Here is a 115343-nt window from a genome sequence, read left to right on the forward strand (position 1 = left end):
GTATTCATGCGCACATAGGAAGAGCCATCCCACGCAAACCACTGAAAGCTCAATTTTTTTTCCGGCATTGACAGCTTGATTTTATACTGCTCCATGCCATCTTGTGTTTCGTATAAAAAACTTATTCTTCCTTTTTTGTTCAGATGAACCTCAAACACTTCTTTACGGCTTAACATATATGTTACTTCCTTTTGAATCAAATGACTTTCAGAAGGAACGCCGTCAATATAAATTTCTTTTAAACGAAATTGATTCATACCACATCTCTCCGTAATCCATAGTCAGTTACAGTATAATGAAAAAATAGAAATTATTAAATGTTTCGCTCATACAAAATTCTTTAGCCCCAACATTGCAGGATTTTTTCCTCGAAAACGTTTATGTTATAATGGAAGGCAAGAAAACTTTGGAAGTAATCGGGGTGAGAAGAAATGAAAACCTTTAAACTGGTTGACCTGAATGTGGAACGAGTGGACAAGGAAGAACAATCAATTGAACAGTTTCCCCTTATTGACGGACTGATTATAAATAAAGAAGACGGTGAAAATCACTGGCTGATTGAGGCGCTTGTACAGAAAGAACATCTGTCTTTTTTTGAACAGCTTCAAAACAGCCAATCTGAAGCCAAAGTATTTGTAACGATCACTAAAAAAAGCAATCGCCCCGCCCAGCTGACAGCAGCAGTGAAAAATATCGTCAAGCTGGAAGAAAGCATTCAGGTTTTACTCTACGGACAAATGGTCACAAGAAAACAGCAGGGCACTGAAACCATTCTCGAGTCCCTTGTAAAAGAGGGCTATACAGGAACAAAACTCATTGAGGCATTTAAGCAAAAATTATAAATATGAGGGGGCATGTTCCCCAAAACAGACTCAGAACCGAAGAGCATCACAATAGACATTTAGAATAGATATGTTCTGCATGAAAAAAGCTGCCGTTTTGAACGGCAGCTTTTCTTTTCCATATTTAATTTGTATGGCCAAAAGAATCAACCAATTCCCCTTTCACAACGAGGCGCCCTTCGGTTTTGACAGCCTTGTCACATGTGATTAACGTAATCTCTTTTTTGTTTGTCTCCTCAATTACATCTGCATCCATTTCCGATATGATGTCTTTCGATGTTACAGAATAGATATAATCCTTTTTAAAATCCGTGATGACAATTTGGGCACCTGTTTTTATATTTTCCAGAGGTCCGAACAGGAGATTCTTTTGCTTCAAATGATGGCCCGCCAACGGATAATTTCCCTCGCCCATTTTTTGATCCGGGCGCATTGTTGCCGCCCCTATCAAAAGATTTTCATTGGTTGTGCCTTTTACGATCGGAAGCTCCAGATCAACACTTTTAATTGTTATCCGCCCGATAACCGCTTTTTGATCGTGATCAAAGCCGGCCTTTACAGCATCCATCAACTCAGGCGGCTCGATTGAATCAAATTCATATTCCGCTTCTCTCTCATTATTTTTTTTCAGCTGCTCCACAGTTAGGGCCGATTCACTCTGGCTTTTGCTAAGATAAGCTATAATTCCACCTTTGATATAAGGAGAAGAGATCAGCAGCAGTCCGAAAAGGATGAACACCGTAATGATCATTTTCTTGTACATGCAAAAAACCCTTTCTTATGCATCCTTCTAAAAACGCTCCGTGTCACTTTCACTTTTCAAAAAAGCACCTGATCGATTCTTCGATGATCAGGTGCCTTCAACTTTATCCTTTTCTTTGTTTCTTTCTTGAGGCAACAGCTAAGCCTCCGCCTGCCATAAGCAGCATGATACCGATCATTGCTGTCAGCATGCTGTCTGTATCTCCGGTTTTTGGAAGGGTTTTGTCTGTGTTCGACTGACCATCCGAGCTGCCATCTGTACCATTGGTATTCGGATGATCTCCATCATCTTTTCCATTTCCACCCGGTGCAGGTTTATCAGGATGATCATGTTTATCAGGCGCTGGTGTTTTCACTTTTTGATTAGAAACTACGATCTCAACAGCTTTTGACTGTCCTTTTTCAATTGTGAATTCAATCGGTGTTTCGTCAAGTTTATAACCTTCGGGAGCCTTCGTTTCAATCAATTGGTAGCTTCCCGGCGCAAGGCCTTTTACAGTGAACTGCCCATTTTGATCTGTTTTCCAGAGTTCAGAAAGCTCTTTTCCATACCCGTCAGTTTTTACAGGCTTGCCGCTTTCGTCCAATAACTTGAATTCAGCGCCCTCCAAAACGGTATTTTTATCGTCTTGATCCACTTTTTTCACATTTACGTCACCTGGTGCCAATATGTTTTCCGCGGTGATTTCGACTGTTTTCGTGTCTGTGTTTGTGATCTTGAACGATATAGGAGTTTGGTCCAACTCATAATCTTTAGGCGCTTTTATTTCAACAAACTGATATTCGCCAGCTTTAAGGCCGTGCACCGTGATTTGTCCTTCGTCATCGGTAACCAAACCGGACTTCAGCACTTTGCCGTTGGCATCTGTCAAATTGAACTCCGCACCTTGCAGAACTTTATGCTGATCATGCAGATCCACTTTGGTGAGGACAACAAGGTTCTTCGTATTAACCGCTGTTGCTTTCACTTGCTCAGGTTTGCCGCCATATTCTGCTTTAATGGTGAATGACACTGGCTTTTCGGATAAAAGATATCCATCTGGCGCCTGTTTTTCGATAAATTGATAGCTTCCCGGCGCTAACCCGTCAACTTCAATTTTGCCGCCTTCTTTTGAGACTAGATCGTCTCTCACTGTTTTCCCATTGCTGTCCGTGATTTTGAATACCGCGCCTGCCAAGCCTTTTCCATCTTGATCTTCCTTCATCAGCTGAACCGATCCTTGATAGTTCACGGCGATCCCGGCATCTGCGGCTTCAGGCTTTCCTGCTGCAAATTCTGAGATGGTAAACTCTATTTTCTCCGTGTTCAGCACATAACCGGCTGGCGCTTTCGTTTCAACAAAGGCGTAACGTCCCGGCGCAAGGCCCGAAGCCTTTACTTTTCCATCTTTATCGGAAGTCAGCTCTTCTTGAACCGTATTTCCTTCCTCGTCGACAATATTGAATACTGCACCTTCAAGCTTCTTGCCTTCAGCATTTTCCTTCGTCAACTCAACGGAGCCTTTATGGTTAGTAGCGATCCCGGCATCTGTAGCTTCAGGCTTTCCTTCAGAGGAATCAGAGATCTCAAACTCAATTTTCTCTGTATTCAGCACATAGCCCGCTGGCGCTTTCGTTTCAACAAAAGCGTAGTGTCCCGGTGCAAGGCCTGAAGCTGCGACTTTCCCATTTTTATCTGAGGTCAGTCCTTCTTGAACCGCATTACCTTCCTTGTCGATAATCTTAAAGACGGCTCCTTCAAGCTTCTGGCCATCGGCATCTTCCTTCGTCAGCTCAACAGAGCCTTTATCGTTAACGGCGATTCCGGCATCTGCGGCTTCAGGCTTTCCTGCTGCAGATTCTGAGATGGTAAATTCTTTTTTCTTTGTATTCAGCACATAGCCGGCTGGCGCTTTTATTTCCACAAAGGCGTAGCGTCCCGGCGCAAGACCCGAAGCCTCGATTTTACCGTCTTTATCTGAAGTCAGCTTCTCTTGAACGACCTTTCCATCTTGATCGACAATGTTGAATACTGCGCCTTCAAGTTTCTGGCCTTCAGCATTTTCCTTCGTCAGTGAGACTTTTCCTTGATAGTTGGTCATTTTCCCTAAATTAACGTCGGACACTTGATTCTTTTCATTCTTTGCGACTGAGAAGTGAATCGCTTTTGTATTTACGATAAAGCCTTCAGGAGCTTGTGTTTCTGTCAAGCGATAGTAGCCCGCCGGCAAACCGTTCATTTCTACTTTTCCGTTTTTATCAGATTTTATATCTGTTCGTATGAGAGTATAGGTGCCGTCATTTGATTTTTTCTCCAGCTTGAAAACAGCACCCGCCAAAGGATTGTTTTGTTCGTCTTGTTTGATAAGCGTCACCTTGTTCTGTTGATTTATGACTTTGTGCAGCGCTCCTGTCTTGGAGGAGTTGCTGTCTATCTTAACAGAGACTCCTTTTGCATAAGCATCACTGATGGTATATCCGTCAGGCGCTTTGACTTCTTTTAATACATAGGAACCGTAGCGAATATTTCCGAATGTAAGCTTCCCGCCGGCATCCGTCGTACCAGTGCGGAGGAGCTGTTTGGAGTCCTCAGACCATAACTGGAATTCTGCTCCTTCAAGAGCTTTATCGTCCTCTCCAGTCTTAAAAATCGTCAGGCTTCCTTTTTCTCCGGATCCGGAACCGTCGCCGCTTGAAATGGCAACAAAGATCGAGCTGCTGTTTTCTTGAGTCTGCTCCTTCACATTTGTTCCTGAAATGGACACCTTATTTTTAACGTGGCCGTTCGTGCCGGCTATGTTAATCAGTGACCGGTATTTGATCACATAGGCGCGGTCAATTTGTTTATAGCTGCCTATGAATTTCAGGACAAACGATTGTTCACCTGTTGTATTGTCCGTTTTGATGTCTAACGTGTAGTCTTTGTCTTTTTGAAGCTCGACATCTCCCGCAGTCAGATTTCCGCTGCTGTCTTTGACCACTCCGTTTTCATCATATTTTGCTTGATACACTTTAAAAGAATCCGCATCTAATATTTGATTTTCATCCGGCGTATCAGTAACTTTTACGTCATCCAGCGTTGATTGGCTGGAGTTGACATTGATGTTCCAATCGATATAGCTTCCATTTTGTTTACCGCCTTTGAAAACCAGACTTCCTCCGTTCGTAACTGAAACAGAGCCCGTCAGTGTGCGGTCTGCATAACCGTCATTATAGTAGGTTGCCTTGTTTGTGTACTGATTCTGATCAATGACCTGTCCTTTGAGTGATGTCTTAAACTCAATCAGATATGGTACAGAATCGCCTGTTTTAAGGTGTACCGTCAGCGTGCGTTCATTTTTTGCAGAAGGCTCTTCGACATCATACTTGGAAGGATCAAGCGCGTCTCCTTCTGTGATCGAGCCGTTTTTATTGATCGTATAACTCTTAACGACAACGGAACCCGGCACAAATTGCTGAGGATCTGTTATGGCATCTTTGATATAAGGGTTTTTCGTCGGCTCGCCGTTATAGTTGACGCCGATTTTCCACGTGATTTCCTTTGAAACCGCGTTATATGATCCGTTTTTGAAACCATTATTTGAAGTCTGATGATTCGGCGTAAAACCGCTTGATACCTTATTCGTGCGCTCATTGCCGTTTTGATCAGTCCATGTCGACTGAGCTGTATTCTTAACGCTTTCGTTAGAATAATCGGCATTGAACGTTGTCGTATAAGTGATCTTAAATTGACTGTCTGTTTTTGCATAATCCCCGATCAATGCCAAAGTAAAGCCTTTATGATCCGGTTTTTTTATTAACGTGTAGTCTTTGTCTTTCTGCAATGTTTTGTTGTTCGTTGTGTCTTGAAGCTTGAACGATTCATCAAGCAGAACCATTCCGCCGCTTTCAAATTGATCATTCAAAGTCCAATTGTTCATCAAGTATTTATTTTTATTAACTGTAATCGTCCAATCAGCCGTCTTCTTCTCATAATCTACGTTTGAATATCCTTTGATGAGGTTTTGCTGAATGGCTATTCCGGAAGCCTCTTTTGAATCCCCTGTTCCGGTCACAACGCTGTTGGTGTATGTTGTAGATTTATCAATGATCACTCCGCTGTTGACCTTTGTTTGATATGTGATTTTGTACGCGCTGGTAATGGTTTTATTAAATTTGACTTCAAATCCGCTTCCATTATCGATCAGCGTATAGTCCTCGCCTTCCTTTAAAGGCGTTCCCGCTTGCTCACTGCCGTTCTGTCCAAAGGTAATAGGAATAACCTTCAAAGAATCTTTCACAAGATGCAAATCGCCAGTTCCAAAAGCATCTTTAATGCTGGCCTTGGATTGGTCGATCTGTTTCTCACCGTAATTGTATGAAAGAGCCCAGCTGAATGTTTGAGATTCTCCATCATAGCCGGTCGATGATTTCGCGATCATTCTTCCATATTTGGCTGCAACAGTGGCTTCGGCAGAAATGGGTTCCAAGTTGTCTCCGCTGAATGCCGCCTTGTTCGTCAGCGTTACATTTCCGCCTTCACTCGGCTTCGCACTATTGTCAATGTCGGTTTCGTATACAAGGCGGTATGCTGAATCAATTGTCCCGTCAAATGTGACATTTCCTTTTGAATCAACACTGTAGCCGGAAGAAACTTCATTTCCTCTGCTGACAGAACCATCAATGTTCACATTGAGTTCATACACTTTAACTGAACGGTAGATTACGCCATCTGGAAGGCTTTCCGTGAGTTTGGCATTTTTGACTTGATCCAACTTTTTATTGACATCGACCGTCCATGTTACTTTACCAGGGTTGATGCCTTTATCCAGCACACCTGATTTATCAATGGTTTTACTCACATTGGGTTTAAAATAAACTGTTGTTTCAGGAGTATCGGCATTCACAGGAAATGGGATCTTTTGTGTTGTCGAACCCGTTATTTTTTTCTCGTTGAACTGCGTATTGATAACCAATGTGCCTTTGACATTAGAACTGTCTTTTACCTCGCCGTTAAATGTCATTACCACATGTCCGTTCGTATCAATAGAAAATGTCCCGTATGTGGTGTCTCCGGCGCTTAAAGGCAGGTTCACAATGTCATTATGCATAATAAATTCTTTAGGCAAATCAAATTCATATTTATCGCCGGCATTGATTGTTTTTCCTAAATTGTCGGGAATGGCCCAATCAATTGAAATTTTCACCGGAGAATTCGTATTGGCGCGATTGCCCTTGTCATATGGCTTTCCGTTTTCGTCCGTCAACGTCACGCCAGTTAAAATATTTTGCGTGATTTGTTTTTCTTCAGTTTGCAAGCTTTTGGAAGCTGATTGACTTGAGGATGACACTTTTTTTGAATCATCACTCTTAGAGGCTTCGCCGCTCTTAGCGTCATCTGACGGCTGCTGTTCTTCCTCTTTTTGATCCTTGCTGACTGAAGGTGCAGGTTTGTCATCTTTCCCTTCCTGATCACCCGCAGTATCAGAAGAGTCGTTTTTTGGCTCTTCCGCCTCGGCATCTGGTGTCTCCTCTTTCTTAACAGGAATGATCACCTGCTGGGTTTTGCCTCCCCCTAGCTGAAAAAGGGCTGCTGCTGTATGTTCATCGCCTTTTACATCTGCAGTAAACTTAGCTGGCAGTGTAATGGTCCCCTTGGCATCAGGAGAATCTGCGGATGCAGTTGTTAATTTTACTGTCATGGTGCTGCTGCCCGCCGGCACTTGATAGCTGCCGATGACCTGATCAGCAGATTTGATCTCACCTTCTGCACCTTTATCAAATGTAAAGCTTTTAGGTATCTCCACATTGATATCCTGTTCGCTATCTGCTTTTTTGTCTTTTTTCAATGACCATTCATATGTCAGTTTCACTTCGTCCCCCGGTGTTAGTGCCGGTTTGTTTCCTTTTGATCCGTCAACAATCTGGCCCTTGGCGTCCTTAACTGTTACCGAATCGAAGAATTGGCTGTCACTTGACGTTACGTCCACAGCCTGTGCTGTAAGAGTATAGCTGGCGATCTGGCTGAAGAAGAAAAAGATGGCAAGGCTTATGATCATAACGATCCGCCCGCTTTTTTTCAGCCCTAAGGGAAAACTCCTCGTTCTCAACTTTTCATTCCTCCCTTTCTTATCTATCTTTCACTTGCCGATTGATCCGCGAGACCATAACATCATGTCTCATTCCCCAAAAAGAACTGCTAATACCGAATGAGTTTCAAAACTAAGATTTGCCATCCGAACCAAACTACATTGTATGAAATGGAACTATACAATTTCTGTACAACTCAGAAATCATGTAAGATTGAAGTGAATTGGAGAGAGTTGAAGTTTCACCCAGGAGACATATGGCGAGGGCCTTCCCTTTAAGTGCACAAAAAAACCAGTGTGCATCGAAAGGCAATCGACACATACTGGTTTGGAGTTCTTTAATTAATTTGATCCTTCATTTGTTTGTAACGCTGATATTCTTTTATCGCCTCTTCTACCTTCCCGTTTTTGTTGAATAGCTGCAGCTTGTATTGCATAATTTTATGATCGCATGGCTCAATTTTCTCGGCTTGCAGGCAAATGTCCATCGCTTGATGATCGTTCATTTCATGAATATGATAATCGATCAGTTCATAGGCCTTTCCGAGCCAAAGCTGGGAAAGACGCGTCTTTTCCGGTTCTGCCCAAAGATAACCGTGCTCCATTAGGTAATGATTTTGATAGGACATGAAAATATCCATGTGCAGATGTAATGTAGCCGTATTGAGCGGCGGCGCCCCTTTTAGTGATTTTTCCCATTCGACAACATCGATTTTTGCGCCTGAAAGCCGAAGAATATACCCAGTATCAGTCTTCTCGATAGTTTGGCTGAAAGGGATCTGGCTGAATAATTTTCGTATTTGGTAAATGGTGGAGTAAAGTTGGGTGCTTGCTTTTGAAACATCGTAATGAGGCCAAAAAAGATCGATTAGCATTTCTTTACTGACCACATGGCCTTGATTGTGAAGCAAAAATAAGTATATTTCACGTGCTTTCGACGTTCTCCACTTGACTGGAATGCTTGTTTTGACATCCTTTAAGGTTTGATGAAACTGCAAGCTCCCAAAGCATTGGATGGAAAAATGCGCCTCGGTATTTTCTGCATTTTGTCTGAGCATATTATTCGTTTTGATTCGTTCAACAGTTGTCTCAAGCCGCTTGTATATGACAGGCTTCAGCAAATAATCAATGGCATTTAGCTCAAACGCTTTGATAGCAAACTCATTATAAGCCGTGATGAAAACGACTTGGATGTTTTCATTCATCGATTGAATCGCCTCAGCAAGCTCAATGCCGTTTACCCCCGGCATTTCAATATCAAGAAACACCGCATCTACAGCAGGAGTCTCAGGATGCTCTAAGGCTTCAACTGGATCTTGATACGCCATAATAGATTGAAAGGCGTTTGTTCGTTCAAGCATTTTCTTAAAATGAAGCAATGCCAAGTGCTCATCATCAACAATTAACGCTTTCACAAAACATCCCACCCTATATGTAAAATCGAGATATCAGTAAATAACTTCTATTATATCATGACAAATAACCCCTTTATCTGGATTCTTTTTCTTTCTATTGTAGTTTTTGAAATTTTGCACTTACAATATTTATAAAAAGGTAGGAATTTAGAATGAGCCTGCTTGAATAAAGGAGCTATAATATGAAAGAAAAATTCATCTTTACTTCAATTATTTTCGGTTACGCTGCATTTTTTATGGTTTTCATTGCCATTGACCATTTTTCCGGAACAACGCTTCCTGCGGCAAGGCATGGGGTCATGAACCTGGAGAAGTGGGATTTTCAGAAGGATGGGAATGTACAGCTGAACGGAGAATGGACATTGTATCCAAATCAGATTCTGTCACCAAAAGAGATCGCCTCAGCAAAAGGAAAAGATCCTCTCTTCGTTGATGTCCCCAGCAATGTGAAGCTAGCCAAGCAGGGTATCAATGTGGATTACGGAACGTATAAGCTGACCATCAGATCAAAGCAAGACAATCAGGTTTTTGGGATCAGCACGTCGTTTATTTACAGTGCCAATCGCATCTATTTTAATGGACAATTCATTGGCCAAAGCGGCAACCCTTCAAATAAACCTGATTTTGCGGCACAAAACCGCCCATATACGAGCTTTTTTACGCTTCACAAGGGTGACAATGAACTTGTCGTACAATTTTCGAACTTCGGAAAAACGCCGGGATGGGGAATCGCAAAGCCAATTACTTTTGGCACCCAGGAGCAAATAGTGCGGGAAAATAAAATTTCCTTTCTTAATGATACAATCATGATTACAGCTTTTTTCATTACCGGATTATATTTTCTGGGCTTTTTCCTGCAAAGAAAAAAAGATAAACATTTGTTGTTTTTTTCTGTTATGTGTCTTCTGTTTTCGTTCATTATTCTGATGATCGGAAAAGAGCGGATTATATTTCTCCTCTTTCCGTCAATTTCATTTTCACTGCTAAATTCATTGAGGGCAATCTCTACAGTGCTCGTCAGCATTGCGGTATTTCTCTATCTCTTTTTTGCTTACAGAGAGATTGTTTCAAAGCGTTTTATTCGCATTGCCACTGTTTCTTCCGGGCTGGTCTTAGTCACAGATTTTTTAACCGTGGGTTTTATCGGCCATACCTCGTACATCTTACATTCTGTGCTAGCCGTCTCGACTCTGGTTTATATTACATATATTTTTACGATTGCTGCGATCCGCAAAATGGAAGGAAGTCTGTATCTTACTATTGCATCTATATCAATGAGTGCTTTTGTCATTTTAACCACCATTTCAGCTTATAGCGGCAAAACGGCTTTTTCCTTTAATTCGATTTATTCACTGCCAACAGTTATCGCTTTACTGGCGATCGTTCTGCTGATGGCGCAGCAATTTGCCGGAGCATTCCGTGAAAATGAAGTGCTGTCGTGGAAATTGCTCAGAATTGACCGGCTAAAGGATGAATTTATCGCCAAAACATCACATGAATTCAAAACACCGCTGAACAGCATCATTAATATATGCCAGACCCTGCTGGCCGGCAAAGGAAAAAGAACGATAGAAGAAGAGAAAGAAAATATGCAGCTCGTCATCCGCATGGGCTACAGGCTGTCCAATCTGGTAAATGACATTCTAGATTTAGAAAAAATAAAGCAGGGCATGCTTCAAATCCACCCGGTTCCTGTTGATATTTATACTTTAGTTTGTTCGGAAATGAATTTCTACAATCTTTTATCGAGACATAAAAACTTGAATATGATGAACCATATCCCTGACGATCTTCCTTTAGTGCTCGCAGATGAAAACCGCTTCCGCCAAATATTAACCAATTTAGTAGACAATGCAATCAAATATACAACAGAGGGCCAAATCACACTTTCTGCTTCAAGACTGAACGACAACATGATCAAAGTGACAGTAGCGGATACAGGAAGCGGCATTTCAGAAGCCGATCGCCAAACCATCTTTGAGTCTTTTCAGCAAGCCGAAAAGAATAAAGACGATGGTGCCGGTCTTGGCCTCAGCATTGTCAAACAGCTGGTTCAGCTCCATAACGGAGACATTTGGGTCGAATCGGAAGAAGGAAAAGGTTCGGCATTCCATTTCACCTTGCCGATCGCCCAAAATGAACCTGTATCTGAAACAAAAAAACGCCTTCCTGAATTACAATCCGAGAGAGATCTATCAGATATCTCATTTAGCACGCCTTATTACTCTGAGCATATTGACGCTCCAACCATCCTGATTGTCGATGATAACATTGACAGTTTAAAAATTTTGAGCGATATGCTTGAAGGTGTGCCCTACAATGTGATTGCTGTGAAGAACGGAAAGGAAGCATTAGAAATCATCTCTTGCACGAAGCTTGATTTGGTTATTTTGGACTTGATGATGCCGGATATGACTGGTTTCGAAGTCTGTATGAAAATTCGCGAACGATTCAGCATGGTTGATCTTCCGGTTCTGATCATTACAGCTGCCATTATCGGCCATGACAAATACAAGGCTTTTCATGCCGGAGCGAATGACATTTTGCAAAAACCTTATCATTACTCTGAATTTATGGCGCGTATTCAAAACCTGATCATGATGAAACATACAGCAAATCAAGCCACTAGAATGGAAATGGCATTTCTCCAATCGCAAATCAAGCCTCATTTTCTTTATAATGTATTAAACACGATTATTTCTCTCACTCATTTGGATATTGAAAAGGCCCGGGAGGTAACAGAGGAATTTACCAACTATTTAAGAATGAGTTTTGACTTTCAAAATACATCAGCCATCAGTTCCTTCAGACATGAGCTTTCGATTATCAATTCCTATCTTTCTATAGAAAAGACGCGATTCGGTAATCGGCTTGAAGTTCTTTTCGATATAGATGAAGACATTGACTTTATCCTTCCGCCTTTAATGATTCAGCCCTTGGTGGAAAATGCCGTTCTCCACGGTGTCAGCAAGAAAAGAGGCGGAGGATGGATCAAACTGACAGCTAAAAAACAAAGCAAAAATGAGTATTACATCAATGTAGAGGATAACGGTGCCGGGATGACTCCTGAAAAACAAAAGGACCTCTTATCTGCGGATTTCGATCGCAGCGTCGGATTGAAAAATATCAATCAGCGGCTGAAACATTTTTGCGGAAGCGAGTTGATGATCAGCAGCATTCCGGATGCAGGCACCTCTGTCTCAATGCTCATTCATCTCGCTGAAACAACAGGAAGTCCTAAAGAACTGAAGGACACAGAACGAACCTAAACGAAAATTGAGATAAAAAAAGACGCCGTTTCTAACGGCATCTTTTTTATTCCGGCGACTTTGCTTGCTGCTTCAGCAGGTCTCTGATTTCTTTCAGCAGCTCCTCCTGCGCATCCACCGCTTCCTCTGCAGCCTCTTCTTCTTCTGCTTCTTTTTTGCGCCTTAACCCATTCAAAGTCCGAATGACGATAAAAATGGAGAACGATATAATTAAGAAGTTCACAATCGTCTGTATAAAGCTTCCATACTTCACTACAGCATCGCCAAACGTAAACGACAGGCCTGAAAAGTCAAGCCCTCCCAGCAGCAAACCGACCAAAGGCATAATGATATCATTTACTAGAGATGTGACGATCTTTCCGAAAGCGCCGCCTATCACAACACCAATCGCAAGGTCTACGATATTACCCCGCATGGCAAAGGCTTTAAATTCATTCCACATACAATCACCTGCTTTTCTATATTTGTAAAGAAAAAAAGACAAATGTGCCGCTGGCCATCTGCCTTTTTTCAATTATTCTCCGAGGGCAAAAGTCAGTTCTACTTCGCAAACGACTTCGCCATCAACTGTGGCAACGCCTTTTCCGCGCCCGATTGTGCCGCGGGCACGAATGATTTCAACCTCAAGGTGAAGCTGGTCACCAGGCTTGACTTGTTTTTTAAAGCGGCAGTTATCAATGCCTGCAAAAAAAGCCAGTCTGCCGCGGTTTTCTTCTTTAATCAACATCGCAACAGCTCCGACTTGAGCGAGTGCTTCTACGATTAATACGCCGGGCATAACTGGGTACTGAGGAAAATGTCCGTTAAAGAACTCTTCATTAGCGGTTACATTTTTATAGCCTTTTGCCCGTTTGCCCTCTTCAACTTCCGTAATCCGATCCACAAGCAAAAACGGATAACGGTGAGGAATAATTTCTTTAATTTGCTGAGTATCAAGCATTGTCTTGACATCTCCTTCATCTGCATTAGTATGTATAGCAATCATCAAAGATCCAATCTGTACATTTGAAAAGTATATTATGAATTAATCTCTTTTTCAACTGCGCTAAAATGTAACCAACTGTCAATGAGAGCCGTCAAAAGTTATGATATGATAATTATAGATTTTACCAATAGCAAAGAGGTAGGAAAATGATTTCGAAGTTTATTGAAAAAAGAATGCTAAACATGTTAGACGAGTGGTATTCCGCAATGAGCAAACGCAAAATGAATCACGTTTGCACACTGAAAGAGAAAATTGACCAGCACCTTCCGAAGATCAAAAAAAACACAAAACTTTGGATGCGTTATCAATTGTTTCAGGCCCGCCATCAGCTGCTTTTTGAAAACCAGAACGGACTCGATTCATTGTTCGATGACCTATATGGCCTGGAAGACAAAATGGATGATGAATTGAAATATTATCTGTATTTTTTCTCTGGGTTATACGAGATGGTAAAAACAGCTCCGAAACATGCAGTACATCATTTTAAAAAAGCTGAACAGTACCTGGCCGCCATTCAAAATACGTTTGAAGCCGCTGATTTATATTATCAAACCGCCGGCGCCTATTACTTGATGAAATCACCGCCGCTTTCCATCCAATACGTCAAAAAAGCATTACACATCTATTTGCACCAATTCGGCTATATCAAAAAGGTAATCACCTGTAAACTTTTGCTCGCCGTGAATTATATTGATCAAGAACGCTATGAAAAAGCTGAACAGCTTTTCAAAGAAATCATTAAGAAAACCCAGCAACTACATGACGAAAACCTGCTATGCCACGCTTATTATAACCTTGGCTTTTTAAAAGCGACCGAGAAAAAAGACCAGGAAGCGCTTCTTTACTTTAGAAAAGTATTAAAGAATCAAGAATTTGAAATGAATTCACCAGTCTCATATCTTCATTGTGTGTACGAGTCTGTCAGAGCGCTTTTTAAAACAGGGAACATCACAGAAGCTAAAGCCGTCCTTCAAAAAGGAAAAGAATTATCTGAAAAGGTAGACATTCAAACCATTTATTTAAAATTAAAAACGCTTGAAGCCCTCTACACATCAGCCGAAGACCCTTATGAGCAGCTGCTCGAATATGTGCTTGAATTAGAAAAAATCGAGGCGTGGGTGGATTTAGAAGTGCTGTTAGAAGATATTACGGAATACTACAAAAAAAAGGACGATTTCGAAAAAGCCGCTTTTTTTATCATGCGCGGCTGATTGAAAAACGCCCATTTTCTTATTATCTGACTGAATTGATTAAACCGAGCATTTGATCTCCCATTGTGATCGTTCTGCTGTTCAGCTGATATGAACGCTGGGACGTGATCAAATCTGTCATTTGTTCTGAAATATCGACATTGGACATCTCAAGTGAGCCCTGCTGCATGCCGATGTTTTGTCTATTAGCGCCGTTCAGCTCTTCAAAAGCTGCCGCATTATCAATAGAGAAAAGGTTATTCCCTTCGGATTTCAGCTCTTGAGGGTTATTCACTTGGACAACGCCAAGATTAAACCGCTGAACCGCGTTTCCGTCAGATGCGGTTAAGGTACCGTTCTTATTGATGGTGATATTCTTCATTGAGCTGTCGATGTTCACTGTATTGCCGTTCTCATCAAGTACGGGATACCCATTTCCAGTGACGAGCTGCAGCTGGTTGGCATTCGCAGCGGACGGCGTTACATACAGCGCCCCGTCCCTCGTATACTGGCGGTTTCCATTTACATTTACCTGAAGATACTGGTATGGAGACGTAAATGCGATATCCAGATCGCGATCGGTCTTCTGAATGCTTCCTTGATCAGAGACTAGGCGTGAATTCATCATCGCTCCGACGCCAAGGCGCAAGCCGGGCGGCGTTTTTCGGGCTTTTGCCACTTCCTCGTTTTTTTCATCAACCTGATCGAATTGCTGTCTGACAAGCTCAGAAAAATTCGTATCTTTTGCCTTATAGCCGGTTGTGTTGCTGTTTGAAAGGTTGCTGCTGATTGTGTCAATCTGCTGCTGCAGCTGGTTTAAGGTTGTTGATGCCGTTAGCATTGACCTGAGCATAGTTTATGTCCCCCGTTTTTTTCTTCCGTTATCTTAAATTTTCCCAATTTCATTTGCTGCTTTATCCATACTTTTATCGTAAGCCTGAATAACCTTCTGATTCGCCTCAAACGATCTGTACGCTTCAGTCATTTCTGTATAGGCGCTTGTCACATCCACGTTTGAAAGCTCTGAGACGCCTTGTTTTAATGAATAGGCTACCTGATTATTTCCGGCTGCGCTTGGCAGATCATTACCGTCCGCCGTGCTGTACAAATCATTTCCGTCCCGTTTGAGATTGCGGACATCTTCCGCCATTCTGACATCAATCTGGCCGGCTGTGCGTCCGTTCGTTGTCACAGTACCGTTTTCAGACACAGTGAAATTCTCATTATCAACAGTGATTGGCTGGCGATCCGTCGATAAAATAGGGCGTCCGTTGATCGTCAGCTGATTGTTCTCATTTAGTGAAAATGTGCTGCTTTTTGAATAACGGATTCCATCCGCTGTTTGAACCGGATAAAAAAGAGCAGCTTTTTCATTGGTTTCCGCATTCATCGGAACTTGATTTTCGATCAATGCAATGTCTGTAGGCTGGTCTGTGGACTTCAGGCTTCCCTGTGTAAAGAGAGGCTTGAGCTCCTGCATATATACTCCGGTATTCACGGAACCGATTTCCGTCCTTGATGTCCCGGCCGGAGATTTTGATTCTATTCTGCTGAGCAGCATCTCAGGGAACGCGCGCATAGAGCCTTGATCAGCTTTATATCCTGATGTATTTGCGTTAGCAATATTATTTGAAAGCATTTCCGTTCTTCGCTGCTGGGCAATCATTGCGGATGTTGCTGTATATAATCCTTTTAACAAATTTCCCACCTCTAAAAATGGCATTTTTTCCAGTTGTCATATAGGAACGTTCGTTCTATAATAAAAACTCAGTATTTTATCCTATTATCGTCATTTAACATCTTTTCGTGAAGGCTTTTTCATAAAAAAACCTCATTCTTTTTCAGAATGAGGTTTGTGAAATCAGCTTAGTTTGCGTTTAGGAAGCTTGTCCATATTATCAAGCATGACACCTGTGCCGATGGCTACGCAATCCATAGGATTTTCAGCAACGAGGACCGGTACCTTCAGCTCTTCAGCAAGCAGCTGGTCAAGGCCGTTTAAGAGCGCGCCTCCGCCGGTAATAATAACGCCGCGGTCAATAATATCAGCAGAAAGTTCAGGCGGTGTTCTTTCAAGCACTTGTTTCGCAGCCTGAACAATAACAGCGACAGATTCACGAAGGGCTTCTTCAACTTCTTTACTGTTTACTGTAATTGTTCTTGGAAGACCGGAAACCATGTCCCGTCCGCGAATGGAAATTTCCTCGTGACGTGCGTCTGGGAAAACAGTTGCGACTTTAATCTTAATATCCTCCGCAGTACGTTCGCCGATCAGCAGCTTGTACTCGCGTTTGATATAATTTAAGATTTCCATGTCAAACTTGTCCCCAGCCATTTTAATAGAAGAGGAGGTGACAATATCGCCCATTGAAATAACCGCGATATCCGTCGTCCCGCCTCCGATGTCTACAACCATGTTACCGCTTGGCTGGAATATTTCCATACCCGCGCCGATAGCGGCAACTTTAGGTTCTTCTTCAAGGTACACATGTTTCCCGCCGCTTTTTTCTGCAGCTTCTTTAATTGCTTTTTGCTCAACGGATGTAATATTCGTCGGGCAGCAAATGAGCATGCGCGGCTTTGAGAACAGGCCTTTTACATTCAGCTTGTTAATAAAATGTTTCAGCATTGCTTCTGTTACTTCAAAGTCAGCAATAACTCCGTCTTTCAGCGGGCGAATCGCAACAATATTCCCAGGTGTACGTCCAACCATTCGTCTTGCCTCTTCGCCAACCGCCAGCACTTTGCCGCTGTTTTTATCAAGTGCAACAACGGAAGGTTCATTCAGAACAATTCCTTTACCTTTAACATGGATCAGTACATTTGCAGTACCGAGGTCAATACCAATATCCCTTGCAAACATCTATTTATATCCTCCTTGAAAATCTGTTTCACAGTAAATATCCACATTGTGCCCTAATTATATATATTATCATAAAATATAGAAAAAAAGTTGGAAGCACAATAAGTTCTTTACAAATTTTTGCGGATGTTTTATGAACGATTTCAAGAAGGCAATGCCAGGTGATTACGATTGCTGAACAGGCTCTCCTTCGAGAATTTCATCTTTTTTATATTTGAGCTTTGTCGCTTCTCCTCCTCTTAAATGCCTGATGGATTTATGATAATCGAGTATTTCTTTCACTTCGTTTGCCAAGTCGGGGTTAATTTCAGGCAGACGCTCTGTTAAATCCTTGTGTACTGTACTTTTGGAAACACCAAATTCCTTCGCAATGACACGAACGGTTTTCTTTGTCTCCACGATGTACTTCCCTATCTTGATTGTTCGCTCTTTGATGTAATCGTGCACACCACTCGACCTCCCTAAAATGGATGTGAGAAGTGTGAAATGAGATCCGTATTCTGTAAAGAGTCGTTCATTATGCCGCTTCTTCGTTGTATGGTTTTAAAAGTAAGTTTGTGAAATATGCCCACGATCCCTCACCTCAAACACTCTCTTTGTTAGGTTTGTAACAGTGTATTAGCATTCTTTTGGGAATATGCTAAAAACTCAATAAGGACAAGGGGTGAAACGAACTTTTTCAGATTCAGCAAACTATTTCGCGTCACTAAATTTTCATCTTTACAACTATTGATCGCTCCTGTAAAATGAAATAAGCAATTAGTTACTTAGGTAAGTTTTTTAGAAGGAGACCGACATGTCCTACGTCAACAGACACCTCATTCATCAAATCAACCAAAGCGCCCGCCTGATTGCCAAGAAAGCCAATGAACAGCTAGAGCCATTCGGCCTTTATTCATCTCAATGGTCAGTTTTATATTGTTTGCGTACGATCGGACCAATGACTCAAAAAGAGATTTGGTCCTATTTAAATGTGGAAGCGCCGACTGTGACTCGGACGATCAAACGCCTGGAGGAGAACGGCTGGGTTCAGAGACGGCAAGGTGAAGACAAACGGGAAAAACTTGTTGTCCTCACAAAAGAAGCCGAGAAAAAATACGAAGAAATCAATGTGAAAATGCTGAAATTCGAGGAAGAGCTGCTTGCAGATTTCCGGGATGAAGATAAAGAAGCTTTTTCTCATTTATTCCGCATGTTTTTACAACAATGAAAATAAGGAAGTGACATACATTTGAAAAAAACGGATGCGATATGGACCAAGGATTTTATTATGGTCCTGCTTGTCAATTTATTTGTGTTTGTGTTCTTTTATACATTTTTAACTGTATTGCCGATCTATACGCTGCAAGAGCTTGGCGGCACAGAATCACAAGGCGGGCTTTTAATCAGCCTGTTCCTTCTGTCTGCGATCATTACACGGCCTTTCTCCGGAGCCATCGTTGAGCGTTTCGGGAAGAAAAGAATGGCGATTGTATCAATGGCGCTCTTCGCCCTATCATCTTTTCTGTATATGCCGATTCATAACTTTTCCCTGCTGCTCGGATTGCGGTTCTTCCAAGGGATTTGGTTCAGCATTTTAACGACTGTTACAGGTGCAATTGCCGCTGATATTATTCCAGCCAAACGGCGCGGTGAAGGGCTTGGATACTTTGCCATGTCTATGAACCTCGCTATGGCGATCGGGCCTTTCCTTGGCCTGAATTTGATGAGAGTGGTAAGCTTTCCTGTATTCTTTACAGCCTTTGCGCTGTTTATGGTTGCGGGCTTACTTGTTTCGTTCTTGATAAAAGTGCCGCAAAGTAAGGACAGCGGCACGACTGTATTCCGTTTTGCGTTCTCGGATATGTTTGAAAAGGGCGCACTCAAAATTGCGACGGTCGGTTTGTTTATTTCTTTCTGTTATTCAACAGTCACATCATATCTGTCTGTATTCGCCAAATCAGTTGACCTTTCGGATATCAGCGGATATTTCTTTGTTTGCTTTGCGGTGACAATGATGATTGCGCGCCCGTTCACAGGGAAATTGTTCGACAAAGTCGGACCGGGCATTGTCATTTACCCATCAATCCTGATTTTCTCTGTTGGACTCTGCATGCTGTCCTTCACACATAGCGGCTTAATGCTTCTGCTTTCAGGGGCGGTTATCGGTCTTGGCTACGGATCAATCGTTCCTTGCATGCAAACATTGGCGATACAGAAATCTCCGGCTCACCGCTCCGGTTTTGCAACGGCAACGTTCTTTACCTTCTTTGACAGCGGAATTGCTGTAGGATCGTATGTATTCGGATTGTTTGTAGCATCTGCCGGCTTCTCTGCCATTTATTTAACAGCGGGGCTGTTCGTTTTAATTGCTCTGCTTCTCTATACGTGGAGCCAGAAAAAACCTGCAGAGGCTGAAGGAAAAGTGTCTATTGCAGAATAAATTTCAGGCTGCCGGGAAATCCCGGCAGTCTTTTTTACATATAAAAAACGGCGCTCTCTAAGAGAACGCCGCTTATAGCAATTATTCAATGACAGGCCGCGCAGGTGAATCAGGATCTAACGAAAAATCATAGGACGCTTCATCACGAAACATCGGATCGGCATATATGGATTGCTGATCGTTTTTTGTTGCTTTTCGATACGACGAAAATGAATCATATTCTTTCTTTTTCCACATCCATATGCCGTCTTGATCCGCTTCCTTGTGGTACACGTTATGATTGACCGTATTTCCTTCATTTTCTGTAAAATCGTTTCCGATAAATAATCTGGAATCACCAGCCGTCAATATATTCTTTTCAATTGTGTTGTTTTTCGTATCGTACTGCAGCAGCAGCTGTCCGCCGTACAGTCCCTTTGTGTCATTCCGGTACATAATATTGCGGGCAATCAGAGAATTGCTGGTGCCGCCCCGCTTTTTGTCATATCCTCCGATTGAAATACCGGTGTACGCATTGTTGTACACTTTGTTGTCTGTGATCTGAATGGCATTTGCATACTTTCCTTTGTGTTCAGACGTTGCTTCAATCCCAATATCGTTATCGTAAACTGTGTTGTTCTTAATTTCGATATCGTGTCCTCCATCGACATAAATCCCGCCCGCTGAGTATTCATCTCCATAAGCAGGATTGCCGTAAGTCGAGTTTTGATAAACTGTATTGTTTTCTACGACTCCGTTTCGCACGTAATCGTTTTTATCCGCGGTTCCCTCATAACCAATTAGATCAATCCCGATGTTATTATTGTTGCGGACCACATTGCCTGCAACTGTGAAGCCGTCGATATTACCGTTCAGCACAACTGCTTCACTCGCTCCAAGCGTCAGTTTCTCAACTGTATTGTCCTCGATTCGGATGTCTTTCATGCTGCCAGTCCCATAAACTGCGATTCCGTGAGCATTTCCTTCATCCGCTGTTGTCTTAATCCCCCGGATGTGATTATCCTTAATGGCGATATGACTGCTGGACCCTGATACATAAATCCCTATAGCAGTTGCTTCCTCAGATGAAACAGAAAGATCTTGAATTGTTAAACCGCTGATGGCAATGTCATGTTTATCGTGAATACGAATAAGCGGTGTTTCATATTCAGCGTCCGTAACGGATTCACCGCTAATCACGACGTTTTCATTTTCATAGTTTCGGAATGTGATAGGCTTTCCATCCGTACCGCTGTGCTTTACATCAAGGGTCTCATGATACGTGCCCTCCCGAATCATGACAGTTGTGCCGGCAGCAGCCTTCTCAGATGCGTGTGCCAATGTACGAAACGGCTTTTCTTTTGTTCCTTCATTTTGATCACTGCCATTTGGCGAAACATACAGATAATCCCCAGATCCTTCCTCATTCGCTTTTGTCTTATCATAAACGAAAGCGAGGATGACAGACGTTAAAACACCCGCCAAAAGAATAAAATACCATTTTCTCATTTTCGATTCCCATTTCGTTTTAGAATAGATTTCTAAAACCATTATAAATGTTCTATTTATGGAAAACCATTCAAAAATATGAAAATATACCGTCTAAATAGATCTTATTCAGCCTGGCTGACCTGCGCATGTTCAACCGTTTCAATTGCCAATGATGCAGGCGGGTGAACACGCATCAGAACAATGTAGAAAAGAAAGGAGATTAGCACACCTACAAACCAAGATATATCGTATAAGCTCTTCAATGCAGGAACATACATGCCAATCAGCGAAATCAGCGCCCCTAACATTGTGGCTGCAAACGCACGGTAATTGTAGCCCTTCCAATACACATACCGTCCTGTTTCGGAATACAGGTCATCTACCGAGAGCTCACGTTTGCGAATGATAAAATAGTCGGCCATCATCACGCCTGCCACCGGTCCAAGCATGCCGCCTATTAAGCCAAGAAACGCATACACGCTTGTCGCGCTCTCCATCAGCTTCCATGGAACCGTAAATAAAGCGAGCAACGCTGTGATAAAGCTGCCACGTTTGAAATTGATATATTTCGGCAGGGCATTCGCTATATCATAAGCGGGCGATACGATGTTCGCCGCGACATTTACAGAGATCGTGGCGATGCAGAGCGTGATCACGGACAAAACGATGACATAAGGGTTATCAAATCGCGCCAAAATATCGACAACATCCCAAATCGGCTCTCCGAACGCGACCTGCGAGCCGGAGGTCACCGTAATACTTGCGAATGCGAACAGCGCAAACGTTCCCGGCAAGCCGTAAAATTGTCCTTTGATTTGCTCTTTTTGTGTTTCAGCAAAGCGTGTAAAATCAGGTATATTTAAGATCAACGTCGCCCAGATGCCGATGATGCCAGTAACTCCGGCAGCAAACGGCCAGAATGTTTCTGAAAACGTATGAAACTTTCCTGGTTGAGAGTATATCGGGCCCAATCCTCCGGCAATATCAACGGCCCACCATACCATGCCGCCAAATACCAGATACACTAAAGGCCCTGCCCACACCTCAAAACGTTTAATCGACTCCATGCCGTGATGCAATACGAGTAAATGAATAGCCCAAAAGAATACAAAGGAAAGCAAACCGGACAAGTGAATGCCGAGAATGTTCCACTCGCCGCCAATTTCTCCCCAGCCTGGCCACATATTCAAAAGCAAAATGTTCAGTGCCGTGCTACCCGCAAATGTCTGGATGCCAAGCCACATGATAGCTGTAAACGCCCTTAGAAGCGCGGGGATATTCGCGCCGTATATCCCGTAAGAAGCCCGAATGATCACTGGAAACGGCAGCCCGTATTTTGTCCCCGCATGGCCGTTTAAGGCAAGAGCGCCAAATAGGATAAGTGATGCCGTAATAATGATCGCCAGCACCTGCCAAGGCGAAAGGCCGATCGCAATTAATCCTCCCACGGTCGCGTAGGTCGGTATGTTATGTATACATCCCATCCAAATGGAGGCAAAGTTCATTGCTTTCCACGTCCGTTTTTCCTGTCCCAAAGGCACCAGATCTTCATTGCTCAGCCTGTTGGATTGCTGCTGACTCTCTTTTAATTTCATAGCCGGCTCCCCTTTCCATATTGTCTATATGTCGTCACACGTTATGTTTTTTGACATTAGATGTCACTTAATATAACTGAAGAGTCAGACAATAACACTGGCTATGATATACAATTTTCCCGTTTGTATTTGAACAGCTTAAACAAGAAAAAGAGACAGACCTCAGAGCCCGTCTCTTTCTTAAGATGCAGTTTTCATTAATGCAGCAAATCTCACAGCCATTAACAGGCTTGCTCCGCCCGCTATAATCATAATGATTCCCATCATATCAAAATGGGCTGCCGTGATTTCTTTACCAAAAAGAATGCCAAGGATCACCGAAGACAAAATCGATCCTAGGTAACGGCAGGTTTGAAACAGGCCTGAAGTCGTTCCTACCATGTTGGAAGGACTCGTTTCCAGCATCGCTGCCTGAAGCGCGACATTGCCCAGTCCGTAGCCTATACCCAGGAGCGACAGAATGAGCCCTTTACCGATGGTCTGGACATTGATAAAAAAGATGGTTAAGAGCACGGCTCCAGCCGTCATCAAAAGTGCTCCCGCAAAGATCGGCTTGACGACACCAGATCGGTCGATCCATTTGCCGGTTAGAGGTGACACAACGATGCTCATTCCAGACATAAACAGCATAAACAGGCCGCTCGTTTGAACAGAAAGATGCATTTCATCCTGAAAGTAACTTGGCAAACCAAAAAATAAACAATAGAAGAAAACATTCAATAATATAAACTGAACATACACGGCTGACAGGTTTCGCTGTGTTTTAAACAGACGGACATCAATAAACGGCTTATCCGTTTTCAGCTCGCGCCAGACAAACGCACAGAGCAGAAGTAAGCCAAGCACACCTTCAACCGCATGCGGCGACGTGCTGAACGACAGCAAAAAGGATAGAAGGAAAATGATTCCCCCGGCAAATAAAACAATTCCAAGAATGTCGAGCTGCCGAATAATGGTTTTGATTCCTGCCCCTTTTTTCTGATCTTTCGGGAACATATACAGGCCCAATAAGAAGCTGAGGATAATAAACGGCAAATTAACGATAAAGATCGCCGGCCAGCCTCCCCATACAATCAAAAACCCGCCGACTGTCGGCCCCAGCGCCGTCATGGCGGACGCAAAAATAGAGAGTACAGCCAAGGCTGAAGCTTGGCGCTCATGAATATGATTCCGAATCAAGCCGACACCTGACGGATAAATCGCACTGCTCCCCACCGATTGAAACAGCCGCATGACCAATAATGTCATAAACGTCGGCGCAAACGGCGCTCCGATGGCAGAAACCGCAACAAGAATAAGCCCGAATAAAAACAAGCGTTTCCGCCCAATCAAATCACCGAGCTTTCCCGTTACGGGCTGCGCTACGGCACTCGCCAAGTAAAACGAGGAAATCAGCCAGGAAACCGTTGTAAACGAGAGGTGAAACTCATGCTGGATGCTATGGAGCGCAAGAGAGATCATAGACGAGTTCAGCGGATTCAGCATTGTTCCCGAAGCCACAGCTGTTAAAAAAACAGCTCGGCTTTTTTTCGATAACATCATTTCACTTGTTCCAGAAACTCTTCCGTTGCCCGCGATTTACCGATTCTCGGGAAAATAAAGCGCAGTGTGGCTTCATGCTCTTCATCGCTAAATGTGGACATGGCATCTGTAATAAAAATCTGCTGATAGCCAAGCTGAAATGCCTCCCGTGCTGTGCTTTCCACCCCGATATTCGTTGCGATGCCGCACAATACAATCGTATCAATGCCGCGACGTCTCAGCTGCAAGTCTAAATCTGTGCCAAAAAAAGCACCCCATTGCCGTTTTGTCACAGTATAATCGCCATCCTGCACACCGATTTCCGGAACAAATTCGGCCCAGTCCGCCGGCATTTCCCCTGAACCTCCCTGCGCAGGCTCATCCGTTTGCGGCTTCAGGGCGTCCGCTCCATCATGAAAGGCTACATTTACAAAGCTGATGAACCCGTTATGTTTCCGAAATTCATCTACGAGCTTTTTCGCGTTCGGGACAACCTGGCCGCTTTGATCAATCGGCACAATCCCCTTTTGTAAATCAATGATAACCAATGCTGTTTTTTGAAAATCAATGTTGAGTGTATTCATCATACGTCTCCTCCTGATACTGTTAGTGTTTCTCACATTGCATATTTTACTCTTCACACTGCCTAAGTTCTTTTATGATGCTTGTGAAATTCTCAGAAGGAGCGTTTTCTCATGATTTTTCTTTTATGTAGTAGTAACAGGTTGTGCATACGAACAAACCGGCAAGCACAGTAATCATAAGGGGCGTCATCACTTCATCACCTGCCTGCTGTCTATCGGTTCCTGCCTGAAAATGCCCATGAATTTGCGGCGGTCCATCCAAAGCAGGATAAGACACATAACCATTAATATCGTGCTAAGATCCTGCACGCCAATGTCAAAACAATAGTTAATCAAGACGATGTTCACAATAATGGGCATAAAAATAACCGCCCCTAATGCAGCCGTTCGCGGAATCAGTAATAAAACAGCTGCCAGGATTTCACCAAAACCTATAAACAGTTCATAGACATGAGAATAACCGAAAAATGTCCACGCGATCGTAAACCCCTTCCCGGCAGCCGCCTCGATTTCAGGCGTCACCTCGCCAAACTGGCCAATTACCACTTTCGCCAGACCGTACACGAAAAAATTAAAGGCTAAAAACAATCGGAACGTCGCGGGAATCGACTTGCGTACCGCTTTCCTCAGCCTGCCGCCTTTCTTCATCATACATCCCCCTCAGTGTATTATTTGATATAGTACACTTAATACAGTATATAGTATTCTAATTAATGTCAATTCCCTTTTCAGCTCATATGAATAGCTTCTTTTATAGATACAAAGTCTTATATCGTAAAAAATGCCATTCTCCTTTCTTTCCGTCCCTCGATAACATTCCTTAAAAACCATGTCAGGAAATCTTACATGAAAATGTTTTATCATTCTTTTTTCTCTATAATGAAGAAATATAATAATTGCTTTTTATTCTGAAAGATACGGAGGAATGAGACATGCAAATGGGCGATACAGTTTTTATGTTCTTTTGCGCTTTACTCGTGTGGCTGATGACCCCGGGATTAGCGTTATTTTATGGAGGAATGGTAAAGAGCAAAAATGTGCTGAGCACTGCCATGCACAGTTTCTCTTCCATTGCCATCGTTTCCATCGTTTGGGTGCTGTTCGGATATACACTTGCCTTCGCACCAGGCAATTCAATCATCGGCGGGCTGGAGTGGGCCGGCCTCAAAGGGGTCGGATTTGATCCGGGAGATTACAGCGATACCATCCCCCACTCGTTATTTATGATGTTCCAAATGACGTTTGCCGTTCTGACTACAGCGATTATTTCCGGGGCCTTCGCAGAGCGGATGCGATTCGGCGCTTTTCTTTTATTCTCGGTTTTATGGGCCTCTTTGGTTTACACACCCGTAGCGCACTGGGTATGGGGCGGCGGCTGGATCGGCCAGCTTGGAGCGCTCGATTTTGCTGGCGGCAATGTTGTTCATATTTCCTCCGGTGTGGCAGGACTTGTTCTTGCCATTGTGCTCGGCAAACGGAAAGACGGTACAGCGTCTTCTCCGCATAACCTCATTTACACCTTCTTAGGAGGAGCTTTGATTTGGTTCGGCTGGTTCGGCTTTAACGTCGGCAGCGCTTTGACTTTAGATGGTGTAGCCATGTACGCGTTCATCAACACAAACACCGCGGCTGCAGCCGGGATCGCCGGCTGGATCTTAGTAGAATGGATCATTAACAAAAAACCGACAATGCTCGGAGCGGTATCTGGCGCAATCGCCGGGCTTGTCGCCATTACGCCGGCTGCCGGATTTGTCACACCGTTCGCTTCTATTATTATCGGCATCATCGGCGGGGCAGTTTGTTTCTGGGGAGTATTCTCGCTTAAAAAGAAATTCGGATACGACGACGCGCTTGACGCCTTTGGCCTGCACGGGATCGGCGGCACATGGGGCGGAATCGCAACAGGATTATTCGCAACAACCTCTGTTAACTCAGCGGGCGCAGATGGGTTATTTTACGGTGATGCAAGCTTAATCTGGAAACAAATCGTCGCCATCGCCGCCACTTATGTTTTTGTATTTATTGTCACTTTCGTTATTATTAAAATTGTAAGCCTCTTCCTTCCCCTTCGCGCAACTGAAGAAGAAGAGTCACTTGGGCTTGACTTAACGATGCACGGGGAAAAAGCATATCAAGATTCTATGTAAGGAGTGACGCTATGAGCGGTCAAATGTTCAAGGTAGAAATTGTAACGCGTCCGGCAAATTTTGAAAAGCTGAAGCAGGAACTCGGAAAAATCGGAGTGACCTCTCTGACTTTCTCCAATGTACACGGCTGCGGCCTTCAAAAAGCACATACGGAGCTCTATCGAGGGGTAAAAATAGAAAGCAATGTATACGAGCGTTTAAAAATAGAAATCGTGGTCAGCAAGGTTCCTGTTGATCAAGTGACAGAGACCGCTAAAAGGGTGCTGAAAACGGGATCACCGGGTGACGGTAAAATATTTGTCTATGAAATCAGCAATACGATCAACATCCGCACAGGCGAAGAAGGACCTGAAGCACTTTAATATCGGTACGAGATTCGGACACTCCGGATCTCTTTTTTTGTGCACAGAATCCCCCCAGAAACCGCGATTCCTCTTCGAATTCTCTTCAAGCGCCGTTATTTCAGACAATCTCTATTTTTATTTGAAACTTTTCATGAGTAAGATTAGTCTACTAAATATAAAAATGTAAAAGGTGATTATTTGAACTACGAAATTTTTAAAGCAATCCATGGACTATCTCATCACAATTCAGTTCTCGATTCCATTATGGTCTTCATCACGGAATATGCCATTGTCGCCTATGCCCTTATCCTATTGGCAATCTGGCTGTTTGGGAACACACAAAGCAGAAAACATGTGCTATACGCAGGCATCACAGGAATTGCAGGCCTTGTGATCAACTATTTGATTACGCTTGTTTATTTCGAACCGCGTCCGTTCGTTGCGCATACAGTGCATACACTGATTCCGCATGCTGCGGATGCTTCATTTCCAAGTGACCATACGACAGGTGCATTAGCGATTTCTATTGCGATGCTTTTCAGAAACCGCAAAATCGGCTGGCCGCTTGTCATTTTTGGGCTATTGACAGGCTTTTCGAGAATTTGGGTGGGACATCACTATCCGGTAGATGTATTGGGCAGCCTCGTTGTCGCCATCATTATCGGGTTCCTTTTCTTTAGATTTTCAGATCTGCTTCGCCCGTTCGTCGATTTGATCGTGAGGATCTACGAAGCCATTATCAATAAACTGACGAAAAAACCAACCGATCAAAATTTCTAAGAAAGACAAAAGCCGGCGTCTGAAATCAAGACAGCCGGCTTTAATATTTCTCATACATCTCTTGTTTTCTTCGCTTCGCCAACACATATAAACCATAAAACAATCCAATTCCAACAGCATCGATGAGCACATCCCGGATACAACCATTCCTGCTGAAGAAGAGCTGAAGAACTTCTGTAAAAAAAGCAAACGCGAATGAGCTGGCTGAAGCTGATCTTATACTGCCCCGCTGTTTCCACAGCAAATATGTCAGCACAAAGAAGGAAAACGCGTGTCCGATTTTTTGAATAAACGCTTCAGGTACAGTAAGCTCAGTAAAATCCATAACTAAAAATTGAGACAGATCAGGGTGCGGCTGAAAATGAAAAGCCACCGTTTGCGATACGACCATGCCGCTGAAGCTTTCCGTACAGACAGAAAGCAGGATAAAAAAGATCCAGCCTGCGAGCAATAGGCGGTTCATGACATAACCTCCTTTATAACGTACGTGCCTACATGTAACTACATAGACGGTAAAACAAAGCAAAAAGTAACAGAAAAAAACGCCCATCACAAGGATAGACGTTTTCTTCATTAAGACTGTTCAGTGTCTTCTGTTGTGCTGCTTTCTTTAGAACCAGATTTGTCAGTTGAATCATCCTTTTTCTCACCGGATTTTTCTTCTGTTCCTTTTTCAGTTGATCCGTCCTTTTTCTCGGAAGATTGCTGAATGGATTCTTCTGTTTCTTGGGTGGCAGCTTTTTCTTCAGCAGCTGCTGCTTTTTCAATAGAAGAAACTGGTTTGTCCATAAAGTTTAACGGATTCATTGCGACCCCATCTTTACGGATTTCAAAGTGCACGTGGTTTCCGCTGTCTTCACTGTAAAGGTTCTTGCCAGATTTTCCGATCACTTGATTTTGTTTTACTTTGTCACCTTGCTCAACGCTTACTTCGGAAAGAGATTGATACACAGTCGATAAACCGTCGGCATGTTCTACTTCCACAACATATCCCAGCACTGGATCTTTTTCAGCTTTAACAACCGTACCGCTCAGAGAAGCAGAGACATCGAAATCTTTTCCGTCTTTCTCAGCTAAGTCAATTCCTTTGCTTAGGCTGTACGTGTTATTATAGGTAACGAGTGCTGCTTCTTTCTCTTCTTTTGCGGCATCGGTTTCATAGAACTTTTTCACAACAGAAACGTTTTCAGAATCAACAACCGGCATTGCGACATTTTCCATTGACTTTCCTACTTCAACTGCATCGTCGTTGTTGTCATATGCGGAGTTTCCGCCGTTATCAGCCAACTGATCCTTTACCTCATCATTTGATACTGATTGATACCAAAGGACAGCTGTTAAAATGACGGCCGCACTGACTAAGTAAATTGCAGGGAACACCCAGCGTTTACGAAAAAACTGCTGAAGTTTTTTGACTTGAGAAGTTTTCTTTTCTTCCTCTCTCATTGTTTCATCACCTCAGCAACATTCTGAACACTTTTCTGAAAATATATACAACCTATCCAAAAAAACTTTTTTAGATGTAGTTTGCACAGACTGAACGAAAATATGTATTTTTTTGAGAGGAGTGCCAAAAACGTATGAACATGACATTGCGCCTTGCTGAAAATAAAGATCTGGAGGCTGTTGTTGCGATTTATAATTCAACGATTGCTTCTCGAATGGTAACAGCCGATACCGAACCGGTAACTCCTGAAGACCGGATGGAATGGTTTTCGGGACATACAGAGGCACGTCCGCTCTATGTGGCCGAGGATGAAAACGGAAACGTCGCTGCCTGGATCAGCTTTGAAACATTTTATGGAAGGCCAGCCTATAATAAAACAGCGGAAGTCAGCATATACATTGACGAAGCATGCCGCGGCAAAGGTGTTGGATCATATTTGCTTCAAGAAGCGCTCCGCATTGCCCCGAATCTTGGCATCCGCTCACTTATGGCCTTCATTTTCGGGCATAATAAACCAAGCCTGAAGCTGTTTGAAAAGCACGGGTTTGCAGAATGGGGACTATTCCCCGGCATCGCCGAAATGGACGGGAAAAGATACGATTTAAAAATTTTAGGGAGAGAGCTTTCATGATTAGTCTGGATAAAGATGAAAACGAAATTGAAAATCATAATGAAGAAAATAGCCTTGTTAAACAGGAGACTGCACCTGTTGAGCAGGAGACCCGCCAGCTGAGTGCCTCTGCTGTCAAGTCGCTATCCGACATTGCCAAGTGGGGCAAAATTTCTGGCATCTTGTTAATCATTATGGGATCGCTTGTCACTCTTTCTGTTTTGATGACAGTGATTGGCGCCATTCCGGGCGTACTGCTCATTATTTCAGGCGTATTTTTGATGCGCTCAGCAAAAGCAGCCGCGGAAGCCGAAGGAAATCTAACCGGCAGCGCTGGCGAAAGCATGCTTGAAAATTACGGGACATTTATAAAAATGCAGCTGTTTTATGCAGCATCCAGTATCGTTACTGTCCTGATCGGGATCATTGTAGCCATTTTCGTGCTGGTGGTAATCGGCATTGCTGCTTTTGAGAACACGCCTTCGTATGATGATCCGGATTCTTATTATTATGAGGATGATCCGGTGTTTGAATAATGATGAGACAGGACAGGGCATGAGTTCCATATAAACGGAACCATGCCTATTTTATTTGACTATTCAAAGCAGGCCGGCGTAAACACCAAATCCTGAAGCAAGCATACAATAGACATCTCTAGTAGAGGAAATCAACAAAGCAACGCTGTTACCCAGAAATGAATATCAAAAAAACGGATGAAGTCGGAATCAATCCGAAACCGCACTTTTTATTTCGGGTGTCTGCATGCAAAAAAACACACCCGGATCGTCTGGAAAATCTCAACAATCCGGGTGCAGATCTTCTTTAATACATTTTTTTGCGTCTGTCTTCCTCAGTCAAAAATTCAACAAAACTCCGCATCGCAAAAGGCTCTTCCTTTATTTGTCGTGCGTAGGAGCTTTTCCGCTCTTCTGAAAGGATTTCGCTCTTTTTGATCCTGTTCAGCATATAGATGTGAACCGTTTTTTGGATTTGTTTATGCTGATAGCCTGCCTCTTTAAAAAATGCGAGCCCGAGCGCCGCCAAAAGGGCGAATATGCCTGCGCTGATCAGGGACTCCCTGTCAGCTGAAGCATGAAATAGAAAAGCAGCTAAATTAAAGAGAGAGAATGCAGCAAGCGGAATAGCAAGAAAACGGTAAATGACGGTTTTTTTCATGAAAGGCTGTACGGCCTTTTGAATTTTTTGCATTTCTGTTTTGATGAACCCCGGCATTTGTTCGACTCTGTAAAAGTTCATGTAATCCTCCCCCTTTATTTGATGTTTCAAGCTTCACGAACGTTATCATATGTGTTTATTTTAACGCAGGTGCAAGCTGGTTTTAAAGAAATCTGCCCGTATTTTTCACGAAGAATCTGGATCGCCGCTCTTTATTCTTTTAAAATGTGAGTGTTATAATTTGTAATGGGAATCAGATCACTGTTATTCATGGAATACTAATGGCAATCTTCTTGATAAATATGAATGAGCGGGGTTACAAAGTGAGTATTTCTTCCATCCTTTTATCACTTTTTTTCATTTTAAATATTCTTTTGGCCATCATTGTCATCTTCAAAGAACGGCGCGATGCCAGTGCATCTTGGGCGTGGCTGCTTGTTCTTTTCTTTATTCCCGTTTTAGGCTTTATTTTATACTTATTATTCGGCCATAATCTCAGACGCAAGCATTTGTTTCAATGGGAAGACCGGAAAAAGATTGGAATTGAAAGGCTGCTGAAGCATCAGCTTGAAGATTTAGAAACCAAGCAATTCCAGTTTAACAACCGGGCAACCTTTGATAACAAAGATTTAATTTATATGCTGATTATGAATAACCATGCTGTGTTTACAGAGGATAATTCAGTTGACGTCATTACAGATGGACGGGATAAATTTCAGCGGCTGCTGAGTGACATTTCAAAGGCTAAGGATCATATCCATTTACAGTATTATATTTATAAAGGCGATGAATTAGGCAAAAAATTGCGGGACGCTCTCATCCAAAAGGCGAAAGAAGGTGTTCAGGTCAGAGTGCTTTATGATGAACTCGGGTCCAGAACGCTGAGAAAAAAGTTTTTTAAAGAGCTTCGCGAGGCTGGCGGGCATGTGGAGGTCTTTTTCCCGTCAAAGCTCAGGCCGATTAACCTGCGGCTGAATTACCGGAACCATCGAAAGCTTGTGATCATAGACGGTATGACCGGTTATGTCGGAGGCTTTAACGTCGGAGATGAGTATCTAGGGCTTAATCCAAAATTCGGTTATTGGCGGGATACGCATATCCGGCTGCAAGGAACGGCCGTGCACGCCATCCAAACACGGTTCATCCTTGACTGGAACCAAGCTTCTCATCACCATACGCTGACATATATTCCAAATCACTTTCCTGATTACGGCCCAAAAGGCAACGTCGGGATGCAGATTGTCACAAGCGGCCCTGATTCGGAATGGGAACAAATTAAAAATGGCTACATCAAAATGATTTCAAACGCCAAGCGTTCCATTTTGATACAAACACCTTATTTTATCCCAGATGCAAGCCTGCTGGATGCTTTAAGGATCGCTTGCCTTTCGGGCATTGACGTTAACATTATGATTCCGAACAAGCCCGATCACGCCTTTGTATACTGGGCGACACTTTCGTATATCGGCGATCTGCTGAAAGCCGGAGCCACTGTCTATATTTACGATAACGGCTTTATTCACGCGAAAACCATCGTGGTGGATGACGAAATCGCGTCAGTCGGCACAGCCAACATTGATGTCCGAAGCTTCAGGCTGAATTTTGAGGTTAATGCATTTATATACGATATCACCATTGCTAAAAAACTGGTTTCAACTTTTAAAGAAGATTTGCTAGTATCCAGAAAATTCACCTATGAGGAGTATCTGCAGCGCCCGTTGTGGATTCGAATAAAAGAATCCGTCTCGCGGCTGTTGTCGCCGATCTTATAAGATGCGCCAAAAACCCCCGGCCTTTACGGCCGGGGGTTTTCCTGATGGTCACAGTAAATGATGATTGCCTCCCGCAAAAAAGCGGCAAGACCTTCTCCATATTGATTGATTGAATCGGTAAATCGCTCGTCAGTGATATACACTTCCCCGAGTCCTCTGAAAATGTCGAGTGTGCAATCGTAATGATATTGGCAAATATGATCACGAAATGCCCCCACAGCGGCCTGAACCTCTGCATCATCGGGCCCATGTTTCATTCGCGCCGCAATTCGTCTGTAAATCGAATCAAATTCAGCCATGATCGTGCGCCAATCATCTGCCGAGTATGCAGATGTCCTTTTCTCTGTTTCTTCTGCGATTTCCTTTCCATACAGCTTTCTGACTTCATCAGCGTATGTCTGCTGGTGCTCTTCAATGTCTTTCATGCTTAATCCGGCAAATAAATCCCTCTTATTCATCGTTTCCCCTCCATCAACGGACAAAAGCGTCCTGTCAATTGTTTGAATCATCTCATCCATTCTTTGTTTTTTCTTCATCAATATCTCCTTTTGCGACTGAAGTGCCGCTTTCCGGTCAAAATTCGGATGATCCAGCATCTCCTTAATCTCATCCAGACGAAACCCGATTTCCTTGAAAAATAAAATCTGCTGCAGTCTTTCCAGGTCTGCGTCACTGTACAAACGATACCCAGCATCAGTAAGCGCTGAAGGATTCAGAAGCTCAATATTGTCATAGTGATGAAGCGTCCGAATGCTAACACCTGATATCTCCGCCACTTGTTTAACTTGATATTTCATACATAACACCTCCTCTTTTTTATCGTAAACAATCACGCAACGTTAGGGTCAATCCCCAAAATGTTATTTACTATATACAAAACTTCTCACAAATAGTGTATAAAAGAAAAGTGAGTATTTTTTTGTAAAGGGGAGCCAGTATACATGAATCCTGAAACAATGAACAAAACCCTCATCAGTATTTCGAAATGGGGAAAAGCTACAGGCATTTTATTTATTATTATGGGCGCAATTACCGCGCTTTCAGGCGCGTTCTTTTTTCTAATCGGTGCCGTGCCAGGCGTACTGCAAATTATTTCCGGTATCTTTTTGATGAGGTCAGCTAGGGAAGCAGGCCAAATGGCTGAATACAATAGCGGACAGTCTGAAGACTTAATGCTGGAGAATTACGCGAAATTCGTAAAGATGCAAGGGATTTATTTGATCGTAAGCATTGCTGTATCCATTCTTGCGATTATCGCCTTCTTCATCTTTTTAATGCTTGGGATTGCTGACGGCCTTTTCAGCGATACGTACAGCACTTATTAATGAGAAAAACCCGGAGCTGGCTCCGGGTTTTTTATTATTCCGCTTCGCTTACCACTGTGAAGCGTTCATTTTTGTGTTCGGGATGTTCAAGCTCGTCCAACACGGCAATGGCATAATCTGCATAGCTGATATAGCTGTCGCCTTTTGCATTTACGATGACATTGTCTTTTCCTTTTTGGTAAGAGCCAGTCCGTTTTCCTGCTGGATCAAAAAATGCCGCAGGACTGAGGAACGTCCAGGAAATGGAGTCTGTCTGCTGCAAATCTTTCAGGTTCTCGCCTTGATTTGATGCGGTTGGCAAATATTCTTTCGGAAATTCCGGCGTATCCATTAAACGGGTTGTTTTGGCTTCATCAACAAACAGGCTTCCCGCTCCGCCAACAACAAGCAATCTTGTGTGCTTCGCGTCCTTTAAAATGCTGATGAGTTCTCTTCCTGCTTCAACATGAAGATGTTCTTGGCCGGGTGCTGCTCCAAAAGCGTTTACGACCGCGTCGAAAGGCTTGATGTCTTCCGCAGTCAGTTCAAACACATCTTTTTCCAAAATCGCTACGTCTTGCTCCTGCACTTTTGAAGCGTTTCTGACGATGGCTGTCACTTCATGGCCTCTTTTTTTCGCTTCTTTCAAAATCTCGTTTCCCGCTTTCCCGCTTGCGCCTATAATACCAATTTTCATTTTTCATTTCCTCCTTATTTGTAACAATTTTAGTTACATGTTAGCGGTGAGAAGTCATCCCTTTTGATTAAAAGAGATGATTCATAACATCTTTTAATGACTTGCTCGCCAGTTCATTTTCCATCGCTCTTTGCACACTTTCAAACGTTTCATCCAGAGCGTTCTGAATTTTTTTCCCTACCGGACATTTCGGATTCGGGTTTTCATGAACCGCAAAGAGTTCTTCTTGCTTTTGGACAGCCCGGTACACTTCTAAAAGAGAAATATCAGCAGGATCTTTTTTGAGGCTTGCACCCGGCACCCCGGCGCGTGATGTGAGAATATCAGCTTTTTTCAGCAGGCTGATCATTCTTCGCACAACTACCGGATTCGTGTTGACACTGTCTGCAATGATTTCTGAAGATGTTTTTTCATCCATCGAGATGAGGGATAAAATATGAATGGCAACAGCAAGACGGCTGTTAATCATGTTTTTTCACCACCGTTGTAACTATAATAGTTACGTTTGATTCGTTTGTCAACATCTAATATACACTAAATACACGGGTTTTGTGCACCGTTTTTAGTCAATAGAACGGCCGGATGCACTCCGGCCGCGTCTTATCAGAATAAGAAATATCTTTGTCCAAGTGGGACATAATCGACAGGCTGGCAAGACAATTCCTCCCCGTCAGCAAAGACCTGATAGGTTTTTGGATCAATCTCAATCTTCGGCAAAGCCGAATTCAGCTTCATATCCAGCTTGCTCAGCTTTCTGATATTTTTGACTGGAGAAATCCTTTTTTCCAGCCCTAAGCTTTCCGCCACACCACGCTCTATGCTTGCCTGAGACATAAATGTAATCGAGGTTGAGCGGTTGGCTTTTCCGTAAGACGCATACATTTGGCGCATGAAAACCGGTTCAGGAGTCGGGATGGACGCGTTCGGATCTCCCATTTGTGCACGTGCAATCATGCCGCCCTTTAAGACCAGTTCCGGTTTTACGCCGAAAAATACTGGGTCCCACAGAACGAGATCAGCAAGCTTCCCTTTTTCCACCGAGCCGACTTCATGGCTGAGCCCGTGCGTAATTGCCGGATTAATCGTGTATTTGGCAATGTACCGTTTTGCGCGCACATTGTCATTCCCGTTTTCGCCGGCAAGAGCGCCGCGCTGTTTTTTCATTTTATCGGCTACCTGCCATGTTCGGATGATCACTTCACCGACCCGCCCCATCGCTTGGGAATCCGATGATGTCATGCTGATCGCACCGATATCATGGAGAATATCCTCCGCGGCAATCGTCGCAGCCCTGATTCTGGAATGGCTGAACGCCACATCTTCAGGCACTTTCGCATCTAAATGGTGGCAGACCATCATCATGTCAAGATGCTCATCCATCGTATTAACGGTATAAGGAATGGTTGGCGTTGTAGATGACGGCAGAATGTTCGCGTAAGAGGCGAGCTTCATAATATCCGGGGCATGGCCGCCGCCTGCACCTTCAATGTGATAAGTATGAATGACCCGGTCCCCGATTGCGTCGAGCGTGTTTTCCAAAAAGCCCGCTTCGTTAATCGTATCGGTATGGATGGCAACTTGAATATCAGCCTCGTCCACGACTTCCATACACGTTTTAATGGCGCTTGGCGTCGTGCCCCAGTCTTCATGAAGCTTAAGGCCGATGGCGCCTGCTTCCACCTGCTCGATCAGCGGCGCTTTATCGGATGCATTCCCTTTCCCTAAGAAGCCGACATTGATCGGAAACTCCTCGGCCGCTTCCAGCATCCTTGCCATATACCACGCGCCGGATGTACATGTTGTCGCTTTGCTTCCTGTAGCGGGTCCTGTTCCGCCTCCCAAAAGGGTCGTCACACCTGAAGAAAGCGCAACTTCCATCTGCTGAGGACAAATAAAATGAATGTGCGTGTCCACTCCCCCGGCTGTTAAAATTTTGCCTTCACCGGAAATCACCTCTGTCCCCGCTCCGATGACCATGTGCGGATCGACTCCATCCATGATATCAGGATTTCCGCTTTTTCCGACACCGACAATCCGGCCGTCTTTCACACCGACATCCGCTTTGACAATGCCTGTGTAATCCAATAGCACGACGTTGGTGATAACCAAATCCAAAGCGCCGTCCTTCCCTGTGATTCTGCCGTTTTGGCCCATGCCGTCGCGGATTGTTTTTCCGCCGCCAAAGATCATTTCTTCACCATATACTGTGAAATCCCTTTCGACTTCGATCCATAAATCCGTGTCGCCCAATCTGATTTTATCGCCCGTTGTCGGGCCAAACAGTTCCGCATATTCCTCCCGTGACATTTTCATCGGATTACACCCTCCATCCAGCCGGCTTGTTTTAAGTTGGCCAACGTTTTTTCTTTGCCGCGTTCATCGATAAACGTGTCGGCCATTCCGTTCAGCCCTCTAATTGTCTTGCGTCCTCTGATTTCCACTAGTGAGACCGTTTTCTGCTCTCCAGGCTCAAAACGGACCGACGTGCCTGATGGAACATCAAGACGCATGCCGATCGCCAGCTCACGGTCAAATAATAAAGCCCCGTTGGCCTCCGCAAAATGAAAATGCGAACCGACTTGAATGGAGCGTGATCCGGTGTTTTTTACCGTTACCTCCCGTATCTCACGGCCTTCATTAATCGTAATGGTTCCCTCAGCAATTTGAAATGCTCCCGGCTTCATGACTTCACCTCCGCAGAAATTGGCTGATGTACCGTAACAAGCTTTACTCCATCCGGAAATGTGGCCTCCACCTGAATGCTGTCAAGCATCTCAGGCACCCCCTCCATCACATCTTTTTCCGTTAATACATGGCGGCCGGCTTCCATCAGCTCTGCTACTCCCTTCCCATCACGTGCGCCTTCCATAATAAAGCAGGTGATATAAGCAGCAGCCTCAGGATAGTTCAGCAGAACGCCCCGCGCCTTTCGCTGTTTGGCTAATTCCCCCGCTGCAAAAATGAGCAATTTTTCTTGTTCAACCGGTGTCAGTTTCATCTGTAATCCTCCTTCTTTTGTCATATAAAGCGGATGCGGTTACTATGAATTTGTGAAGCATGCAGGCGGGACATCACCTCCCTTTCTTCGAGAATGGGGGTCATACGGTAGGGTGCCTTTCAAAGCGGCATGCCGTTTCTTCATCAGCCTTGCCATGGTCAACAACCGTTCCCCTGTCGATCACGGAAAGATAGTCAGCACAGATTAACGCGTTTTCCAGACTGCGCTCGACTAAGATAACAAATGTCTTTTTTTCTGGAAATTTCTATAATAACTTGTCTGACTAGTTCGACAATTAAAATCTGAATTCCTTCCAATTGTTCATTAAGTAAAATATTTTTCAGATTTACCATCAGCGCTCTGGCAATTGCAAGCTGCTGCTGTTGGCCGCCTTTTCGTTTTGAACAAATGTTTGATTAAAACAAATAGCCCCCCTGTTTAGCCGAAAGCGGCCTATGAAGTGGATTGGCCGACTCCATTTCGGCCTAATACAGCGACAATCTGCCCCGGGTAAACCTCCATGCTAAGGCTGTGCTAAACCATCGATTGATCATAACCAGACGTTACATTCCTGATGGCAGCCCGTTGTTTTGCTCCGCAACCGGAAGCATGGCATGGAGGCCAGTCTGAGGCGCCGTCCACCACGATACCGAGAACCCGACTATTGCCATTAACTCCGTATCATGGACGGTCACTTCGCTGATCGCCACCGTTCCTCTTAACGAGTGAAGAATTCCAGCCTTCACTGAATCCCCGCTTGTGTCGATATCAACTGTTTTTTCGCACTCCCGTGGCTTCCGACACTTTCTTCGGTGCAGTACATTCCGTCATCAAAACCCCTTTGTTTGATTTCTTCAAATGATGTTATAAAAGTTTACAACTTATGTCATTATTATATAGAAGAGGCCTATTAATTCAAAGAATATTTAAAAAATTTAGTTACCTTGACCAAATCAGCTTCTTTTTTTGTTATATTTATTCACATCAGAAAAAGCGAACAAAAAAAGACAAGAAACATTTCGTTTCCTGCCTCTTCCGTACGATTAATCTTTATCTGAAAATTTATCCTTGGCTTTCCCGATATCCTTTTGGATTTCGCCTTTCGCCTTATCTTTTTTGCCTTCAGCCTGCATGTCCGTTCTGTCAGCCATATCTCCGACTTTATCCTTCACTTCTCCTTTGGCTTTATTAAAGCCGCCCTTCATTTTGTCTTTTACACTATCGTTACCCATGTTAATTCTCCCCTCTCAATTATGTGTGTACTTGTTACCTTCCCGATCTGAGAGGCAATAAACATTCTAATGTTATTTATCGATTTCGTAGCGCTCTCCGTAACGGAGCACCTTGTATATCGCCAGCCCGTCTGATGACTTTTTCTCCGAATATCGGACCGGCAGCAGGGCAAAAAACACATAATACGTAGAAAAATAGACAAACTGATAGAAAAACACATTCGGCTTTAATACACTGTGTATAATCAGCAGATTGATTGCAAAAATCGTGATGAGGTTAAACAAGCAGCCCCCTGCATACACGAGTGCATTTGAGAATCGATTGTCAATTTTCAACTCCCCGTACCGGCAAAAAGAATCGATAAAATAAATCGTTCTGAACCGTATGGGTCCAATTTTAAGCAGCGTTTTTCCCATGCCTATATCCAACGATCCTTTTCCGCCAAAAATAAAAGCCATAAAGCTGTGCCCTGAAACATGTATAATCTGTACAAGCGGCAGAACAATGAGGAAAGACCACAGAAACTTCACCATATCATTAAAACCAAACATTGAATTCCCCCTCACGTGCAGATGCATCCCAAAACGGCTTTTGTTCAAAAAACAGTGCTGTAGCGATTTTTCCTGTTCTCCCCGGAAATAAACGTTCCGATGCTCCCCTTTTTTTGCATAAAAAAAAAACCATCTGCCAGCAGATGGTTTTGCCTCATACTTCATATAAGCAATCGTTCCTTTGAATCATCTCTCTCATGCTGACCGCTTTTTCATAAAAATACACCGCTTCTTTATATTGTTCGCGATGACTGAAATAGGAGGCAGCATCTAAAGCAAATTCTTCAATATATACGTACAGGCCCTTTTCTTCCATATAATCAAATACTTCTTGAATCATATCCAAATTGACAGATTCCACATATAATGCCTGCAGAAATTTATATTTTGCCAGACTGAAGAAGTCGTTTCGTTTTTGGGCAATGGCAATCCCTTTTTCATAGTACCGCATCGCGGCTTCGCTATCTTGTTTTTTGAAAAGAACGCGAGTCAGGCTGAAGAGCGCTTTTGGAAGCTGTTCCAGCTGATAATCTTCGAAGACAGGAAGCGCTTTTTCAAAGTATTCGGCGGCCTGATCCAGCTCCCCCTTGTCATCATAGCAATTCCCAATATTATAAAGGGCTGATCCGATTAAACGGGGCTGTCCTTCCAATAAAGCAAGGCGATACGCGTCATCTAAATGTTCAAGCGCTTTTTCATAATTTCTGTAGTCAATGTAGTTTCCTGATATGACGAAATGGCATTGAATTCTTCTGACTCTGTAAAAATCGTGAGCCTTATACGTCTCCAGCGCCTGTACGGCGTGGTTCATGGAAAAGTGCGTCTGCTTCATAATATAAAAGACTTCCGCCACTTTAAAATGAAATTCCGCTCTTTCAATTTCATCTTCTACAAACGCAAGCATCTTCTCAGCTTTCCGATAAAAGGATATAGCCGAGATGTAATTGTTCTGTTCAAATTCGTACATTCCTCTAAACAAGTGAAAATAATACTCAGATAATCCGGAGATGCTGTCCTGATTGCTTTCCAGCGTTTTGATCAATTCACGATATTGAAGCTGAGATTCCTCGTGCAGGTCAGGCTTTACATAATCCAGCATAATTTGGTGCCGGTAGCTGATCAGCTGATAATACAGGAGAAGCAGCTGATCCTCTTCCATCTGTTCGATATCTAGATCAATTTCTTCTTTCAGCTTTACGGCATCAGCCACTTGAAATGCTAAAATGTGCTTATACCACTTATTGATTTTCACTCCTACTTGAGATGACGGGATCTCGTACGCGGCCATGCCCCTCCAACCCTTTCTATTTTCTAATTGGTTATATTTTATCATAATGTATGGCTTTGGAATTAAATTTTCTTACAATGATTCCTTCTTTATGCCTATCCTTATATATTTCGGTTTTTATACGTATTTTTTGCACTCGGATTCTAATAAAAAAGCTTACCGGACAGTGCCGATAAGCTTTTGACTTCATATTACCCGCCAATATAAGACATTTCCACTTTCTTTTTGCCAGATGCTTTTGATAGCGTACGATCGACTGAATACTGATCGATCCGATTTTTCCATACTGTCCCGATCATTTCTGATAGTTCGTCATCACTTAATTCCTGGCGAACCGGAGCTCTGAGGTCAAATCCGCTTGAAGCGAATAAGCAGGTAAACAGCTCTCCTCTTGCAGAAAGACGGGCTCTGTTGCAAGATCCGCAGAATGCATCAGATACAGATGATATGACGCCGATTTCTCCAGAGCCGTCCAAGTAGCGGAATCTGGAAGCCACTTCGCCTATATAATTAGGCGCTATCGGCTCAACCGGCATGTGTTTATTGATCAAATCTATGATTTCCGCCTTTGTCATGACGTCTTTTTTTTCCCATTGGTTGGTGTTGCCTACGTCCATAAATTCAATGAATCTCAGGATATGCCCTTTTTCTTTAAAATAACGGGCCATAGGCAGTATATCTTTTTCATTGACGCCCTTTTGAACGACCATATTGATTTTAACACCGAGCCCCGCTTGCTTCGCCGCTTCAATGCCTTCCAGCACCTTGCTGACAGAAACACCGCGCCCGTTTATCTTCTTAAAACGCTCGTCTTCTAAAGAATCAAGGCTGATCGTAACCCTTTTCAGCCCAGCCTCCTTGAGCCTCTTAGCATAAACAGGCAGCAGTGATCCGTTTGTCGTCATCGCGATGTCACGAATACCCGGTATGCGGGCCAGTTTTTTGATTAACTCCGGCATATCCTTTCTCATGAGGGGCTCTCCGCCGGTCAAGCGGATTTTTTCAACGCCAAATCTTGTGACAAACAATGTCGCAAGCCGTTCCAGCTCCTCAAATGAAAGCAGCTCCTCTTTCTTTAAAAAAGGATAATCAGGGCCGAATAATTCGGCGGGCATACAGTACGTGCATCGGAAGTTGCAGCGGTCTGTAACAGAAATGCGAAGGTCTCTCAGCGGTCTGTTTCTTTTATCCAACATCTGACGCGACTCTGTAATCATAGCTACAGCCCCTTCCTACTCCCTGATTCTCTCAGGGTGTGTATATACATTAAATGATCCGTTTCTGACAAATCCAATCGCTGTGATATTCAATTCTTCAGCCATTTGAATCGCAAGCTCCGTCGGGGCCGATTTGGAAATGACAATCGACACGCCGATTTTGGCCGCTTTTAACAGGACCTCTGATGAGATTCTGCCGCTGAACACAATCAGTTTGTCGCGTACGGACATCCCGTTTAAAAGGCAGTGTCCGTATAGTTTATCAAGTGCGTTATGCCGACCGATATCTGTGCGCATCAACAGAAGCTTCTCTGTGTCGCAAAGCGCCGCATTATGGACGCCTCCCGTATCCTGAAACGTCCCGCTCCCTTGCTGCATGTCTTTCATAAGCGCCAGACATGCCTCAGGCGATATCTTGATTTGGCTGACAGCCGTCTTGGCTGTTTTGACATCCTGCTGAAAATAAAAATGACGGCCCTTTCCGCAGCATGAGCCGATCACCCGTTTCGTATAATCCTTTTGATCCAATGTCTCAGGGTGAACGAGGTCGACATATACAAAACCGAGACTTTCATCTATTGTAAACCTTTTAATTTCTTTTTGAAATCGTATAACACCCTCTGATGCGAGAAATCCGATGACAAGCTCTTCGATATGCTCAGGCGTACAAACGAGCGTCACAAATTCACTGCCATTCAGTATCACTGTCAAAGGGAATTCCGTCACCATCCGGTCTTCTACTTTGCTTATTTCCCCTTGTTCATAGCGCCATACATCCCTGACCGCAGTTACTTTATCGTTCAATGTCTCTTCCCCTCCGCAATGTTCCTGCCTTTATATTTTTTCACACTCCTCGGATTTTGTCGAATTCTGAGACACAAAAAGAGCCCTCTATATAAAGGGCTTTCACAGGATGTGATGACGGCGGTGTTTAGGCAGGGCGCCTAAGCATTTAGCCGCCATTCCTTTTACCAATGTGCATTGACAACGAACGCTGGGCTTGTCGACACGCTGAGAGCCCTCTATAGAAAGGACTCTATGGTTGATTATACTGATTCTTTTTCAGAACCGTAAACAGCACAATAGCTGCGATCAAGGTGAGAATGCTGACAAAAAAGAAGGCTGCCAGTTTTAGAAGAACACCAAGCAATATGAATGCAACGGTTGCTATAAGAAAAATCATTCCGAATAATTTCATATGTTCAACCCCTTTTTAGGGTATCATTCCCGCCCAAACTGTTTTTAAACCAATAAAAAAAGGCGCCTGGGGGAGCGCCTGATCTTTAGGTTCCTTTACTCAGTAAATTTTTGTGCTTCTTTTTCCCAAGCCTGTTCGAACTCATCCGCACTGTTCGCTGAAATATATTCTCCGCCGCCAGCGACAGCTGCTTGTTTCATCTCTTCATTACCCTTGACATCAAAGTTGAAGCCAATGATGTTTACAATCGTATCCACATTTGATGCACGGAGCTTTTCGATTTCCGCCGCAGGGTCTCCGCCGCACGTTTCTTCACCGTCAGTGATTAAATACACCACGTTTTTCCCGTCTGCGTCAAATGCTTCAAATTCTTTTCTTGTGTCTGCAAGTGCTTTGGCAATCGGTGTCCATCCAGTCGGCTTGAGCTCACTCAATGAATTGTCAAACAGAGACCCTTCATATGGATGAAGGCCGTAAATGGTTTCCGTCGTACTGCACGAAAGGGCTTTACCGGACAGTTTATTGTTCCCTGCATGCCCGAAAACGCGAAGCATAAGATTTGTATCCTTTGGAAGAAGTTCGGCAAAAGATTTTACTGATTTTTTGGCAATGTCTATTTTGCGCTCTCCTCCTGTTTTTTGAACCATGCTTCCGCTTCCATCAAACAAAACAGCTACATTTGTATCAGCCTGTTTCTCAGCGGCAAAAGACGGGGAGGCAATGGAAACAGTCAACAATCCAATGATACCGGCAGCCAGCAATTTTTTCATACGATTACTTCCTTTCTTTTTCATATTTTCCAACTATATGTTGGATTCTTCTTTATGCTAGAATACGAAAATGCAAAAAGATATAGGACATGCTGCCTTTTGTGCTGCTTTCACGATCTGTCCAAAATCGCTTGAAATGCCGTTCATTTTTAGCCATTTCCGCCCAGAAAGCATAAACAGATTGTGTGATCATTCATTCTTTTTTCGCCTTGATTATGACAGAAAAACGGAAATCTGCTACTATGCTACAGGCAGACAGCTAATTAGTTTTGAAGTTTTTGTTACATACAAAAAGAGGCTGACCATCACCAGCCTCTTTTTTCTTATTTAGATAACATTAGTGATTGCTGAGTGAAAATTTTCTCAACATCTTTTTGGGTATAAGCCGGGAAGTATTCACCGCCGCCTACTTTCGCAATTGCGTTCAGCTGGCCTTTGTATCCCTCTTTATAATCAAAGCCGATCACATTAACAGTGATATTGTCTTTTTGCAGTTCCTTTGCTGTTTTAATCGGGTTTCCTCCGCACGTTTCCTCACCGTCTGTCAACAGATACACCACTTTTTCCCCTTTTGCATCAAGCTGGTCAAAAGAAGATTTCGCTTCGTTCAGCGCTTTGGCAATTGGCGTCCAGCCAGTCGGCCCAATTGTATTGAGAGAATTGAGGAAGCTTTGCTCGTTAAAGCTTTGGAAGCCGTATACGTTGCGAATGGCTTCACATGACTGAACTTTTCCGGAATTTTTATTGTTTCCTTCAGAGCCAAACACGCTCATTTTCACCTGAGTTCCTTCTGGCAATGAGCTCGCAAACTTTGAAATTTCTTTTTTGGCTGAATTAAATTTAGATACACCATCTATTCTTTTCGCCATACTTCCGCTGGCATCAAGCAAGACCGCCACGTTCGCCGGCGCTTTAGCCTCCGTTTCTGTCTTTTCAGCTGCAAAAGCAGGTGAAGTTAATCCAAAAAGCAATCCTGTCATCATGATCAGTGAAAATCTTTTCTTCATGTTCGTACCCCTTTACCAATTTGTTTCTGCGTGCAGATGTTCAACGCTGAACATAATCTATCGTAATCAACAAAAACCGAGAAATAAATAGGGCGGGCTTCCCCATTGCTGTTGTTTACTTTTGCATAGAAACCTATGTTTTTATTAGTGATTTCCACCTAACGCCCCTATGAAAAGAGAAGATTGTCCGCCTTTCGGCTTTCGTTATATGAGTCTGTCGAAGTCTGTCGACAAATGTGGATGACTTTACCACAATCTCAAAGCCTGAAATCAGGAAAAAAGGACTGATCCTTAAAGACGGCCAGAAGCTCCTCTAAACCGTTTCAGCCGCTCTTAGATAAAAGACATTCAAGAACAGAAAAAGACGCCCAAAGAGCGTCTTTTTCTACTTTTTCGCCATGTATTTATTCAAAAACGCATCTGCCTCAGAAATTTGTGTGCCTTGGTAATAGTACTTTACAATGTCATCAACCGTTTTGCCTTCTTTGGCCATAAAATTCGCTCCGTATTGGCTCATCCCAACACCGTGGCCAAATCCTCTCGTCGTGACTGTAATTGTGTCTCCATTTCGCTTCCATTCAAAATCGGCGGAGTTGAGACCCAGCTTTTCACGTATGTCTCTTCCTTTCAGCGTCTTGCCGTTAATGACGGCAGTTGCGACCTGGTGGCCCGGTGTCTCGCCGGTAATCTTCCCTACTGCGCTAGATCCATCCAGCTTGACGCCAAGCTTTTGCTGAAATTCTGCCGCTGTAAAGGTTTTCGTTGCCTTATATTCCGGAGACTTTTTATCCCATGGGCTTTTGACGCTTTTTAAATATGGGATAGCACTTGTCCAATAAGCTTCTGCATTCTCTGTGTAGCCGTTGCTTGTGGAGAAAAAGGATGCTTCAATCGGCTGGTTGTTGTACGTTAAGATTTTGCCTTGCGTACTGGCTACCGCATCTGTGATTTTCTTCAGTTTTGTCTCATAGCTTGTGCCCCATTGCTTTTTCAGCTCCGCTTTGTTTTTATACACCTGAAACATCTGTGTATCATCCACCAGTGAGCCTTTAGGAGCCTCAACCGCTGAATTTGACACCATCAGTCTGACAATAAATGTTCTGGCGGCGAGGGCCTGGGCTTTCAGTGCTTCAGATTCAAAGGTTGCCGGCATTTCGGAGGCGACGACTCCAATCACATACTCTTCAAGCGGAATGTTTTCTACGGATTGATTTGCGGTTCGATAGACGGGAATAGAAACAGGTGATGCTTTCAATGTCTCTGCTCCTTTCGATGCTGGTTTCGTGCTGACTGCTGTCTTTTCTGATTCTACGCTGGCCCCCGCTTCCTTATTATGCTGGAATGGTATAACCAAGAGTGTGGGAACCAAGAGAATCAATGCACATAGTACGGATAGTGTGATTGCGAATTGTTTCATATTCAGCTGCCTCCTGCTCGGGATTCGACTCTAGTCTAGTCTATGGGCAGGGACAAGCTAATATGACTCTCGTTTTGGACAGAAACTTTATTTGTCATTTACGTATTCTTTTTTGCTATTTTGCGCATAATGATGATAATACACAAAAAATAAAAAACCAGTATGCCAGAGTGACATACTGATTTTCAAGTAAGTTTATGCATTTAAGTCAGAAACGACTTCTTTATTCTCTTGCTCAGAAGCAGACTCATCATTTACACGTTCGATGTCTGCGCCCAGAGCGGCAAGCTTCTGATGGAAATCAACGTAACCGCGGTCTAAGTGCTTCAATTCAGTAACACGTGTGTGACCTTCAGCCACTAACCCCGCAAGAATCAGCGCTGCACCTGCACGCAAATCAGTCGCTGCAACTTCAGCTCCCTGAAGCTGTACAGGACCGTTAATGATGACAGAACGTCCTTCAATCTTGATATCACCATTCATACGGCGGAATTCTTCCGCATGCATAAAACGGTTTTCAAAAACGGTTTCTGTAATCATGCTTGTGCCGCTTGCACGAAGCAGAAGCGCCATCATTTGTGACTGCATATCAGTCGGGAAGCCCGGGTGAGGCATTGTTTTGATGTCAATCGGTTTAAGTTCTTTCGGGCCGATGACACGCAGACCTTCACCTTCATCCTTAATTGTTACACCCATCTCTTCCATTTTTGCAATTAAAGAGGTGAGGTGCTCAGGAACCGCTCCTTTTACTAATACGTTTCCTTCAGTGATTGCAGCAGCAACCATAAATGTGCCCGCTTCAATACGGTCAGGAATAATATGGTGTTTTACGCCGTGAAGCTTTTCGACTCCTTCAATTTTGATGGTGCCGGTGCCAGCTCCGCGGATTTTTCCGCCCATGCCGTTGATATAGTTTGCTAAATCAACGATTTCGGGTTCTTTTGCCACGTTTTCCAGCGTTGTTGTTCCTTCAGCTAGAGCGGCTGCCATAATCAGGTTCTCTGTAGCTCCTACACTTGGGAAGTCCAGATAAATTTTTGCGCCTTGCAGTCGGCCTTTTACTTCAGCTTCAATGAAGCCATTACCGACTTTGATTTCTGCGCCCATTGCTTCAAAACCTTTTAAATGCTGATCAATCGGTCTGGAACCAATTGCGCATCCGCCCGGAAGTGCAACTCTTGCATGACCTGTACGCGCAAGAAGCGGCCCCATGACAAGCACAGACGCACGCATTTTACGAACATATTCAAAAGGTGCTTCAGTTTGCAAAGCGTATGAAGCATTTACAGTCACTTCATTATTTTCAAAATGCACATCTGCTCCTAAATGACGCAACACTTCGTTAATTGTATATACATCGGAGAGCGTAGGTACATCACAAATTACGCTTTTTTCTTCACTTGCTAATAAAGATGCAGCGATAACAGGTAAAACGGCATTTTTAGCGCCTTCAACTTTGACTGTGCCGTTTAACTTCTGACCGCCGCGGACGATGATTTTTTCCAAGGTATTCCCCTCCGCGTCCCTAAATTCTCTATATTAATATTCAGTCGTAACGATTGGTGTGCCAACCGTAACGGTATGTTTTCCGCCCATTCCTGCACTTCTAAGTGCAACTTGCAAATTCATTTTATGTTTCGAGGTCATAATGTACTCTTCCCACTCATCTGTAAACGCAGAAATAGAAACGAAATTTGGCTCAACTACATGTTCTACTGATCTTGCTTGAAATTCATTTAATAACTGATTTGCTTTTTTTTGCAAAACAATATTCATATTATCATCTAAGTGACCATTTAGACAAGTAAAAATAACTACTTTTTCTTGGAATATCCCAAGTGTCTCCCGTTCAAACTGTTCATATGTATCATTCCAGCTATCCGGTGTCTCTAGACTCATTTGCTCATATAATAAATACGAAGTTGGATTGTGTTTTTTGAGGGTTGTGACAAGCTGCAGTCTAAAAGAAGTACGATTTTTTTTGTCAGTATATGTGCCAATTGCCTTTATCATTTTATCTTCCCGTGCAATCACCCAATCATATTGACGATACTCTGATTTTAAACGTTGCACTTTTTGATAAAATTCTTTTTCGGTCAGTGACATGTTTTGTTTTGCATGCAATGTCCACTTATCTATTGACACATCTTGGCGTTCCATCCCCTCTGCCATTTTTGCTAACGGCGTTAATTCACTCGCATGAATGGTATGGAAAACAGCAATGACGAAGCTTAACATGACGGAAATGATAATAGCGTGGCTTACTTGTTTTTTCTTCATGTTCATCTCTCCCCCTTATCCCCAGTTTTACCGGAGGCAAGAGGCGCCATACGTAAAAATCTTCGTCAAAACTCGAGCTATTCGCTTCAACCCGCTTCTCCCAACCATTTAATGATAATAATGTTCAAAACCTATTAAAATAGATAGGGAAGCTGCTGTGAATAATTGAGATAATCTAAAAAGAAATTGGCAACGGCCGTTCCAATGGCAATTGTCAGCAAAATCATCAGGAGTCTAGCCTGCACGACTTTGCCTTTTTTGATTAACGGATCTATATTGACGGCTTGCAACGCCCACCAAGTCACTGCTATAAAAATCAGGTGAACGACAATGCCGATTGCAGCCTGCTGTCCCAATACACTCATCTATTACACTCCTTTCTCTGCGTTCATACCCTTTCTTATTATATAAGAAGCACAGATAAAGATGATACATTTTATACAGAACGGAATAATCAGCCAAATCTAGGGCTAATCCCCGCTTAAAGTGCGATTCTTTTACATGGTATACTTTATTGGAAAGGAGCTGGCAAATGTGAATCATTCTTTTTTTCAGCCTGAAAAGCAATATGGTGAGGACCTGCCAATTTTTGATCAGGAATGGGAAGCAATTGCATTCTATTATGATTATAGACAGTCACAGATTGAAGAACTGAATGAATTGTGTCAGTTTTTTAACATTTCTCTTACCTATACGAGAGAAAGCCTTGAAGAGCTTGAAAACCTTTATTTTCAAAGTATACAAGAGCTTTTGCTTGCTGATTGGAATCTTCCTATTGAAGAATTCGAGAAAATGATCAGTGTTTATCTTATAGATTGCGTGATTGCCCGCCATGAAGATGCTGAATGGGTTGTAAAACCTTATCCCTATAAAGACGGCGCTTATACACTTGGCTTTAGAAGACATCGCAAATCGTGGCATACAATGAATGCCTGTGATGGTTTATACCTGCGCCAAAAAGAGGATCGCCCGCTGTTATCGCTGTTTGATTCTCTTGTGCGTTCATAAAAAAATCCTTCTCATAAAGAGAAGGATTTTTTCTTATTTCCCTGCTACATCCAATCTGTTCAAAGCCCGCTGTAACGCAAGCTCAGCCCGACGAATGTCAGTATCATCTGATTGAGTATTCAAACGCTCCTGCGCCCGCTGGCGTGCAGCTTCAGCGCGCTCTTTATCGATGCCTTCTGCTGTCTCGGCAGCCTGGGCAAGGATGGTGACCTGATCAGGACGGACTTCTACAAAACCGCCGCTGACGGCAACCATTTCAGTCTGCCCGTCTTTTTTCAGACGGACAGCGCCGATTTTAAGAGGAGCCACGGTTGGAATATGGCCTGGCAAAATACCGAGATCGCCGCTTTCGGCTCTCACACTCACCATTTCGATATCCGCATCGTATACTGGGCCGTCGGGAGTAACGATATTGACTTTAACGGTCTTCATGCTTTTACCCTCCTAGGACCAGATTAAACTTCTACACCCATTTCTTTTGCTTTCTCAACAACTTCTTCGATACGGCCTACAAGACGGAATGCATCTTCTGGAAGATGGTCATATTTACCGGCTAAGATTTCTTTGAAGCCTTGTACCGTCTCTTTTACAGGCACGTAAGAACCTTTTTGTCCAGTGAACTGTTCAGCCACGTGGAAGTTCTGAGAAAGGAAGAACTGGATACGACGAGCGCGGTGAACGACAAGTTTGTCTTCCTCGCCTAATTCATCCATACCGAGAATCGCAATGATATCTTGAAGCTCTTTGTAACGCTGAAGCGTTGACTGTACTTCACGCGCAACCGCATAGTGCTCTTCTCCAACAATTTCAGGAGCAAGGGCGCGTGATGTAGATGCCAACGGATCAACCGCAGGGTAAATACCCATTTCAGTTAATTTACGCTCAAGGTTTGTTGTCGCATCCAAGTGAGCGAACGTTGTTGCCGGCGCCGGGTCAGTGTAGTCATCGGCAGGCACGTAGATCGCCTGGATAGATGTAACTGATCCAACATTCGTAGACGTGATACGCTCTTGGAGCTGACCCATCTCAGTTGCAAGCGTCGGCTGATAACCAACCGCTGAAGGCATACGGCCAAGAAGGGCTGAAACCTCTGAACCCGCTTGTGTGAAACGGAAAATGTTATCGATAAAGAACAGTACGTCCTGTCCTTGTACATCACGGAAGTGCTCAGCCATTGTAAGGCCTGTCAAAGCAACACGCATACGTGCGCCCGGCGGCTCGTTCATTTGTCCGAATACCATGGCTGTTTTGTTGATTACGCCAGAGTCACTCATTTCGTAGAAAAGGTCGTTCCCTTCACGAGTACGCTCTCCTACGCCGGCGAATACAGAGATACCGCCGTGCTCTTGCGCGATGTTGTTGATTAATTCCTGGATTAATACGGTTTTACCTACACCGGCACCACCGAACAATCCGATTTTACCGCCCTTAATGTAAGGAGCAAGCAAATCAACAACCTTAATACCTGTTTCAAGAATTTCAACTTCTGTTGAAAGCTGATCGAATGAAGGCGCCTGTCTGTGAATCGGATCCTTTTTCGCATCCGCAGGAACCGGCTCATTCAAATCAATATTTTCTCCGAGAACGTTAAATACACGTCCAAGTGTTACATCACCAACCGGTACTGAGATTGGCGCTCCTGTATCTACAGCTTCCATACCGCGCTGAACACCATCTGTAGATGCCATTGCGATTGTACGGACTGTATCATCACCTAAATGAAGAGCGACCTCAAGCGTTAAATCAATACCTACTTCGTTTTCACTTGCAGCTGGCTGTGAAATTTTAATCGCATTATAAATTTCAGGCAAGTGACCGTCTTCAAAACGCACGTCGACGACCGGTCCTAATACCTGGCTAACGCGTCCTTTCTTCATCGCTATCCCTCCTGACAAAATCTTTCTATTCTAAAGCGGCTGCTCCGCCGACAATTTCCGTAATTTCTTGTGTGATGGCTGCTTGGCGAGCGCGGTTGTAAGAAAGCGAAAGTGAATCGATAAGTTCCTTCGCGTTGTCTGTCGCATTTTTCATCGCCGTCATTCTTGCAGCGTGCTCACTTGCTTTACTGTCAAGAAGCGCACCGAAGATTAAGCTTTCTGCATATTGAGGAAGCAAAACCTCCAGAACCTCCTCTTCAGATGGTTCAAATTCATAAGACGCCGTTCTTTTTCCGCCGCCGCTGCCCAAATCAGATAACGGCAGAAGTTTTTTCTCCGTTACTTCTTGAGTAATGGCGCTGACAAAATGGTTATAAACAAGGTGCAATTCATCAAACGCACCGTCTATAAACATTTGGATCGTTTGACGGGCAAGATCTTTAATTTCTGTAAACGTCACTTCATCCCCAAGTCCTGTTAACTCGGAAATGATCGGAATCTCACGTTTCTTAAAGAAATCACGGCCCACTCTTCCGATGGCAATCACCGCATACTCATCCTTAGACTGATGACGTTCTTGCATGGCCTGATAAGCACTCCGTAAAACCGAACTGTTAAAAGCGCCGGCAAGACCGCGGTCAGACGTAATGACAAGGTATGCCGTTTTTTTCACTTCTCTGCTGAGAAGCATCGGGTGCTTCACGTTGCCGGAAACTCTTCCGACGTTTGACACAACCTCTTGGATTTTATCCATATATGGCACAAATGATTTTGCATTGTTTTCAGCACGATTCAGCTTAGCCGCAGATACCATCTGCATGGCTTTTGTAATCTGACTTGTTTTTTTCGTTGACGTGATCCTTGACTTAATATCGCGTAATGAGGCCAAAGATTTCACCACCTTTTCTCTTCATCTGCGTAAAAAGAGAGAAAAAGAGAACCTTTTTCTCTCATCAGCATTCGAGTTAGTTGCTTGGTGCAAATGTGCGTTTGAAGCCTTCGATTGCAGCATTGAAGTCTTCATCAGCAGGAAGGTTTCCTGTTTTCGCAATTCCGTCAAGCAGGTCTTTATGGTTTTGGTCAAGGTACATGTAGTACTCTTCTTCAAAACGTCTGATATCCGCCACAGGAATATCATCGAGATATCCTTTTGTCAGCGCATAAAGAATGGCTACTTGCTTTTCAACCGGAAGCGGCTTGTTCAGATCCTGCTTCAGCACTTCAACTGTACGCGCACCGCGGTTCAGTTTTGCCTGAGTCGCTTGGTCGAGGTCAGAACCGAATTGAGCGAATGCTTCCAGCTCACGGTATGACGCAAGGTCAAGACGCAAAGTACCTGATACTTTTTTCATCGCTTTGATTTGCGCTGAGCCGCCGACACGGGATACAGACAATCCGGCATTGATCGCTGGACGTACGCCTGAGAAGAACAAATCAGATTGCAGGAAGATCTGTCCGTCGGTGATGGAAATGACGTTCGTCGGAATATAAGCAGAGATATCTCCGGCTTGTGTTTCTACGAACGGCAGAGCTGTAATTGATCCTGCGCCTTTCGCGTCGCTAAGCTTTGCTGCACGCTCAAGCAGACGGGAATGAAGATAGAATACATCCCCAGGGAACGCTTCACGGCCTGGCGGACGGCGAAGAAGCAAGGACAGCTCACGGTAAGCAGCCGCTTGTTTAGAAAGATCATCGTATACAACAAGAACGTGCTTGCCGCTGTACATAAATTCTTCTGCCATTGTAACCCCAGCATACGGTGCCAGGTACAGAAGCGGTGCCGGCTGTGACGCAGACGCCGTTACAACAATTGTATAATCAAGCGCGCCGTGTTTACGCAATGTTTCTACTACGCCGCGGACTGTTGATTCTTTTTGACCGATCGCAACATATACGCAGATCATGTCTTGGTCTTTTTGGTTCAGAATCGCATCGATCGCAACAGATGTTTTACCTGTTTGACGGTCACCGATGATCAGCTCACGCTGGCCGCGGCCGATTGGAATCAGGGCATCGATCGCTTTGATACCGGTTTGAAGCGGTTCATGAACGGATTTACGGTCCATAACGCCTGGTGCAGGGCTCTCAATCGGACGAGTTTTGCTTGTAAGGATCGGGCCAAGTCCGTCTACCGGCTGGCCTAACGGATTTACAATACGGCCGATTAACTCTTCACCAACAGGAACCTCCATGATGCGGCCTGTTCTTTTTACTTCGTCTCCCTCACGGATCTCACTGAAAGGTCCTAAGATGACGATACCTACGTTTGATTCCTCAAGGTTTTGAGCCATACCCAAAACACCGTTTGAAAATTCGACAAGTTCACCGGCCATACAGTTATCAAGGCCGTGCACACGTGCAATACCGTCACCGACTTGGATGACTGTACCTACGTCTTGAACTTCAATATCAGATTGATAATTTTGTATTTGCTGTTTTATCAGCGTGCTAATCTCTTCAGCTTTGATGCTCACTTAGGTTTCACCCCTTCTATCGATTTTCCCCGGCTAATTGACGTTCAATGCGCTGAAGCTTCCCGCTTACGCTGCCGTCATAAATCCGGTTTCCAATGCGGACTTTAATGCCGCCTATTAAATCCGTCTGCACTTCATTTCTGATTCTCAGTGAAGCGACTCCGGCTTTTTTTGCAAACACTTGTGATAATGGTAACATTTCTGCATCCGTCAGCGGTTTCACTGAATATACGATTGCGTCTTCTGTTTGACGGGCCTCATTTGCGAGTTTGATAAACTCATCTGTGAGCTCAGGCACAATCGCGGCACGATGGCGGTCAATCAAAAGAAAAATCGTATTAAGCACGGACTGTGACAAAGAGCCAAATGCATTTTGGATCAGCTCTTTTTTCTTCGCAGCCGGCACCTTCGGATGGTTCAACACATCATTAAGCGCTTTTTCATTTTGAAATACTTGTTTTACAACAGTTAGCTCTTCTTCTACTTGATTCAGCTGAGCGGACTCATTGGCTATATCAAAAAGAGCTGATGCATATCGTTTAGAGACAGCTGATCCACTCATCGGCTTTCTCCTACCTCTTTAAGATAGTCCTGGATCAATTTCTCTTGCGCTTGTTCATCCAGTTCTTTTTCGATCACTTTCGACGCAATCATGACAGAAAGAGACGCTACTTGCTCACGGAGAGCAGAAACCGCCTGTTCTTTTTCCTTCACGATTTCAGTTCTTGCTGCTTCTTTCAGACGTTCAGATTCTGCACGTGCAGCCTGAATAATCTCTTCTTTTTGCTTCTCTCCCAGTTTCTTTGCGTTTTCGATAAGAGTTTGGGATTCCTGTCTTGCTTCTTTTAAAAGAACGCGCTGCTCTTCAATCAGCTGCTGCGCTTCTTTATTTTTTTCTTCAGCAGACGTAATTTCTCCAGCGATGTGGTCTTCACGCTGTTTCATTATGTTTAATAGCGGCCCTAAAGCGTATTTCTTCAGAAGCGCTAATAAGATTAACATAGCTAACAGTTGGAACAGGATATCTCCGCCGTTAAACGACAATCCTAGTTCAAGTGGTAATTGAGACATCTACTACGGCAACTCCCTTCTGCAGGTTTTTCTTTGCTGATCCAGCAGCCGCACTTGTCTCTTTTCAGCCGGCAAGGCGGGATGCTTATCAGACATAAAGCAATGGCGAAGGTTCTCTTGGAATGATCTTCGCCATTTTTAGTTCATATAAGGCTTTTATGCTTAGCCAAAGAACGCTAAGAATGCGATAACGACAGCGATAATAGGAAGGGCTTCAACTAATGCGATACCCATGAACATAAGAGTTCTCAGTTCTTTACCTGCTTCCGGCTGACGGGCAATCCCCTCTACCGTACGTGAAACAATCAAACCGTTACCAATACCTGCACCAAGTGCGCCTAAACCAATTGCAATCGCAGCTGCTATTAAATTCATGAAAAAGTTCCTCCTTTAAAATGTTATCCGTTTGGATATAATGTTTTAATGATCATGACTGATTTTATGAGACATGTACACCATCGTCAGCATTGTAAAGATAAATGCCTGGATAGCACCAATAAATAAACTGAATGCTTGCCATGCCAGCATCGGCAGAATGGCACCGATTGTACCGACAAGACCGAGAGCCACGCTTTGCGAATAATGGCTTGTTGCTAATCCCGCAAGCAGGCCGAGAAGAATCTCACCGGCGAAGATGTTACCATACAGCCGCAAACCTAGAGTCAGCGTATTCGCAAACTCTTCGATGATTTTCATCGGGAGCATGAATGGAACAGGTCTTAAATAGTCTTTGGAATATTCCTTGAGCCCTTTCATCTTCACACCATAGTAGTGGGTTAAAGCAACAACCATCACGGCTAGCGTTAATGTAATGGCAGGATCGGCTGTCGGAGACTTCCACCAGAGCTCATGTCCGATTGTAATAGAGAACGGCAGCCCCAGCATATTCGACACAAATATGTACATCAGCAATGTGACACCAAGTGCCAAGAAGTTAGCCCCTGTTTTTAAATCCATTGTACTGCCAATAATATTGCGGACGAAATCAACAATCCATTCCATAAAGTTCTGGGCTTTTCCGGGACGGATCGAAAGCGTTCTTGTCGTCAATATAGCAATCAATAAAACAATCACACTCGCCACAGTAATCATCAGAATGTTTGTCAGATTAAAAGTAAGACCTAGAAATTCTATAGTTCTGTAACCATGATTCAAAGGGTTTTCACCTCTCTTCCATTGATGAACGTTTAAGCTGGATAAAGGAATCTATCATAATGACAGGGTATATTGTCATTAATCCAATAACTGTACTTGCCATATGAAAGTATTCGGGATTTTTATAGGCAACAGCCACAGCAAGAATCGCATTGCACCACCGCGCTGCGCTCCCGAGAGATCGTATGGACTTTCCTTTCTCAACAGCTCTGTCAAAAGCATTCATTCTTCTGACGAGCAGTAAAAAATTAAACAAACTGAAAACAGTTCCCAGAATAAGGCCTAAAAAAACGGTTTTATACGCTGTTAAACCATAACCCAGTACATACACTGCCAAAATGAACAATAAATATTTGCGTTGTCTGCTAAATGTAAGCTTGGGATCGTCCATCAATTATCTGTCTCCTGATGAAAAAATAATGTATAGCTTGGATACGGCAAAAATCAGCGGTTAACCCTTAGTAGAAGACCTTTTTTGACCGGCAAAACGGGCCTGTTCGAAAAAATCATTCATCCGCAAGCCTTGCAGGGATGCTGTTTCATTCGCTTAAATAAATCCTCATAATACGGGTTTGCTGAGAGGATTTACATTGAGGATGAGGACTATAATGAAAGCTATGAAAACCTTCTCATAATACCCTCGTTTAGCATACAATAGCCCCTAACATGTGTCAATCTGTTTAAAGTTAAAAAACTTTTTATACTTTACGTCTCCACAGAATGTTCACATTTTCACCTATAATTGTATACAGATTCACCGAATAGCAAAAAACTGGATAAAAAAATGAAACCCCCCCTTTTGGGGATTTCATTTTTTATTTTGTTCCAAACATGCGGTCACCCGCATCTCCGAGACCTGGAACAATATATCCTTTTTCATTTAATTTTTCATCTAGCGCCGCAATGTAAATATCAACGTCCGAATGATGCTTCTGCAATTCTTCCACACCCTCCGGCGCTGCTACAAGACACATGAAACGGATATTTTTCGCACCGCGTTTTTTAAGGCTGTGAATGGCTTCAACTGCGGAACCGCCTGTAGCGAGCATCGGGTCAACCACGATGAATTCACGCTCTTCCACATCAGAAGGAAGCTTGACATAGTATTCCACGGGTTTTAAGGTTTCTGGATCACGGTAAAGGCCGACATGTCCCACTTTTGCCGCAGGAATCAGCTTTAAAATGCCGTCAACCATTCCCAATCCTGCTCTGAGGATAGGAACCACTCCGAGTTTTTTCCCTGAGATGACTTTCGATTTCGCAGCCTGAACCGGTGTATTGATATCCACTTCTTCCAGAGGAAGATCGCGGGTAATTTCAAATGCCATGAGTGTAGCCACTTCATCTACTAACTCTCTAAAATCCTTCGTACCTGTATTTTCATTCCGTATATATGTCAGCTTGTGCTGAATTAAAGGATGATCAAATACATAAACCTTTCCCATACTGTGTTTCAGCTCCTTTTTTATTGTCCCATCAACAATTACACACTTCTATTGATTCTACAAAAAAAGACATTGAGTTTCAAGAACATCGTCAAAAAACCCGCCGGGCATAAGCCCAAGCGGGTTTTAAGATCTTAATAATCTAATTCTTTATATAAAGGAAATTTATCAGTCAGAGCAGCTACACGCTGTCTTGCTTCTTCAAGTTTTCCTTCATCTTCGTGGTTTTTCAATGCAAGCGCAATGATAGCACCGACTTCTTCTAATGCGTCTCCGTCAAAACCACGGCTGGTTACAGCAGCTGTACCAAGACGGATGCCGCTTGTTACAAAAGGTTTTTCAGGATCATATGGAATCGCGTTTTTGTTAGACGTAATACCGATTTCATCAAGTACATGCTCCGCAACCTTACCAGTCAGTCCGAGCGAACGAAGGTCAACAAGGATAAGGTGGTTGTCTGTTCCGCCTGAAACGAGCTGGATGCCCTCTTTCGTTAAGGCTTCAGCCAGACGTTTCGCGTTTGAAATGACGTTTTGTGCATATGTTTTGAAATCGTCCTGCAATACTTCACCGAATGAAACAGCTTTTGCGGCAATAACGTGCATCAGCGGGCCGCCTTGAATCCCAGGGAAGATCGATTTATCAATTTTCTTGCCAAACTCTTCACGGCAAAGGATCATACCGCCTCGAGGACCGCGAAGTGTTTTATGTGTTGTTGTTGTAACGAAATCAGCGTAAGGAACCGGGTTTGGATGAAGGCCTGCCGCAACAAGTCCTGCGATATGTGCCATATCCACCATGAAGTAAGCGCCGACTTCATCAGCAATTTCACGGAATTTCTTAAAGTCGATTGTACGAGGATACGCACTTGCTCCTGCTACGATAAGCTTCGGTTTATGAGCGAGGGCTTTTTCACGCACGTCATCGTAATCAATATATTGAGTTTCTTTATTTACGCCGTACTCAACAAAGTTATATTGAACACCGCTGAAGTTGACTGGGCTTCCGTGTGTTAAATGGCCGCCGTGGGAGAGGTTCATCCCAAGTACAGTATCGCCTTGCTCCAAAATCGTGAAGTACACTGCCATGTTTGCTTGTGCGCCTGAATGAGGCTGAACGTTTACATGCTCCGCTCCAAAGATTTCCTTCGCGCGGTCACGAGCGATATCTTCAACGACATCGACGTGCTCGCATCCGCCGTAGTAGCGTTTGCCCGGATATCCTTCTGCGTATTTATTTGTCAAAACAGATCCTTGTGCTTCCATAACAGCTTCACTTACAAAGTTCTCAGAAGCAATCAATTCGATCTTAGTCTGTTGGCGTTCACGCTCATTTTTAATGGCGTTAAACACTTGTTCGTCTTGCGCAGGTAAATGTTTCATCAGCGAGATCCTCTCCTATCCGTATCCTGTTCTTTGTTTTTACCATCACTATTGTACATGGTTTTTAAGGCCGATGTAAAAGATTATTTTTAAAAAATCTAAATTTTTATTGGTAAAAACGAATATTAATAACTTAAATTTAATTTAAAGTTCGGAATTTATTTCACTGTCTTAAAATAAAAGAAAAGACTGGCTATGCAGTCCTTTCATTCGCACTCATAAACCGCCCGCACTCCGCCGATTAGTTTCGGCCGTGTACGCGCCAATGTCACATGAGCTGAACCGAGGCTGTTTTGAGAGACACGCACAGGGACAGCCACCGGCTTCAGATGCATGCCGATAAACGTATCGCCTATATCAATTCCGGCGTCAGCCTGAATGGTTTCAACAAGAACAGGAGACTTCATCTGCTTAAACGCATAAGACGCCATCGCTCCGCCCGCTTTTGGAACGGGCACGGCAGAAACGGTTGGAAGCCTGAACAGCTTGGCCGTTTCTGCTTCGACGACAAGCGCTCTGTTTAAATGCTCGCAGCATTGAAACGCCAGATGGATTCCCGTTTTTTCCCGAAGCTCAGCAAGTCCGCTGTAGATGCTTTCAGCGATATCTACACTGCCCGATGTGCCGATCCGGCTGCCGGCCACTTCGCTCGTGCTGCATCCAAGGACGAAGAGCTGATCTTGTTTCAATTCCGCTTGGTCCTGAAACTCAGACAGCATCGTCTTCCACGTTTGTTTCAACTCATTCATTAAACAGCACCCCTACAGGTTTTTCTCTTCATAATCTGAGATTTTTCCAATACGCGTTTGGTGTCTTCCCCCGGTAAACTCAGTAGTCAGCCAGATTTTTGCAATTTCCCGAGCCAAACCAGGTCCGATCACCCGTTCACCCATCGCAAGGATGTTTGTGTCATTATGCTCCCTCGTCGCCTTCGCGCTGAAGGTATCGTGCGCCAGCGCGCAGCGAATCCCTTTTACTTTATTAGCGGAAATGCTCATGCCGATGCCTGTCCCGCAAATTAAAATGCCTCTGTCAACTTCGCCGCTAACCACTTTTTCGGCCACCGGAAAAGCATAATCCGGATAATCGACAGAGCCGCTGCCGCAGTCACAGCCCATATCAATATATTCAATTTGCAATTCGTCCATTAACTCTTTGATTTCATTTCGAATGTGAACGCCGCCATGATCCGATGCAATGGCTACTTTCATCTGCTTTTCCTCCCAGCGTGTGTGATGCGGCCCGCCCGCTTTATTATTGACCGCGCAGCCTGTCCGCTCTTTGATTCACACCATATGATGTGCTTTTCACTATATTCTACTCCTTCACGCAGGATTTGCAAATGACCTGTTTACAGATTTTCTGACAACTTATCTGCGGTCTTTTTTCAGCTGTTTTGCCAGCTGCCGAAGAAGCTCTTCAAGCTCATCTCGCGTTTGTTTATAGATGTCAATTGAGCCGCCGAACGGATCGATGACATCACCATGGCTGCCTGTGACATATTCTTTTAACGTAAACACTTTATCACGATAACGTCCAAATTGACTGGCAATGATCTGCTTGTGCTGATGGGTCATAGCCAGAACCAAATCAGCCGACTCCATATGTTCTTCAGTTAATGGAGAAGACACATGATTAAGGGCAATGTGTTTTTCAAACAGCGCTTCGACTGCATGAGGCGTCGCTTTCCCATTAGGTGAAGCAAACACGCCTGCCGAGCGGACATTGACATTCAGCCCTTCCATTTCTGCAATTGATTTAAAAAGCGCCTCAGCCATTGGGCTGCGGCACGTATTTCCAGTACAGACAAAAATAATATCCATGTCAGTCACCCCTTATTTTTCTCTATTATATATGAAGAAAAAAGAAACGGCGACTTCGTTTCTTTTATTGGTATATTAAATTGGCAAAAGCAGCTTTAATCCAAACACGATTAATATGATGCCCCCGAGCGCTTCGCTGTATGTGCCAAGCCATGACTGCACTTGTTTTCCGACCAGCAGGCCCAGCCATGTCAACATCATGCTGAACAGCCCGAACAGGGTAATTGTGAGGAGCGGATGCGAGCCGTATATCCCCAAGCTCAAGCCGACGGAAAAGCTGTCAAGGCTGACGCCGATGGCAAACAGCAATAAGCCCGGCCCTGCCGGTGACATGAATCGTTCTTCTGACTGTTTAAAAGAGGCCATAAGCATTTGAACCCCAAGAACAAAAAGCAGCGCCCCACCGATATAAACCGCTAACACGCCGAGGAGCCCTGACAGCATGTTACCGGCCGCCATCCCTGCGAGAGGCATGATGACGTGAAAGAGGCCGATGATGAAACCAATATAGAATATCTGCTTCTTTCTAAGTTTGACCATGCCCATTCCAAGGCCGACAGAAAAAGCATCCATCCCTAAAGCAAACGCCATGATGCTTAATGTAATCAGTTCGCCTATAAACAAATCCGACATACATAAATAACCCCCTTGGACACGCCCCGCTTTTTTAGCCTATGCGTGTCCAAAAAGGGTTAGAACATCTGACTGCTTTCAGCGAATCACTCTTCCTCCGGCGGCTTTCATCAGCCTGTTCATAATAGCAAGACCGACACCTGTGTCCGGAAAGGATTCCGCAATAATAAAGTCCACCTTATTCTCATCAAAGCTGCGCAAAGCATCATACAGCCCTGCCGCAACAGTCTCAAGCTGAGCCCGTCTTCCGCAGCTCTTCACATAATCAGCGGAATAAACGCCCGCGTTTTCTTCTGTCGTCAGGACACCGACCCGTCTTCCGCCCTGTTGATATTCTTGAATGAGGTGCTGAATGCGCTCTGGGCTGCCTTCGCAAATGGCAAGAGGCGCTGTCGGCGCATAATGTGTATATTTCATCCCTGGAGAAATCGGCTTCTCGTTTTGGTCGCTGAGCCCTTTATCCACATGGATCGGCCCGATCACCGCTTCAATTTGTTCCTTCGTAATGCCGCCAGGACGCAAGAGAACAGGCATGTCGTCCGCACATGAAAGCACGGTTGATTCGACCCCGATTCCGGTAGGGCCTCCATCCATAATACCGGCTATGCGGCCATCCAAGTCGTGAGCCACATGCTCTGCTTTTGTGGGACTTGGCTTGCCTGATAGATTGGCGCTCGGTGCTGCAATCGGCAGTCCCGATTCGCGAATCAATGCAAGGGCAAGCGGATGATCCGGCATTCTAATGGCAACCGTTTCAAGACCTGCCGTTACACGAGGTGAAAGCGCATCAGGTTTGCAAGGCAGAATGAGCGTAAGTGCTCCCGGCCAAAACCGTTTCATCAATGTTTTCGCCTTTTCCGGCGCTGGGCCCGTTAAATCCTCAAGCTGGCTGATATCCGCAATGTGGACAATCAGGGGATTATCGCTCGGCCGCCCTTTCGCCTCATATATTTTTTTGACGGCATCCGTATTTTTTGCGTTTGCGCCTAGGCCATATACTGTTTCTGTCGGAAAGGCAACGACCTCATTTTCTCGGAGCAAAGCGGCTGCTTGTGCAATTTGTGGATCATTTGTGGATAACTCGTCTGTTACATCCACAAACCATCTTTTCGTTTTCATTTCTGACCAAACTCCTTATTCACAACAATAAAACGATTGTTTTACGCGTGTAATCCTTTTGAAAGTATAAAAGATGTCCTGTAATAAAACAAGCGTTATCCACAAATTGTGGACAACGCTAATAAAGAAGTGGATAAGTATGTGTATAAACTGCACTTATCCAGACGCTTTTTTCATCAAAACGGCTCCTTCTGTTTGCCGCGATTCACAGAAGTGATCAGAAGAAAACAGCTCCTCCGGTACACTCTCAGCTCTTTCAAAACCCATGGCCGTCAGAAAGTCCGCAGAGGAATGCTGATTTGCTACTAGGTACACGGTTTTGATCTGATGCTTTTCGCACAGCACCTCCATGCTTTGAAAAAGCGTGACAATGTGGCCTTGGTGAAGCTTGTCCGATATGACAAGTGATCGCAGCAGCCCCTGGTCACAGCTTATTTTTTCAATACCGAGGCATCCGGCAATGTTTTTCTCACTGTCCTCCAGCATAAGAAATTGAGTGAAGCCTTCTTTCACGCCTTCATAGCTGGTTTTTGCCTGTTTTAAAAATGCCTCGAGCACATCTCCGTCTTTTTCCCTTGCCACCCGCAGTTGATAAAACATCCGTTCACCCCGTTTTTGCGTTCTTTCTTCCAATCTATGAGGCAAATCTATTTTTAGACCAGATGATTAGGAAAAAAGGTCGGAAATCCATTCGACTAAAAAGAATTTCACTTCTGTGCCGTCTTCTTTTTCTTCGTTCTCTTCTTTTTTGGCTTTTTCCGCTTTAGCGGTTACGTCCTCAAGCACTTTTTCAGTCTGCTTTTTTGAGGCTTCTTTATCTTCTTGTTCTTTGACGGCTTCCCCGTTAGAAAAATCGAGAAAGCAGAGGGGCGGGAACAGCACACACCACCAGTTGGCGCCGTCTCCTTTTCCAAGCGTAATCAAAATCGCTTCATACTCACCAGCGGGATATACCATGTTGCCGTAAAGCTTTGTCGGAAACGAGATTTTGTCAAAATCAACGGATATCGACTGATTCGCTCCTTCTTTCTCCATTGTTTCCTTTGCAATTGCTTTGATTTCAGGCAGCTTTGAACGAATCACGCGACGCGCTTCTTCAATAGAAGTAATATCCTTTACCCAAGTTGTGATTTCTTTATTCACCGCGTCTCTTATATGACGTTTTAATTGCTGGTCTTGATCACTATCGCTGTTTGCCAATATTCTCAGACGAATCGCCTGATCCGGTATGACCACCGGCTGATTTTCCGATTTCTGTGCCGTCTCTTCTTTTGCCAGCCCTACGAGCGCTCCAGATAGTAAAAGAAAGATATATATACAAATGATTACTGTTTTTTTCATCGGTCCCCACCGTTCCTCTCCGTGCTTTGTTTCTAGCCCTATTATGGACAAGTAGAGCCAGGGGTAAACGTGCAGGGTGAAAAAAATCTAGCAAGCTGTTAATCTTATTTATGGTACGATAGTGTTTTAGGAGGTTTAAGATGAAATACAATTATACAGTGCTGTTATCAGCATTCACGATGTCCGTTCTTTATTCAGTAATTTATATTCATTCATTTATCATTGCCGCTCTCATCACAATGGCATTTTATTTTCTGTTTCCTTATTTGATCTTCGCACTGCCGCTTCAAATCATGATGAATAAAAAGCCGAAACGGTTCAGCCCTTTGTATCTGCTGTATTACCTTGTCGCTGCTTTTATTGCCAACGCGATCATTTTCGGCGTGCTTCAGCCTTCGGGACAATCTTTGTTTCAAAATACAGCCTTCTATCTTTTCGCTGTATTAACAGCTCTTATCTATTGGATATGGGACTCTGTTTTAGTGCAAAAAAAGGAAGCCTAAGAGGCTTCCTTTTTTATTAAAACAAAATCGTCAGCAAATAACATAGAATGGAAGGTATCGCCGCAACAAAGAAAGCGGCCGCCATTTTCATGCGAGATGTACGGCCTTCTTTGGTTTCTGAATGGTAGTTTGCCCGCTGATCGCTTCCGCTTACAGCCAAACCCGATGTAATGATCGCGAGCCCCACTAAAACGAGAGACGCAACGCCAAAAATCGCTTCATATGAAAGAGCCTGCGGAAAAATGGTGCCAATCATGCTCTCAATCGCAATGAGCAGGATTCCTGCTGTCAGGGCCTTTTTCATGTTTACATCCCCTTTGCTGGTGTTAAACAGCTTGATCCATTCACTCGCCAGCAAGCTGCTTATTTATTTTTATGAATCAGAGCGCATATGGTTCTGTCTTTTCCATTAATATCTTTCAGCACTTCCACTTCCGCTCCCTTAAACGCCTTGAGGATCAGGTCTTTGACCGCCGCTCCCTGGTTCCATCCGATTTCAAAAACGACAAATACTTTATCCTTCATGACAAGCGGAATGTCTTCCATAAACCGCTTATAAAATTTCAGCCCGTCTCCGCCATCGGTGAGCGCGTGCAGCGGCTCATGAAAACGGACAATTTCCGATAGATCAGCCATTTCTTCCTCTGAAATATATGGCGGGTTTGAGACAATGATATCCGCTTTTTTTCCCGCCTTAATAAAAGGCTCAAGCAGATCGCCCTGATAAAAGCGCACATTTGCTCCGAGTTTTTCTGCATTGGCAGAGGCGACTTGCAGCGCCTCTTTCGAAATATCGACCGCCGACACAGAAAAGCTTTGGTTTTCAAGCGCAAGCGTGACGGCTATTGCGCCGCTCCCTGTACCAACGTCAACAACTTCGAGCTTGCCGTCTTCAGAAAAGACACTCCGATATTTTTCAAGCAAATGAAAGACAACTTCTTCAGTTTCCGGCCGCGGGATCAGCACATCATCATTCACCATAAATTCCCGTCCATAAAAAAACTCTTTTCCTATAATGTATTGAACCGGCACGCCCTCTTTATGCATCTCAACGTGACGCTTAAAGCGATACAGCTCGTCTTCACCAATCGGTTCCTGTAAGCTTGCGAGCAGTTTGCTTCTCTCCATTCCGGTATCATAAAGCAATAGGAGCTCGGCAGCATTTTCTTCTCTTCCCGCTTCGGTTAAATAAGAAGAAGCCCATTTCAGGGCTTCGAATATCGTCTTCATCTTAACCTTCCGACTGCTGAAGCTTGCTTGCCTGATCTTCAACAATCAGCGCTTCAACCACTTCGTCAAGTTTTCCTTCAAGAATCTGATCAAGCTTTTGAATCGTCAAACCGATTCTGTGATCCGTCACACGGTTTTGCGGGAAGTTGTATGTGCGGATACGTTCAGAGCGGTCACCAGATCCGACTGCTGATTTCCGTGTTTGATCATATTCAGCCTGGGCTTCCTGCTGAAATTTATCATAGATTCTGGCACGGAGAACCTTCATTGCTTTTTCTTTGTTCTTAATTTGAGATTTTTCATCCTGGCATGATACAACTACACCTGTCGGCAAGTGAGTCAGACGAACCGCAGACATTGTTGTGTTAACGCTTTGTCCGCCCGGTCCGCTTGAAGCAAACGTATCGACACGGATATCCTTCTCATGGATGTCAACCTCTACCTCTTCTGCCTCAGGAAGACATGCTACTGTTGCAGTGGATGTATGGATGCGTCCGCCCGATTCTGTTTCCGGAACACGCTGTACGCGGTGGGCGCCGTTTTCATATTTGAGTTTAGAATACGCGCCGCTTCCCGTAATCATAAAGATGATCTCTTTGTAGCCGCCTGTTCCGGTTACATTCGCTTCCATGACCTCTGTCTTCCAGCCCTGAAGCTCGGCATAACGGGAATACATTCTGTACAGGTTGCCCGCGAATAAAGCGGCTTCCTCGCCTCCCGCGGCTCCGCGGATCTCCATAATAACGTTTTTATCATCATTAGGATCTTTCGGGATCAAGAGCACTTTCAGCCGTTCTGACAGTGTTTCCGTTTCCTTCTGAAGTTCAGAAATCTCTTCCTTCACCATGTCGCGCATCTCAGCGTCCAGCTTCTCTTCAAGCATCGCTTTTGCATCAGCCAGCTGTTCTGACGCATCTCTGTATTGTCTATATACGTCAACTGTTTCTTGTATATCAGATTGCTCTTTTGAATATTCTCTCAGCTTTTTCGGATCGTTGACTACTTCTGGATCGCTTAAAAGCTCATTTAATTTTTCGTATCTTTCTTCGATTGATTTTAAACGGTCTAACACGGTCTTCACCTCTGTTTTCCTGTGCGTAACATTCTCATTATAGTATAGTGATTAACCCCAGTCAAAAGCATTTCAATCCCAGCTGGAAAAGCCCCCTCTGCTATACTGGGAATCGAGGAGGGATATTGTTGCTGAAATCCATACATCATATTGCAATCATATGTTCAGATTACGAAAAGTCGAAAGCTTTCTACGTACATAAGCTTGGTTTTCAGGTGATTCAAGAAACGTACCGCGAAGAGCGCGGCTCCTATAAGCTTGATTTGTCGCTTAACGGCTCGTATGTCATTGAGCTGTTCTCGTTTCCCGATCCGCCCAAACGACAAACCCGGCCTGAAGCCGCAGGCCTGCGCCACCTCGCCTTTACAGTCAGCAGCTTGGATAAGGCGGTTCAGGAGCTTCATGAAAAAGGAATCGAAACAGAGCCAATCAGAACAGATCCGCTGACCGGCAAGCGTTTCACCTTCTTTTTTGACCCTGACCAGCTTCCATTAGAACTGTATGAACAATAACAGTTTTTGAAGAAAAAAAGGAGATACCCACTTTCTTTGCCGAATCTTTTCCTGTTTTGTCTAACGGGAAGGGAACCGCATTCTATGGTCGAATACCTAGCTTAAAAGGAGGTATGGGATCATGAATACAAATATGGTAGCAAGTGAACTCGGCGTCTCCGCAAAAACGGTGCAGCGGTGGGTGAAGCAGCTGAATCTTCCGGCCGAACGCAATGAGCTCGGACACTATTCGTTCACGGCAGAAGACGTGAAGGTTCTAAAATCCGTTCAAAAACAAATCTCTGAAGGCACGGCGATTCAGGATATTCATCTGCCGAAAAGCGCTAAAAAGCGCACAGGCTTCCTTGTCCAAAAAACAAATAGCGACACAGAACGAAGAATCGAGCAGCTTGAACAAAAGCTGGACACCCTTTTACAGCAAAGGCAGGACGAAAGTGAATTGATGGCAAGAATGTCGGAACTGGAACGCCAGCTGAAACAAAAAGCCGATGAAGGTGTATCTTACCAGCTGCTTCAGCACCGCAGAGAAATCGATGATATTCTTGCAGATCTGCAATCACTGACCTCACAAATGAAAGAATTCACCGCTCAGCCGATCCCCGAGACCGCTGCTGCTTCTGAAAAAAACAAAACAAGAAAAAAACCGCTGCTGTCACTGTTCAAATTTCAAACCTAAAGCAAAAAGCTCCCCGTAAAGGGAGCTTTTTTTGTTACGCAGTAAGCGCGATAATGATTGGAAGTGAAATCAATGACAGAATCGCACTGACCACAAACGCAGTTGCAGTTTCTTCTTCTTGTTTCTCGAAACGAGTCGCAATCATGGCTGCAACGGCAGAACCAGGGAATGCAACAAGAAGGATTGCTTTTGTTGTTTGGTCAGCCGGAAGTCCGATAGCAAGAGCAATCAAGAACATTAACGCAGGCTGAACCGCAACTTTTAGTAACGCAATACCGATAGCCGGCATACTGAGTTTAATTTTACGAATACCAACGGTAACACCGACAGCAAAGAGAGCAACACCAGATGTTGTGCTTCCAAGCTGATCAAGCATTTTAACACCCAGCTCAGGAAGAGTGAAATTGAAAACCAGCACTAAGATCATACTGATTAACGGAGCAGCTGCAAGCGGCTCACAAAGACCATGCAGGATTGATTTTCCTGTCATCTTCCAGAAGCTGTCGCCACTCTCTTCGTTTTTCTTAGAAGACTCACCAACAGTAGCGATAATGATCGCGAGCGGATCAAGAATCGCGTTAACCACGATACCTGTGACCGCGATCGGAATCGCAACTTCATTCGCTCCGAATAAGCTTCCCAATACCGGGATACCCATAAATGCGAATGTCGGCTGTGCAGAGTTCAAAGAAAATACAGATGAGTTCGTTAAATCATACTTGAAAATAAATCTGCAAACCAAAAGAATGATGATATAGAAACCAACAATCCCAATAATTAAAGAAATCATTAAAGGTACTTGTGATAAAAATTCACTTCTGGAAGTTGTCAAAATACCAGCGATAAAGTGAGCTGGAAGTGCGTATTTCGTTACTAACGTACTTACCCCTTTTGCCGACTTGGCATCATAACTTCCAAAATGTCCTGCAAACCAACCCAGCACGATAACAAAGAAGATCGGCGCCAGGAGGATTAAGATATCTAAGATGCTCAAAATATTCTCCTCCAAATCCTATGTCCGTATACTTTAGCTTTACAAAAAGCTTTCCCTCGGACAGAAAAATTTACTCGCTAATTATTTCGCGATGACTTTTTTGTATTCAGGTGTCCACATTGCATCAAGTACCGCTTGTTTCACATCTTCAGGCTGACGATTTGCCACGCCGTCTTTAATTGCTGCTTCAGCAACGGCAATCGCAACTTGGATAGAAACCTCTTGAAGCTTATCAATGCTTGGAAGCAATCCTGCTCCAGGTGTTTCAAGATCAACCATTTCAGCAATCGCATCAGCAGTTGCAGCAAACATAGCAGGTGTAATGATACGCGCTTCAGCTACAATTGAACCAAGTCCAAGGCCAGGGAACGCGAATGCGTTGTTAGATTGTCCGATTTCATAAGAAACACCGTTGTATTCTACATTGTCAAATGGGCTTCCTGTTGCAATAAGCACTTTTCCGTCAGTCCATTTGAACAGATCTTCAGGAACAGCTTCAGCAAGGTGAGTCGGGTTAGACATCGGCATGATAACCGGACGGTCTACGTGAGATGCCATTTCTTTTACAATTTCCTCTGTGAATGCACCTGAAACCCCTGAAGTACCAATCAAGATCGTTGGTTTCGCTTGACGAACAACTTCATCGAATGGAATTTGACCTTTTTCATCGCGCTTCCAGTCTTTCACTTCATCCGCATTGCGAAGGTAAGGTTTTTGGAAATCAAGGATGCCTTCGATGTCTTCAGTCAGCAAGCCTCTGTAATCAAGTGTGTAGAAACGTTTGTTAGCTTCTTCTTCAGATAATCCGGCTAGCACCATTGTGTCACGGATTTGGTCAGCAATACCGATACCAGCAGAACCAGCACCGAAGATAACAACACGCTGATCTTTAATAGAAGCGCCGGTTTTCTTCATAGCGGCAAGCACACCTGCAAGTGTAATCGCGCCAGTACCTTGAATATCATCATTAAATGTCAGGATTTCATGATTGTATTTTTTCATGATGTTGCGTGCATTTTTGTTGCCAAGGTCTTCCCAGTGAAGAAGCGCTTTAGGGAAGAATTTCAATGCAGCTTTTACATAAGCGTCAATGAAAGCTTCGTAGCGTTCACCTTGAACACGTTCATGCTTGTTACCAATATATAAAGGATCGTTTAGAAGTTTTTCGTTGTTCGTACCGACATCAAGCACAACCGGGATAACACGGCTAGGGTCAATACCAGCTGCAGCAGTGTAAACAGCCAATTTACCGATTGCGATATTAATACCGCCTACACCCCAGTCACCGATACCGAGAATGCTTTCGGAGTCAGTAGCAACGATAAGATCAATATCGCCTGCTGTCGCATGAAGGTTTTCAAACGCTTTTTCAATACCGTCAATGTTATCGATTGACAAGTAGATTCCTTGAGGTCTTCTATATTCATGGCTGTATTCCTGAATCGCTTCACCAACTGTTGGCGTGTACACAACAGGAAGCATTTCGCGAAGATGGTTTTTCAGCAATTTATAGAAAAGAACTTCGTTACGGTTTGCAAGATCACTTAAGTAAACATTTTGACGAAGGCGGTCAGGCTGCGCTTGGAATTGCTCGTACGCGCGTTGTGCTTGTTGATCAAGAGAAAGTACAGTTGGCGGCAGAAGCCCTTCTAAGCCGAGTTCTTGTCTTTCTTCTAGTGAAAAAGCAACGCCTTTATTTAAAGTAGGAATAGATAAAACTTCTTTTCCTCTAAGAGTTGTTTCTAAGTGGCCTTCTTTCGTTTTTTTTATGTTATTCAAGCAAATCTCCTTCTTTCTTGAAATAGTTAACCAAGTTAAGTAATAACCCATCTAAAATATGACCGATCATGATCTTTATGCGACTTTGTGACAATTATTCGAACAATGTCTCAAAACTATTTACATTACGTAAGCTATTGTATGCCTGTCAAAATCAAAATTCAAGGGAAGAAAATTACTTAATTTTTTAATATACTTATTTAAATTTTTTAATTGAATATTATCAGAATATAAAAAAAACACCGGTGTTTTTAGCCGGTGCATTCTATCTTTATACCCATGTTTTGGACTATTTTTTAGATTTACCTGGGACTTCGTGATGATGTCTGCATCTTGCTTCATATGATTCAGATGCACCAACCAAAATGACCGGATCATCGTAAGAAGCAGGTTTGCCGTCAATGAGGCGCTGGGTTCTGCTCGCCGGTGATCCACAAACAGAACAGACGGCTTGCAGCTTTGTCACACTTTCCGCAATCGCCATGATATTCGGGACGACACCGAACGGCTCTCCCCTAAAATCCATATCAAGGCCTGCTGCTATCACACGGTAGCCTTTATCGGCAAGAGATGATAAAACCTCAACAATTTCCTGATCAAAAAACTGCACTTCATCAACCGCAATCACATCTGTACTTTCACTGATGTGATCCCAAATGTCCGCAGCAGACGAAATGGCATAGCTCGTCATCGATGTTCCATTATGGGAGACAACAGCAGCTTCGCTGTATCGGTTATCAATTACAGGCTTAAATACCCTGACTTCCTGCTTGGCATAAGTTGCTCTCTTCACTCTTCTGATCAGCTCTTCAGATTTCCCCGAGAACATGCTGCCGCAAATCAGCTCAAGCCACCCGCTTTGTTTCATTATGTACATAGGCTTCGCTCCCCTCTCTCTGCCAGCTGTGTTTTAGACAATATAAAAAACAGGCAAGACTGCTGCTTGCCTGTTGAGAAATCTATTATTACTTAAGACCGTATTTTTTGTTAAAGCGATCAACACGACCATCAGCAGAAGCGAATTTTTGACGGCCAGTGTAGAATGGGTGGCATTCAGAGCAAATCTCAACGCGTACCTCTTCTTTTACTGAGCCTGTTTCAAATTCATTTCCGCAAGCGCATTTAACTGTTGCTTTTTTGAAATTAGGATGAATTCCTGCTTTCATTGTATCCATCTCCTTCCGCCCTGAATCCCGTGTGGAAACAGAGTTATTATTTCGGAGCATTGTCCGAAACGCATATGAGAAAATTATATCAGTGATTTACTTCTTTTGCAAATACAATTTACCTTCTTGCAGATGATAGATTTGCCTGTTTCCATTCTTGATTGAGAATATCGAAAAATTCCTGGTTTGTTTTGGTTTTTTTCATTTTTCTCATGAACTTTTCTGCGAAATCAGGTGAATCAGACATCGTTTTGCGGATAGACCATAAACGATCAAGATGCTCTTTAGGCACAAGCAGTTCTTCTTTGCGCGTTCCTGAACGGCGGATATCGATGGCAGGGAAGATGCGGCGCTCGGCAAGAGAGCGGTCAAGATGGAGCTCCATGTTGCCTGTTCCCTTGAATTCTTCATAAATGACATCATCCATACGTGAACCTGTATCAACCAGAGCCGTAGCAAGGATGGTTAAGCTGCCGCCCTCTTCGATATTTCTCGCAGCCCCAAAGAAGCGTTTCGGACGGTGGAACGCCGCTGGGTCAATCCCCCCGGAAAGCGTTCTTCCACTTGGCGGAATCACTAAGTTGTAGGCGCGGGCAAGCCGTGTGATGCTGTCCATCAGGATAATGACGTCTTTTTTGTGTTCCACGAGACGCATCGCACGTTCAAGCACAAGCTCGGCCACTTTGATATGGTTTTCCGGCACTTCATCAAACGTTGAGCTGACGACATCCCCAGCTACAGAGCGCTCGATATCGGTTACTTCCTCAGGTCTTTCGTCAATTAAAAGCACGATCAGCTCTGCTTCAGGCTGGTTCGCTGTAATGCTGTTGGCAATTTCCTTCAGCAGCATCGTTTTTCCGGCTTTCGGCGGCGCAACAATCAATCCGCGCTGTCCAAATCCAACCGGCGCCATCATGTCCATAATTCTTGTAGACAAGAAGTTCGGCTTTGTTTCAAGCACCATTTGACGATCCGGATAAAGTGGCGTAAGAGCCGGGAAATGCACACGCTCTTTTGCAGATTCGGGATCATCCCCATTTACTGCTTCAACGTGCAAAAGTCCATAGTAACGCTCATTTTCTTTTGGCGGGCGAACCTTGCCAGATACTTTGTCTCCGTTCCGCAAATCGAAACGGCGGATTTGTGAAGCTGAGATGTAAATGTCTTCTGAGCTTGGAGAGTAGTTGATCGGTCTCAGGAAGCCGAAACCTTCAGACTGGATGATCTCAAGAACGCCTTCCATAAACAGCAGATCTTCCTGTTCTGCATTCGCTTTCAGAATGGCGAAAATGAGTTCTTTTTTTGTCAGTTTACTGTAATAGGAGATTTTATAATGTCTTGCAAGTTCATAAAGCTCTTTCAATTTCATATTTTCCAAAGAGGAAATAGATACGTCTTTCATAAAAACACCACGCTTTTCATAGTCAATATCTTACTCTGAACATGTCATCTGCTGCTTTTGCACAACATCCGCCAAAGCACATTCTTTTTTTAACATAAAGGAACTTCTATCGGTAACACTTCCACCCATGATCGGCGCTTTTGTTAAAAGGATTGTCTTAATGAGTTTTGAAGGAAGCGAGGACAAAAACATGAGAAGATCAATACTTATATCGTCTGTATGCGGTAGAAATTGAAACTTTCCTAGTGCTTAAAAGAAGGTATTACGCAGAAAAATTCGCAGCACTCTTTATTTTTACCTTATTTCAAAAAATTATTCAACTGAAATAAGGTTTTGACACGGAATTGATAGAGTTGACGCTTTTCTGCAAAAGTTAAAGCGGGCTCACACCCGCTTTTTCTGTTTGTTATGGACGGATTACAAGATTTGGTTTCTTTTTCAAGCTGTGTCTGCCGTCAACGAAACGAACAGTGCCGGATTTTGCACGGATAACTAAGCTTTCAGTTGTACCGACAGAGCCTTTGAATTGAACTCCTTTTAACAGCTCGCCGTCAGTAACCCCTGTAGCTGCAAAAATCGCGTCATCACCCTTCACAAGGTCTTCCATGCGAAGGACTTTGCTTAAATCAAGGCCCATTTTGTGACAGCGAGTGATTTCTTCTTCGCTTTGCGGAAGAAGTTTACCAATGATTTCTCCGCCGAGTGCTTTTAACGCAACAGCGGAAAGCACACCCTCAGGAGCGCCGCCTGATCCGAACAGGATATCAACGCCCGTGTGGTCGAAAGCCGTGTTGATGGCGCCTGCGACATCGCCGTCATTGATCAATTTGATTCTGGCGCCGGCCTCACGAAGCTCGGAAATGATTTTTTCGTGTCTTTCACGGTTTAAAATTGTGGCAACGACGTCCTCAACATCCTTGTTTTTCGCTTTTGCCACCGCTTTAAGGTTGTCAATGACAGGTGCTTCGATGTCAATGCAGCCCACCGCTTCCGGACCGACTGCGATTTTTTGCATATACATGTCAGGAGCATTCAGAAGCGTGCCATGGTCTGCCACCGCGATAACCGTCAGCGCGTTCCAGCCGCCGCTTGCTAAGATGTTTGTGCCTTCAAGAGGGTCAACTGCGACATCAACGCGAGGGCCGTACCCGTTTCCGAGTTTTTCCCCGATATACAGCATCGGCGCTTCGTCCATTTCCCCTTCACCGATTACAACGGTCCCTTTCATCGGCACTGTATCAAAAACGTCTCTCATTGCACTTGTTGCTGCTTCATCAGCCTCATCTTTTTTTCCCCGGCCCATCCATCTTGCTGATGCCAATGCCGCAGCCTCGGTTACACGTACCAATTCCATTGATAAACTTCTTTCCATTTCAACACGATCTCCTCTCACAAGAAACCATTATGAATTTTGAAGCTGTTCTATTTCTTCGTCAGTCATTCTTTCACGCCAAATTGTCGCTCCAAGCCCCTCAAGCTTCTTCTCAAGGCTGCTGTATCCGCGGTCAATATGCTCCAGTCCCGTAATTTCCGTGACGCCATCAGCCATTAGTCCGGCTACCACCAAGCAGGCTCCGGCACGCAGATCACTCGCCTTCACTTTTGCGCCTTGAAGCTCGACAGGACCTGTGATGATGGCAGATCTGCCTTCTACTTTCATATTGGCACCCATTCGTCTCAGCTCATCAATGTGCTTGAATCTTGCCGAATAGATGGTGTCTGTGACGACACTCGTCCCTTTCGCCCTTGTCAGGAGCGCCGTCATCGGCTGCTGTAAATCAGTCGGAAACCCCGGGTATACGAGGGTTTTGACGTCAACCGGCTTTAAGTTCTTCTGCCCGCCGACAATGAGGAGCTGGTCGTCGCTTGTTTCGATATGATAGCCCATTTCTCTCAGCTTTGCCGTTAACGACTCAAGATGAGTGGGGATGACGTTATCGATAATGACTTCCTTGCCCATTGCAGCCCCTGCAATCATAAATGTCCCGGCTTCAATTCTGTCCGGAATGATCGTATGCTTGCAGCCGTGCAGTTCCTTCACGCCGTCGATTCGAATCACATTGGTACCCGCACCTTTGATTTTGGCGCCCATGCTGGTAAGCAATGTCGCGACGTCAATGATCTCAGGCTCCTTGGCAGCGTTTTCGATGATCGTTTTCCCTTCTGCCAAAACAGCGGCGAGCATAATGTTAATCGTTGCCCCAACGCTTACGACATCTAAATAAATCCTTGCGCCTCTCAGCCTTTCAGCTCGCAAATAAATGGCGCCTTGTTCATTGGTTACTTCAGCTCCGAGTGCTTCAAAGCCTTTGATATGCTGATCAATCGGACGGGGCCCTAAGTGACAGCCGCCAGGCAATCCAATGACCGCCTGCTTGAAGCGGCCGAGCATCGCCCCCATTAAATAATATGACGCGCGAAGCTTTTTTACTTTCCCGTTAGGAAGCGGCATGCTGATCATCGACGTAGGGTCAACAACCATTTCCCCATTCTCAAAATGCACGTTGCCGCCGATTTCCTTTAACAGGTCACGCAGCGTTTCAATATCTGAAATCTCTGGAAGCCCTTCAATTGTCACCTCGGAATTTGCCAAAATGGTTGCGGGTATTAACGCAACAGCGCTGTTTTTAGCGCCGCTGATATGTACTGTACCGTTTAACGAGTCACCGCCGGCAATATTCAACTTTTCCATGATAGTCTCCTTCCATAAGAAGATAGCTGCGGAGCTAAATAAAATGTCATTTTATTCTGTCTCTGCAAATAAAGCTCATGTCCAAAATCTAGCCAATTCGAAGAGAAAGAATACAACACATTGTAAAATATCAGGAAGAAAATAGCGAAGCTTTGGGGGGGTACAGGTTTCAAAAGATGCACAGAGACCCGCCGGCTCGAGAGACATCGTCGTCATCCGGCAAAAGCAGTACGCATACCCTTCATTCCAATATCAGCTTCTGCAGCCCAATGATTCCTTCTCTGTAAAGCGGCGTCAGCATCTGAAGATCCGCTGTATCAGGTCGGTGAAATACAAAGGCCGCGGCAAACAGGCATAAAGCTGTTTGCCGCCCCTTTCATTATTTGTTCCAGTCTGCCAGGAATTGTTCGATTCCTTTGTCTGTTAACGGGTGTTTAGTGAGCGCATGAATGACTTTCAGCGGCATTGTGCCGATATGAGCCCCTCTAAGAGCAGCTTCCGTCACGTGCTGCGGATGGCGGATTGACGCTGCAATGATTTGCGTGTCAAGGCCGTGAATGTCAAAAATCTGTTTAACTTCTGAAATCAGGTCAAGCCCGTTGTGGCCGATGTCATCTAAACGTCCCAGGAATGGAGATACATATGTTGCCCCCGCTCTGGCAGCAAGAAGCGCCTGGTTGGCATTGAAGATCAATGTAACGTTTGTTTTGATGCCTAAGTCAGTAAGTGCTCTTACCGCTTTTAAACCGTCAGACGTCATTGGGATTTTCACCGTAATGTTCGGAGCGATCTTCGCCAGTTCTTTTCCTTCCTCGATCATTTCCTCAGCTTTCAAAGAAATAACCTCTGCGCTTACAGACCCTTTCACGACGTCTGTGATCTCGCGAAGACGGTCGTGGAATGATACGTTAGCTTCCTTTGCTACTAAACTAGGATTCGTCGTTACACCGGCGAGAATTCCTAATTCATTCGCTTCTCTAATTTCATCGATATTGGCTGTATCAACAAAGAATAACATTTTCAAAAAGCCTCCCTGATTAAGAAATTTTCTGAACTGCGAATATGATTGCGCTTTCTAAAGATAGACGGAAAACCGCCTGTCAAGCTGTCAGGCGGCTATAAAAAGTTCCAATTGAATTAAGCTTGGTTTGAAGAACCAAATTCACGCATTTTACCGATAACTGTTTCTTTGATCGCTTCACGAGCTGGTCCAAGGTATTTACGTGGATCGTACTCGTCAGGCTTAGCTGCCAATGTTTCGCGAACAGCTTTTGCAGAAGAAATTTGGTTTTCAGTATTCACGTTGATTTTAGCTGTACCAAGTGAAATTGATTTTTTGATGTCAGCAGTCGGAATTCCAGTACCGCCGTGAAGAACTAGCGGAAGACCAGTTGATTTTCCGATCTCTTCCATTTCTTTGAAGCCAAGGTTTGGCTCACCTTTGTAAGGGCCGTGAACAGAACCTAATGCAGGTGCAAGGCAGTCGATGCCAGTGCGCTCAACAAGCTCTTGGCACTCTTTAGGATCAGCGTAGATTACGCCTTCAGCGATAACGTCATCTTCTTGTCCGCCTACTGTTCCAAGCTCAGCTTCTACAGATACTCCGTGGAAATGAGCAAGCTCAACAACTTTAGCAGTTGTTGCTACGTTTTCTTCAAATGGATGGTGAGAAGCGTCGATCATTACAGATGTGAAACCTGCATGAATCGCTTTCGCACAAGATTCAAAGCTTGAACCATGGTCTAAGTGAATCGCAACAGGAACTGTCACTTTGTACTCTTCCATAAGTGCTTTTACCATAGCAACGACTGTTTTGAAGCCGCCCATGTAGCGTCCCGCACCTTCGGAAACACCAAGGATCACTGGAGATTTTTCTTCTTCAGCTGCTTGTAAAATCGCTTGAGTAAACTCAAGGTTGTTTAAGTTAAATTGTCCTACAGCGTACCCTTTTTCTTTAGCTGTATTCAACATTTCCGTCATAGAAACTAAAGGCATGTCGAATGTCCTCCTTATGTAGCCTGATTGTCTTCTAGCGAAAAAAGCTTTCCACCCTAGCATGACCCATATATTGCTGTCATATGTAAATACTCAGATCGCTTTTTCTCCATAACTAGGATACCAACTTTTCGACAAATCGGCAACATAATGACATGATTCATTTGTTTCTTCTTTTTGTCAGTTAGACTTCAGGGGCAGATATTTTTTGACGGCGTCTCTGATTTCGTCGATGTCAAACGGCTTGGCAAAGTGCGTCAGAGCGCCCAATTCCTTCGATTCCTGGATCATGTCGAGCTCTCCGTATGCCGTCATGATAATGACCCGGATGTTTTCGTCAATGACCTTCATCCGTTTTAAGATTTCGATTCCGTCCATGCCGGGAATTTTCATGTCCAAAAGCACAAGGTCGGGCCGTTCTTTTGTCACAATGTCAAGCGCCTGCAGGCCGTTCGCAGCCTGAAACGTCTGGTAGCCTTCTTTATTGAACACTTCATTTAGCAAAATACGAATGCCGTATTGATCATCAACGATTAAAATTTTTTCATTCATCATTTTACACCCCAATATTATGATTTTCGTCAAAAGTAAGCAGTATTGTATGTATTCTGTTTGATTTTCCTATTTCCTTTAATTATAATAGTCTACTTTACGACATTTTCTGAGCATTTTCTCTTTTGTTGTATACTGATATTGTACGTTATAAAGGAGGATTCACTTATGTTGAAAATATTCACGACGCAGTTAACAGGTATTTTTTCCCGCATTCAGGATAAGGAATCTGACGCGATTGAAGATGGGGCGCGGCTGCTTGCTCAAGCGGTGATCAGCGGGCATTCCATTTATTTATACGGAGCAAATGAGCTGCAGGGCGTCTTTTTTGAGGCCACTGAAAGCAAAGAACCCTTCCCATCTGTCAAAGCCTTTCCAGAAAGCGCTGAGGAAGTGACAGAAAGCGACAGGGTGCTGATGTTTTGCTCAGGGACGGGCACAGCCGAAGAACAGGCGCTCGCAAAAGAGCTTTATGAAAAAGGTGCGGGAGTCGTATGCGTATCGCCCGCAGCCAAAGACAGTGCGGGAATAGAACAGTATTGTGATGTGCATATTGATTCTAAATTAAAAATGCCGCTTGTTCCGGATGAAGACGGCACCCGTTACGGGTTTCCCTCTTTAATGACAGCACTGTATGTCTATCACGCTTTATCGTTTACACTAAAAGAAATTCTGCAAGAGTATGCATAATATCTTATTGTACATGCTGGAACTTGCCGGAAACAAATAAAAAAGACTTGCCCGCTTTTGACAAACGGCAAGTCTTTTTTATTACTTCTGATTTGCAGCTTCGACAGACGCTCCGATAAAGCCTTTGAATAGAGGCTGAGGTCTTGTCGGTCTTGACTTGAACTCTGGGTGGAACTGAGAAGCCACGAACCAAGGGTGGTCTTTCAGCTCGATGATTTCAACAAGGCGTCCATCAGGGCTTGTGCCTGAGAATACAAAGCCTTGCTCTTCCATTTGCTGTCTGAATTCATTGTTAAACTCATAGCGGTGGCGGTGGCGCTCGTACACCACTTCATCCTGATACACTTCAAAGGCTTTCGTGCCTTCTTCAAGCTTACAAGGGTAAAGGCCGAGACGAAGCGTTCCCCCGAGATCCTCCACATCCTTTTGTTCAGGAAGAAGATCAATGATCGGGTATTGAGTTGACGGATCAATTTCCGCTGAGTGGGCGCCTTTTAAGCCCAATACGTTTCGTGCGTATTCAATAGACGCCACCTGCATGCCCAAGCAAATGCCCAAGAACGGAATGTTGTTTTCGCGCGCGTATTTTGTCGCGACGATTTTACCTTCAACACCGCGGTCTCCGAATCCGCCCGGTACAATGATGCCGTCTGTTCCGCTTGTGAGTTCTGCGATATTGTTTTCTGTCACTTCTTCCGCGTTGATCCATTTCACTTTTACATCTGCGTCAAACGCATAGCCCGCATGGCGGAGAGACTCGACAACAGAAATGTAAGCGTCAGGAAGCTCAACGTATTTGCCGACAAGGCCGATTGTAATCGTTTGAGACAGGTTGCTGACTTTGTTAACAAGCTCTTTCCATTCGGACATTTCCGCTTCTTTGCATGCCAATTTCATGTGCTCGCAAACAAGCTTATCAAGCCCTTGTTTTTGAAGCTCCAGCGGAATGGAGTAAAGGTTGTCCGCATCTTCACATTCAATAACCGCTTTTGTATCGATGTCGCAGAAAAGCGCGATTTTATCTTTCATATCTTGAGAAATCGGCATTTCTGTACGAACGACGATGATGTTTGGCTGAATGCCCAAGCTGCGTAATTCTTTTACGCTGTGCTGTGTCGGTTTTGTTTTTAATTCACCAGCAGCTTTAATGTAAGGTACGAGCGTACAGTGGATGTACATTACGTTTTCACGGCCGATGTCGCTCTTCATTTGGCGGATCGCTTCAAGGAATGGCAGTGATTCGATGTCTCCGACAGTACCGCCGATTTCTGTAATGACAACATCTGCGTTTGTCTCTTTCCCTGCGCGGTAAACACGGTCTTTCAATTCGTTTGTGATGTGCGGAATGACCTGTACGGTTCCGCCAAGGTAATCTCCGCGGCGTTCTTTTTTAAGAACTGTTGAATAGATTTTACCTGTTGTCACGTTGCTGAATTTATTCAGGTTAATGTCGATAAAACGCTCATAGTGGCCAAGGTCCAAGTCTGTTTCAGCGCCGTCATCCGTTACGAATACTTCACCGTGCTGGTACGGGCTCATTGTTCCCGGGTCAACGTTGATGTATGGATCGAATTTCTGAATCGTCACGTTCAGTCCGCGGTTTTTCAGCAAACGCCCTAATGAAGCTGCTACAATACCCTTTCCAAGTGAGGATACAACTCCCCCGGTTACAAAAATATATTTCGTCATTTCGTTTGCTCCTCTCTTCGCTCTTAGCTACATTTTTAAAATGTACTATTTTATAAAAAATCATTTAGCCTTTTAAATGATTTATAAGAAAAATGAGGGGTGAAAATAAGAAAGCTCCCTTTCAATTTCTTGAAAGGGAGCATAACGTACTATGTTCTCTCTTCGTTTTTGAAGAGCCCAAAATACATACTACATAGTTCGACTATGAAAGTCAAGATCGTTTTGAAGATGAAATCTGATACTATTTAATTTCCTCTTCTTCATCATCATAGTCTTCATCATCTTCATCAATAATATCTTCTTCGATCTCAAGATCATCGTCGTCTTCATCAAGATCTTCATCGTCAAAATCGTCGGCTTCAAGATCGAGTTCTTCCTCAACTTCATCCAAATCAAGGTCGTCTTCGTCGATCTCTTCAAACTCGTCAAGATCAAGATCTTCTTCGACTGCTTTCTTCGCTTTTTTCTTTTTCGCCTTGACTGTCGGCTGAGTTTCTTCATCAAGCTGATCATACGGATACCAGCTGCGAAGCCCCCACGTCTGGTCAGAAAGCGCCAGGAAGCGGCCGTCAATGTTTAAATCTGTATAAAATTGAGCGATGCGGTCTCCAAGCTCTTCTTTTTTCACGCCGAGCAAAGATGCGATTTCATTTAAAAGCTCCTGAAAAGGAACTGGTTTTTTATGTTCTTCAAATAATTCGTGAGCGATTTCAACTAAAGCCATTTCCTTTAGCTCTTCCTGTGAATATTGTTTGATACCCAAGGTCGGACACTCCCTTTCTATTACTTATATGTATCTGTTTTATCAATAATGAAAGCGATTTTGTATCGTTCTTATACAAACCATACCTCTCATTATAAACAAAATAAAACAGAATATGCTACCCTTAACAGCGTTAATTTAAATAATTTTACAAGAGTGATCCGACTGAGAGATGTTTTCCGTTAATCCGCGAGCATTCTGGAGATGACCAGTCTTTGAATTTCTTGAGTGCCTTCATAGATTTGCGTGATTTTTGCATCACGCATATAGCGTTCTACCGGATAATCTTTTGTATAACCGTAGCCGCCGAAAATCTGCACGGCTTCGGTCGTTACCTTCATCGCCGTATCCCCAGCCATCAGTTTGGACATGGCGGAAGCTTTTCCATATGGAAGGCCCGATGATTCTAACCATGCAGCCTGATAGGTCAGTAGCCTTGAAGCTTCTATCATTGTCGCCATATCCGCGAGTTTAAAAGCGATGCCCTGCTGCTCGGCGATCGATTTTCCGAATTGCTTTCGCTCTTTTGCATATTGAAGCGCCGCATCAAGCGCTCCTTGGGCGATGCCTACAGCTTGTGCAGCTATGCCGTTTCTGCCTCCGTCAAGCGTCTTCATCGCGATTTTGAAGCCTTCTCCTTCTTCTCCGAGACGCTTTGATGCGGGCACTACACAATCTTCGAACATGATTTCCGTTGTCGGTGAAGAACGAATGCCCAGCTTCTTTTCTTTCTTGCCTGTAAAAAATCCTTCAAAATCCTTTTCTACTATAAAAGCGGTAATGCCTTTTTTCTTTTTCTCGGGATCGGTGACGGCAAAAACAATGTAAATATCAGCAACGCCGCCGTTTGTGATAAACACTTTGGAACCATTTAACACATAGTCATCGCCGATTCGTTCAGCAGTTGTTTTCATGCTGCCGGCGTCAGAGCCAGACCCTGCTTCGGTCAAAGCGAATGCGCCGATTTTCTCTCCGAGGGCCAGCTGTGTTAAGTACTCTGTCTTCTGTTCCTCTTCCCCAAAGGCAAACAGCGGCCAGCTGCAAAGAGAGATATGGGCGGAAAGCGTCACACCGGTGGAGGCGCACACTTTTGACAGCTCCTCCACCGCGATGACATAGGCTAAATAGTCACTTCCGATTCCGCCGTAATCTTCAGGCCACGGAATTCCCGTCAGCCCCAGATTTGCCATTTCCCGAAACAACTCGCGATCGAAGCGTTCTTGTTCGTCTCGTTCTGCCGCTGTCGGGGCCACCTCATGCTTCGCAAAATCGCGCACCAATTTTCGTATCATCTCATGTTCTTCTGATAATGAAAAATTCATTGCTTCTCCCCCATTTTCAGATCAGCGCCTAAAACGGATTGAGCCAGAAGCTCGACGACGTCGTACGTTTTGACTTGGTCTTCGGCTTCCTTCGCCTTTGTGCCGTCCCCAAGCATTGTGAGACAATACGGACAGCCAGAACTGATCACCGATGGATTGACTGCGAGCGCTTGCTCTGTCCTGGCGACGTTAATCCTGTTGCCTGTTTCTTCCTCCATCCACATTAATCCCCCGCCGGCTCCGCAGCACATGCCGGTTTCCCGGTTTCTCTCCATTTCAACAAGCTGCACGCCCGGAATGGCTTTCAAAATCTCTCTCGGCGGATCATAAACTTCATTGTACCGGCCCAAATAGCACGAATCATGGAAGGTAATCGTCTCATGAAGCGGGTGCTGCGGTCTTAATTTTCCGTTTTTCACAAGCTCGGCCAGCACTTCTGTATGATGATAAACCTCGCCTTCAAATCCGAAATCCGGATATTCGTTTTTAAATAAATTGTATGCATGGGGATCGATCGTAACGATTTTTTTGACATCATTTTTTTCAAATTCAGAAATATTCTTCTCAGCCAGCTCTTGGAACAAAAATTCATTTCCGAGGCGGCGCGGCGTGTCTCCTGAATTTTTTTCTTTATTGCCGAGGATCGCGAAGGTCACGCCCGCGTGATTGAGCAGCTTAGCAAAGGAAATTGCGATTTTCTGGCTTCTATTGTCGTAAGACCCCATGGAACCTACCCAGAAAAGGTACTCAAATTCTTTGCCTTCTTTTTTCATTTCTTTTACAGTCGGAATCTCAGCATCCGGCGCCTCGTCACGCCAATTTTCACGTTCCTTGCGGTTGAGTCCCCACGGATTCCCCTGCCGCTCAATACTTGTCATTGCGCGCTGGGCGTCACTGTCCATTTTTCCTTCTGTCAGTACGAGGTAGCGGCGGAGATCGATGATTTTATCCACGTGCTCATTCATGACCGGGCATTGATCCTCACAGTTCCGGCAAGTGGTGCATGCCCAAATTTCTTCCTCTGTGATGACGTCGCCGATCAAGCTTGGATTGTAATCAAGCGCCGCTGCGGCTTCCTGCGATCCGCTGCCCGCTGACGCCGCAGCCAGCTGATTGCCTCTCGTATGCCGAAACGCTGCTGCGGGCACCCATGGGGAGCGCGAGGTGACGGCAGCGCCTTTTTCCGTGAGATGGTCTCTGAGACGCAAAATCAAGTCCATCGGAGAAAGCATTTTTCCGGTGCCTGTTGCAGGACACATATTGGTACAGCGGCCGCACTCGACACACGCATATAGATCAAGCAGCTGAGACTGTCTGAAATCCTCAATTTTTCCCGCTCCGTAGCTTTCTTTCGTTTCGTCGGTAAAATCAATTTTTTCAAGTTTTCCGGCAGATTCCATTCGATTGAAAAAGACGTTTGCCGGGCCGGCGATTAAATGGGCATGCTTCGACTGAGGCACGTACACTAAAAAGCTAAGCAAGAACAGAAGATGGATCCACCAAGCGATATAGAAAATCACCGCCGCGCCTGTTTTCCCGACACCGCTAAGCATAAACGCAATACCTGAGGCAATTGGCTCGCTCCAAGAAAGCCCATGCTCATGCCAAATCAGATTCATCCCGTTCCCAAGCAGAACGGTCAGCATTAATCCTCCGATAAAAATGAGAACGAGTCCGGCTTTGAAACCGCGTTTCAGCCTCACGAGCTTTTCGATATAACGTCTATAGAATGCCCACCCAACAGCAATTAAAATGAGAAACGTAACAATTTCCTGAAAAAAGGTGAAGGCGGGATAGACCGGGCCAAGCGGCAGATTCCGGCCGGGAGCCAGTCCTTTGATGATAAAGTCAATTGCTCCGAACTGAACCAATATAAATCCGTAGAAAAACATGACGTGAATGATTCCACTTTTCTTGTCCTTGAGCAGTTTTTTCTGCCCGAATACATTCACCCATATGGCGTGAAGCCGTTCCTTGAACCGTTGATCAAATTGTTCTTTCTGGCCGAGCTTGATGTAGGCCAGTCTCGTTTTGACCAAGTACACAAACAAACAGACAGCGTAAGCGGTTACAATCAGAAATAATAATGCATTTGCGATGAGAAAGCCGCTCATTCTAATTCCCCCTTTTTACTGATAAAGACCGCGATCCCCTACCCCCGAATCTGTATAAGATTACCTTTATGATAAATAATGAATGAGTGTTCAGTCAATAATTAAATTCCTGCTGTTCGGGCACACTACCTTTACTACGGAAAGGAGTGCCGGTATGAAGGTATTTATCGTGATTATGATCATTGTCGTTATTTTCTTTGCCTTGATTCTGCTTGATATCTTCATGGGCCGTACCGGATACAGAAAAAAGGCGTACGAGCCTGTTTTTTCAAAAAAGAAGAGTGACATCGAATTGATCCACTGCGGCGCTGATCTCGTTGAGCGGATGATGAATGATATTCGCCAGTCCGCCTCTTCTGTTCACATGATGTTTTTTATTATGAAAAATGATGAGGTCAGCCACAATATGTATACCTTGCTGAAAACAAAAGCCCAAGCTGGCGTCTCCGTTTATTTGCTTCTGGATTGGGCTGGCTGCCGGGCAATTAAAAAAACGGCGCTGCAGACGATGAAAAATGCCGGCGTCCATGTCCATGTGATGAATCGTCCCCGTTTTCCTTTTTTCTTTTTTCACATGCAAAAACGGAATCACCGGAAGATTACGGTGATAGACGGAAAAATCGGTTATATCGGCGGATTTAATATCGCCGAAGAATATCTTGGAAAGAAGGCGAAGTTCGGCAATTGGGAGGATTATCATCTGCGCATGATGGGAGAAGGCGTACATGATCTTCAAACGCTTTTTGCTTCTGATCTAAAACGAAATACCGGAATCCAACTGGGTTCGGATGTTTGGCCAAAGCTTCAGCAAGGGACTATTTCTCACAAGATATATGCGACCGACGGTTATTCCCTTGAAAACAAATACTTGGCCAATATTGCCCAAGCGAAGAATCGCCTTACGGTTTGCACGCCTTATTACATTCCATCAAAACCGCTTCAAGAGGCCCTTATTAACGCAAGAAAAAACGGCGTATCCGTGAGAATCATTGTACCGATGAAATCAGACCATCCGCTGGTACGAGAAGCTGCTTTTACGTATTATTCGGAGCTCTTGGATGCCGGCTGTCTTATTTATCGTTATTATCAAGGGTTTTATCATGTAAAAGCCCTCATCATAGACGACCATCTCAGCATTATCGGAACAGCCAACTTCGATAAACGAAGCATGTTTTTAAATGAAGAGGTGAATGTCGAAATTGATGACGAAGCGTTTACAAGTGAAGTCTATGCCACGATTGAGGAGGATATGAAAAAGTCGGAGCGGCTGACGATGGAGGATTTCAGCAAGCGCACATTCAGGCAGCGCCCGGCGGAATGGCTCGGCAGGGCATTATCTTATTTCTTATAAAGGAGAGTTCCTATGATTTTCAGATTCGGGTTCGTTTCAAATGCGATGAGCCTTTGGGATGCGTCTCCCGCTAAAACATTGACATTCGCGCGTTATTCAAAGCTTTCAAAGACTGAAAGAAAAGAAGCGCTTCTGACTGTGACAAAAGCCAATTTGCGCAATACGATGAGAACCCTTCACTATATCATCGGACACGGCATCCCTTTGTACCGTTTTTCCAGTTCGATTGTGCCGCTGGCTACGCATCCCGACGTGATGTGGGATTTTGTAACACCGTTTCAAAAAGAGTTTCGGGAGATTGGAGAGCTTGTTAAAACCCATCAACTGCGAACAAGCTTTCATCCAAATCAATTCACTCTGTTTACGAGCCCGAAGGAATCCCTCACAAAAAATGCGGTAACCGATATGGCGTATCACTACCGCATGCTTGAAGCCATGGGCATTGCTGATCGCTCCGTTATCAACATTCATATTGGCGGCGCTTACGGAAATAAAGACACCGCCACTGCGCAATTTCATCAAAATATAAAACAGCTGCCGCAGGAGATCAAAAAGCGGATGACACTTGAAAATGATGATAAAACATATACAACGGAAGAAACGCTTCAGGTCTGTGAGCAGGAGGATGTTCCGTTTGTCTTTGACTTTCATCATTTTTACGCCAATCCAGACGATCACGCCGACCTGAATGTAGCACTGCCCCGCATGATCAAAACGTGGGAGCGGATCGGCCTTCAGCCAAAGGTTCACTTGTCTTCCCCAAAATCGGAGCAAGCGATACGCAGCCATGCCGATTATGTTGACGCCAACTTTTTGCTGCCGCTGTTGGAACGCTTTAGGCAATGGGGAACGAATATTGATTTCATGATTGAAGCAAAGCAGAAAGACAAGGCGCTTCTCCGCTTGATGGATGAATTAAGCTCCATCCGCGGTGTCAAACGCATCGGGGGCGGTGCGCTGCAATGGAAATCATAAATGTGCAAAAATAGGTTTACGACTTGTCAGCTTTGGGAACTTAGGCTATATAAGACAACAATCGATGGAGGAGAAAGATCATGAAAAATATCAAGTCTCTGAAAGTAGCCGCACAGGCCTTTACTTTAAGAAATTTGATTCATCTTTATAAAATGTGCCATTCCGGAAGCCACGAGGTTTATATTTATTCAAAGAAAACGATGTGCAAAATCAAAAGCTTAATTGAGCTTGAAACATTCCGCATGGCTCATAATGAAAAGGAATATTTGATCGTAGTTGAAGGAACAAAAGCATCACAGCTCATTGAAAAATTCCAAAATCTCATCGAGCCTGCTGAGAGAGAAGCGCTCTAACTTACATACAAAAAAGGATAGACATCTGTCTATCCTTTTTCTTATGCTCTTACATAATGGAGCTGAACCGCTTGTCCAAATTGTTTTGTCCCTTTTAACCGCAGTTTTGTTTCATTTGTTAGTTCGTGAAACAGCGGGATGCCGCTTCCTAAAACGACGGGAATAACAGTGATGATGAATTCGTCGATGGCATCTTCTTTCATAAAGTCATTCACAAGCTCTGCCCCGCCAGCTATCCAGATGTTTGAGCCTTTTTCCTGTTTCAAACGGGCAGTGAAGGCTCTGGCTCCCTCATTGATAAACGTCACATGTTCATCTTGATAACTGTCGGGCGATCCTGTAAAAACATAGCAGGTTTTATCCTGATATGGGAAAACCGGTGTTAGCACTTTAACGTGCTCATATGTGCCCCGCCCTAGAATGACTGTATCAACAGTCTGATAAAAATCACTGTAGCCGTTGTCACCTTCACCTTCAAATTCATCCAGCCAATCGATGCTTCCATCTTCTTTTGCGATCATCCCATCCAATGAAACAGCAATGTACAGCACAGTTTTTCTTTCCATGTTCTCCTCCTATCGCTGCACAATTTGCCCGAATTGCGCTTGATGCAGCCTGCTGTATAGGCCTCCGGCTTCGATCAGGTCTTGATGACGGCCTTGTTCTTCAATACCGTTGTTTGTGACAACTACAATTCTGTCCGCGTCTTTGATCGTCGCCAGCCTGTGGGCGATGACAAGCGTCGTGCGCCCCTCAGACAACTCTTGAAGCGCCTTTTGGATCGCCGCTTCCGTCTCTGTATCAAGGGCTGAGGTGGCTTCGTCGAGAATCAAGATCGACGGATTTTTCAAGAACATCCTTGCAATTGACAGACGCTGTTTTTGCCCGCCGGAAAGCTTCACGCCGCGTTCGCCAATCATAGTATCCAACCCATCGGGCATGTTATGGACGAGCTCTTCCAGATGCGCCTGCTTCACAGCTTGCCAAATATCTTCTTCTGATGCGCCTAGTCGGCCGTAGGCGATATTTTCTCTAAGCGTGCCCGAGAATAAGAAAACGTCCTGCTGCACGACGCCAATCTGCCCGCGCAACGAAGAAAGCGTCATGTCTTTTATACTGATCCCGTCAATCGTAATGTAGCCCTCCGATGCTTCATAAAAACGCGGAAGCAGACTGCAAAGCGTTGATTTCCCCGCACCTGACGGACCGACGAACGCCACCGTTTCCCCCGCTTGAATGGATAGGTTGATGTCATTGAGGACATTGTGATGGCCATCATAGCCAAACGAAACATGTTTATAGCGGATATTGCCCTTCAGGCCGGAAACATCTTTCGCATCAGGTGAATCCTGAATGTCCGGCTCTGTCTCCATGAGCTCCATATAGCTTTTGAAACCCGCGATCCCCCTCGGATACATTTCGATAATGGCATTAATTTTGTCAATAGGCCTGAACAGCACATTTGTCAGGAGCACAAACGCCACGAATTCCCCGTACGATAAGGAGCCGCGAATGACAAACCACGTCCCGCACAAAAGGACAAACAGCGTGACAAACCGGGTCAGCATATAGCTGATTGAACCGTTTTTCGCCATGATTTTGTAGGAAGAAAGCTTTGTGGCACGGAAACGCTGGTTATTGACGGCGAAACGTTCTTTTTCAAACGCTTCATTTCCGAACGCCTGCACAAGCCGGATGCCGCCGATGTTATTTTCTACACGCGCGCTGAAGTCTCCGATATCCTTGTTCAGCGTGGTAAATGCTTTGGTCATTTTTTTGTTGAAATAAAGCGCTAGCCAAATGACGATCGGCATAATGATAAACGTTAATAAAGCAAGCTGCCAGTTAATAAACAGCATCACTCCGAACGCCCCGAGAATGGTCATGACCGCAATGAATAAGTCTTCCGGTCCGTGATGGGCGACTTCACCGATATACATTAAATCGTTCGTGAGCTTCGACATCAGCGTTCCCGTCTTGTTGTTGTCGTAAAATTTGAACGAGAGCTTTTGCAAATGGTCAAAAAGCGACTTTCTCATATCAGTCTCAATATTGATACCAAGCATGTGTCCCCAGTAGGTCACGATATACTGAAGAGCTGAGCTGAGCGCGTACACCGCAAATAACCCGATTGAGGTCGCGATGATCAGCCCCCAGTCCCTGCCCGGCAGCAAGGTATCAATAAAATAATTGACGATCAAAGGAAAACTCAGCTCCATTAAACCTCCCGCGATCGCTGAGAAAAAGTCGAGAAAGAACAACGTTTTATATGGTTTATAATATGAAAAAAATTGCCTCAGCACCCTATCTTCCCCCAATGTATAAATAACTGATAATATTTCTCAATTATACTATACACGGGCTGTTTTGAAAGATCAGATTTCTTTTTTCTTACAGAACACCTGAAAACAGGCGGGCAAATGACTCTTTTGTCCGGTCAGCCACGCCTCTTTTATAAAAGCCGACAGGGCTGAGCTTTTCACTTTCCTGCATATCCTCTTCAAAATGGGTCTCAAGGATTCGGATCGCTTCGGCATCCGTGAAGAACACATTCACTTCAAAGTTGAGCTGAAAGCTGCGCATGTCCATATTCGCGGTGCCGACGGAGGCGAGATCACCATCAATGATCATGACTTTTTGATGCATGAAGCCTTTTTGGTAGGAGTACACTTCAATGCCCTCAAGAAGCAGCTCCGGGAAATAGGACCTCGACGCGTATTGGGTCAAAAAGCTGTCGTTCTTCTCCGGCACCATAACCCTTACCTCTACCCCCTTTGTCGCCGCTGCTTTTAGCGCCGTGCGAATGGATTCATTGGGGACAAAATAGGGCGTGGCGATCCATATTGATTTCTGCGCTGAAGAAATCATTTCATAATAAAGGTCGCTCATGCTTTCCTTCATGTCAGGGCCTGTCGCGACAATTTGATAAATGCCTCCTCCTTCCACAGGAACCGGGGTATTGTACTCCTCTTGATCAATTAGCACTTCATTGGAGACGTATTCCCAATCCAGCATAAAGATAGCGTGGAGCGTTTGCACAATTTCCCCCTCAAGCCGCAGGTGTGTATCTCTCCAAAATCCGATGTACGGATCTCTGCTGATATATTCCTTCCCAACATTTAATCCGCCCACAAAACCGGTTTTCCCATCGATGATCACGATTTTCCGGTGATTTCTGAAATTCAGCTTCTGGTTGAAAAACCCGTATTTCAGCGGAGAAAACGGGACGATGTCCACCCCCGCTTGTTTCATTCTCATAATATCTCTTCTTGCCAGCTTCATGCTTCCTGCCGCATCGTATAAAAACCTCACCTCGACACCCTGGCGCGCTTTCTCCATCATAATGTCCATCATGCCGCGTCCGAGCATGTCTGATTTAAACATGTAGTATTCAATATGTATGTAAGATTCCGCTTTTCTCATCGCTTTGAAAATGTCCGGGAAGGTTTCTTCGCCGTTTTTCAGCACTTTGATGTTGCTTTTCGTATTGATATTCATATGGGCAGCCCTGATGGAATATGTAAAGAACCTCTCTTGATTGTCCTTCAGCCCTGTCACTTCGGGCGTTTCCTCCTTGTCAAACAGCTTCCTGAGCTTTTCCCTGTTGTACATTCGTTTTGTCTTAAACAGCTTTCCCTTTACATAAAGCTGTCCCGAAAACAGATAAAACACGTAGCCGGCGATTGGAAAAAAGACAAGAATATGGATCCATAGCAGCGTGTGCTGCGAGGTGCGGTTTTCAAGAATTAATGAATAGATGCTGAACAAAATAATGCTTATATAGCAAAGCAATCCTCCGTAAAACTCAAGCCTGGAAACCGGAAAAAACCAAATGACATATGCCCCGATGAGCATCATATATAAAAAGAAAAATTCCAGTCTCCTTTTCAGCATCCTGATTCTCTCCAATCTGATTCAATTACCTCTGTATTACCTCTTTTTTCTAATCGATAAACCTTGTAAGTAAATAACCTCTCCGCCAAAGGAGGAGAGGTTTAGAGAAAACTAACTGTCAAGGGGTTCATCCGCATCGTTTCTGCAGAAATAAAGCAAGACTATTGGCAACGCCGAGTGAAGCCTGATGCTACAACATGAACGGCAGGCCGAACCCGCTCAGCACTCCGGCAAGCGCCGAAAAAGAGGCGGCGCTGTGACTGCAAATACGGTGGATAGAGTGAATTTGATACCCATTCTGATGAGAGAAAATATATAAAACGGGAAATTGATCAGAAAGATATAAGGAGTTAGTCAGGCTGAGTCATAATCTGCTGTTCCGCCGGTTTAAAATGAATAAAATCCTTGATGTTATTTCCATATACAAACATAACAGGATTCCCAGCCGCCCAGCCATTACCTTTGCAGAAGATATCTTATGTTTTCATCAAGAAAAAAATCCCCCTCTTTCAAGGGGGATTTTCACGAGCGTTTCCGATATACAACGTAGCTGCGGGTCAGATACTTGAGCGGCAGACTGAACACATGAACCAATCTCGTAAACGGCCACAGGATAAAAACGACGTATCCTATCACAATATGAAACTTAAACCATAGCGGGACACTCTCCATCAAAGAGGCGTCAGGCCTGAACAAAACGATTTCCCTGAACCAGGGCCCGACTGTGGTCCGGTAATCAAATCCTTTCGAATCAATGTTGAGAAACGTGGCCGCAACGCCTGACAGCATCATGAACAGCAGCAGGAGGAGCGTAAGGATATCGGATGGCGAGCTCGTTTTGCGGATTCTTTTGTCAAACAGCCTTCTGTACGTCAGGATGACAAGTCCGGTACATGCCGCAATGCCCGCTGGCAAGCCAGCGCCAATCGCCATTTTGTGATACATATGCTCTGAAATGCCAAGGGAAGCATACACGCCTTCCGGGATCAGAATCCCCATGACATGCCCGCCGACAACGCACAGCAGTCCCCAGTGAAAAAGTGTGCTGCCCGCCGCAAGTTTTTTCTTTTCTAACAGCTCGCTTGATTTCGCCGTCCAGCCAAATTGGTCATGCTGGTAGCGGTAAATATGGCCGCCGATAAAGATCGTCAATACAATGTATGGCATAATACCCCAGAGGATCTGCCCGCTCATGCCTGAACAGCCCCTTCAACGCTTTCACGTACGCCGATGTTTTCAAGCGCGGCCAGCAGCACGTGCAGCAGTTCAGCGTATATACTGTCATTTTTTTCGAGACGGGATGCCAGCTCCCTCACATTGGACAGATATTTCTCAAACACGCTTCTCGCTGCTTCAATTTCTGCAGCCGCAGCAAATTCCAGCATCAGCGGCAGATAATCAGGCAGCTCTTTCTCTGTCGGCAGGAAACCGGATTGCTCGTATGTGTTTTTTAAATGCAGCAATTCAATGCCGCGTTCCCTTTGCTCGCCCGAGTTAAAGTAGGTGACATACATATTTGTTTTTTTCCCAAAGTCGAACGTATAGACATAGTGTTCAATCAGCTCTTCCGGTGAAAAGCTGGCTGACGCCTCGAAAAAGTGCAGCAGCTTCTCCCGGATTTGCCGGTTGCTGATTTCATGGATAAGAGCCTTCCAATCGGGAATCTCGGCTCTCCACTCTTCATCCGGATAAGAGAGAAGAGAGGAAAGAGCGGAGAACGTAATTTGCCGGTCTGTGGTGTTCATCTTGTTACACCTCATTTATCAAAAGTTAGAAACAGGAGCCGGGGCCGCCTGAAAATGATAAGCCGCAGCTCCCTTGTTCAGCATATAAATCTGAAACTTCTTCTCGATGACTGCTCGGTATCACAAAGCGGTCATCATATTTGGCAATCGCAAGCAGCCGATACATATCTTCAATTTGCTGTTCTGTTAAGCCGACACTGGAGATCAGTTCCGGGTCGATTGATTTATTCGTCTGGATCGCTCTCATATACTGGCGCATGACAGACATTTTCTTTAACGTTGACCGAATATGATCCGTATCACCGGCTGTTAACAGCTGCGCCAAATAATCTATCGGGATTCTCATTTGGTCGATAGCCGGAAAAATATCTTCCGCGGATTGCCGGCTGCCTTTTCCTTCAAAGAGATTCATAATCGGACTGAGCGGCGGAATGTACCACACCATTGGCAGCGTGCGGTACTCAGGATGAAGCGGCAGCGCAATCTTCCAGTCAATGATCATTTTATAGATCGGCGATTGCTGCGCAGCCTCTATCCATTCAGCCGGAATGCCTTGTTCTTTTGCCAGTTTGGCAACCTCAGGATCATTTGGATCAAGAAAAACGTCCAATTGGGAATGGTAGAGATCCTTTTCATTTTCAACAGATGCCGCTTCCTCCACTTTGTCCGCATCGTAAAGCATGACGCCGAGGTAGCGGATTCTGCCAACACACGTCTCAGAGCAGATGGTCGGCAGTCCCGCCTCCAAACGCGGAAAGCAGAGTGTGCATTTTTCCGCTTTGTTCGTTTGCCAGTTAAAATAGACTTTTTTATAAGGACAGGATGAGACGCAATATCTCCATGAACGGCATGCGTTTTGATCCACAAGCACAATGCCATCCTCCTCGCGTTTATACATGGCGCCGGATGGACAGGAGGAAACGCACGCCGGGTTGATGCAGTGCTCGCAAATACGGGGCAAATACATCATAAAGACCTCATCGAATTCTGTTTTGATCGATTCCTCCATCTTTTGTACGTTGGGATCTTCAAGTCCCGTTATGTGGCCGCCCGCGAGATCATCCTCCCAGTTCGGTCCCCATTCGATATTCATAAAATCCCCCGTCAAGGACGATTTCGGGCGTGCTACCGGCTGGTGTTTTTTCTGCGGGCTGTTCGTTAATGTTTCATAATCATAGTTCCAGGGCTCATAGTAATCATCAATCGACGGCTGATTCGGATTATAGAAAAGGCCTGCAAGCCGATTGGTTTTCGAGCCCGATTTCAGCTCGAGCTTTCCTTTTTTCAATGTCCAGCCGCCTTTATATTTGTCCTGGTCCTCCCATTGCTTCGGGTAGCCGATGCCCGGCTTTGTTTCTACATTATTGAAGTACATATATTCCGCACCGGAACGGTTTGTCCACGTGTTTTTGCAAGTGACGCTGCACGTGTGGCAGCCGATGCATTTATCCAAGTTCATGACCATACCGATTTGCGCTTTAATCTTCAAGCCAATCGACCTCCTTCAGCTTGCGGATGACGACGTTCAGGTCGCGCTGATTCCCCGTTGGACCGTAATAATTAAAGCCGTAGCTGAGCTGGGCGTAGCCACCGATCATCTGTGTCGGCTTGACGTGAATCCTTGTCGGGCTGTTATGGGTGCCTCCGCGGTTATTCGTCAGCTTTGTGCCGGGCACGTTGATGTGGCGGTCCTGGGCATGGTGCATAAACGCCATTCCTTTAGGAATCCGATGAGACAAAACGGCTCTCGCGACGACAACACCGTTTCGGTTAAAGCATTCAATCCAATCGTTGTCTTTGATATCCGTGTCCTCTGCATCATCTTTATTCATCCACACGGTTGGCCCGCCGCGGAACAGCGTCAGCATTGGCAGAGAATCAAAATACATGCTGTGGACAGACCATTTATTATGCGGCGTCAAATAATTGAGGACGATTTCTTTTCCCTCTTGATCAGGCCGCTTGCTCAGAAACGGGCGATGCTGGAGGATCGGTTTGAATGTCGCCATCGTTTCACCGAATTCCATCATCAGTTCATGATCGACATAATAGGATTGTCTGCCTGTCAGCGTCCGCCACGGAATTAATTTTTCAACATTTGTTGTAAACGGCGAATACCTGCGTCCTCCTTTTTCAGAGCCGGAAAACGCTGGAGACGTGATCACCGTTTTCGGCTGGGCTGTAATTTGTTCGAACGTAAAGCATTCTTCCTCGCGTTCTTCCGCCAGGTCTTTCAGCTTCAGGTTCGTGATGTTTTCAAGTGATTCCCATGCTTTTACTGCGACCTTTCCATTCGAAGTGGATGATAGGGTTAAAATCGCTTCTGCTGCCTGCTTTGCTTCACTTATATTTGGACATCCCTTTGCGACACTGTCCGAGGTGATTTCTCCCAATCTCTGTTTGAGTGATTCATATTCATCGGCTATTGACCAGCTCATCCCTTTTGTTCCGCTCGGCTTTAAAGCAACGTTCGGACCAAGTGCAGTCATTTTATGAAAAATGTGTTTGTAATCCCGTTCAACGACTTGGATGTTCGGCATCGTTTTTCCCGGAATGGCTTCACATTCGCCTTTGCTCCAGTCATTGATTTTGCCGAATGGCTGGGCCAATTCCTGCATGGTGTCATGGAGGAGCGGCGTCGCAACCACTTCTTTCACGGGCTCCATATCGACTTCTTCTGCCAGATCGGAAACGGCTTTTGACAGCGCCTTGAAAATATCCCAGTCTGACTTCGATTCCCACGGAGCCGAGATCGCAGGAGCAAATGGATGAATGAACGGATGCATATCTGTGCTGCTGAGATCGTGTTTTTCATACCATGTCGCCGCCGGCAGCACGATATCGGAATACAGCGCCGTACCGGCCATTCGGAAGTCAAGATTGATTAACAAGTCGAGCTTTCCTTCCGGCGCCTGCTCCCGCCATTTGATTTCTTCAGGGCGGATGCTGTCGCTATCGTCATTCATCAAGCCGTTTGTCGTCCCCAGCAAATGCTTGAGAAAATATTCATGCCCTTTTCCTGAGCTTGAGATCAGATTTGCCCGCCATACGAAGAGATTTCTTGGAAAATTCACTTCATTATCAGGATCTTCAATCGCGAATTTCAGTTTTTTCTCTAGGAGCTGTGAGGCCACGTACGCACCAACGTCTTCAGGTGTTTCTGCCCCTGCTTTTTTAGCTTCTTTATACAGATCGATGCCATTTTGATTGAAAGTCGGGTAAGACGGAAGCCACCCCAGCCGCGCGGCCAGCACATTGTAATCAGCGTGGTGCTTGTAGCGGGATGACGCAGCAATCGGCGATGCCAAATCACTGATCGGCTGGTCCTCATAACGCCACTGATCTGTCGCAAAGTAGAAAAATGAGGTGCCGTTTTGCAGCTTGGGCACGCCCTCCCAGTCCTTTGCAGTTGCAATCGTCTGCCACCCTTCAGCAGGTCGGAGCTTTTCCTGCCCCACGTAATGGGCCCAGCCTCCGCCGTTTACGCCTTGGGCGCCTACAAGTAAAACAAGATTTAACACCGCTCGGTAGATCGTGTCGGAGTTGAACCAATGGTTAATGCCGGCCCCTACGATAATCATGGACCGGCCGTCTGTATCGATCGCATTTTGGGCAAACTCTCTGGCAATCTTAACGACAGCTTCTTTTTTGATTCCTGTCATTTGTTCCTGCCAGGCAGGCGTAAACGGCTCAGGATCATCATAGGAGACAGCCGATCGTTCGCCGATACCCCGGTTCACGCCGTAGTTAGCCAGTATCAAGTCAAACACGGTCGTGATGTACGTTTCTTCACCGTTCAGGTTCATTTTTTTAATAGGAAGATCCCGCTCGAGCACTTTGTTTCCGTCATTTGAAAAATACGGGATGCGCACCGTGCCGATTTCGTCCTCTATTCCCAGCACAGAGAGACGGGGTTCAATCGGTTCCCCGGTTTCTTCATCAATCATGTGCAGGTTCCATTTCTGCTGCCCGTCCCAGCGCGAGCCCATTGTCCCTTGGGGTATGGCAAATGAACTTGTCTGTTCATCCCAAACCGCAGGCTTCCACTGATCATGCTTTGTCTTCCGCCCGATGTCCTTCGCATGCAGAAACCGTCCCGCTGTGTATACGCCATTTTCTTTTGACAGGGTGACGAGAAATGGAAAATCAGTGTATTGCTTCGCGTACTCAATAAAACGTTCAGTTTCTTGGTTCACGTAAAATTCCTGCAGAATGACATGACCCATCGCCATCGCAAGTGCCCCGTCAGTCCCTTGGCGAATACTCAGCCAGTCATCCGCGAACTTTGAGGATTCCGCAAAATCCGGACTGATCGAAATGACCTTAGCGCCTTTATATCGGGCCTCCGCCAAAAAATGCGCGTCAGGCGTTCTCGTTAACGGAACGTTGGAGCCCCATGTGATGATATAGCCGGAATTGTACCAATCACTGCTTTCCGGAACGTCCGTCTGGTCACCCCAAATTTGCGGGGATGCTGGTGGAAGATCCGCATACCAGTCATAAAAACTGAGCATAGGGCCTCCGATTAACGACATAAACCGGGAGCCTGATGCATGGCTGATCATGGACATGGCCGGAATCGGAGAAAAACCGACGTTTCTGTCAGGCCCGTATTTCATCACTGTATACAGCAGAGAGGCTGAAATCAGCTTCAGCACCTCCGGCCATTCAGCGCGCACAAAACCGCCTTTCCCTCTCGCCTGTTTATAGGACTTCGCTTTTTCAGGGTTTTCGACGATCGATTTCCAGGCGTCCAATGGATTTTGATGTTCTTGCAGTGCCTCCCGCCATAAATTAATCAGTACACCGCGCACGTATGGATATTTCACACGCAGCGGGCTGTAGATATACCATGAAAAACTGGCCCCCCGCGGGCAGCCTCTCGGTTCAAAATCAGGCATATCCGGGCCTGTTGATGGATAATTCAAATTTTGCCCTTCCCACGTGACAATTCCGTTTTTGACATAAATATTCCAACTGCAAGACCCTGTACAGTTAACGCCGTGGGTGGAGCGAACGACTTTGTCGTACTGCCATCTGTTTCTGTATACATTCTCCCAATCGCGATCTTCGCGGGTGGTTTGGCTATGTTTATTTGAATGGTGTTCGATAGGAGAGAAATAATTCAATCTCCTAAACAACGGACTCCTTTTCTTTTTCTTCATGAGAGTTCACTCCTTCCGAGTCAGGTGATGCTAAGTTCACTATAAACAGAGACAGCGTGTTTCCTTGTGAACTATGTCACACACTCTGCTTTTTTCACAAAATGTTCACACAAAGGAGAAGGAAGGATTTTCACAGGATGTGAGGAAGGCTGCGTTCAGGCAGGACGCTTGGGTCATTAGCCGCCTTTCATTCAAAGATCAAAAAAAACCGGCTCTATTTAAGAACCGGGCTCAGCGTTTTCATCCTGTGATGTATGCAGATACCGCAAAAATAATTGATAGGAACAAAAAACATTTTGCTGAAGCATAGCCAAAAAGTTCATTTGCAGCTGCGGATGGTAAGACATCATTTTCTTAAATATGTAATATGGGATATTGAGAATCAGAATGTCTGAAGTGGCATTGACTGAGATAAAGGGCGATAAATAAAGCCCGCCTTTTTCATCAATCGGAAACACATCGCCTTTTTCCCACAGCGCAACGGTTTTCGACCCTTCAGGGAGCCTGCTGTCCACGAAACGGACACTGCCTTTTAATACAATATAAACAGATTGAGAATGAAGAAAAGATGGAGACTGATCACATGAGCCGCGGATAAACGTGCCGTTTTTCAGCAAGGTTTCGACAATGGATAGAGGCACTTCATTAAACATAGGAAGTTGTTTCAGAAATAATAAATAGTCACACTGATTCATAGGAAAACCTCCTGTGCTAAGGATAGCTTTAGTGTAGCTCGACTGAGCCTGTACAGCAGTGATGTATTTCACAGCCTGTATGATGAATGTCACTTATCAGGAGGGTGACTGCATTTATAATGAAAGAAAAAAGGAGGATTTCGATGAAGGCGCTGATTCCGAAGCAGCACGGCGCGTGGGCGATGCTGCTGATCCCATTTTTACTCGGCATGGCCAAGGGAGGCCCCGTTATTTGGCATATTCCGCTCTTCCTAGGCTGGCTTTTCCTATACTTAGCGGTTTATCCCGTTACGCTTGCCTTAAAAAAGAAACAAAGCAAACCATATCAAAAGTGGATGTGTTATTACGGTTTTCCCGCCTGCTGCTTTTTGATGATCTCGGTCTTTCATAAGCCGCCTCTCATCTGGGTGGGCGTTTCTTTACTGCCGCTGTTTCTCATACATATGTATTTTGCCCGCAGAAAAAACGAACGAGCCCTATTGAATGATGTTGCAGGTGTCTTGTTCTTTTGTTCGGGCGGGTTTACGAGCTGCTGGCTGGGGATGGGAACCCTCGACGGCTGGGCTTGGTTTATTTTCTTGCAGTCTGCTTTATTTTTTATCGGGAGTTCCTTTTATGTGAAATCGGTGATTCGTGAAAGAAAAAACAGGACATTTGCATACTGGTCATGGGGATATCACCTGCTGCTCCCCTTTTTATCCGCTCTTTTCGGAGCAGGATGGGCGTTTCTCGCTTTTATCCCGAGCAGCTTGCGGGCATGGTTTTTTCATGGAAGGGATTGGCCCGTAAAAACGATTGGCATTCTGGAAATCGTGAATGCCTGCTTCTTTTTTGCCGTCATGTGCCTCTTTATGACAAGGTAAAAAAACAAGGACACCGCTGTCCTTGTTTTTTTCAGTCAATATTGCAAATCTCCAGCGGGCAATTTTCACACTCAATCTCACATCGTAAATAGTCCCGCTTGTGCAAAATAATTTTTCCGGATTCGTCTATCGAAATAACCCCTTTTTTGCGGAGATCTCCCAGCATACGGTTGATGCTTTCCCGTGCAGCCGCACAAAACTTTGCCAAATCCTGATTTGTCAGGACAATGTTAATCAGAATGCCGTCGCTTCGCTCCACTCCGTAGCTGTTTGATAAGCGGATAAGGGTAGAATAGAGCGCCCCCTTTTTGCCATGAAGAAGCAGATCCCTGATTTTGGACTGAATCTTCCGGAGGTGCGTGCTCATCCATTTCATGAACTCAAATGTCAAAGCGCCGTTTTGGATTAATTCTTTTTCCAGCTTATTTTTATTAATGACGAGCACCTCGCCATCCTCTAGCACTTTTGCACTGAGCATATACCTTGGTTCTTCAGTGAAAAGTGTTAATTCTCCGACGATATCATGCTTTTGGCAGATTCTAAGCGTCAGGTCTTTTCCATCAGATGTCAGCTTGCCGATTTCAATGAGTCCTGATTGAATCAGATAAAGCTCTTCTGCATCCATTCCTTCTCGAAACAAATACGTGTGTTTTTCCATTTTTCTTTTCGTGCTGATCGATTCCAGCAATTCATGCAGATCGCTGGAAATAAGATCACTATCAGATGGTCGAACAGAGAGAAAATTCATGAGCTCACCTCGAAGAAAGTCACGTTGTGTGTTTATTGTAACGTGAATTGATTTGTACCCATCGAGAAAAAACTAACAATCTTGTGAATGCCCCAGTGTTAGTTGATGCTCTGGCTGTTTCTCTCCGTGTGTGTTTTCATTCTTTCCTGCCAATACATCCATATGACAAGGACAAAACTGGCTAACGCCACCTCTGAAAGCGCCATAAACCCGATCGCGTACTGGCCTGTTGCCTGAAACACACTCGCCAATATGAGCGGAGGAAAAAAGCCGCCTAATCCGCCCATGGCAGACACAATCCCATTGGCAATCCCCGCTTGCTTGGAAAAATAGAAAGGCACCAGTTTAAAAACAGTCCCGTTTCCTATGCCTGAGCAGACGGCCACGGTTAATGATCCAAACGTATAAAGGCCAATTGTCGGCGAGAACGATAGGATAATACCTGATAATGTAAGCCCGGCAAAAACAAACATTAAGATGCGGAGCGGGCTCATTTTATCAGCCAGGAATCCACCCGCAGGCCTGAGCAGCGTAGAAACCGCAATAAAGCCAGCCGTCCACAAGCCGGCATCTGCAGGATTCAGCCCAAAATGCTCGACCAGAAAGTTCGGCAGATAGATAGTGAAGGCGACAAAGGCACCGAACGTAATAAAATAAAACAGGCTCAGAAACCATAGCACATGATTTCGGTAAACGGCTTTGATTTGAGTCTTAACAGAAACTTTGACCTTCTTCTCATGCCTGTCGCCGAACAAAACGTGCAGTAAGGCAAAGACAGCCAGCAAAACCAGATACATCTGCACGGTTGATTTCCACCCGACGGCTTGAGCGATAACCGGCGCTGCAAATGTCGTAACGGCTGTCCCGATATTTCCTGCACCGTAAATCCCATTGACGACACCGTGCTTTTCTTTCGGATAATATTTCGGGAGGGAGGTCACTCCAATGGAAAACACCGCTCCCCCGATCCCTAAGAAAAAGCCGCCTGCGATTAAATCAAACAGAGAGTCCGCGATACTGATCCAAAATACAGGAAATAAAAGCAGGATGAAGCTGACCATAAACATGAGCCGCGCGCCAAACCTGTTCGTTAAATACCCTAAAGGAATGCGGAGAAGCGACCCGAGGATCACAGGAATCGCCGTCACCAAAGAAATCTCACCCTTGCTTAAATGAATATCTAATGTGATTTGGGAAATGAGTGATGAAATCAGCACCCAAACCATAAACCCTGCCACCAAGCTTAATGACTGTAACGATAATTGAATGTGTTGACGGTTGATCATTTGGCTTGCCCCTTTCAATGATTCAATAATCAGTCTTATCATACAAAAACTCGCCAAACAGGATTGTGAATTACATCACACGTTTTTCTCATAAAAAAAGGACAAAGCCCGAAGACTTTGCCCTTTTGATCGTGATTACATTTTTTCCGGAGCCGATACGCCGATCAGCTGAAGCGCATTGTTCAGCGTAATTTGCGTTGCCTTCATTAAAGCCAGGCGCGCGCGGCTCTTCTCTTCATTTTCAGGGTCGATGACTTTCTCTGCGTTGTAGAAGCTGTGCAGAGCAGAAGCCAGATCATAAATATAGTTTGTGACACGGTGCGGAATTCGTTTTTCCGCTGCTTCCGCCACTGCCTCTGGGAAGCCGCCGATCGTTTTCAGCAGATCGTATTCTTTTTCTGATTGAATATGGCTGAAATCAAGATCTGCCGCCGGTTTAAGTCCCAGCTCTTCCCCTTGGCGAAGCATGCTGCAAATACGGGCATGCGCATATTGTGCATAATACACAGGGTTTTCGTTAGATGTTGATACAGCAAGATCTAAGTCAAAATCCATATGGGTGTCCGCACTTCGCATTGCAAAGAAGTAACGAACGGCATCCAAGCCGACTTCTTCAATCAGGTCACGCATCGTTACGGCTTTACCGGTCCGTTTGCTCATTTTCATTTTCTCGCCGTTTTTGTAAAGGTGAACGAGCTGAATGATTTCTACTTCAAGCGTTCCTTTTTCATAGCCCAGCGCTTCGATTGCCGCTTTCATACGAGGGATGTAGCCGTGGTGATCGGCGCCCCAAACGTTGATCAGCTTATCAAAGCCGCGGTCAAGCTTGTCCTTATGATACGCGATATCAGGAAGCAGGTACGTGTACGTGCCGTCCTTCTTGATCAATACGCGGTCTTTATCATCGCCGAACGTCGTGGAACGGAACCAAGTCGCGCCGTCTTCTTCATAGACATGGCCTTTTTCGCGGAGCGCTTCAAGCGCCGTGTCGATTTTTCCATTTTGGTACAGTGAAGTTTCGGAATACCACACATCAAACGGCACACGGAAGTTTTCCAAGTCCTTGCGAAGCTTGTCCAGCTCGTATTTCAGGCCGTATTCACGGAAAAACGCGAGGCGTTCACTTTCCTCTTCGTTAACGAAACGGTCACCGTATTCCTCAGCGAGACGCTTTCCGATCGCAATGATATCCTCGCCGCGGTAGCCATCCTCCGGCATCGGTTTTTCCAATCCGAGCGCTTCAAAGTAACGGACTTCAACAGAAAGCGCCAGATTGTTGATTTGGTTTCCCGCATCGTTAATGTAGTATTCGCGGCTTACATCGTAACCCGCTTTTGAAAGCACGTTGCACAAGGAATCGCCGACAGCCGCCCCGCGCGCATGCCCGAGGTGAAGGTCTCCCGTCGGATTCGCTGATACGAATTCTACCTGAACTCGTTCACCGTTTCCGATGTTTGTTTCCCCGTATGCTTCCCCTGCTTCCAGTACAGACGGAATCAGCTTTGTTAAATATTGATTGTTCATATAGAAATTGATAAAACCCGGGCCGGCGATATCCAGTTTTTCAATCGAAGCCTTTCCTTTATCAAAATGAGCGACAATCTCTTCAGCGATTTGACGCGGCGCTTTTTTTGCCACTCTTGCCAGCTGCATCGCCATATTCGTTGAGTAGTCGCCGTGTGTTTTATCTTTCGGTGTTTCTAAAACAACATTGGGAATCTGGCTTTCTTCAGCCAGTCCCGCTTTCAGAACGGCCGCTTTGATTTCTTCTTTCAGCACGTCCTTCATTTGTTCCGCAATGTTCATGCGTGAGTTCCTCCCTCATACGTGATCGTCATATTATGTAAATGCTCCTGCTCGTCTCCGACATGCATGTCATATGCGATGCTGATACGGCCTTTTTCTTCATCGAGATCAGATTGAATCGATTTTGTGCTTGTTTTCAGCTCAAGCTCACCAAATGACATTTTATATTTAGCAATTGTGGAAGCTCCCGTTACGAAACGCTGATTCATTTTGACAGCGCCTGACCTCATGACCAGGACTTCGCCTTCGCTTACTTTCACAATCGTTTTGACTTTGCCTAAGTCGTGTTCTTCATAATAAGATAGATACACTTTATTTTGTTTTACATAGTAAAATCCGGTGGTGCGGAATTCGATGACTTCTTGGTTTCCGTCATCCTCGATCACAGACTTCACATGGAGTGTTATCGGTGTCTCTTGCTTCATTCTGACACGTCCTTTTCATCATTCCACTTTGACTTGAATAGTATAATCATTCGGTTTGTAAACTTCAACTGCTTCTATCTTACCATCATTGCTCATCAGATTTGAAGATAAACCTCATAAAAAGCATTTCCTTATATAGAAGAGAAAATCATATCACTAATTACCTTTAGGAAATGTTACATTTTTCCGAAATCTATCATTTCCTTTTCACATTTTTTTCAAATTATATGTATTGAATTAGTAATTTGATAGTTTTAAGATAAAAGTACAACATAGATCTGCTAGAAAAACAAAAAAAGGGAGGATTCAATTATGAAAAAAGCTGTCATTGTAGAAAACAAAGGTTGTGCAACATGCTCGATCGGAGCCGCTTGTCTAGTGGACGGTCCTATCCCTGATTTTGAAATTGCCGGTGCAACAGGTCTATTCGGTCTATGGGGGTAAGGATCTCCCAAAAGGGCATAGTCATTCTACTATGCCCTTTTTAAGTAAATTACAACTTTTAACTAAAATCTACCTCTTGGATATACATACACAACCGTTTTTCATTTGAATCATATGTATAGGGGATGGTATTTTGTTTATAGAGCAGATGTTTCCATTTATTAATGAAAGTGTAAGAGTTCACCAGCTTCCTGAGGGCGGCGTGTTAGAAATCGACTACTTGCGCGATAATGTCTCCATTTCTGACTTTGAGTATTTGGATCTCAACAAAACGGCTTACGAGCTCTGCATGCGCATGGATGGCCAAAAAACAGCTGAGCAGATTTTAGCTGAGCAATGTGCAGTGTATGATGAATCACCGGAAGACCATAAAGATTGGTATTACGACATGCTCAACATGCTCCAGAACAAGCAGGTTATTCAGCTTGGAAACCGGGCCAGCCGCCATACAATCACCACGAGCGGAAGCAATGAATTTCCGATGCCGCTCCACGCCACCTTTGAACTGACGCACCGCTGTAATTTGAAATGCGCCCACTGTTATTTGGAAAGCTCACCTGAAGCGCTCGGCACCGTGTCGATTGAGCAATTCAAAAAAACGGCTGATATGCTGTTTGATAACGGTGTATTGACATGCGAAATCACAGGCGGAGAAATTTTTGTCCATCCAAACGCCAATGAGATTCTTGACTATGTGTGTAAAAAGTTCAAAAAAGTCGCTGTCTTAACAAACGGAACACTCATGCGAAAAGAGAGTTTGGAGCTTTTGAAGGCTTACAAGCAAAAAATCATCGTCGGCATTTCTCTTGATAGTGTCAATTCTGAGGTCCATGACTCCTTTAGAGGGAGAAAAGGCTCTTTTGCCCAAACTTGTAAAACGATAAAATTGTTGAGTGACCACGGTATATTTGTCAGAGTCGCCATGTCTGTCTTCGAAAAAAACATGTGGGAAATCCACGATATGGCCCAAAAGGTTCGGGATCTCGGGGCGAAGGCGTTCTCTTACAATTGGGTTGACGATTTCGGAAGAGGCAGGGATATTGTCCATCCAACGAAAGACGCCGAGCAGCACCGCAAGTTTATGGAATACGAGCAAAATGTGATTGATGAGTTTAAAGATCTGATTCCGATTATTCCTTATGAGAGAAAACGCGCGGCAAATTGCGGCGCTGGCTGGAAGTCCATTGTGATCAGCCCGTTCGGCGAAGTACGTCCTTGCGCCCTCTTTCCAAAGGAATTTTCATTGGGAAATATTTTTCATGATTCCTATGAAAGCATCTTTAACTCCCCTCTCGTCCAGAAACTGTGGCAAGCGCAAGCGCCGCGGTTCAGCGAACATTGCATGAAAGACAAATGCCCGTTCAGCGGCTATTGCGGAGGCTGTTACTTAAAAGGGCTGAACTCTAACAAATATCACCGAAAAAACATTTGCTCTTGGGCGAAAAATGAACAATTAGAAGACGTGGTCCAGCTTATTTAGGAGGGAAACGATTTGTCACCAGCACAAAGAAGAATTTTACTGTATATCCTTTCATTTATCTTTGTCATCGGCGCAGTCGTCTATTTTGTCAAAAGCGATTATCTGTTTACGCTGATTTTCATTGCCATTGCCATTCTGTTCGGGATGCGCGCGCGGAAGGCTGACTCGCGATGAGCATTTTGGATATACACGATGTATCCGTTTGGTATGAACGGGACAACGTCATCTTAGAACAAGTGGATTTACATTTAGAAAAAGGCGCCGTTTACGGGTTGCTTGGGGTAAACGGCGCCGGAAAAACGACACTGATTAATACGCTGACAGGCGTGAACCGCAATTTCAGCGGGCGCTTTACACTGTGCGGAATTGAAGCGGAGGCCGGCATGCCGCAGAAAACATCAGATCAGCTGAAGACTCACCGTTACTTCGCCGCCGATTACCCGCTGCTATTTACAGAAATTACGGCGAAGGACTATGTGTCTTTCGTCCATTCGCTTTATCAAAAGGATTTTTCAGAGCAGCAGTTTGCCAGTTTGGCCGAGGCCTTTCATTTTTCGAAATACACCAACAGGAGAATTTCGGAGCTGTCCTTGGGGAACAGGCAAAAGGTTGTATTGATGACAGGCTTATTGCTGCGCGCTCCCCTGTTTATTTTGGATGAGCCGCTCGTCGGTTTGGATGTGGAATCGATAGAGGTTTTTTATCAGAAAATGCGCGAGTACTGTGAAGCAGGCGGGACCATTTTGTTTTCTTCTCATCTGCTCGATGTCGTGCAAAGATTTTGTGATTATGCGGCTATTCTTCACAACAAACAGATCCAAAAGGTCATTCCGATTGGAGAGGAGACCGATCTGCGGCGGGAATTTTTCGAGGTGATCGGCCATGAATAACATAATCCCCATCATGTCTTTGCTGTTCAAACAGCTTTACAGCCGGCAAGGGAAAAAGGACGCCATCCGCATTGCCGCAGGCCTTGTCATTCTGGCCGTGTTTGAAATCGGGCTGATCCGCCAGGCCGGCATTGATGAATCGGTGTTGCGCAAAACGTATATCATACTCGCGCTTCTTTTGATGAACACATATATGGTGTTTCTTTCCGTGACATCTCAATGGAAGGAATCTTATATGAAACTGAGCTGCCTGCTGCCGATTTCTTCACGGAGCTTTTGGCTCGCCCAGAGTGTCGTTTTGTTTGTCGATACCTGTTTGAGAAGAACTTTATTCTTTTTTATTTTACCGCTGTTCTTATTTGGAAACGGAACGCTGTCAGGGGCGCAAACATTGTTTTGGCTCGGCAGGTTTTCGTTTTTTACCGTTTACTCCATTATTTTCGGAGTTGTGCTAAGCAACCACTTCGTCAAAAAGAAGAACTTGATGTTTCTGCTGCATGCGGCGATATTCGCCTGTGTATGTCTCAGCGCCGCTTTGATGCCGGCCACCACGCTTCCGCTTTGCGCGGTTCATATGCTGTGGGCGGTGATCATTGACTTTCCTGTCTTTCTGCAGGCGCCTCCGCAGCAGGGCAAGATGCATTCATTTATGCGGCGATCTGAATTTTCGTTTTACAAAAGAGAGTGGAACCGATTTATCTCTTCTAAAGCGATGCTGTTAAATTACGCGGTAATGGCGGTATTCAGCGGCTTCTTTTCGTTCCAGATGATGAATACCGGCATCTTCAATCAGCAAGTGATTTATATCGTGATTTCCGCGCTTTTGCTCATCTGCTCGCCGATCGCCCTTTTGTACTCGATTGAAAAAAATGACCGGATGCTGCTCATCACGCTTCCGATCAAGCGGAAAATGATGTTTTGGGCGAAATATCGCTTTTATTCAGGCCTATTGGCAGGCGGATTTCTCCTTGTCGTGATGATTGTGGGTTTCATCAGCGGCCGTCCGATTTCAGTTCTCACTTTTTTGCAGTGTATTGAGTTGCTGCTGGCGGGAGCTTTTATCAGGTTAACTGCGGATGAAAAAAGGCCCTCCTTCAGCTGGCAGACGGAGCAGCAGCTATGGAGCGGTTTCTCAAAATATCGGTCTTATTTGTTTTGTCTTCCCCTATTCTTAGCCACATTAGCCGGCACCGCTGTATCCTTGGCGGTCATTCCGATAGCCGGTCTGGTCATAGTCTATTACCTGCAAAAACAGGATGGTGGTTTCTTTGATACAAGCAAAAGAGAACGGCTTGGAAGTTAACCTGCTGAAGACTCATCAATTTTCAACTATTTCAATCGCCGCGAGCTTTCTGAAACCGATCGAAAGCGCGGCGGAACCTGAGGAAGAAACAATTTATTTTTACGGCGCCGCCGCATACCTGAAGGAGCAAATCATTGACGCTTTTGGTTGTGCTGCCGGCAGCCGTTTCATGTACTCAGCGAATCTCTTTTTTGATCAGCAGCTGAAAACCTGCGGGACCCGTTTGATTCACCCATTATATAACGGGAATCTTCATGTTGACGCCCTGCTGAAAACTTTTGCAGACTTGTCTTTCCCTTCTTCTCTTTCATTCGAAGCAGTTGAAAAGGCCAGGAATGAGCTGCTGCTGAGAATCGAAAAGAAATTCACTGATCCTTTCTCCTACTCGGCGGCGCGCTTGGCTGAGGAGGTCTTCGGAAACCCGATGTACGGCACAGGCATGTTTGGCCGGAAAGACAGGATAAAGGCGATTCATCCTAAACGGTTTCTCGACGCAACGGACTTTATCGTTGATTTAGTGTCCCAACAAAAACAGCTGAACATATTGGGACAAGTACAAGCATGTGATGTTCGGGGACATGCCCCGCAAACGTCCGCTGTAACGTCCGGAAGAATACCCGTAAACCGGCATGTTTTTGAAACAGAGACACGCAGCGCTGCAGGTCCTTCCGTCTTGACACTCGGATTTGACTGCGGAGAGATGAAAGATGCCAGCGATTATATCAAAATACAGCTAATAGACGGATTACTGGGAAAGTACGGCCATTCCGCTTTATTCAAGCACTTCAGAGAGAAGGATCTGGCAGTCTATCACGTTATCACCCGTTACGATGTCATGAACAATTTGCTGCTTGTTTCAATATGCACAGATCAGCTTCATGAGATAGACATTCCCCCGCGCGTTTTGGAAGCTGTCTCAGCTTTTCATACAGATGAGCGGGAACTAGAACAGGCAAAGCAGTTTTTACGCAATGAATTGCTGCTGCAATTCGATTCTCCCGAAGGTCTATTGGCCTATATGGGGATCCTGCGCCGCTTCTCCTGCACGAAAGAAGCCTTGCTGGATGGCATCTCAGCGGTTACATGCCGTGATGTATTGCAATTCATAGCGACCATCAATTATATCGGAGCTCATGTAGTAAGGGGATGAAGAGATGGAAAAGAAAGCCTTTTTTCAACAACTGGATGAACGAACCGATATCAGATACACAGACAGCGGACTAAAAATATTCAGATTGAAATTCCCCCGCACCCACCTGCAGCTGTGCAATTTAAAAATCGATTTTGGAAGCCGGGATGTATGTATACGGGCAGAATCCGGTGATACACTGCTTCCGTATGGCACAGCGCATTTTTTAGAGCATCTTCTCTTCTGGCATAACGGCCGCAATCTGTACAGTGATTTTTTTGCGCATGGCGCGCTTTTAAACGCATTCACTACCTACACCGATACCAATTTCATGTTTACCTCATTACCGGATCGGCTCAGACAAACGATCCCCATCCTGCTTGATGCTTTATGGAACCACTCATTTGACAAGAAGATTGTCGCTCAGGAAAAAGCTGTGATTACAAGCGAAATTCAAACAGCACACCTTAACCATCAGCTCTCATATCATTATCAGCTGATCAGCATGCTTTCTCCCTCCTCACCAGCTGCCGTTTTCCCCGCAGGCAGAATCGAAGATATTGAGGCGCTGGACATCAATGATTTACAAAAAGCCTATAAGGCTGCCTACCAAGCCCATCGGATGACACTGTTTTTGATTGGGGGCTCAGAAAATACAGAAACGCTTTTGCCTCCTCACCTCCAGCTGGAAAAGCGTCCGGATTATCATGCTGAAAGAAAAATCATCCCGGCATGCCCTCCAGCCCTCTCACAAAAAATGGTGCTGGGTGATGAGGAGCGGATGGAGGATACCTGGACCGGATTACAGATCGGCGCACTTCCCGGGCAAAACGATCTGTTGTCGATAAAGCTTTATTGGGATATCGCGGCTCGTATTCTATTTCAATTAGATTCACCGTTTTTTCAAGAGATTCAGCAAACGTACCGTCTGGAAATCGATCGCTTGTCAGCCGAGACTTATATATATGAGGATGGCGGTTTCTTGATCCTTCACAGTCAAGGGACCCATTCTTCAGCTTATATCGATGTGGCTTCATACTATGTCACACAGAAGAAAGAACAGGTTGCCGCCTGGCTTCAATACGGCAAGGACTCTTTGACAGACGCGATCATTTATGACAGCGATTATGTGCGTAAATGCTTCGAGTGGGCAGCCGAGTGTGACAGGTGCGATTGCTCGTTTCTTGACATGTACCACATCATTCAAGATATGGATGCGCAGGTTTTCTTGTCTCTCATTGATGCAATGGCATCTTCTAACAAAGCGATCATTCACGTTTCTCAGAAAGAGGCGATCAGACAATGAAAAAAAACACTGTCTTTACCCTTTTATTGCTGCTTATAGGTATGGCGGCTTATTCCTTCGGCTGGGTTCAGGCCTTTGCCGAAGCCGCCGCCCAATATGTACAGATGATCAACAATGATGCTGTGCGGCTCGGACTGCTGGCTTGTACCGCTGCCCTCCTGATGCTGCCTGCTTTTCTCTATCTTCATTATGTCACCCAATCCGTGAAAAACATGACAGCAGCTTTTCAGAAACTCACACAGTCTCATCAAAGCTGCTGTGACTTTCAGCAACACAACTTGTGCAGCCGATATGCAGAAGACGTCAAATCGCTGCGTGACAGCTATAAAAACGTCCGCCAAACATACGTGATGGCTGCCGTGTTGTGCCAAGTCTTCATATTCGGCTGCATGTTCGAAATCGTTAAAGCCGTCCCTTTCCGCCTTCACACGCCCCCTGCCTTTTCAATGGGACTTGCGATGCTACTGATCCTGTATTTATTGTTTTGCATGCGAACGTATTTGCGGCAGCTTTTCCGGCACGGCAGCCTGTTCAGAAAAGTGTTTGCGGGAGTGCTGGCAGCAGCCGGGATTTGGTGGATGCTCAGTTTCTCTATAAGTGAACTGCTGTTTCTGATTATCCTGGCTGCCATTCAGCAAATCGGATCATTTATTTATAAACGATTCTCTTATCGCAGCACCGCTTCTCTTGATCTATAAAATAGCTACATCGCAATCGCAGACGGACCCGCGCCAACCGGAATCACCGTCACGGCTGTATAATCACTTGTGCGGTACACGGTCACAGCATTGTCGTTGGGCTGTGCCGCATAAATATACTGTTTGTCCGGCGTTACGGCGAGGTCAAAAGCGCCGGGGAGAGACACGTTTGCAATGATCCTCTGTCTGGCCGTATTAACTACATATAAGTTATTAATGAGAAACGGTTCACTATATGGCTCTAGAAAATAAGCTCTAGTACTATCGAGAGAAAATACAATCGTCCTCAGCGTTTCAAATAAACGGCTGAAGTCCCCTCCCCTGCTTAATGGTGACAAACTAATCTCCGTTACACCTTTCGGCCACAGCTCACCATTCAATACGTACGCAAAATTTCCAGCGTAAGGAGTTGCAATTAAACTGGGAAATTCAAATGTATCTATGATACTTTCTACCAACTGCCCAGTATTTACATCATATTTATCAACCGACCAACTGCTTCCATTAGCGGTATAGACATACTGTCCATTCGGATCAAGAGCAAAGTCTAAAGCGCCGGGTATCGGAATGACATCAATGACCGATTGAGAGGCCGTGTTAATCACATATATAGATCCGGCGGCCATCACGTATGCGAACTCATCTGTTGGATCAAATTCGATTTTTCTCGGCCCTCCTCCAACAGTAATGGTATTTATGATAGTTAATGTTTTATTATCAATCACTGAAACAAGGTTGGTATTTCCATGGAGGATATACGTGAATGCTTTATCGAAAGTAACGCCTAGATTAGTTGGCACAGCAGAAAACGGGATTGTTTTTACAACAGTGTTTAAATCTGCATCAATGACCGAAACCGTGCTGTCTCCAGTATTGGCAGTAAACACATATGATTGAGGGTCTGGCGATGGCGGTAAAACAAGTGTCCCGGCCACCGTAAGCGGACTGCCGTAGAAAGGCGGTACAATGAGAAGATCTTCCACTATCATTTGACTAAAATCAGGACAGCGGTCAGACTGTGCTGCATAATAAACAACTTGATCAATCTCTTCGGTATGAATCACCGAAACAGCCCCGTCTCCTTGTCCATATTGATTTCGTACAGGCGACACACTGACAAGAAGCGTAATGGTCCCTTGTACTCTCACGGCATATCGAACACCGATATCTTCTGGTTCCGGCCCAGTCTGGATTAAGCAAGGCTCACTGATACAGGACAAATTGTCTGTACTCCATGTAACAGCCGCTGACGCTTCTGCCGAATCAACCTTGAAGCCCTCAGGGATATCTATCGGCACTTGAAACGGCGCTTCCCGGCTAATTTCCTCATCACAAAAACAGAAACAATTTTCCTGTAAAGCAGAAAGATCATTCTTTTTCATGATTTCACGTCCTTTTAGAAATGCACAACATGCAGCGGTTAAATCGTAATGGCACCCGGTGAAACCCCAAGAGATATCACAGTTTCCTCAGAATAATCATCTGTGTTGTAAACAATGATGCTCTGCTCTATAAAACGAGTTGCATACAGAAAATCGCCATTCGGGGTAAACGCATAGTCTGTTGCTGATTGCGGAAGATTTCCAATTACACCTGCTCCATTCGGACTGACAGAATATAAATTGCCAGTGAAGCTGTCATGTAAATACACCTCTGATCCACTCGTAAACATTACATATAGCCCGTCAGGCTCCAGCTCTTGGGTATCCCTGATCGTAAACGTATTTAAATCAATAACCGTCAAATAATTGAATAAGAATTCTTGTTCTAATACATACGCATACCGCTCCGTAGAATCTGTTTCTATGGATGATACGATAAGCTCTCGTTCAATCGTTCCTAAGACTTCACCGGTAGATAAGTCCACTTTTTGCACTAACCCAAAATTAAGAACATAGGCGAACAACCCATTGGGGTCAATTGCAATATCAAAACCTTCTACAGGAATAGACCTCTCAACAGTCAACGTATCAATTCCAATCACATAAATGGCAGTACCGGCGAAAACATAAGCAAACTCATGATTAGGGATAAATCTAATCAATCGAGGCGGCTGATCCAGCAATATAGTTGCTGTCACTGTTAATGTGTCATAATCGATGACAGAAATCACATTATTGTTGGGATGTAAGACAAACACAGCGCTTTTATCTGGCGTAATTTCAATACCTGCCGGATTGTACGGAAGAGCAATCGTTGTCACAACAGTATGGGTGTTTGTATCAATCACAGAAACTGATTGATCATTTGGATTCGCTGTAAACGCGTAGACGGGTTCCGGCTCCGGTACAAGCACAATCGTCCCCGTCACCGATAAAGGACTGCCGTAAAACGGCGGAACAACAACAAGGTTCTCAATCGTGATGTCACTGATATCCGGGCAATCATCCGGTTCATCGGAATAATAGACGACTTGATCGATTTCTGCATTGTGAATGACGGAAACAGCCCCGTCCCCTTGTCCATATTGATTTCGCACAGGTGAGACACTGACGAGTAGCGTAACGGTTCCCTGCAGGCGCACTGCAAATTGAACACCGACCTCATCAGGCTCTGGCCCCGTTTGAATTAAGCAACGGTCACTGACACAAGAAAGGCTGTCTGCATTCCACGTCACGTTTGCAACAGCTTCAGCCGGATCAACGACAAATCCTTCAGGTAATTCAATCGGCGCTTGAAACATGGCTTCTCGGCTTACTTCTCCCTCACAAAAACATAAGCACTCTTCTTGTTCTGCTCCTGCTTTTTCTTTAAAGGAAAGCTTATTTTTTCTCATTCCTTCACTTCCTTTTCAGACATACACTGCTCACGCAGATATAACAGAATATGGAAGAATAACGTGTTTGCTTGTACAAATTGCTGAGGGTAAACGCTTCTTTTTGAAAATATATCTCCAAACATGCGGTGTAACGAAAGAAAAAATTGCGGTTTTTTTGCGCTTCTCACAAGAATGTTGATGATAAAATATGACATATATAGAATTATGAAGGGAGGGATTTGCAAACGTGACAGGTGTCATATCTTCTTCTTCCATCGGAGAAAAGATTAACGAATGGTATATGTACATACGCCGATTCAGCATACCCGATGCAGAATATTTGCGACGA

Annotated in this window: 124 protein-coding genes and 2 pseudogenes (2 of these 126 cut by a window edge); 33 read left to right on the plus strand and 93 right to left on the minus strand. The window is 44.6% G+C overall.

The window, feature by feature from the left end; translation table 11 throughout:
- Positions 1 to 257: the 5' portion of a DynA interaction protein YwpG gene (gene ywpG, locus FB592_RS02850; RefSeq protein WP_003227796.1), read on the minus strand. It extends 127 nt beyond the left edge of the window; 257 of the gene's 384 nt are visible here — the first part of the coding sequence; its start codon is at positions 255 to 257; its stop codon lies beyond the left edge, outside the window.
- 174 nt (positions 258 to 431) lie between these two features.
- Here ywpG and FB592_RS02855 point away from each other — a divergent pair, with 174 nt between their 5' ends.
- Positions 432 to 842 carry a YwpF-like family protein gene (locus tag FB592_RS02855; protein WP_003227794.1) on the plus strand — a complete coding sequence of 137 codons (411 nt, stop codon included), beginning with the start codon at positions 432 to 434 and terminating at the stop codon, positions 840 to 842.
- Between the two features lie 124 nt (positions 843 to 966).
- On the opposite strand, the gene FB592_RS02860 is transcribed toward FB592_RS02855, so the two are convergent.
- From FB592_RS02860 to FB592_RS02870, 3 genes are all read right to left on the minus strand, one after another.
- Positions 967 to 1605 (minus strand): class A sortase, encoded by a 639-nt coding sequence (locus FB592_RS02860; protein ID WP_041850435.1) that lies wholly within the window; start codon positions 1603 to 1605, stop codon positions 967 to 969.
- A gap of 103 nt (positions 1606 to 1708) precedes the next feature.
- Positions 1709 to 7672 carry a SpaA isopeptide-forming pilin-related protein gene (locus tag FB592_RS02865; RefSeq protein WP_141949257.1) on the minus strand — a complete coding sequence of 1988 codons (5964 nt, stop codon included), beginning with the start codon at positions 7670 to 7672 and terminating at the stop codon, positions 1709 to 1711.
- 317 nt (positions 7673 to 7989) lie between these two features.
- A complete protein-coding gene (locus FB592_RS02870; RefSeq protein ID WP_044052439.1) occupies positions 7990 to 9066 on the minus strand; it encodes a response regulator in 1077 nt (358 codons plus the stop codon).
- Between the two features lie 806 nt (positions 9067 to 9872).
- Here FB592_RS02870 and FB592_RS21000 point away from each other — a divergent pair.
- Positions 9873 to 11186 (plus strand): annotated as a pseudogene (locus FB592_RS21000) (sensor histidine kinase); the annotation flags it as partial.
- Positions 11187 to 11363: 177 nt separating this feature from the next.
- A complete protein-coding gene (locus FB592_RS21005) occupies positions 11364 to 12335 on the plus strand; it encodes a histidine kinase (RefSeq protein WP_250540157.1) in 972 nt (323 codons plus the stop codon).
- 46 nt (positions 12336 to 12381) lie between these two features.
- Here the strand turns inward: FB592_RS21005 and mscL are convergent, their stop codons facing one another.
- Complete coding sequence (gene mscL / locus FB592_RS02880; protein WP_072173813.1) at positions 12382 to 12777, minus strand: large conductance mechanosensitive channel protein MscL; 396 nt, start codon at positions 12775 to 12777, stop codon at positions 12382 to 12384.
- A gap of 72 nt (positions 12778 to 12849) precedes the next feature.
- Positions 12850 to 13275, minus strand: a complete 426-nt coding sequence (gene fabZ / locus FB592_RS02885) for a 3-hydroxyacyl-ACP dehydratase FabZ (protein WP_003221796.1) — start codon at positions 13273 to 13275, stop codon at positions 12850 to 12852.
- A gap of 191 nt (positions 13276 to 13466) precedes the next feature.
- Between fabZ and rapD the strand changes: the two genes are divergently transcribed.
- Positions 13467 to 14531, plus strand: coding sequence for an aspartate phosphatase RapD (gene rapD, locus FB592_RS02890; protein WP_014478211.1), 1065 nt, complete (start codon positions 13467 to 13469; stop codon positions 14529 to 14531).
- A gap of 22 nt (positions 14532 to 14553) precedes the next feature.
- Here the strand turns inward: rapD and flhP are convergent, their stop codons facing one another.
- From flhP to FB592_RS02915, 5 genes are all read right to left on the minus strand, one after another.
- Entirely contained in the window at positions 14554 to 15363 is an 810-nt protein-coding gene (flhP, locus tag FB592_RS02895) for a flagellar hook-basal body complex protein FlhP (protein WP_014478212.1), read from the minus strand.
- A 33-nt stretch (positions 15364 to 15396) separates the two neighbouring features.
- Complete coding sequence (gene flhO, locus FB592_RS02900) at positions 15397 to 16209, minus strand: flagellar hook-basal body complex protein FlhO (protein WP_032727034.1); 813 nt, start codon at positions 16207 to 16209, stop codon at positions 15397 to 15399.
- Between the two features lie 162 nt (positions 16210 to 16371).
- The gene (gene mbl, locus FB592_RS02905; protein ID WP_003227776.1) at positions 16372 to 17373 is read right to left on the minus strand and encodes a cell shape-determining protein Mbl; all 1002 of its coding nucleotides are present in this window, start codon (positions 17371 to 17373) and stop codon (positions 16372 to 16374) included.
- A gap of 165 nt (positions 17374 to 17538) precedes the next feature.
- Positions 17539 to 17820 carry a sporulation transcriptional regulator SpoIIID gene (gene spoIIID, locus FB592_RS02910; protein ID WP_003221804.1) on the minus strand — a complete coding sequence of 94 codons (282 nt, stop codon included), beginning with the start codon at positions 17818 to 17820 and terminating at the stop codon, positions 17539 to 17541.
- A gap of 14 nt (positions 17821 to 17834) precedes the next feature.
- A complete protein-coding gene (locus tag FB592_RS02915) occupies positions 17835 to 17945 on the minus strand; it encodes a protein usd (protein ID WP_010886628.1) in 111 nt (36 codons plus the stop codon).
- A gap of 224 nt (positions 17946 to 18169) precedes the next feature.
- Here FB592_RS02915 and FB592_RS02920 point away from each other — a divergent pair, with 224 nt between their 5' ends.
- Both FB592_RS02920 and FB592_RS02925 read left to right on the plus strand, forming a co-directional pair.
- Positions 18170 to 18583, plus strand: coding sequence for a MarR family winged helix-turn-helix transcriptional regulator (locus FB592_RS02920; protein ID WP_003227771.1), 414 nt, complete (start codon positions 18170 to 18172; stop codon positions 18581 to 18583).
- Between the two features lie 21 nt (positions 18584 to 18604).
- Positions 18605 to 19795 (plus strand): MFS transporter, encoded by a 1191-nt coding sequence (locus tag FB592_RS02925; RefSeq protein ID WP_021480789.1) that lies wholly within the window; start codon positions 18605 to 18607, stop codon positions 19793 to 19795.
- An 81-nt stretch (positions 19796 to 19876) separates the two neighbouring features.
- Here the strand turns inward: FB592_RS02925 and FB592_RS02930 are convergent, their stop codons facing one another.
- The 5 genes from FB592_RS02930 to FB592_RS02950 form a co-directional block, all read right to left on the minus strand.
- Positions 19877 to 21283: a right-handed parallel beta-helix repeat-containing protein gene (locus FB592_RS02930; protein WP_031315369.1), complete on the minus strand. Its 1407-nt coding sequence runs from the start codon at positions 21281 to 21283 to the stop codon at positions 19877 to 19879.
- A gap of 104 nt (positions 21284 to 21387) precedes the next feature.
- Positions 21388 to 22860, minus strand: a complete 1473-nt coding sequence (gene pucI, locus FB592_RS02935) for an allantoin permease (RefSeq protein ID WP_014481153.1) — start codon at positions 22858 to 22860, stop codon at positions 21388 to 21390.
- A 180-nt stretch (positions 22861 to 23040) separates the two neighbouring features.
- Positions 23041 to 24399: an MFS transporter gene (locus tag FB592_RS02940; protein ID WP_032727108.1), complete on the minus strand. Its 1359-nt coding sequence runs from the start codon at positions 24397 to 24399 to the stop codon at positions 23041 to 23043.
- The gene (locus FB592_RS02945) at positions 24399 to 24968 is read right to left on the minus strand and encodes a hydrolase (RefSeq protein WP_141949259.1); all 570 of its coding nucleotides are present in this window, start codon (positions 24966 to 24968) and stop codon (positions 24399 to 24401) included. Before FB592_RS02945 ends, FB592_RS02940 begins: the two co-directional genes overlap by 1 nt.
- A gap of 186 nt (positions 24969 to 25154) precedes the next feature.
- The gene (locus tag FB592_RS02950) at positions 25155 to 25616 is read right to left on the minus strand and encodes a hypothetical protein (protein WP_072175615.1); all 462 of its coding nucleotides are present in this window, start codon (positions 25614 to 25616) and stop codon (positions 25155 to 25157) included.
- A gap of 281 nt (positions 25617 to 25897) precedes the next feature.
- Between FB592_RS02950 and amtB the strand changes: the two genes are divergently transcribed.
- From amtB to bcrC, 3 genes are all read left to right on the plus strand, one after another.
- The gene (gene amtB, locus FB592_RS02955; protein ID WP_003227757.1) at positions 25898 to 27112 is read left to right on the plus strand and encodes an ammonium transporter AmtB; all 1215 of its coding nucleotides are present in this window, start codon (positions 25898 to 25900) and stop codon (positions 27110 to 27112) included.
- Positions 27113 to 27123: 11 nt separating this feature from the next.
- Positions 27124 to 27474 carry a P-II family nitrogen regulator gene (locus FB592_RS02960; protein WP_003221829.1) on the plus strand — a complete coding sequence of 117 codons (351 nt, stop codon included), beginning with the start codon at positions 27124 to 27126 and terminating at the stop codon, positions 27472 to 27474.
- 180 nt (positions 27475 to 27654) lie between these two features.
- Entirely contained in the window at positions 27655 to 28236 is a 582-nt protein-coding gene (gene bcrC, locus FB592_RS02965) for an undecaprenyl-diphosphate phosphatase BcrC (RefSeq protein ID WP_015714854.1), read from the plus strand.
- Between the two features lie 40 nt (positions 28237 to 28276).
- Here the strand turns inward: bcrC and FB592_RS02970 are convergent, their stop codons facing one another.
- Positions 28277 to 28699 (minus strand): VanZ family protein, encoded by a 423-nt coding sequence (locus FB592_RS02970; protein WP_141949260.1) that lies wholly within the window; start codon positions 28697 to 28699, stop codon positions 28277 to 28279.
- A gap of 110 nt (positions 28700 to 28809) precedes the next feature.
- A complete protein-coding gene (gene spoIIQ / locus FB592_RS02975) occupies positions 28810 to 29682 on the minus strand; it encodes a stage II sporulation protein SpoIIQ (protein WP_014481160.1) in 873 nt (290 codons plus the stop codon).
- 140 nt (positions 29683 to 29822) lie between these two features.
- Here spoIIQ and FB592_RS02980 point away from each other — a divergent pair, with 140 nt between their 5' ends.
- The 3 genes from FB592_RS02980 to FB592_RS02990 all read left to right on the plus strand — a co-directional run bounded on the left by FB592_RS02980 (position 29823) and on the right by FB592_RS02990 (position 31119).
- The gene (locus tag FB592_RS02980; RefSeq protein WP_072173812.1) at positions 29823 to 30314 is read left to right on the plus strand and encodes a GNAT family N-acetyltransferase; all 492 of its coding nucleotides are present in this window, start codon (positions 29823 to 29825) and stop codon (positions 30312 to 30314) included.
- Entirely contained in the window at positions 30311 to 30829 is a 519-nt protein-coding gene (locus FB592_RS02985; protein WP_015714857.1) for a DUF5362 family protein, read from the plus strand. Before FB592_RS02980 ends, FB592_RS02985 begins: the two co-directional genes overlap by 4 nt.
- Positions 30830 to 30987: 158 nt before the next feature.
- Entirely contained in the window at positions 30988 to 31119 is a 132-nt protein-coding gene (locus tag FB592_RS02990; protein WP_003227748.1) for a hypothetical protein, read from the plus strand.
- Here FB592_RS02990 and FB592_RS02995 read toward each other — a convergent pair.
- The gene (locus FB592_RS02995; protein ID WP_003244359.1) at positions 31116 to 31550 is read right to left on the minus strand and encodes a DUF5392 family protein; all 435 of its coding nucleotides are present in this window, start codon (positions 31548 to 31550) and stop codon (positions 31116 to 31118) included. The genes FB592_RS02990 and FB592_RS02995 overlap by 4 nt on opposite strands.
- 242 nt (positions 31551 to 31792) lie before the next feature.
- Here FB592_RS02995 and cls (FB592_RS03000) point away from each other — a divergent pair, with 242 nt between their 5' ends.
- Positions 31793 to 33241 carry a cardiolipin synthase gene (cls, locus tag FB592_RS03000; protein WP_003243311.1) on the plus strand — a complete coding sequence of 483 codons (1449 nt, stop codon included), beginning with the start codon at positions 31793 to 31795 and terminating at the stop codon, positions 33239 to 33241.
- Between the two features lie 23 nt (positions 33242 to 33264).
- Here cls (FB592_RS03000) and mta read toward each other — a convergent pair whose 3' ends face one another.
- Positions 33265 to 34038: a transcriptional activator Mta gene (mta, locus tag FB592_RS03005; RefSeq protein ID WP_015483809.1), complete on the minus strand. Its 774-nt coding sequence runs from the start codon at positions 34036 to 34038 to the stop codon at positions 33265 to 33267.
- A gap of 144 nt (positions 34039 to 34182) precedes the next feature.
- Between mta and FB592_RS03010 the strand changes: the two genes are divergently transcribed.
- Positions 34183 to 34566, plus strand: a complete 384-nt coding sequence (locus FB592_RS03010) for a DUF5362 family protein (RefSeq protein WP_072173784.1) — start codon at positions 34183 to 34185, stop codon at positions 34564 to 34566.
- Positions 34567 to 34600: 34 nt separating this feature from the next.
- Here the strand turns inward: FB592_RS03010 and FB592_RS03015 are convergent, their stop codons facing one another.
- The 21 genes from FB592_RS03015 to FB592_RS03110 form a co-directional block, all read right to left on the minus strand.
- Positions 34601 to 35242, minus strand: coding sequence for an NAD(P)-dependent oxidoreductase (locus FB592_RS03015; RefSeq protein ID WP_072173783.1), 642 nt, complete (start codon positions 35240 to 35242; stop codon positions 34601 to 34603).
- Between the two features lie 67 nt (positions 35243 to 35309).
- A complete protein-coding gene (locus FB592_RS03020; RefSeq protein ID WP_003227734.1) occupies positions 35310 to 35711 on the minus strand; it encodes an Rrf2 family transcriptional regulator in 402 nt (133 codons plus the stop codon).
- A gap of 134 nt (positions 35712 to 35845) precedes the next feature.
- The gene (gene ureC, locus FB592_RS03025; protein ID WP_049140963.1) at positions 35846 to 37555 is read right to left on the minus strand and encodes an urease subunit alpha; all 1710 of its coding nucleotides are present in this window, start codon (positions 37553 to 37555) and stop codon (positions 35846 to 35848) included.
- Complete coding sequence (gene ureB / locus FB592_RS03030; RefSeq protein WP_003227726.1) at positions 37552 to 37926, minus strand: urease subunit beta; 375 nt, start codon at positions 37924 to 37926, stop codon at positions 37552 to 37554. Before ureB ends, ureC begins: the two co-directional genes overlap by 4 nt.
- Positions 37923 to 38240 carry an urease subunit gamma gene (gene ureA / locus FB592_RS03035; RefSeq protein ID WP_003227724.1) on the minus strand — a complete coding sequence of 106 codons (318 nt, stop codon included), beginning with the start codon at positions 38238 to 38240 and terminating at the stop codon, positions 37923 to 37925. Before ureA ends, ureB begins: the two co-directional genes overlap by 4 nt.
- Positions 38241 to 38434: 194 nt before the next feature.
- Positions 38435 to 38593, minus strand: a complete 159-nt coding sequence (locus tag FB592_RS20915; protein ID WP_142388230.1) for a hypothetical protein — start codon at positions 38591 to 38593, stop codon at positions 38435 to 38437.
- Between the two features lie 100 nt (positions 38594 to 38693).
- Positions 38694 to 38762 carry a hypothetical protein gene (locus tag FB592_RS21265; RefSeq protein WP_350308258.1) on the minus strand — a complete coding sequence of 23 codons (69 nt, stop codon included), beginning with the start codon at positions 38760 to 38762 and terminating at the stop codon, positions 38694 to 38696.
- Between the two features lie 41 nt (positions 38763 to 38803).
- Complete coding sequence (locus tag FB592_RS21270; RefSeq protein ID WP_072173782.1) at positions 38804 to 38986, minus strand: transporter substrate-binding protein; 183 nt, start codon at positions 38984 to 38986, stop codon at positions 38804 to 38806.
- A 297-nt stretch (positions 38987 to 39283) separates the two neighbouring features.
- On the minus strand, positions 39284 to 39472 hold the full coding sequence (csbD, locus tag FB592_RS03050) for a stress response protein CsbD (protein WP_003227718.1): 189 nt from the start codon (positions 39470 to 39472) through the stop codon (positions 39284 to 39286).
- 72 nt (positions 39473 to 39544) lie between these two features.
- Positions 39545 to 40024, minus strand: a complete 480-nt coding sequence (locus tag FB592_RS03055) for a hypothetical protein (RefSeq protein WP_003244390.1) — start codon at positions 40022 to 40024, stop codon at positions 39545 to 39547.
- 154 nt (positions 40025 to 40178) lie between these two features.
- On the minus strand, positions 40179 to 41312 hold the full coding sequence (gene rapB, locus FB592_RS03060; protein ID WP_032727043.1) for a response regulator aspartate phosphatase RapB: 1134 nt from the start codon (positions 41310 to 41312) through the stop codon (positions 40179 to 40181).
- Positions 41313 to 41503: 191 nt separating this feature from the next.
- On the minus strand, positions 41504 to 42529 hold the full coding sequence (gene moaA, locus FB592_RS03065; RefSeq protein WP_003243488.1) for a GTP 3',8-cyclase MoaA: 1026 nt from the start codon (positions 42527 to 42529) through the stop codon (positions 41504 to 41506).
- Between the two features lie 15 nt (positions 42530 to 42544).
- On the minus strand, positions 42545 to 43333 hold the full coding sequence (gene fdhD / locus FB592_RS03070; protein WP_003227709.1) for a formate dehydrogenase accessory sulfurtransferase FdhD: 789 nt from the start codon (positions 43331 to 43333) through the stop codon (positions 42545 to 42547).
- Positions 43334 to 43565: 232 nt separating this feature from the next.
- The gene (locus tag FB592_RS03075; RefSeq protein ID WP_014478245.1) at positions 43566 to 43727 is read right to left on the minus strand and encodes a hypothetical protein; all 162 of its coding nucleotides are present in this window, start codon (positions 43725 to 43727) and stop codon (positions 43566 to 43568) included.
- Positions 43728 to 43822: 95 nt separating this feature from the next.
- Positions 43823 to 44497 (minus strand): vWA domain-containing protein, encoded by a 675-nt coding sequence (locus FB592_RS03080; protein WP_003243553.1) that lies wholly within the window; start codon positions 44495 to 44497, stop codon positions 43823 to 43825.
- Positions 44498 to 44549: 52 nt separating this feature from the next.
- Positions 44550 to 44690 (minus strand): hypothetical protein, encoded by a 141-nt coding sequence (locus tag FB592_RS03085; protein ID WP_014478246.1) that lies wholly within the window; start codon positions 44688 to 44690, stop codon positions 44550 to 44552.
- Positions 44691 to 44820: 130 nt separating this feature from the next.
- On the minus strand, positions 44821 to 45504 hold the full coding sequence (locus FB592_RS03090) for a vWA domain-containing protein (protein ID WP_003227700.1): 684 nt from the start codon (positions 45502 to 45504) through the stop codon (positions 44821 to 44823).
- Positions 45505 to 45889: 385 nt separating this feature from the next.
- The gene (gene spoIID, locus FB592_RS03095; RefSeq protein ID WP_141949261.1) at positions 45890 to 46921 is read right to left on the minus strand and encodes a stage II sporulation protein D; all 1032 of its coding nucleotides are present in this window, start codon (positions 46919 to 46921) and stop codon (positions 45890 to 45892) included.
- 195 nt (positions 46922 to 47116) lie between these two features.
- Positions 47117 to 48427, minus strand: coding sequence for a UDP-N-acetylglucosamine 1-carboxyvinyltransferase (murA, locus tag FB592_RS03100; protein WP_003227695.1), 1311 nt, complete (start codon positions 48425 to 48427; stop codon positions 47117 to 47119).
- 33 nt (positions 48428 to 48460) lie between these two features.
- Positions 48461 to 49201: a YwmB family TATA-box binding protein gene (locus FB592_RS03105; RefSeq protein WP_141949262.1), complete on the minus strand. Its 741-nt coding sequence runs from the start codon at positions 49199 to 49201 to the stop codon at positions 48461 to 48463.
- Between the two features lie 134 nt (positions 49202 to 49335).
- Positions 49336 to 49566: a DUF1146 family protein gene (locus tag FB592_RS03110; protein WP_003227691.1), complete on the minus strand. Its 231-nt coding sequence runs from the start codon at positions 49564 to 49566 to the stop codon at positions 49336 to 49338.
- Positions 49567 to 49735: 169 nt separating this feature from the next.
- Here FB592_RS03110 and FB592_RS03115 point away from each other — a divergent pair, with 169 nt between their 5' ends.
- Entirely contained in the window at positions 49736 to 50209 is a 474-nt protein-coding gene (locus FB592_RS03115; RefSeq protein ID WP_043940215.1) for a hypothetical protein, read from the plus strand.
- 33 nt (positions 50210 to 50242) lie between these two features.
- On the opposite strand, the gene FB592_RS03120 is transcribed toward FB592_RS03115, so the two are convergent.
- From FB592_RS03120 to spoIIR, 18 genes are all read right to left on the minus strand, one after another.
- Positions 50243 to 50641: a F0F1 ATP synthase subunit epsilon gene (locus FB592_RS03120; RefSeq protein WP_021480810.1), complete on the minus strand. Its 399-nt coding sequence runs from the start codon at positions 50639 to 50641 to the stop codon at positions 50243 to 50245.
- A gap of 23 nt (positions 50642 to 50664) precedes the next feature.
- Positions 50665 to 52086 carry a F0F1 ATP synthase subunit beta gene (gene atpD, locus FB592_RS03125; RefSeq protein ID WP_003227686.1) on the minus strand — a complete coding sequence of 474 codons (1422 nt, stop codon included), beginning with the start codon at positions 52084 to 52086 and terminating at the stop codon, positions 50665 to 50667.
- Positions 52087 to 52111: 25 nt separating this feature from the next.
- Positions 52112 to 52975 (minus strand): ATP synthase F1 subunit gamma, encoded by an 864-nt coding sequence (gene atpG / locus FB592_RS03130; protein WP_003244388.1) that lies wholly within the window; start codon positions 52973 to 52975, stop codon positions 52112 to 52114.
- 76 nt (positions 52976 to 53051) lie between these two features.
- Positions 53052 to 54560 (minus strand): F0F1 ATP synthase subunit alpha, encoded by a 1509-nt coding sequence (gene atpA, locus FB592_RS03135; protein ID WP_014481186.1) that lies wholly within the window; start codon positions 54558 to 54560, stop codon positions 53052 to 53054.
- A gap of 16 nt (positions 54561 to 54576) precedes the next feature.
- Positions 54577 to 55122 carry a F0F1 ATP synthase subunit delta gene (locus FB592_RS03140; RefSeq protein ID WP_017696011.1) on the minus strand — a complete coding sequence of 182 codons (546 nt, stop codon included), beginning with the start codon at positions 55120 to 55122 and terminating at the stop codon, positions 54577 to 54579.
- The gene (atpF, locus tag FB592_RS03145; protein ID WP_003244051.1) at positions 55119 to 55631 is read right to left on the minus strand and encodes a F0F1 ATP synthase subunit B; all 513 of its coding nucleotides are present in this window, start codon (positions 55629 to 55631) and stop codon (positions 55119 to 55121) included. Before atpF ends, FB592_RS03140 begins: the two co-directional genes overlap by 4 nt.
- Before the next feature lie 162 nt (positions 55632 to 55793).
- A complete protein-coding gene (atpE, locus tag FB592_RS03150) occupies positions 55794 to 56006 on the minus strand; it encodes a F0F1 ATP synthase subunit C (RefSeq protein ID WP_003151167.1) in 213 nt (70 codons plus the stop codon).
- A 45-nt stretch (positions 56007 to 56051) separates the two neighbouring features.
- Positions 56052 to 56786: a F0F1 ATP synthase subunit A gene (gene atpB / locus FB592_RS03155; RefSeq protein WP_003242621.1), complete on the minus strand. Its 735-nt coding sequence runs from the start codon at positions 56784 to 56786 to the stop codon at positions 56052 to 56054.
- A 7-nt stretch (positions 56787 to 56793) separates the two neighbouring features.
- Positions 56794 to 57177, minus strand: coding sequence for an ATP synthase subunit I (gene atpI, locus FB592_RS03160; RefSeq protein ID WP_003243159.1), 384 nt, complete (start codon positions 57175 to 57177; stop codon positions 56794 to 56796).
- A 424-nt stretch (positions 57178 to 57601) separates the two neighbouring features.
- On the minus strand, positions 57602 to 58231 hold the full coding sequence (upp, locus tag FB592_RS03165) for a uracil phosphoribosyltransferase (RefSeq protein ID WP_003227670.1): 630 nt from the start codon (positions 58229 to 58231) through the stop codon (positions 57602 to 57604).
- A gap of 134 nt (positions 58232 to 58365) precedes the next feature.
- Positions 58366 to 59613: a serine hydroxymethyltransferase gene (gene glyA, locus FB592_RS03170; RefSeq protein WP_103804173.1), complete on the minus strand. Its 1248-nt coding sequence runs from the start codon at positions 59611 to 59613 to the stop codon at positions 58366 to 58368.
- A 206-nt stretch (positions 59614 to 59819) separates the two neighbouring features.
- Positions 59820 to 60362 (minus strand): TIGR01440 family protein, encoded by a 543-nt coding sequence (locus FB592_RS03175; protein ID WP_003227667.1) that lies wholly within the window; start codon positions 60360 to 60362, stop codon positions 59820 to 59822.
- A 12-nt stretch (positions 60363 to 60374) separates the two neighbouring features.
- Positions 60375 to 60824 carry a ribose 5-phosphate isomerase B gene (gene rpiB / locus FB592_RS03180; RefSeq protein WP_003221910.1) on the minus strand — a complete coding sequence of 150 codons (450 nt, stop codon included), beginning with the start codon at positions 60822 to 60824 and terminating at the stop codon, positions 60375 to 60377.
- Positions 60825 to 60983: 159 nt separating this feature from the next.
- Positions 60984 to 61436 carry a protein arginine phosphatase PrpB gene (prpB, locus tag FB592_RS03185; protein ID WP_015384897.1) on the minus strand — a complete coding sequence of 151 codons (453 nt, stop codon included), beginning with the start codon at positions 61434 to 61436 and terminating at the stop codon, positions 60984 to 60986.
- Between the two features lie 75 nt (positions 61437 to 61511).
- On the minus strand, positions 61512 to 62069 hold the full coding sequence (locus FB592_RS03190) for a manganese efflux pump MntP (RefSeq protein ID WP_003227661.1): 558 nt from the start codon (positions 62067 to 62069) through the stop codon (positions 61512 to 61514).
- Positions 62070 to 62147: 78 nt separating this feature from the next.
- The gene (locus tag FB592_RS03195) at positions 62148 to 63188 is read right to left on the minus strand and encodes an L-threonylcarbamoyladenylate synthase (RefSeq protein ID WP_038829829.1); all 1041 of its coding nucleotides are present in this window, start codon (positions 63186 to 63188) and stop codon (positions 62148 to 62150) included.
- A 156-nt stretch (positions 63189 to 63344) separates the two neighbouring features.
- Positions 63345 to 63788: a GNAT family N-acetyltransferase gene (locus FB592_RS03200; protein ID WP_003244265.1), complete on the minus strand. Its 444-nt coding sequence runs from the start codon at positions 63786 to 63788 to the stop codon at positions 63345 to 63347.
- 66 nt (positions 63789 to 63854) lie between these two features.
- Positions 63855 to 64529 carry a stage II sporulation protein R gene (gene spoIIR, locus FB592_RS03205; protein ID WP_015714872.1) on the minus strand — a complete coding sequence of 225 codons (675 nt, stop codon included), beginning with the start codon at positions 64527 to 64529 and terminating at the stop codon, positions 63855 to 63857.
- A gap of 140 nt (positions 64530 to 64669) precedes the next feature.
- Here spoIIR and FB592_RS03210 point away from each other — a divergent pair, with 140 nt between their 5' ends.
- Complete coding sequence (locus FB592_RS03210; RefSeq protein WP_141949263.1) at positions 64670 to 65032, plus strand: UPF0715 family protein; 363 nt, start codon at positions 64670 to 64672, stop codon at positions 65030 to 65032.
- A 16-nt stretch (positions 65033 to 65048) separates the two neighbouring features.
- Here the strand turns inward: FB592_RS03210 and FB592_RS03215 are convergent, their stop codons facing one another.
- Genes FB592_RS03215 through prfA form a run of 3 tightly spaced genes read right to left on the minus strand, consistent with a single transcriptional unit; the run spans position 65049 to position 67334 of the window.
- Complete coding sequence (locus FB592_RS03215; protein WP_003244050.1) at positions 65049 to 65336, minus strand: DUF5316 family protein; 288 nt, start codon at positions 65334 to 65336, stop codon at positions 65049 to 65051.
- Between the two features lie 59 nt (positions 65337 to 65395).
- Positions 65396 to 66262 carry a peptide chain release factor N(5)-glutamine methyltransferase gene (gene prmC, locus FB592_RS03220; RefSeq protein WP_021480814.1) on the minus strand — a complete coding sequence of 289 codons (867 nt, stop codon included), beginning with the start codon at positions 66260 to 66262 and terminating at the stop codon, positions 65396 to 65398.
- Position 66263: 1 nt separating this feature from the next.
- Positions 66264 to 67334 carry a peptide chain release factor 1 gene (gene prfA, locus FB592_RS03225; RefSeq protein ID WP_003227645.1) on the minus strand — a complete coding sequence of 357 codons (1071 nt, stop codon included), beginning with the start codon at positions 67332 to 67334 and terminating at the stop codon, positions 66264 to 66266.
- A 125-nt stretch (positions 67335 to 67459) separates the two neighbouring features.
- On the opposite strand from prfA, the gene gloA2 reads away from it, so the two are divergent.
- A complete protein-coding gene (gene gloA2 / locus FB592_RS03230; protein ID WP_072173778.1) occupies positions 67460 to 67846 on the plus strand; it encodes an SMU1112c/YaeR family gloxylase I-like metalloprotein in 387 nt (128 codons plus the stop codon).
- Positions 67847 to 67967: 121 nt separating this feature from the next.
- Positions 67968 to 68522 (plus strand): chromosome-anchoring protein RacA, encoded by a 555-nt coding sequence (racA, locus tag FB592_RS03235; protein ID WP_038829828.1) that lies wholly within the window; start codon positions 67968 to 67970, stop codon positions 68520 to 68522.
- 34 nt (positions 68523 to 68556) lie between these two features.
- Here the strand turns inward: racA and FB592_RS03240 are convergent, their stop codons facing one another.
- The 11 genes from FB592_RS03240 to spo0F all read right to left on the minus strand — a co-directional run bounded on the left by FB592_RS03240 (position 68557) and on the right by spo0F (position 79105).
- The gene (locus FB592_RS03240) at positions 68557 to 69516 is read right to left on the minus strand and encodes an AEC family transporter (RefSeq protein ID WP_003242497.1); all 960 of its coding nucleotides are present in this window, start codon (positions 69514 to 69516) and stop codon (positions 68557 to 68559) included.
- Between the two features lie 81 nt (positions 69517 to 69597).
- Positions 69598 to 71295 (minus strand): oxaloacetate-decarboxylating malate dehydrogenase, encoded by a 1698-nt coding sequence (gene malS / locus FB592_RS03245; protein WP_003244309.1) that lies wholly within the window; start codon positions 71293 to 71295, stop codon positions 69598 to 69600.
- A gap of 289 nt (positions 71296 to 71584) precedes the next feature.
- Positions 71585 to 72172, minus strand: a complete 588-nt coding sequence (locus tag FB592_RS03250; RefSeq protein WP_014478269.1) for a thymidine kinase — start codon at positions 72170 to 72172, stop codon at positions 71585 to 71587.
- A gap of 88 nt (positions 72173 to 72260) precedes the next feature.
- On the minus strand, positions 72261 to 72461 hold the full coding sequence (gene rpmE, locus FB592_RS03255; protein ID WP_003151132.1) for a 50S ribosomal protein L31: 201 nt from the start codon (positions 72459 to 72461) through the stop codon (positions 72261 to 72263).
- 118 nt (positions 72462 to 72579) lie between these two features.
- The gene (gene rho / locus FB592_RS03260; RefSeq protein ID WP_003221939.1) at positions 72580 to 73863 is read right to left on the minus strand and encodes a transcription termination factor Rho; all 1284 of its coding nucleotides are present in this window, start codon (positions 73861 to 73863) and stop codon (positions 72580 to 72582) included.
- A 30-nt stretch (positions 73864 to 73893) separates the two neighbouring features.
- Positions 73894 to 74055 (minus strand): hypothetical protein, encoded by a 162-nt coding sequence (locus FB592_RS03265; protein WP_003227632.1) that lies wholly within the window; start codon positions 74053 to 74055, stop codon positions 73894 to 73896.
- A 214-nt stretch (positions 74056 to 74269) separates the two neighbouring features.
- Positions 74270 to 75235 carry a class II fructose-bisphosphatase gene (gene glpX, locus FB592_RS03270; RefSeq protein WP_014481197.1) on the minus strand — a complete coding sequence of 322 codons (966 nt, stop codon included), beginning with the start codon at positions 75233 to 75235 and terminating at the stop codon, positions 74270 to 74272.
- 30 nt (positions 75236 to 75265) lie between these two features.
- Complete coding sequence (locus tag FB592_RS03275; RefSeq protein WP_003227628.1) at positions 75266 to 76555, minus strand: UDP-N-acetylglucosamine 1-carboxyvinyltransferase; 1290 nt, start codon at positions 76553 to 76555, stop codon at positions 75266 to 75268.
- A gap of 379 nt (positions 76556 to 76934) precedes the next feature.
- The gene (fsa, locus tag FB592_RS03280) at positions 76935 to 77573 is read right to left on the minus strand and encodes a fructose-6-phosphate aldolase (RefSeq protein WP_003227626.1); all 639 of its coding nucleotides are present in this window, start codon (positions 77571 to 77573) and stop codon (positions 76935 to 76937) included.
- A 119-nt stretch (positions 77574 to 77692) separates the two neighbouring features.
- The gene (locus FB592_RS03285; RefSeq protein WP_003243339.1) at positions 77693 to 78550 is read right to left on the minus strand and encodes a class II fructose-bisphosphate aldolase; all 858 of its coding nucleotides are present in this window, start codon (positions 78548 to 78550) and stop codon (positions 77693 to 77695) included.
- Between the two features lie 180 nt (positions 78551 to 78730).
- The gene (gene spo0F / locus FB592_RS03290) at positions 78731 to 79105 is read right to left on the minus strand and encodes a sporulation initiation phosphotransferase Spo0F (protein ID WP_003227621.1); all 375 of its coding nucleotides are present in this window, start codon (positions 79103 to 79105) and stop codon (positions 78731 to 78733) included.
- Positions 79106 to 79270: 165 nt separating this feature from the next.
- Here spo0F and FB592_RS03295 point away from each other — a divergent pair, with 165 nt between their 5' ends.
- On the plus strand, positions 79271 to 79792 hold the full coding sequence (locus FB592_RS03295; RefSeq protein WP_014481199.1) for a DUF2529 domain-containing protein: 522 nt from the start codon (positions 79271 to 79273) through the stop codon (positions 79790 to 79792).
- An 81-nt stretch (positions 79793 to 79873) separates the two neighbouring features.
- Here FB592_RS03295 and pyrG read toward each other — a convergent pair whose 3' ends face one another.
- The 4 genes from pyrG to FB592_RS03315 form a co-directional block, all read right to left on the minus strand.
- Entirely contained in the window at positions 79874 to 81481 is a 1608-nt protein-coding gene (gene pyrG / locus FB592_RS03300) for a glutamine hydrolyzing CTP synthase (RefSeq protein ID WP_021480821.1), read from the minus strand.
- Positions 81482 to 81722: 241 nt separating this feature from the next.
- The gene (gene rpoE, locus FB592_RS03305) at positions 81723 to 82244 is read right to left on the minus strand and encodes a DNA-directed RNA polymerase subunit delta (RefSeq protein ID WP_003227609.1); all 522 of its coding nucleotides are present in this window, start codon (positions 82242 to 82244) and stop codon (positions 81723 to 81725) included.
- Between the two features lie 182 nt (positions 82245 to 82426).
- Positions 82427 to 83566: an acyl-CoA dehydrogenase AcdA gene (gene acdA, locus FB592_RS03310; protein WP_141949264.1), complete on the minus strand. Its 1140-nt coding sequence runs from the start codon at positions 83564 to 83566 to the stop codon at positions 82427 to 82429.
- The gene (locus FB592_RS03315) at positions 83563 to 85680 is read right to left on the minus strand and encodes a heterodisulfide reductase-related iron-sulfur binding cluster (protein WP_141949265.1); all 2118 of its coding nucleotides are present in this window, start codon (positions 85678 to 85680) and stop codon (positions 83563 to 83565) included. The genes acdA and FB592_RS03315 overlap by 4 nt, the downstream gene beginning before the upstream one ends.
- Before the next feature lie 154 nt (positions 85681 to 85834).
- Here FB592_RS03315 and cls (FB592_RS03320) point away from each other — a divergent pair, with 154 nt between their 5' ends.
- From cls (FB592_RS03320) to FB592_RS03330, 3 genes are all read left to right on the plus strand, one after another.
- Positions 85835 to 87031: a cardiolipin synthase gene (cls, locus tag FB592_RS03320; protein WP_064671469.1), complete on the plus strand. Its 1197-nt coding sequence runs from the start codon at positions 85835 to 85837 to the stop codon at positions 87029 to 87031.
- 12 nt (positions 87032 to 87043) lie between these two features.
- Positions 87044 to 88006, plus strand: coding sequence for a UV DNA damage repair endonuclease UvsE (gene uvsE, locus FB592_RS03325; protein WP_032727054.1), 963 nt, complete (start codon positions 87044 to 87046; stop codon positions 88004 to 88006).
- Positions 88007 to 88086: 80 nt separating this feature from the next.
- Positions 88087 to 88359, plus strand: coding sequence for a hypothetical protein (locus FB592_RS03330; RefSeq protein WP_003227597.1), 273 nt, complete (start codon positions 88087 to 88089; stop codon positions 88357 to 88359).
- A gap of 41 nt (positions 88360 to 88400) precedes the next feature.
- On the opposite strand, the gene FB592_RS03335 is transcribed toward FB592_RS03330, so the two are convergent.
- From FB592_RS03335 to arfM, 9 genes and pseudogenes are all read right to left on the minus strand, one after another.
- Positions 88401 to 88925 carry a dihydrofolate reductase family protein gene (locus FB592_RS03335; RefSeq protein WP_014481206.1) on the minus strand — a complete coding sequence of 175 codons (525 nt, stop codon included), beginning with the start codon at positions 88923 to 88925 and terminating at the stop codon, positions 88401 to 88403.
- A 9-nt stretch (positions 88926 to 88934) separates the two neighbouring features.
- Positions 88935 to 90662: an ABC transporter ATP-binding protein gene (locus FB592_RS03340; RefSeq protein ID WP_047183341.1), complete on the minus strand. Its 1728-nt coding sequence runs from the start codon at positions 90660 to 90662 to the stop codon at positions 88935 to 88937.
- An 88-nt stretch (positions 90663 to 90750) separates the two neighbouring features.
- A complete protein-coding gene (gene cls, locus FB592_RS03345; RefSeq protein ID WP_085185530.1) occupies positions 90751 to 92253 on the minus strand; it encodes a cardiolipin synthase in 1503 nt (500 codons plus the stop codon).
- 104 nt (positions 92254 to 92357) lie between these two features.
- Positions 92358 to 92592: pseudogene (locus FB592_RS21010) on the minus strand (YitT family protein); the annotation flags it as partial.
- A gap of 183 nt (positions 92593 to 92775) precedes the next feature.
- Entirely contained in the window at positions 92776 to 93447 is a 672-nt protein-coding gene (gene narI / locus FB592_RS03355) for a respiratory nitrate reductase subunit gamma (protein WP_003242665.1), read from the minus strand.
- Positions 93444 to 93998, minus strand: coding sequence for a nitrate reductase molybdenum cofactor assembly chaperone (gene narJ, locus FB592_RS03360; RefSeq protein WP_038829822.1), 555 nt, complete (start codon positions 93996 to 93998; stop codon positions 93444 to 93446). Before narJ ends, narI begins: the two co-directional genes overlap by 4 nt.
- A gap of 25 nt (positions 93999 to 94023) precedes the next feature.
- Positions 94024 to 95487 (minus strand): nitrate reductase subunit beta, encoded by a 1464-nt coding sequence (gene narH, locus FB592_RS03365; protein WP_014481212.1) that lies wholly within the window; start codon positions 95485 to 95487, stop codon positions 94024 to 94026.
- On the minus strand, positions 95477 to 99163 hold the full coding sequence (locus tag FB592_RS03370) for a nitrate reductase subunit alpha (RefSeq protein ID WP_141949266.1): 3687 nt from the start codon (positions 99161 to 99163) through the stop codon (positions 95477 to 95479). The genes narH and FB592_RS03370 overlap by 11 nt, the downstream gene beginning before the upstream one ends.
- A gap of 218 nt (positions 99164 to 99381) precedes the next feature.
- Entirely contained in the window at positions 99382 to 99858 is a 477-nt protein-coding gene (gene arfM / locus FB592_RS03375) for a Crp/Fnr family transcriptional regulator ArfM (RefSeq protein ID WP_064671464.1), read from the minus strand.
- 143 nt (positions 99859 to 100001) lie between these two features.
- Between arfM and FB592_RS03380 the strand changes: the two genes are divergently transcribed.
- Positions 100002 to 100721, plus strand: coding sequence for a YwiC-like family protein (locus FB592_RS03380; RefSeq protein ID WP_141949267.1), 720 nt, complete (start codon positions 100002 to 100004; stop codon positions 100719 to 100721).
- A 31-nt stretch (positions 100722 to 100752) separates the two neighbouring features.
- On the opposite strand, the gene fnr is transcribed toward FB592_RS03380, so the two are convergent.
- The 4 genes from fnr to FB592_RS03400 all read right to left on the minus strand — a co-directional run bounded on the left by fnr (position 100753) and on the right by FB592_RS03400 (position 104986).
- Complete coding sequence (gene fnr, locus FB592_RS03385) at positions 100753 to 101469, minus strand: fumarate/nitrate reduction transcriptional regulator Fnr (RefSeq protein ID WP_014481215.1); 717 nt, start codon at positions 101467 to 101469, stop codon at positions 100753 to 100755.
- A 98-nt stretch (positions 101470 to 101567) separates the two neighbouring features.
- Positions 101568 to 102755 (minus strand): nitrate transporter NarK, encoded by a 1188-nt coding sequence (narK, locus tag FB592_RS03390; RefSeq protein ID WP_141949268.1) that lies wholly within the window; start codon positions 102753 to 102755, stop codon positions 101568 to 101570.
- Positions 102756 to 102890: 135 nt separating this feature from the next.
- Positions 102891 to 104561 carry an arginine--tRNA ligase gene (argS, locus tag FB592_RS03395; RefSeq protein ID WP_021480835.1) on the minus strand — a complete coding sequence of 557 codons (1671 nt, stop codon included), beginning with the start codon at positions 104559 to 104561 and terminating at the stop codon, positions 102891 to 102893.
- Entirely contained in the window at positions 104558 to 104986 is a 429-nt protein-coding gene (locus tag FB592_RS03400) for a YwiB family protein (RefSeq protein WP_003243604.1), read from the minus strand. The genes argS and FB592_RS03400 overlap by 4 nt, the downstream gene beginning before the upstream one ends.
- A gap of 312 nt (positions 104987 to 105298) precedes the next feature.
- Between FB592_RS03400 and sboA the strand changes: the two genes are divergently transcribed.
- Genes sboA through albG form a run of 9 tightly spaced genes read left to right on the plus strand, consistent with a single transcriptional unit; the run spans position 105299 to position 112236 of the window.
- On the plus strand, positions 105299 to 105430 hold the full coding sequence (gene sboA, locus FB592_RS03405) for a subtilosin A (RefSeq protein ID WP_003222002.1): 132 nt from the start codon (positions 105299 to 105301) through the stop codon (positions 105428 to 105430).
- Positions 105387 to 105539, plus strand: a complete 153-nt coding sequence (sboX, locus tag FB592_RS03410) for a bacteriocin-like protein SboX (RefSeq protein WP_077670957.1) — start codon at positions 105387 to 105389, stop codon at positions 105537 to 105539. The genes sboA and sboX overlap by 44 nt, the downstream gene beginning before the upstream one ends.
- Before the next feature lie 24 nt (positions 105540 to 105563).
- Positions 105564 to 106910 carry a subtilosin maturase AlbA gene (albA, locus tag FB592_RS03415; protein ID WP_120027587.1) on the plus strand — a complete coding sequence of 449 codons (1347 nt, stop codon included), beginning with the start codon at positions 105564 to 105566 and terminating at the stop codon, positions 106908 to 106910.
- A gap of 12 nt (positions 106911 to 106922) precedes the next feature.
- Entirely contained in the window at positions 106923 to 107084 is a 162-nt protein-coding gene (gene albB, locus FB592_RS03420; RefSeq protein ID WP_003222006.1) for an antilisterial bacteriocin subtilosin biosynthesis protein AlbB, read from the plus strand.
- Positions 107081 to 107800 carry an ABC transporter ATP-binding protein gene (locus tag FB592_RS03425; protein WP_072175631.1) on the plus strand — a complete coding sequence of 240 codons (720 nt, stop codon included), beginning with the start codon at positions 107081 to 107083 and terminating at the stop codon, positions 107798 to 107800. Before albB ends, FB592_RS03425 begins: the two co-directional genes overlap by 4 nt.
- A complete protein-coding gene (gene albD, locus FB592_RS03430; RefSeq protein ID WP_141949269.1) occupies positions 107793 to 109103 on the plus strand; it encodes an antilisterial bacteriocin subtilosin biosynthesis protein AlbD in 1311 nt (436 codons plus the stop codon). Before FB592_RS03425 ends, albD begins: the two co-directional genes overlap by 8 nt.
- Positions 109093 to 110253 carry an antilisterial bacteriocin subtilosin biosynthesis protein AlbE gene (gene albE / locus FB592_RS03435; protein ID WP_072175642.1) on the plus strand — a complete coding sequence of 387 codons (1161 nt, stop codon included), beginning with the start codon at positions 109093 to 109095 and terminating at the stop codon, positions 110251 to 110253. Before albD ends, albE begins: the two co-directional genes overlap by 11 nt.
- 4 nt (positions 110254 to 110257) lie before the next feature.
- Complete coding sequence (locus FB592_RS03440; protein ID WP_141949270.1) at positions 110258 to 111538, plus strand: M16 family metallopeptidase; 1281 nt, start codon at positions 110258 to 110260, stop codon at positions 111536 to 111538.
- The gene (gene albG / locus FB592_RS03445; protein WP_021480840.1) at positions 111535 to 112236 is read left to right on the plus strand and encodes an antilisterial bacteriocin subtilosin biosynthesis protein AlbG; all 702 of its coding nucleotides are present in this window, start codon (positions 111535 to 111537) and stop codon (positions 112234 to 112236) included. Before FB592_RS03440 ends, albG begins: the two co-directional genes overlap by 4 nt.
- Before the next feature lie 5 nt (positions 112237 to 112241).
- Here the strand turns inward: albG and FB592_RS03450 are convergent, their stop codons facing one another.
- Genes FB592_RS03450 through FB592_RS21245 form a run of 3 tightly spaced genes read right to left on the minus strand, consistent with a single transcriptional unit; the run spans position 112242 to position 115239 of the window.
- Positions 112242 to 113618, minus strand: a complete 1377-nt coding sequence (locus tag FB592_RS03450) for a YncE family protein (protein ID WP_141949271.1) — start codon at positions 113616 to 113618, stop codon at positions 112242 to 112244.
- Between the two features lie 38 nt (positions 113619 to 113656).
- On the minus strand, positions 113657 to 115012 hold the full coding sequence (locus FB592_RS03455) for a YncE family protein (RefSeq protein WP_072175634.1): 1356 nt from the start codon (positions 115010 to 115012) through the stop codon (positions 113657 to 113659).
- Entirely contained in the window at positions 115009 to 115239 is a 231-nt protein-coding gene (locus FB592_RS21245) for a hypothetical protein (RefSeq protein WP_072175635.1), read from the minus strand. Before FB592_RS21245 ends, FB592_RS03455 begins: the two co-directional genes overlap by 4 nt.
- 2 nt (positions 115240 to 115241) lie before the next feature.
- Here FB592_RS21245 and rapF point away from each other — a divergent pair, with 2 nt between their 5' ends.
- Positions 115242 to 115343: the 5' portion of a response regulator aspartate phosphatase RapF gene (gene rapF / locus FB592_RS03465; RefSeq protein ID WP_038829812.1), read on the plus strand. 1044 nt of this gene lie beyond the right edge of the window; 102 of the gene's 1146 nt are visible here — the first part of the coding sequence; the start codon lies at positions 115242 to 115244; its stop codon lies beyond the right edge, outside the window.

The sequence above is a fragment of the Bacillus sp. SJZ110 genome (assembly GCF_006715455.1).
GTDB classification, from domain to species: Bacteria; Bacillota; Bacilli; order Bacillales; family Bacillaceae; genus Bacillus; species Bacillus subtilis.

Coding starts and splice junctions, on each gene's coding strand:
- FB592_RS02855 (WP_003227794.1), top strand. CDS start 432: ATGAAAACCTTTAAACTGGTTGACCTGAATGTGGAACGAGTGGACAAG.
- FB592_RS02860 (WP_041850435.1), bottom strand. CDS start 1,605: ATGTACAAGAAAATGATCATTACGGTGTTCATCCTTTTCGGACTGCTG.
- FB592_RS21005 (WP_250540157.1), top strand. CDS start 11,364: ATGCTTGAAGGTGTGCCCTACAATGTGATTGCTGTGAAGAACGGAAAG.
- mscL (WP_072173813.1), bottom strand. CDS start 12,777: ATGTGGAATGAATTTAAAGCCTTTGCCATGCGGGGTAATATCGTAGAC.
- fabZ (WP_003221796.1), bottom strand. CDS start 13,275: ATGCTTGATACTCAGCAAATTAAAGAAATTATTCCTCACCGTTATCCG.
- rapD (WP_014478211.1), top strand. CDS start 13,467: ATGATTTCGAAGTTTATTGAAAAAAGAATGCTAAACATGTTAGACGAG.
- flhP (WP_014478212.1), bottom strand. CDS start 15,363: ATGCTCAGGTCAATGCTAACGGCATCAACAACCTTAAACCAGCTGCAG.
- mbl (WP_003227776.1), bottom strand. CDS start 17,373: ATGTTTGCAAGGGATATTGGTATTGACCTCGGTACTGCAAATGTACTG.
- FB592_RS02920 (WP_003227771.1), top strand. CDS start 18,170: ATGTCCTACGTCAACAGACACCTCATTCATCAAATCAACCAAAGCGCC.
- FB592_RS02930 (WP_031315369.1), bottom strand. CDS start 21,283: ATGAGAAAATGGTATTTTATTCTTTTGGCGGGTGTTTTAACGTCTGTC.
- pucI (WP_014481153.1), bottom strand. CDS start 22,860: ATGAAATTAAAAGAGAGTCAGCAGCAATCCAACAGGCTGAGCAATGAA.
- FB592_RS02940 (WP_032727108.1), bottom strand. CDS start 24,399: ATGTTATCGAAAAAAAGCCGAGCTGTTTTTTTAACAGCTGTGGCTTCG.
- FB592_RS02945 (WP_141949259.1), bottom strand. CDS start 24,968: ATGATGAATACACTCAACATTGATTTTCAAAAAACAGCATTGGTTATC.
- FB592_RS02950 (WP_072175615.1), bottom strand. CDS start 25,616: ATGATGAAGAAAGGCGGCAGGCTGAGGAAAGCGGTACGCAAGTCGATT.
- amtB (WP_003227757.1), top strand. CDS start 25,898: ATGCAAATGGGCGATACAGTTTTTATGTTCTTTTGCGCTTTACTCGTG.
- FB592_RS02960 (WP_003221829.1), top strand. CDS start 27,124: ATGAGCGGTCAAATGTTCAAGGTAGAAATTGTAACGCGTCCGGCAAAT.
- FB592_RS02970 (WP_141949260.1), bottom strand. CDS start 28,699: ATGAACCGCCTATTGCTCGCAGGCTGGATCTTTTTTATCCTGCTTTCT.
- spoIIQ (WP_014481160.1), bottom strand. CDS start 29,682: ATGAGAGAGGAAGAAAAGAAAACTTCTCAAGTCAAAAAACTTCAGCAG.
- FB592_RS02980 (WP_072173812.1), top strand. CDS start 29,823: ATGACATTGCGCCTTGCTGAAAATAAAGATCTGGAGGCTGTTGTTGCG.
- FB592_RS02985 (WP_015714857.1), top strand. CDS start 30,311: ATGATTAGTCTGGATAAAGATGAAAACGAAATTGAAAATCATAATGAA.
- FB592_RS02990 (WP_003227748.1), top strand. CDS start 30,988: ATGAATATCAAAAAAACGGATGAAGTCGGAATCAATCCGAAACCGCAC.
- FB592_RS02995 (WP_003244359.1), bottom strand. CDS start 31,550: ATGAACTTTTACAGAGTCGAACAAATGCCGGGGTTCATCAAAACAGAA.
- mta (WP_015483809.1), bottom strand. CDS start 34,038: ATGAAATATCAAGTTAAACAAGTGGCGGAGATATCAGGTGTTAGCATT.
- FB592_RS03010 (WP_072173784.1), top strand. CDS start 34,183: ATGAATCCTGAAACAATGAACAAAACCCTCATCAGTATTTCGAAATGG.
- FB592_RS03015 (WP_072173783.1), bottom strand. CDS start 35,242: ATGAAAATTGGTATTATAGGCGCAAGCGGGAAAGCGGGAAACGAGATT.
- FB592_RS03020 (WP_003227734.1), bottom strand. CDS start 35,711: ATGATTAACAGCCGTCTTGCTGTTGCCATTCATATTTTATCCCTCATC.
- ureC (WP_049140963.1), bottom strand. CDS start 37,555: ATGAAAATGTCACGGGAGGAATATGCGGAACTGTTTGGCCCGACAACG.
- ureB (WP_003227726.1), bottom strand. CDS start 37,926: ATGAAGCCGGGAGCATTTCAAATTGCTGAGGGAACCATTACGATTAAT.
- ureA (WP_003227724.1), bottom strand. CDS start 38,240: ATGAAACTGACACCGGTTGAACAAGAAAAATTGCTCATTTTTGCAGCG.
- FB592_RS20915 (WP_142388230.1), bottom strand. CDS start 38,593: ATGGTAAATCTGAAAAATATTTTACTTAATGAACAATTGGAAGGAATT.
- csbD (WP_003227718.1), bottom strand. CDS start 39,472: ATGGGTAACGATAGTGTAAAAGACAAAATGAAGGGCGGCTTTAATAAA.
- FB592_RS03055 (WP_003244390.1), bottom strand. CDS start 40,024: ATGTTTGGTTTTAATGATATGGTGAAGTTTCTGTGGTCTTTCCTCATT.
- rapB (WP_032727043.1), bottom strand. CDS start 41,312: ATGGCCGCGTACGAGATCCCGTCATCTCAAGTAGGAGTGAAAATCAAT.
- moaA (WP_003243488.1), bottom strand. CDS start 42,529: ATGATTACAGAGTCGCGTCAGATGTTGGATAAAAGAAACAGACCGCTG.
- FB592_RS03075 (WP_014478245.1), bottom strand. CDS start 43,727: ATGAAATTATTCGGAATGATTTTTCTTATAGCAACCGTTGCATTCATA.
- FB592_RS03080 (WP_003243553.1), bottom strand. CDS start 44,497: ATGAAAAAATTGCTGGCTGCCGGTATCATTGGATTGTTGACTGTTTCC.
- FB592_RS03085 (WP_014478246.1), bottom strand. CDS start 44,690: ATGATCACACAATCTGTTTATGCTTTCTGGGCGGAAATGGCTAAAAAT.
- FB592_RS03090 (WP_003227700.1), bottom strand. CDS start 45,504: ATGAAGAAAAGATTTTCACTGATCATGATGACAGGATTGCTTTTTGGA.
- spoIID (WP_141949261.1), bottom strand. CDS start 46,921: ATGAAACAATTCGCAATCACACTATCCGTACTATGTGCATTGATTCTC.
- FB592_RS03105 (WP_141949262.1), bottom strand. CDS start 49,201: ATGAAGAAAAAACAAGTAAGCCACGCTATTATCATTTCCGTCATGTTA.
- FB592_RS03110 (WP_003227691.1), bottom strand. CDS start 49,566: ATGAGTGTATTGGGACAGCAGGCTGCAATCGGCATTGTCGTTCACCTG.
- FB592_RS03120 (WP_021480810.1), bottom strand. CDS start 50,641: ATGAAGACCGTTAAAGTCAATATCGTTACTCCCGACGGCCCAGTATAC.
- atpD (WP_003227686.1), bottom strand. CDS start 52,086: ATGAAGAAAGGACGCGTTAGCCAGGTATTAGGACCGGTCGTCGACGTG.
- FB592_RS03140 (WP_017696011.1), bottom strand. CDS start 55,122: ATGAGTGGATCAGCTGTCTCTAAACGATATGCATCAGCTCTTTTTGAT.
- atpF (WP_003244051.1), bottom strand. CDS start 55,631: ATGTCTCAATTACCACTTGAACTAGGATTGTCGTTTAACGGCGGAGAT.
- atpE (WP_003151167.1), bottom strand. CDS start 56,006: ATGAATTTAATAGCAGCTGCGATTGCAATTGGTTTAGGCGCACTTGGT.
- atpI (WP_003243159.1), bottom strand. CDS start 57,177: ATGGACGATCCCAAGCTTACATTTAGCAGACAACGCAAATATTTATTG.
- upp (WP_003227670.1), bottom strand. CDS start 58,231: ATGGGAAAGGTTTATGTATTTGATCATCCTTTAATTCAGCACAAGCTG.
- glyA (WP_103804173.1), bottom strand. CDS start 59,613: ATGAAACATTTACCTGCGCAAGACGAACAAGTGTTTAACGCCATTAAA.
- FB592_RS03175 (WP_003227667.1), bottom strand. CDS start 60,362: ATGAATGAGTTGAAACAAACGTGGAAGACGATGCTGTCTGAGTTTCAG.
- rpiB (WP_003221910.1), bottom strand. CDS start 60,824: ATGAAAGTAGCCATTGCATCGGATCATGGCGGCGTTCACATTCGAAAT.
- prpB (WP_015384897.1), bottom strand. CDS start 61,436: ATGGATATTATTTTTGTCTGTACTGGAAATACGTGCCGCAGCCCAATG.
- FB592_RS03190 (WP_003227661.1), bottom strand. CDS start 62,069: ATGTCGGATTTGTTTATAGGCGAACTGATTACATTAAGCATCATGGCG.
- FB592_RS03195 (WP_038829829.1), bottom strand. CDS start 63,188: ATGAAAACGAAAAGATGGTTTGTGGATGTAACAGACGAGTTATCCACA.
- FB592_RS03200 (WP_003244265.1), bottom strand. CDS start 63,788: ATGTTTTATCAACTGCGGGTGGCAAGGGAAAAAGACGGAGATGTGCTC.
- spoIIR (WP_015714872.1), bottom strand. CDS start 64,529: ATGAAAAAAACAGTAATCATTTGTATATATATCTTTCTTTTACTATCT.
- FB592_RS03210 (WP_141949263.1), top strand. CDS start 64,670: ATGAAATACAATTATACAGTGCTGTTATCAGCATTCACGATGTCCGTT.
- FB592_RS03215 (WP_003244050.1), bottom strand. CDS start 65,336: ATGAAAAAGGCCCTGACAGCAGGAATCCTGCTCATTGCGATTGAGAGC.
- prmC (WP_021480814.1), bottom strand. CDS start 66,262: ATGAAGACGATATTCGAAGCCCTGAAATGGGCTTCTTCTTATTTAACC.
- racA (WP_038829828.1), top strand. CDS start 67,968: ATGAATACAAATATGGTAGCAAGTGAACTCGGCGTCTCCGCAAAAACG.
- FB592_RS03250 (WP_014478269.1), bottom strand. CDS start 72,172: ATGTACATAATGAAACAAAGCGGGTGGCTTGAGCTGATTTGCGGCAGC.
- rpmE (WP_003151132.1), bottom strand. CDS start 72,461: ATGAAAGCAGGAATTCATCCTAATTTCAAAAAAGCAACAGTTAAATGC.
- rho (WP_003221939.1), bottom strand. CDS start 73,863: ATGAAAGACGTATCTATTTCCTCTTTGGAAAATATGAAATTGAAAGAG.
- FB592_RS03265 (WP_003227632.1), bottom strand. CDS start 74,055: ATGTTTTTGTCCTCGCTTCCTTCAAAACTCATTAAGACAATCCTTTTA.
- glpX (WP_014481197.1), bottom strand. CDS start 75,235: ATGGAAAGAAGTTTATCAATGGAATTGGTACGTGTAACCGAGGCTGCG.
- FB592_RS03275 (WP_003227628.1), bottom strand. CDS start 76,555: ATGGAAAAGTTGAATATTGCCGGCGGTGACTCGTTAAACGGTACAGTA.
- fsa (WP_003227626.1), bottom strand. CDS start 77,573: ATGTTATTCTTTGTTGATACAGCCAATATCGATGAAATTAGAGAAGCG.
- FB592_RS03285 (WP_003243339.1), bottom strand. CDS start 78,550: ATGCCTTTAGTTTCTATGACGGAAATGTTGAATACAGCTAAAGAAAAA.
- spo0F (WP_003227621.1), bottom strand. CDS start 79,105: ATGATGAATGAAAAAATTTTAATCGTTGATGATCAATACGGCATTCGT.
- FB592_RS03295 (WP_014481199.1), top strand. CDS start 79,271: ATGTTGAAAATATTCACGACGCAGTTAACAGGTATTTTTTCCCGCATT.
- pyrG (WP_021480821.1), bottom strand. CDS start 81,481: ATGACGAAATATATTTTTGTAACCGGGGGAGTTGTATCCTCACTTGGA.
- acdA (WP_141949264.1), bottom strand. CDS start 83,566: ATGAATTTTTCATTATCAGAAGAACATGAGATGATACGAAAATTGGTG.
- FB592_RS03315 (WP_141949265.1), bottom strand. CDS start 85,680: ATGAGCGGCTTTCTCATCGCAAATGCATTATTATTTCTGATTGTAACC.
- cls (WP_064671469.1), top strand. CDS start 85,835: ATGAAGGTATTTATCGTGATTATGATCATTGTCGTTATTTTCTTTGCC.
- uvsE (WP_032727054.1), top strand. CDS start 87,044: ATGATTTTCAGATTCGGGTTCGTTTCAAATGCGATGAGCCTTTGGGAT.
- FB592_RS03330 (WP_003227597.1), top strand. CDS start 88,087: ATGAAAAATATCAAGTCTCTGAAAGTAGCCGCACAGGCCTTTACTTTA.
- FB592_RS03335 (WP_014481206.1), bottom strand. CDS start 88,925: ATGGAAAGAAAAACTGTGCTGTACATTGCTGTTTCATTGGATGGGATG.
- cls (WP_085185530.1), bottom strand. CDS start 92,253: ATGCTGAAAAGGAGACTGGAATTTTTCTTTTTATATATGATGCTCATC.
- narI (WP_003242665.1), bottom strand. CDS start 93,447: ATGAGCGGGCAGATCCTCTGGGGTATTATGCCATACATTGTATTGACG.
- narJ (WP_038829822.1), bottom strand. CDS start 93,998: ATGAACACCACAGACCGGCAAATTACGTTCTCCGCTCTTTCCTCTCTT.
- FB592_RS03370 (WP_141949266.1), bottom strand. CDS start 99,163: ATGAAGAAAAAGAAAAGGAGTCCGTTGTTTAGGAGATTGAATTATTTC.
- arfM (WP_064671464.1), bottom strand. CDS start 99,858: ATGAATCAGTGTGACTATTTATTATTTCTGAAACAACTTCCTATGTTT.
- FB592_RS03380 (WP_141949267.1), top strand. CDS start 100,002: ATGAAGGCGCTGATTCCGAAGCAGCACGGCGCGTGGGCGATGCTGCTG.
- fnr (WP_014481215.1), bottom strand. CDS start 101,469: ATGAATTTTCTCTCTGTTCGACCATCTGATAGTGATCTTATTTCCAGC.
- narK (WP_141949268.1), bottom strand. CDS start 102,755: ATGATCAACCGTCAACACATTCAATTATCGTTACAGTCATTAAGCTTG.
- argS (WP_021480835.1), bottom strand. CDS start 104,561: ATGAACATTGCGGAACAAATGAAGGACGTGCTGAAAGAAGAAATCAAA.
- FB592_RS03400 (WP_003243604.1), bottom strand. CDS start 104,986: ATGAAGCAAGAGACACCGATAACACTCCATGTGAAGTCTGTGATCGAG.
- sboA (WP_003222002.1), top strand. CDS start 105,299: ATGAAAAAAGCTGTCATTGTAGAAAACAAAGGTTGTGCAACATGCTCG.
- FB592_RS03425 (WP_072175631.1), top strand. CDS start 107,081: ATGAGCATTTTGGATATACACGATGTATCCGTTTGGTATGAACGGGAC.
- albD (WP_141949269.1), top strand. CDS start 107,793: ATGAATAACATAATCCCCATCATGTCTTTGCTGTTCAAACAGCTTTAC.
- FB592_RS03440 (WP_141949270.1), top strand. CDS start 110,258: ATGGAAAAGAAAGCCTTTTTTCAACAACTGGATGAACGAACCGATATC.
- albG (WP_021480840.1), top strand. CDS start 111,535: ATGAAAAAAAACACTGTCTTTACCCTTTTATTGCTGCTTATAGGTATG.
- FB592_RS03450 (WP_141949271.1), bottom strand. CDS start 113,618: ATGAAAAAGAATGATCTTTCTGCTTTACAGGAAAATTGTTTCTGTTTT.
- FB592_RS03455 (WP_072175634.1), bottom strand. CDS start 115,012: ATGAGAAAAAATAAGCTTTCCTTTAAAGAAAAAGCAGGAGCAGAACAA.